Annotated in this window: 73 protein-coding genes and 1 pseudogene; 43 read left to right on the forward strand and 31 right to left on the reverse strand. The window is 59.6% G+C overall.

Going from position 1 to position 80977, the window contains the following annotated elements:
• The 4 genes from PMI34_RS02585 to PMI34_RS02570 all read right to left on the reverse strand — a co-directional run.
• Positions 1-1439, reverse strand: a 1439-nt coding sequence (locus tag PMI34_RS02585) for a phosphoglucomutase (protein ID WP_008053640.1), incomplete at its 3' end; no start/stop codon positions are given.
• Positions 1440-1550: 111 nt separating this feature from the next.
• On the reverse strand, positions 1551-2951 hold the full coding sequence (locus tag PMI34_RS02580; RefSeq protein WP_008053641.1) for an aminotransferase-like domain-containing protein: 1401 nt from the start codon (positions 2949-2951) through the stop codon (positions 1551-1553).
• Between the two features lie 40 nt (positions 2952-2991).
• On the reverse strand, positions 2992-4482 hold the full coding sequence (locus PMI34_RS02575) for a hypothetical protein (RefSeq protein WP_008053642.1): 1491 nt from the start codon (positions 4480-4482) through the stop codon (positions 2992-2994).
• Between the two features lie 548 nt (positions 4483-5030).
• Positions 5031-6053, reverse strand: a complete 1023-nt coding sequence (locus PMI34_RS02570; RefSeq protein WP_008053643.1) for a zinc-dependent alcohol dehydrogenase family protein — start codon at positions 6051-6053, stop codon at positions 5031-5033.
• 270 nt (positions 6054-6323) lie between these two features.
• On the opposite strand from PMI34_RS02570, the gene PMI34_RS02565 reads away from it, so the two are divergent.
• Positions 6324-7238, forward strand: coding sequence for a LysR family transcriptional regulator (locus PMI34_RS02565; RefSeq protein WP_008053644.1), 915 nt, complete (start codon positions 6324-6326; stop codon positions 7236-7238).
• Positions 7239-7376: 138 nt separating this feature from the next.
• Here PMI34_RS02565 and PMI34_RS02560 read toward each other — a convergent pair whose 3' ends face one another.
• Together PMI34_RS02560 and PMI34_RS02555 are read right to left on the reverse strand one after the other, a co-directional pair.
• Positions 7377-8663 (reverse strand): type II toxin-antitoxin system HipA family toxin, encoded by a 1287-nt coding sequence (locus PMI34_RS02560; RefSeq protein ID WP_008053645.1) that lies wholly within the window; start codon positions 8661-8663, stop codon positions 7377-7379.
• A complete protein-coding gene (locus PMI34_RS02555) occupies positions 8656-8973 on the reverse strand; it encodes a helix-turn-helix domain-containing protein (RefSeq protein ID WP_008053646.1) in 318 nt (105 codons plus the stop codon). Before PMI34_RS02555 ends, PMI34_RS02560 begins: the two co-directional genes overlap by 8 nt.
• Before the next feature lie 496 nt (positions 8974-9469).
• On the opposite strand from PMI34_RS02555, the gene mexE reads away from it, so the two are divergent.
• Genes mexE through PMI34_RS02540 form a run of 3 tightly spaced genes read left to right on the forward strand, consistent with a single transcriptional unit; the run spans position 9470 to position 15336 of the window.
• The gene (gene mexE, locus PMI34_RS02550) at positions 9470-10723 is read left to right on the forward strand and encodes a multidrug efflux RND transporter periplasmic adaptor subunit MexE (RefSeq protein WP_008053648.1); all 1254 of its coding nucleotides are present in this window, start codon (positions 9470-9472) and stop codon (positions 10721-10723) included.
• 12 nt (positions 10724-10735) lie between these two features.
• On the forward strand, positions 10736-13915 hold the full coding sequence (locus PMI34_RS02545) for an efflux RND transporter permease subunit (protein ID WP_008053649.1): 3180 nt from the start codon (positions 10736-10738) through the stop codon (positions 13913-13915).
• Complete coding sequence (locus PMI34_RS02540) at positions 13915-15336, forward strand: efflux transporter outer membrane subunit (RefSeq protein WP_008053650.1); 1422 nt, start codon at positions 13915-13917, stop codon at positions 15334-15336. Before PMI34_RS02545 ends, PMI34_RS02540 begins: the two co-directional genes overlap by 1 nt.
• A gap of 211 nt (positions 15337-15547) precedes the next feature.
• Here the strand turns inward: PMI34_RS02540 and PMI34_RS02535 are convergent, their stop codons facing one another.
• Genes PMI34_RS02535 through PMI34_RS02525 form a run of 3 tightly spaced genes read right to left on the reverse strand, consistent with a single transcriptional unit; the run spans position 15548 to position 18843 of the window.
• Positions 15548-16513 (reverse strand): HlyD family secretion protein, encoded by a 966-nt coding sequence (locus PMI34_RS02535; protein WP_008053651.1) that lies wholly within the window; start codon positions 16511-16513, stop codon positions 15548-15550.
• A 4-nt stretch (positions 16514-16517) separates the two neighbouring features.
• A complete protein-coding gene (locus PMI34_RS02530) occupies positions 16518-16718 on the reverse strand; it encodes a DUF1656 domain-containing protein (RefSeq protein WP_032829912.1) in 201 nt (66 codons plus the stop codon).
• Positions 16708-18843 (reverse strand): FUSC family protein, encoded by a 2136-nt coding sequence (locus tag PMI34_RS02525; RefSeq protein ID WP_008053653.1) that lies wholly within the window; start codon positions 18841-18843, stop codon positions 16708-16710. The genes PMI34_RS02530 and PMI34_RS02525 overlap by 11 nt, the downstream gene beginning before the upstream one ends.
• Positions 18844-19057: 214 nt before the next feature.
• Here PMI34_RS02525 and PMI34_RS02520 point away from each other — a divergent pair, with 214 nt between their 5' ends.
• The gene (locus PMI34_RS02520; RefSeq protein WP_008053654.1) at positions 19058-20113 is read left to right on the forward strand and encodes a tetratricopeptide repeat protein; all 1056 of its coding nucleotides are present in this window, start codon (positions 19058-19060) and stop codon (positions 20111-20113) included.
• 152 nt (positions 20114-20265) lie between these two features.
• Here the strand turns inward: PMI34_RS02520 and PMI34_RS02515 are convergent, their stop codons facing one another.
• The 5 genes from PMI34_RS02515 to PMI34_RS02495 all read right to left on the reverse strand — a co-directional run bounded on the left by PMI34_RS02515 (position 20266) and on the right by PMI34_RS02495 (position 26807).
• Positions 20266-20643, reverse strand: a complete 378-nt coding sequence (locus tag PMI34_RS02515; RefSeq protein WP_008053659.1) for a response regulator — start codon at positions 20641-20643, stop codon at positions 20266-20268.
• Between the two features lie 77 nt (positions 20644-20720).
• The gene (locus PMI34_RS02510; protein ID WP_008053661.1) at positions 20721-21902 is read right to left on the reverse strand and encodes a hybrid sensor histidine kinase/response regulator; all 1182 of its coding nucleotides are present in this window, start codon (positions 21900-21902) and stop codon (positions 20721-20723) included.
• Positions 21896-22489, reverse strand: a complete 594-nt coding sequence (locus tag PMI34_RS02505; protein WP_008053662.1) for a chemotaxis protein CheB — start codon at positions 22487-22489, stop codon at positions 21896-21898. The genes PMI34_RS02510 and PMI34_RS02505 overlap by 7 nt, the downstream gene beginning before the upstream one ends.
• Positions 22486-23301 (reverse strand): CheR family methyltransferase, encoded by an 816-nt coding sequence (locus PMI34_RS02500; RefSeq protein WP_008053665.1) that lies wholly within the window; start codon positions 23299-23301, stop codon positions 22486-22488. The genes PMI34_RS02505 and PMI34_RS02500 overlap by 4 nt, the downstream gene beginning before the upstream one ends.
• A 17-nt stretch (positions 23302-23318) precedes the next feature.
• Positions 23319-26807: a response regulator gene (locus PMI34_RS02495; RefSeq protein WP_008053666.1), complete on the reverse strand. Its 3489-nt coding sequence runs from the start codon at positions 26805-26807 to the stop codon at positions 23319-23321.
• Between the two features lie 246 nt (positions 26808-27053).
• Between PMI34_RS02495 and PMI34_RS02490 the strand changes: the two genes are divergently transcribed.
• From PMI34_RS02490 to PMI34_RS02435, 12 genes are all read left to right on the forward strand, one after another.
• Positions 27054-27416: a response regulator gene (locus PMI34_RS02490; protein ID WP_008053668.1), complete on the forward strand. Its 363-nt coding sequence runs from the start codon at positions 27054-27056 to the stop codon at positions 27414-27416.
• Between the two features lie 74 nt (positions 27417-27490).
• Entirely contained in the window at positions 27491-28789 is a 1299-nt protein-coding gene (locus PMI34_RS02485; RefSeq protein WP_008053669.1) for a glycosyltransferase, read from the forward strand.
• 109 nt (positions 28790-28898) lie between these two features.
• Positions 28899-29804, forward strand: a complete 906-nt coding sequence (locus PMI34_RS02480) for an AraC family transcriptional regulator (protein ID WP_008053670.1) — start codon at positions 28899-28901, stop codon at positions 29802-29804.
• 275 nt (positions 29805-30079) lie between these two features.
• On the forward strand, positions 30080-31390 hold the full coding sequence (locus tag PMI34_RS02475; protein WP_008053681.1) for an ABC transporter substrate-binding protein: 1311 nt from the start codon (positions 30080-30082) through the stop codon (positions 31388-31390).
• Between the two features lie 183 nt (positions 31391-31573).
• The gene (locus tag PMI34_RS02470; protein ID WP_238538839.1) at positions 31574-32473 is read left to right on the forward strand and encodes a carbohydrate ABC transporter permease; all 900 of its coding nucleotides are present in this window, start codon (positions 31574-31576) and stop codon (positions 32471-32473) included.
• A gap of 8 nt (positions 32474-32481) precedes the next feature.
• Entirely contained in the window at positions 32482-33312 is an 831-nt protein-coding gene (locus PMI34_RS02465) for a carbohydrate ABC transporter permease (RefSeq protein ID WP_008053683.1), read from the forward strand.
• Positions 33313-33346: 34 nt separating this feature from the next.
• The gene (locus tag PMI34_RS02460; RefSeq protein ID WP_008053684.1) at positions 33347-34450 is read left to right on the forward strand and encodes an ABC transporter ATP-binding protein; all 1104 of its coding nucleotides are present in this window, start codon (positions 33347-33349) and stop codon (positions 34448-34450) included.
• 16 nt (positions 34451-34466) lie between these two features.
• Positions 34467-35939 (forward strand): mannitol dehydrogenase family protein, encoded by a 1473-nt coding sequence (locus PMI34_RS02455; RefSeq protein WP_008053685.1) that lies wholly within the window; start codon positions 34467-34469, stop codon positions 35937-35939.
• 165 nt (positions 35940-36104) lie between these two features.
• Positions 36105-37610, forward strand: a complete 1506-nt coding sequence (gene xylB, locus PMI34_RS02450) for a xylulokinase (RefSeq protein WP_008053686.1) — start codon at positions 36105-36107, stop codon at positions 37608-37610.
• Between the two features lie 6 nt (positions 37611-37616).
• Complete coding sequence (locus tag PMI34_RS02445; RefSeq protein ID WP_008053687.1) at positions 37617-38561, forward strand: carbohydrate kinase family protein; 945 nt, start codon at positions 37617-37619, stop codon at positions 38559-38561.
• 290 nt (positions 38562-38851) lie between these two features.
• The gene (locus tag PMI34_RS02440; protein ID WP_008053688.1) at positions 38852-39118 is read left to right on the forward strand and encodes a DUF2790 domain-containing protein; all 267 of its coding nucleotides are present in this window, start codon (positions 38852-38854) and stop codon (positions 39116-39118) included.
• A 91-nt stretch (positions 39119-39209) separates the two neighbouring features.
• Positions 39210-39605, forward strand: coding sequence for a hypothetical protein (locus tag PMI34_RS02435; protein ID WP_008053689.1), 396 nt, complete (start codon positions 39210-39212; stop codon positions 39603-39605).
• Here the strand turns inward: PMI34_RS02435 and PMI34_RS0127570 are convergent.
• On the reverse strand, positions 39602-39868 hold the full coding sequence (locus PMI34_RS0127570) for a DUF1652 domain-containing protein (protein WP_032829917.1): 267 nt from the start codon (positions 39866-39868) through the stop codon (positions 39602-39604). The two genes, PMI34_RS02435 and PMI34_RS0127570, sit on opposite strands and share 4 nt — an antisense overlap.
• A gap of 277 nt (positions 39869-40145) precedes the next feature.
• Between PMI34_RS0127570 and eco the strand changes: the two genes are divergently transcribed.
• The gene (gene eco / locus PMI34_RS02430; RefSeq protein WP_008053694.1) at positions 40146-40628 is read left to right on the forward strand and encodes a serine protease inhibitor ecotin; all 483 of its coding nucleotides are present in this window, start codon (positions 40146-40148) and stop codon (positions 40626-40628) included.
• A gap of 51 nt (positions 40629-40679) precedes the next feature.
• On the opposite strand, the gene ilvA is transcribed toward eco, so the two are convergent.
• Positions 40680-41693, reverse strand: a complete 1014-nt coding sequence (gene ilvA, locus PMI34_RS02425) for a threonine ammonia-lyase, biosynthetic (RefSeq protein ID WP_008053695.1) — start codon at positions 41691-41693, stop codon at positions 40680-40682.
• A gap of 247 nt (positions 41694-41940) precedes the next feature.
• Between ilvA and PMI34_RS02420 the strand changes: the two genes are divergently transcribed.
• A complete protein-coding gene (locus PMI34_RS02420) occupies positions 41941-42276 on the forward strand; it encodes a DUF2834 domain-containing protein (protein ID WP_008053697.1) in 336 nt (111 codons plus the stop codon).
• A 137-nt stretch (positions 42277-42413) separates the two neighbouring features.
• Here the strand turns inward: PMI34_RS02420 and PMI34_RS02415 are convergent, their stop codons facing one another.
• The 3 genes from PMI34_RS02415 to lpxO all read right to left on the reverse strand — a co-directional run bounded on the left by PMI34_RS02415 (position 42414) and on the right by lpxO (position 45019).
• Positions 42414-43565: a PQQ-dependent sugar dehydrogenase gene (locus tag PMI34_RS02415; protein WP_008053698.1), complete on the reverse strand. Its 1152-nt coding sequence runs from the start codon at positions 43563-43565 to the stop codon at positions 42414-42416.
• 67 nt (positions 43566-43632) lie between these two features.
• Entirely contained in the window at positions 43633-43980 is a 348-nt protein-coding gene (locus PMI34_RS02410; RefSeq protein WP_008053700.1) for a hypothetical protein, read from the reverse strand.
• A gap of 139 nt (positions 43981-44119) precedes the next feature.
• Positions 44120-45019 carry a lipid A hydroxylase LpxO gene (gene lpxO / locus PMI34_RS02405; RefSeq protein ID WP_008053701.1) on the reverse strand — a complete coding sequence of 300 codons (900 nt, stop codon included), beginning with the start codon at positions 45017-45019 and terminating at the stop codon, positions 44120-44122.
• A gap of 446 nt (positions 45020-45465) precedes the next feature.
• Here lpxO and PMI34_RS02400 point away from each other — a divergent pair, with 446 nt between their 5' ends.
• From PMI34_RS02400 to PMI34_RS02390, 4 genes and pseudogenes are all read left to right on the forward strand, one after another.
• Positions 45466-46554: an acyltransferase family protein gene (locus PMI34_RS02400; protein WP_008053702.1), complete on the forward strand. Its 1089-nt coding sequence runs from the start codon at positions 45466-45468 to the stop codon at positions 46552-46554.
• A gap of 280 nt (positions 46555-46834) precedes the next feature.
• A pseudogene (locus tag PMI34_RS29455) lies at positions 46835-47043 on the forward strand (site-specific integrase); the annotation flags it as partial.
• Positions 47044-47063: 20 nt separating this feature from the next.
• Complete coding sequence (locus PMI34_RS02395; protein WP_008053703.1) at positions 47064-48650, forward strand: ABC-F family ATPase; 1587 nt, start codon at positions 47064-47066, stop codon at positions 48648-48650.
• A 284-nt stretch (positions 48651-48934) separates the two neighbouring features.
• A complete protein-coding gene (locus PMI34_RS02390; protein ID WP_008053704.1) occupies positions 48935-50122 on the forward strand; it encodes an MFS transporter in 1188 nt (395 codons plus the stop codon).
• Between the two features lie 39 nt (positions 50123-50161).
• Here PMI34_RS02390 and PMI34_RS02385 read toward each other — a convergent pair whose 3' ends face one another.
• On the reverse strand, positions 50162-51199 hold the full coding sequence (locus PMI34_RS02385; RefSeq protein ID WP_008053705.1) for an alpha/beta hydrolase family protein: 1038 nt from the start codon (positions 51197-51199) through the stop codon (positions 50162-50164).
• Between the two features lie 167 nt (positions 51200-51366).
• Positions 51367-51978: an FMN-dependent NADH-azoreductase gene (locus PMI34_RS02380; RefSeq protein WP_008053706.1), complete on the reverse strand. Its 612-nt coding sequence runs from the start codon at positions 51976-51978 to the stop codon at positions 51367-51369.
• A gap of 131 nt (positions 51979-52109) precedes the next feature.
• Here PMI34_RS02380 and PMI34_RS02375 point away from each other — a divergent pair, with 131 nt between their 5' ends.
• Positions 52110-53018: a LysR substrate-binding domain-containing protein gene (locus PMI34_RS02375; RefSeq protein WP_008053711.1), complete on the forward strand. Its 909-nt coding sequence runs from the start codon at positions 52110-52112 to the stop codon at positions 53016-53018.
• On the forward strand, positions 53015-53374 hold the full coding sequence (locus PMI34_RS02370) for an MmcQ/YjbR family DNA-binding protein (protein ID WP_008053712.1): 360 nt from the start codon (positions 53015-53017) through the stop codon (positions 53372-53374). The genes PMI34_RS02375 and PMI34_RS02370 overlap by 4 nt, the downstream gene beginning before the upstream one ends.
• Before the next feature lie 11 nt (positions 53375-53385).
• On the opposite strand, the gene PMI34_RS02365 is transcribed toward PMI34_RS02370, so the two are convergent.
• Positions 53386-53814 (reverse strand): DUF1294 domain-containing protein, encoded by a 429-nt coding sequence (locus PMI34_RS02365; RefSeq protein ID WP_008053713.1) that lies wholly within the window; start codon positions 53812-53814, stop codon positions 53386-53388.
• Positions 53811-54641 (reverse strand): undecaprenyl-diphosphate phosphatase, encoded by an 831-nt coding sequence (locus PMI34_RS02360; protein WP_008053714.1) that lies wholly within the window; start codon positions 54639-54641, stop codon positions 53811-53813. Before PMI34_RS02360 ends, PMI34_RS02365 begins: the two co-directional genes overlap by 4 nt.
• A gap of 295 nt (positions 54642-54936) precedes the next feature.
• Between PMI34_RS02360 and pnuC the strand changes: the two genes are divergently transcribed.
• The 8 genes from pnuC to PMI34_RS02320 all read left to right on the forward strand — a co-directional run bounded on the left by pnuC (position 54937) and on the right by PMI34_RS02320 (position 61151).
• Positions 54937-55500 (forward strand): nicotinamide riboside transporter PnuC, encoded by a 564-nt coding sequence (gene pnuC, locus PMI34_RS02355; RefSeq protein ID WP_008053715.1) that lies wholly within the window; start codon positions 54937-54939, stop codon positions 55498-55500.
• The gene (locus tag PMI34_RS02350) at positions 55497-56021 is read left to right on the forward strand and encodes an AAA family ATPase (RefSeq protein WP_008053716.1); all 525 of its coding nucleotides are present in this window, start codon (positions 55497-55499) and stop codon (positions 56019-56021) included. The genes pnuC and PMI34_RS02350 overlap by 4 nt, the downstream gene beginning before the upstream one ends.
• A 356-nt stretch (positions 56022-56377) precedes the next feature.
• On the forward strand, positions 56378-56815 hold the full coding sequence (locus PMI34_RS02345) for a hypothetical protein (protein WP_008053717.1): 438 nt from the start codon (positions 56378-56380) through the stop codon (positions 56813-56815).
• Between the two features lies 1 nt (position 56816).
• Complete coding sequence (locus PMI34_RS02340; protein WP_008053721.1) at positions 56817-57395, forward strand: hypothetical protein; 579 nt, start codon at positions 56817-56819, stop codon at positions 57393-57395.
• A gap of 65 nt (positions 57396-57460) precedes the next feature.
• A complete protein-coding gene (locus PMI34_RS02335; protein WP_008053723.1) occupies positions 57461-58303 on the forward strand; it encodes a hypothetical protein in 843 nt (280 codons plus the stop codon).
• Positions 58304-58364: 61 nt separating this feature from the next.
• Positions 58365-59045: a C39 family peptidase gene (locus PMI34_RS02330; protein ID WP_008053725.1), complete on the forward strand. Its 681-nt coding sequence runs from the start codon at positions 58365-58367 to the stop codon at positions 59043-59045.
• A 26-nt stretch (positions 59046-59071) separates the two neighbouring features.
• Positions 59072-59833 (forward strand): hypothetical protein, encoded by a 762-nt coding sequence (locus tag PMI34_RS02325; RefSeq protein ID WP_008053726.1) that lies wholly within the window; start codon positions 59072-59074, stop codon positions 59831-59833.
• A 46-nt stretch (positions 59834-59879) separates the two neighbouring features.
• Positions 59880-61151: a transporter gene (locus tag PMI34_RS02320; RefSeq protein ID WP_008053728.1), complete on the forward strand. Its 1272-nt coding sequence runs from the start codon at positions 59880-59882 to the stop codon at positions 61149-61151.
• A 53-nt stretch (positions 61152-61204) separates the two neighbouring features.
• Here the strand turns inward: PMI34_RS02320 and PMI34_RS02315 are convergent, their stop codons facing one another.
• Positions 61205-62530, reverse strand: coding sequence for a sigma-54 dependent transcriptional regulator (locus PMI34_RS02315; RefSeq protein ID WP_008053729.1), 1326 nt, complete (start codon positions 62528-62530; stop codon positions 61205-61207).
• A gap of 342 nt (positions 62531-62872) precedes the next feature.
• Here PMI34_RS02315 and PMI34_RS02310 point away from each other — a divergent pair, with 342 nt between their 5' ends.
• The 3 genes from PMI34_RS02310 (at position 62873) to nhaB (ending at position 66296) form a co-directional block, all read left to right on the forward strand.
• Positions 62873-63139 (forward strand): hypothetical protein, encoded by a 267-nt coding sequence (locus PMI34_RS02310; protein WP_007970062.1) that lies wholly within the window; start codon positions 62873-62875, stop codon positions 63137-63139.
• 286 nt (positions 63140-63425) lie between these two features.
• Positions 63426-64715 carry a hypothetical protein gene (locus PMI34_RS02305; RefSeq protein ID WP_008053730.1) on the forward strand — a complete coding sequence of 430 codons (1290 nt, stop codon included), beginning with the start codon at positions 63426-63428 and terminating at the stop codon, positions 64713-64715.
• 78 nt (positions 64716-64793) lie between these two features.
• A complete protein-coding gene (nhaB, locus tag PMI34_RS02300; RefSeq protein ID WP_008053731.1) occupies positions 64794-66296 on the forward strand; it encodes a sodium/proton antiporter NhaB in 1503 nt (500 codons plus the stop codon).
• 99 nt (positions 66297-66395) lie between these two features.
• On the opposite strand, the gene zwf is transcribed toward nhaB, so the two are convergent.
• Entirely contained in the window at positions 66396-67919 is a 1524-nt protein-coding gene (gene zwf, locus PMI34_RS02295) for a glucose-6-phosphate dehydrogenase (protein ID WP_008053733.1), read from the reverse strand.
• Positions 67916-68896 (reverse strand): phosphogluconate dehydrogenase (NAD(+)-dependent, decarboxylating), encoded by a 981-nt coding sequence (gene gnd, locus PMI34_RS02290; RefSeq protein WP_008053736.1) that lies wholly within the window; start codon positions 68894-68896, stop codon positions 67916-67918. Before gnd ends, zwf begins: the two co-directional genes overlap by 4 nt.
• Before the next feature lie 272 nt (positions 68897-69168).
• On the opposite strand from gnd, the gene PMI34_RS02285 reads away from it, so the two are divergent.
• The 3 genes from PMI34_RS02285 to PMI34_RS02275 all read left to right on the forward strand — a co-directional run bounded on the left by PMI34_RS02285 (position 69169) and on the right by PMI34_RS02275 (position 71664).
• On the forward strand, positions 69169-69351 hold the full coding sequence (locus PMI34_RS02285) for a DUF6026 family protein (protein WP_008053738.1): 183 nt from the start codon (positions 69169-69171) through the stop codon (positions 69349-69351).
• A gap of 198 nt (positions 69352-69549) precedes the next feature.
• On the forward strand, positions 69550-71286 hold the full coding sequence (locus tag PMI34_RS02280; RefSeq protein WP_008053739.1) for a phosphoethanolamine transferase CptA: 1737 nt from the start codon (positions 69550-69552) through the stop codon (positions 71284-71286).
• Positions 71287-71454: 168 nt separating this feature from the next.
• Positions 71455-71664: a hypothetical protein gene (locus PMI34_RS02275; RefSeq protein ID WP_008053741.1), complete on the forward strand. Its 210-nt coding sequence runs from the start codon at positions 71455-71457 to the stop codon at positions 71662-71664.
• 81 nt (positions 71665-71745) lie between these two features.
• Here the strand turns inward: PMI34_RS02275 and PMI34_RS02270 are convergent, their stop codons facing one another.
• The 3 genes from PMI34_RS02270 to zapE all read right to left on the reverse strand — a co-directional run bounded on the left by PMI34_RS02270 (position 71746) and on the right by zapE (position 74071).
• Entirely contained in the window at positions 71746-72237 is a 492-nt protein-coding gene (locus tag PMI34_RS02270; protein ID WP_008053742.1) for a GNAT family N-acetyltransferase, read from the reverse strand.
• A gap of 118 nt (positions 72238-72355) precedes the next feature.
• Entirely contained in the window at positions 72356-72937 is a 582-nt protein-coding gene (locus PMI34_RS02265; protein WP_008053743.1) for a DinB family protein, read from the reverse strand.
• A gap of 15 nt (positions 72938-72952) precedes the next feature.
• Positions 72953-74071 carry a cell division protein ZapE gene (zapE, locus tag PMI34_RS02260; protein WP_008053745.1) on the reverse strand — a complete coding sequence of 373 codons (1119 nt, stop codon included), beginning with the start codon at positions 74069-74071 and terminating at the stop codon, positions 72953-72955.
• Positions 74072-74230: 159 nt separating this feature from the next.
• Between zapE and PMI34_RS02255 the strand changes: the two genes are divergently transcribed.
• A complete protein-coding gene (locus tag PMI34_RS02255) occupies positions 74231-75283 on the forward strand; it encodes an aldo/keto reductase (protein ID WP_008053746.1) in 1053 nt (350 codons plus the stop codon).
• Positions 75284-75414: 131 nt separating this feature from the next.
• Here the strand turns inward: PMI34_RS02255 and speB are convergent, their stop codons facing one another.
• Positions 75415-76374, reverse strand: coding sequence for an agmatinase (gene speB, locus PMI34_RS02250; protein ID WP_008053748.1), 960 nt, complete (start codon positions 76372-76374; stop codon positions 75415-75417).
• Positions 76375-76394: 20 nt separating this feature from the next.
• Complete coding sequence (locus PMI34_RS02245) at positions 76395-77486, reverse strand: polyamine ABC transporter substrate-binding protein (protein WP_008053750.1); 1092 nt, start codon at positions 77484-77486, stop codon at positions 76395-76397.
• Between the two features lie 101 nt (positions 77487-77587).
• Between PMI34_RS02245 and PMI34_RS02240 the strand changes: the two genes are divergently transcribed.
• The 3 genes from PMI34_RS02240 (at position 77588) to PMI34_RS02230 (ending at position 80907) form a co-directional block, all read left to right on the forward strand.
• Entirely contained in the window at positions 77588-78481 is an 894-nt protein-coding gene (locus PMI34_RS02240; RefSeq protein ID WP_008053752.1) for a LysR family transcriptional regulator, read from the forward strand.
• A gap of 164 nt (positions 78482-78645) precedes the next feature.
• Positions 78646-79752, forward strand: a complete 1107-nt coding sequence (locus PMI34_RS02235) for an enoyl-CoA hydratase/isomerase family protein (protein ID WP_008053755.1) — start codon at positions 78646-78648, stop codon at positions 79750-79752.
• A gap of 3 nt (positions 79753-79755) precedes the next feature.
• Positions 79756-80907 (forward strand): acyl-CoA dehydrogenase family protein, encoded by a 1152-nt coding sequence (locus PMI34_RS02230; RefSeq protein ID WP_008053756.1) that lies wholly within the window; start codon positions 79756-79758, stop codon positions 80905-80907.
• Positions 80908-80977: the final 70 nt, after the last annotated feature.

Raw genomic sequence — 80977 nt, forward strand, 5'->3', positions numbered from 1 at the left:
ATCGGCTCGCCCGCCAGTCGGGTCGAGGTAACCTGTTGCGGCGACAACTTGCTCAACAAGGCTTTCTGCTCCGGATTGGCCTTGGCGTCGACCCGTACCGAAAACGGCTCACCCAGTTCGTCGGTCAAGGCACGGTACGCCTGGCTCGGGTCGCGGCCGGTACGGGCGGTCATCTCGGCGGCCAGCAGGGCCGGAATCAAACCGTCCTTGTCGGTGCTCCAGACGCCGCCGTCCTTGCGCAGGAACGAGGCACCGGCGCTTTCTTCGCCGCCAAAACCCAGGGAGCCATCGAACAGGCCGTCAGCAAACCATTTGAAACCGACCGGCACTTCGTACAGGCGACGACCCAGGCGCTTGGCCACTCGATCGATCAAGCCGCTGCTGACCACGGTTTTTCCCACGGCGGCATCGGCACGCCATTGCGGACGGTTCTGGAACAGGTAGTCGATGGCAACGGCGAGATAATTGTTCGGCGCCAGCAAGCCACCAGACGGCGTGACGATGCCATGGCGGTCGTGGTCCGGATCGCAGGCAAACGCCACGTCGAAGCGTTCTTTCAGGCCGATCAGACCTTGCATGGCGTGGCTGGACGATGGGTCCATGCGGATCTGGCCGTCCCAGTCGACGGTCATGAAACGGAAGGTCGGGTCGACCTCTTTGTTCACCACGTCCAGGTCCAGGCGGTAATGCTCGGCAATCGCCGACCAGTAGCGCACCCCTGCTCCACCCAGCGGATCGACACCCAGGCGCAGCTTGGCGTCGCGGATGGCGTCGAAGTCGATCACGTTGATCAGATCGGCGACATAGGTGTTGAGGTAGTCGTGACGATGGGTGGTGCTGGCCTTCAACGCCTGCTCGTAGCTGATGCGCTTGACGCCAGCGAGCTTGTTGGCCAGCAGTTCGTTGGCCTTGGCTTCGATCCACTTGGTGATATGGGTATCGGCCGGGCCACCGTTGGTTGGGTTGTACTTGTAGCCACCGCTTTGCGGCGGGTTGTGGGACGGCGTGATGACAATGCCGTCCGCCAGGCCGCTGGTGCGACCACGGTTGTAGCACAGAATCGCATGGGAAATGGCCGGTGTCGGCGTGTACTCGTCGCCAGCGGCAATCATCACGGTCACGCCGTTGGCCGCCAGTACTTCGAGGGCGCTGGCGCCGGCCGGCGTGGACAGCGCGTGGGTGTCGATACCGACAAACAGCGGGCCATCGATACCTTGAGCTTCGCGGTACAGGCAGATCGCCTGGCTGATCGCCAGCACGTGCCATTCGTTGAAACTCAAGTCAAACGAGCTGCCCCGGTGCCCGGACGTGCCGAAGGCAACGCGCTGGGTCGAAATCGCGGCATCAGGCTGGCCGGTGTAATAGGCCGTTACCAGTCGCGGGATGTCGACCAACAATTCTGCCGGTGCCGGTTTACCCGCAAAAGGACTGAGTGTCATGCAAAACCTCTGGAATAGAGTGGTTCAGGAATTGGGTCGCAGTTTACTGGCAGTTTGACCGCAAGGCGATGGGATCGATCCAACACAGTGGAGGTTGTTATTTTTTGTCACTCACTCGATTGATTCCAGGCGCAGCGCATCCCCCAGCAATCCCAGTGCGGCCGCCAGGTTGTGATCGCCGCCGAAGGTATGGCTCAGGCGCAAATGCTGCCCGTGCAGGCCGTGGAGGCTGAAAAGCTCGCCTGGCGCGATGACCACCTGATGCGCCAACAGGCGCTGGAACACACGACGGACATTGACCCGACGCAACGAGCGCGCCCAGACCGTTGCACCACCTTCTGGCTCGACGAAATGCAAGGCATCTCCCAATCGCTCCTGCAACAGCAGGGTCATTTGACTCTTGCGCTCCTTGAGCAGCCGTCGCAGTACCAGCAGGTGTTGATCGATGCGCCCGCTGCTGTACAAGCGGGCGATGGCTTTCTGGCGAATCGGCGAGAGTCGGAAGGAACGCAGCAGAAAGTGCCGTTGCAGTTCAGCACTCAAATGCCTTGAAAGCAGATAACCGTAGGGCGCCTCAGGCCCGATGATTTTCTCGAACGTGGAAAACACCATTAGCCGTTCAGGGTCCAGCAAGTCTCGAAACCGCACGCAGCCCAGGTCGAATCCAAGTTCGCCATAGCAGTCGTTTTCCAACACCCAACTGTCATGCGCGGCCAGAAGCCGGGCAATGGCCTGCCTGTTATCGTCGGGCGCCAGGCTGCCACGGGGCATGTTCAGGGCCGATGACAGCATCACCAGCCTTACCGGTTCGGTATCGAGCAACATTTCAAGACGTTGCGGATCCAGGCAGGCATCGGTTTGCACAGGCAACTCGATCACCCGCACGCTGGCGGCTTGAAACAAGCGCAGGATCGTCCAGTCGCACGGAGATTCGACCACCACCGTGGCGTCTTTCAAGCCCAGCACGGCGATCAGGATTTCCAGTACGCCGCGAAGGTCAGCGCCGATGTAGACATCATCGGCGTGCCAGTAACGCATGGGCGACGTGGTGTAGCGTGCTGCCAGGGCTGCGCGCAATTCGAGTTCGCCACAAGGTTGCGAAGGCGACTGCGGCTGGCGGGGATACTGACGCAGCAACTCCCGCTCCAGCAGCAACAAAGGACTGTCGAGCGGCTGCAGCAACGCCGGTTCATCGGCGCTCAGGACCAGCACTCCCGGGCGCCTGGCATTGACGTAGACCGCTTCCAGCAAGTCGCTGCCGCTGTCCTGCAGGTTGATCGAGGACACCGGCAACGCGTAGTAACCAGACTTGGCCACTGAATAGACGCGCCCTTCTTTCTCCAGCAGCGAATAGGCGTACTGAATGGTCGAGATCGACACATTGAGGCGCTCCGCCAGGTGCCGCAGCGACGGCAGGCGGATGCGCGAATCCCCTTCAGACTCGTTGATCAGGCTGACCAGGTATCGATAAACCGCCTGATAGGCGAAATCCGTTTCTCGTGGACCTTTCATGGTTGAAGGCCAACCGTTCTGGCTGAAAACCCGCCCACGCTCAGTGACCCGCTGACCATTCATCCTCCAGCGTGATGGCGGCATCAGGATCGCCCGGCGCATTATGCGACGCGGCCCTTTGGATAATTGCTTCGGTCGCCCCGCCACCGCCTGCGGGCGTCCACTCCATGCGGTAAAGCTGGCCAATCAGGCTGACGGGCAATCCGCTGACATCAACCATCCATTGCATGATCTGTTCGGCGACCGGGTGCCCCTGCATGGCCTTGTGCAACTCGGGCATGGCCACCAGCATGCCCGGATGGCACTGACGCAGAAAACGCTCGAGCCCCGCGCCGTTTTCGATAAAGGGCGCAAAAAGCAGGCACACCAGTTGTGCTTCGCTCAGCCCCAGGTTCTTTTGTGTCTCGGCCGCCGCTCGGGCGCGCAACTCGGCCAATGTCGCCGGATTGCCGAAGACCTCGATGGCCTGCTCGCACAATCGCTCGGGCAAGTGCTTGCGACGCATCATCACCAAGGCACCTTGCAGGTATTGCGCAACACCGGATTCGTAATTTCGATTCTGCACGAAGCACGCATGCAACCCTCGGATGTGCGCCGTGATCAACGGGCTGACGAATTCGTTGTCGCTGATCTGCGCGGACAGTTCGTCTGGCTGGAAGCCGAGAAACTCGGTCAACAATGGCCAACGCTCGTCCGGGTTGCTGACCAGCAGGTCGTGAATATCGATGCAGGCCGTACGACGACAGGTCTCGAAGTGCTCTTGCGGACGCCACGGGGCCTGGCCGTAATCGGCGTAGAACGCTTGATAACAGTCGCTGCCCAGCTCATCGAGCAATGCAAACAACCCCGCATAACCGGCCTCGCCCGTGTGGGAAAACTGGAGCCCGGCCTTGGTGGCGGCACGTTTCAAACCCTCGATGAAATGCTTCTGCTGGCGCGGCGTGTCACTGATGAGCAAGGCGTCGACACCACCGTCCCAGCGGGCGATTTGTCCGTAGAACTCGCCTGTGGCCAGATAACCGTCGTCCCACAGGTCGAACCCGCCGCGCCACTCCCGGCGATGGCTGATCAGCAGCAGGTTCAGGCGGCTGGATTCGCGGCCGGCGTCGGAAATCGGCGTCTGGTGGTTGAACGGCAAGACCTCCCGATCATCGACCATCAACACCTCGACCCGGGGATCGTCATAGACAAACAACGCGCTGTTGGTCCGGTGCATGTTTTCCACGGCCGCGCAGTTTGTTCCGTTCAACCGTAACGAGGCGATGCGTAACTGGAATGTCGCCGGTGTCCGCGTGGCGATGGTCAATTGCGCGGCACGCAACAGTGCCAGGGTGTAGCAGTTGTCTCGGGTCCCGGACTGGATCGCCAACACCTTGTAATCGCCAATGCGCTCCATGCCCCCGGCCGCGACTGCCAGGCGCTGAATCAACAATTGCAATGCAGTGCGTTCGGCACGGGAGAAAAAACCCAGCAATCGCTGCAGCACTTGTTGATAGACATAGTTCATCGCTTGGTCATGGATGCTGGTCATCTTTATTTACCTGATACTCGTAAGTTAAATATCGTGCACACAGCAAATCCCGTTGGACTGTCTGCACGAATGGAGTCATTGACTTTATTGCCAAATGCTAACACTTGAATTTTATTGAAAACATCTGAAATGATCGCCACACCCCCTCTTTTCAGCGGCAAATGTGAAGCTGAGGCGCCCGGATGGCAAGGGCTTGTTCGTTTTAAACCAGAGTCCTAGGAAATATCCGACAAGGTCCCACAGACACTTAGCACAAGAAATAAGGAAGGAAGTTGTCGCTGTCTTTTTGGCAACTAAACAACAAACTAATTTTGAGATTTGCACCGATGGCGCACAGTGGAAAGTTTCAGCCTGACACCCAGCCATGACTCATTCCTTGAGATGAAAGTAATCATTCAATTATCAGGGCTTAGTGGCTGATTAGAAGCTACAGATTACGGACAAAAACCAGTTCAGTTGCTGAAGCGGCCTGTGGATCGACGGGGTTCGGGGCGCAAACGAAAGAGTCCGTGTGGGCACGGACTCTTGGAGGGGCTGTTGGGTAAGTGTCAGGCCGGTTCGACCTGCAGCGCGACCCGTTCGCGACACGGGCATTCGTCCATGTAGCGGTGTGCCTCGACAACCTCGGCAAACGGGAAGACCCGAGTCTTGAGCGGCAGCAGCACGCGGTCAGCGGTCAACTGGTTGATATCGCGCAAGGCACGTTGCAGTGCGGCCTGGTCCTGGGTGATGCCCAGCTCCGGCTTGCCCGTGAAGTTGCCGATGCAGTGCACGAAAAACTGAATGTTCTTCTGAAACGCTGCGCAGGCCGGGAAAGGCGTCTGGTTGCCACCTTGCAGGCCGTACAGCACCAGGCTGCCGCGAGGCGCCAGCACGTCGCCCAGCAACGACATCTGCGGACCGCCCAAACCATCGAACACCACGTCCACGCCGCGGTTATCGGTGATTTTGTTGATCCGCATCAGCAGATCTTCTTCCTCGGTAACGATGACTTTTTCGGCACCCAGTGACAGCAGATACTCACGCTCTTCTGCTGACTTGGTTGCGGCAATCACTCGAACACCCAAGGCCTTGCCCAGTTGTACGAACGAAGGTCCGGCGCAATGACTCGCGTCAGTCACCAGGGCGAATTGCCCGGGCTTGACCCGTGCCAGGTCAGCATAAGCGAAATAGGCGACCAACAGCGGCGTGTAATGCACGCTGGCTTCGATCGGGGTAAGTACGTCCGGGTAACGGGTCAGCGACGAGCGCGGCAGTACGATCAGTTCGCCGTAGACCGGATAGTCGTTCGGGCTTTGGGCCGGGAAACTGGCGACCTTGTCACCTATCGCCAGGTCATCGACACCCTCACCGACAGCCGTGACGATACCGGCCATTTCCTGGCCAAGGCCGGAAGGCAGATGGGCGCGGGACGACGCCAGGTTCTGGCGCCAGAGCGTGTCATACCAACTGATGCCGATCGCTTCGACGCGCACCTGCACTTCGCCCGGTGCAGGCAGAGCCGTCGCATGCTCTTCGCATTTGAGCACCTCGGCTGGACCAAACTTGTGAAAACGAATCGTGCGGGACATCACAAACCTCGCCAATTGAACCTCTAATGCCTTGAACTCTAGCTGGGCTTTCAACCCAACACTATCTGTGGCTATTAATAGTCGACATGCCTGTCATTGATTCCGCAGCGGCGGCAACATCGTCAAATGTCGTAAGAAACCGAAGCAGCCTTTGTAGGAAAAACTGAATTACCCGGTGCAGAGTACCAGCCTTTCCCCGTAATATTCCTGCTGGCCATTGTTCTCATATGGCCGCCCACGTCAAGTTTGCTGACTCTGCCAGGACTCCAGATGAATCGTAATGACCTGCGTCGTGTCGACCTGAACCTGTTGATCGTTTTCGAAACATTGATGCACGAGCGCAGCGTGACCCGTGCTGCGGAAAAACTGTTCCTCGGCCAGCCAGCCATCAGTGCGGCGCTCTCGCGCCTGCGCGGTTTGTTCGATGACCCCTTGTTTGTGCGTACAGGCCGCAGCATGGAGCCGTCCGCCAGGGCGGTCGAGATCTTCGCCCTGCTCTCGCCGGCACTGGATTCGATTTCCACCGCCGTCAGCCGTGCGGCCGAGTTCGATCCTGCCACAAGTACCGCCGTGTTCCGCATCGGCCTTTCGGACGACGTCGAGTTCGCCTTGCTGCCCATGCTGCTCAAGCGCCTGCGTGCCGAATCGCCGGGGATTGTTCTGGTGGTGCGTCGGGTCAACTACATCCTGATGCCGGGGTTGCTGGCATCAGGTGAGATATCCATCGGTGTCAGCTACACCACCGACCTGCCGGCCAACGCCAAGCGCAAGGTACTGCGCCGCAGCCAGCCGAAGCTGTTGCGTGCCGACACCGTGCCGGGGCCGTTAAGCCTGGATGATTACTGTGCTCGCCCCCATGCACTGGTGTCGTTCGCCGGCGACCTCAGCGGCTTTATTGACGAAGAACTGGAAAAACTCGGACGCAAGCGGCATGTAGTGCTCGCCGTGCCGCAGTTCAATGGGTTGAGCACTCTGCTCGCGGGCACTGACATCGTGGCGACGGTACCCGATTACACGGCCGATGCACTGACCGCCGCCGGCGGAGTGCGGGCCGAAGATCCGCCGCTGCCGGTGCGCAGTTTCGAGTTGCACATGGCTTGGCGCGGATCGCAGGATAATGATCCGGGGGAGCGCTGGTTGAGGTCGCGGATACAGATGTTTTTTGGCGACCCTGAGAGTCTCTAGCGCCGTCGAGCAGGCTGTTTATCTGATCATTCCTGCCTTTTGATAGACCGAACACCAACATCTTCGACAGCACAGGACCCTACATGCTCGAAGCACACGGCAGCATCGATTATGAGAGTCGCCCGCTCCTCACGATCTTTAACGGCGACCGCTGCCCGCATGACCGCGGTGTAACCGAGCTACGTTCTGATCGATGCGGCCTTGGATCGTGCGCAAGGTGTCTTGAGTAATAGCCCCTGAGCATAGGTTCTCGGCGATGCTTGCAAACCGGCTCGCCACATCACAAATGCCGTCAATCATTGTGCCTGCAACGTCCGGGGGCACCTCGGCTTCCTCGGCAAGCCGAAGCATTTGCGTGCGGGAAATCGACAGGGCTTCCCCCATCACATCCATCTGGTGATATCCACCTGGCCCCTCGCAGAAGGTCACGTCGTAAGCCGGCGACAGTCTCCACTGACCGTCTTGCGACATGATGTAGGCAAAGTTCTTGGGATGATCGTCTCTGTTGTTGAACGCAACATTGAAGACGGCACGTTCGAAGGCCACCGCCATCTCTCGCACGTCGTTGGTACACATCTGTGTTGCCCGCAAGAAGTTGACGTAGTCCAACACCCCCGGAGACCGGTAATTTGCCCCCGTAAAGGCCGCAAGGCTTTGCATGGGTACGCGCAGTCCATCCCGACGGTCAAATCGCTTACTGGCAAACGCCGCCAAGCCATCAGGCAGACTGAAGTACTGCGTGTCAGGGGTCTCGATACCGCACATGCGCAGGCATTCGGCGTAGACCGTTTCGATAGCGCACACCTCGGCATGTTCATCTTTGGCCGGGAATTTAATCAACCATGCTTCAAAGCCCGCCGTGACGGCAGTGGTAAACCGGCCAGTTTCGGGATCGCGATAGACGAGGGCCTTAGGCCTTGCACCTTGAGGCGAGCCGCCCACCAGCAGCAACGTATGCAGGAACTCGCCACCGTCTCCATGGAGTACTTCCTGCACTTCGGCGGCAAGCTGCTCCAGCGGGATGTGGACTTCAGACTCCTGCCCTTCGGGTGCCACTGGCTCAAACGTCATGGCCCCCATTGCATTGCTACCGATGTAGGCCAGCCGTTCCAGTGAGCCAATGCGCGCCGTGGTGAGCCCGCGGCGCCTGAACATACGGTCCATCAGCGACATGCCCCACCCATCCGGCAAGGAGTCGTAAACAGGCCCTGGCAAGTACAGTTGGTGGTCTGGGAAATCTCGGCGCAACTGAGCCCCCTCCAACGGCAGCGTGTAGGAGGAAAGCTCCAAGCCCCTTTGCCTGGCTTCATTGCTGTACTCGAACACGATCAGCGGGCGACCGGTCAGGGCAGTCGTGGAGACCAGCGTGCCCCATTGCAATCGCTCACCCCAGCCCTCGTAGAAGACGTTCACCTGCTCAAGCATTGCCGGACTTCCTCTTGGTACGGAGACGATTGGCGCTGTTTTCGTAGCGCCGAATATCCTCGATGGAGTCCAGCTTTGGCAGGAACAAGCCTTCAAGTTCCTTGGTTCGGCCAAGAGCCATCGCCACCCGAACGACGTTCTCGAATCCGACATTGCGCCCGGCTTCAAGATTGGACACTGTGTTTGTGCCGATGCCGGCACGCCCGGCCAGGTCGGCTTGTGTCATGTCCAGCGCCAAGCGCTCTGTGCGCAAGCGATCGCAGAGGCGCTTGACGACTTCGCTCGGCTTGCTGAAGCTTAAATCCAACATAGTGTGTACCTAGCCCATTCTGTGCCAGTTAGTTCCCAAAATTATAGAATTAACGCATAGCCCTATCAAGCGACTTAATTCCCTGAATCTGTGTCTTATCGCTTAATTTCTGGCTTTAGCCACAATCTACTGGATTTATCTACCATAAAGCTGTTCTTCGGGGATCCGGATAGCCTGGCCTGATCCTGATTGTGTAGAAGGCTGCTGGCCTCTTCGCGGGCAAGCCCGCTCCCACAGGGATTTGGGAACGACGAAGATCTCTGTGGGAGCTTGCTCGCGATGGCCGCGACGCGGTTCCAAGTCTGACTATTGCATCCAATGCAACATACAATTGTCATCAATCCAGTTGATGACGACCGAACGCAAGGCGCAGGCTAGAGGGCTGGCCGGGGTCTTATATCATTCCGGATGATAGTTACCTTCGCCCCATTCGATTCGTGAGATACAAACCCGCCGCGCATCATTCGCCAATCTCAACACATTGGCGGATGCATCCATGGAACAGTCACTCAAACATTTGCGCTTCCCGTTGGCTTTGTTGGCCGTAGTGGTGATCAGCGCGTGCGGCAAGGCCCCGGAAACCGCCGCCAGCATGCCAGCGGCCAAGGTCAGCGTGGCCAAGGTGCTGGAACAACCGGTCAACGAATGGGACGAATTCACCGGCCGCCTCGAAGCGCCGGAAACCGTCGAGATTCGTCCACGGGTCTCCGGCCAGATCGATGAAGTGGCCTTCACTGAAGGCGCCCTGGTCAAGAAAGGCGACCTGCTGTTCCAGATCGACCCGCGTCCGTTCCAGGCAGAGGTCCGCCGCCTCGAAGCCCTGGTTGCACAATCGCGCGCTAACGCCACCCGTAGCGAAAACGAAGCCCAGCGCGGTGAGCGCCTGCGCACCAGCAACGCCATTTCCGCAGAGCTCGCCGATTCGCGTACCAGCGCTGCCCAGGAAGCCCGCGCCGCCGTCGGTGCTCTTCAGGCACAGCTGGACCTGGCCAAGCTGAACCTGAGCTTCACCCGCGTGACGGCTCCAATCACCGGCCGCGTCAGCCGTGCTGAAATCACCGCCGGCAACCTCGTCACCGCCGATACCACCCCGCTGACCAGCTTGGTCTCCACCGACAAGGTGTACGCCTACTTCGACGCGGACGAGCGCGTGTTTCTCAAGTACACCGAGCTCGCTCGCCAGGGCAAGCGAGGCGCCACCACCCCGGTCTACATGGGCCTGTCCAACGAGGACGGCAACCCGCACCAGGGCGTGATGAACTTCGTCGACAACCAGGTCAACCCGAAGACCGGCACCATCCGTGGTCGCGCCGTGTTCGACAACAGCGATGGCAGCTACACCCCCGGTCTCTATGCACGCCTGAAACTGGTGGGTAGCGGCACCTACAGCGCCATGCTGATCAACGATGAAGCTGTCGGTACCGACCTGGGCAAGAAGTTCGTGCTGGTGATGGATGCCGACAACAAGACCGCCTACCGCGCGGTGGAACTGGGTCCGAAGATCGAAGGCCTGCGTATCGTGCGCAACGGCCTGAACAAGGACGACACCATCATCGTCAAGGGCCTGCAACGGGTACGCCCTGGCTCACCGGTCACCCCTGAAGTGATTCCGATGGCCAGTGAACAGACCCTCGCGGCACTCGCACAACAACGCCAAGCGCTGGAAGCCAGCAACCTGCCCCAAGTCGCGCCTGCCAAGGTTGCGCCAGGTACGGCAGTGAAACTGGCTGCCACGACCCCACGCGGTTAAGGGATTTTTACGATGAATTTTTCCCAATTCTTCATTTCGCGGCCGATCTTCGCAGCGGTTCTTTCGCTGCTGATCCTGATCGCCGGTGCGATCTCGCTGTTCCAGTTGCCGATCAGCGAATACCCGGAAGTGGTGCCGCCGACTGTTGTGGTCCGCGCCAACTTCCCGGGCGCCAACCCCAAGGTCATCGGCGAAACCGTGGCCGCGCCCCTGGAGCAAGCCATCACCGGCGTCGAGAACATGTTGTACATGTCCTCGCAATCCACCGCTGACGGCAAGATCACCCTGACCATCACCTTTGCCCTGGGTACTGACCTGGACAACGCCCAGGTACAGGTGCAAAACCGTGTGACCCGTACCGAGCCGAAGCTTCCCGAGGAAGTGACACGCATCGGTATCACCGTGGACAAGGCGTCGCCCGACCTGACGATGGTGGTGCACTTGACCTCGCCGGACAAACGCTACGACATGCTCTATCTGTCCAACTACGCGATCCTGAATATCAAGGATGAGTTGGCGCGGCTGGGCGGTGTCGGTGACGTGCAACTGTTCGGTATGGGCGACTACTCGCTGCGTGTCTGGCTCGATCCGAACAAGACCGCTTCGCGCAACCTGACCGCCACCGATGTGGTCACCGCGATTCGTGAACAGAACCGCCAGGTGGCGGCCGGTGCCTTGGGTGCGCCCCCTGCCCCGAATGCCCAGAGTTTCCAGTTATCGGTCAACACTCAGGGCCGTCTGGTCAATGAGGAAGAGTTCGAAAACATCATCATTCGCTCCGGCGACAACGGTGAAATCACTCGTCTGAAAGACATCGCTCGAGTGGAGCTAGGCTCCAGCCAATATGCCCTGCGCTCCCTGTTGAACAACCAGCCGGCAGTGGCGATCCCGATCTTCCAGCGTCCGGGTTCCAACGCCATCGAAATCTCCAACGAAGTCCGGGAGAAAATGGCCGAGCTGAAGAAGACCTTCCCCGAAGGCATGGACTTCAGCATCGTCTATGACCCGACGATCTTCGTGCGCGGCTCCATCGAGGCGGTGGTTCACACCCTCTTCGAAGCGTTGATCCTCGTGGTGCTGGTGGTGATCCTGTTCCTGCAGACCTGGCGCGCCTCGATCATTCCATTGGTCGCTGTGCCGGTATCGCTGATCGGTACCTTCGCCGTGATGCATCTGTTCGGTTTCTCGCTCAACGCCTTGTCGCTGTTCGGCCTGGTACTGGCGATCGGTATCGTGGTGGACGACGCCATCGTCGTGGTGGAGAACGTCGAGCGGAACATCGAACTCGGATTGACCCCGGTCGAAGCCACCAAACGCGCCATGCGTGAAGTGACCGGTCCCATCATTGCCACGGCGCTGGTGCTGTGTGCGGTGTTTGTTCCGGCGGCGTTCATTTCCGGCCTGACTGGCCAGTTCTACAAGCAGTTCGCCCTGACCATCGCGATTTCCACGGTGATCTCGGCCTTCAACTCCCTGACCCTGTCGCCGGCCCTGGCCGCCGTATTGCTCAAGGGCCATGACGCACCGAAAGACCGGTTCTCCAGGGTGCTGGACAAGATTTTCGGTGGCTGGTTGTTCCGTCCGTTCAACCGCTTCTTTGAAAAGGCCAGCCATGGTTACGTCGGCACCGTTGCCCGCGTGATCCGTTCAAGCGGTATCGCCCTGCTGTTGTACGCAGGCTTGATGGTCCTGACCTTCTTCGGTTTCTCCAGCACCCCGACCGGTTTCGTGCCCGGCCAGGACAAGCAATACCTGGTGGCCTTCGCGCAACTGCCGGACGCCTCGAGCCTTGACCGCACCGAAGACGTGATCAAGCGCATGTCCGACCTGGCGCTGAAACAACCCGGCGTGGAAAGTGCCGTGGCGTTCCCGGGCCTGTCGATCAACGGTTTCACCAACAGCCCGAACGCCGGCATCGTGTTCGTGACCCTCAAACCGTTCGACGAGCGTAAAGACCCGAGCATGTCCGCCGGTGCGATTGCCGGTGCCTTGAACGGCCAGTACGCGAACATCCAGGAAGCCTACATGGCGATCTTCCCGCCGCCGCCGGTACAAGGCCTGGGCACCATCGGTGGTTTCCGCCTGCAGATCGAAGACCGGGGCAACCTGGGCTACGAAGAACTGTACAAGGAAACCATGAACATCATTGCCAAGAGCCACAGCGTGCCGGAACTGGCCGGTCTGTTCACCAGCTACACGGTGAACGTGCCGCAGGTCGATGCTGCCATCGACCGGGAAAAAGCCAAGACCCACGGCGTGGCCGTCAGCGACATCTTCGACACCCTGCAGATCTACCTGGGTTCGCTGTATGCCAACGACTTCAACCGCTTCGGTCGCACCTATCAGGTCAACGTCCAGGCCGAACAACAGTTCCGCCTCGAGTCTGACCAGATCGGCCAGCTGAAAGTGCGCAACAACAAGGGCGAGATGATCCCGCTGGCGACCTTCATCAAGGTCAGCGACACCTCGGGCCCCGACCGCGTGATGCACTACAACGGCTTCATCACCGCTGAAATCAACGGTGCGGCGGCCCCCGGCTACAGCTCCGGCCAGGCCGAAAAAGCCATCGAGAAGCTGCTCAAGGAAGAACTGCCCAACGGCATGACCTACGAATGGACCGACCTGACCTACCAGCAGATTCTGTCCGGCAACACCGCGCTGTTCGTGTTCCCGCTCTGTGTGCTGCTGGCGTTCCTGGTACTGGCGGCTCAGTACGAAAGCTGGAGCCTGCCACTGGCGGTGATCCTGATCGTACCGATGACCCTGCTGTCGGCTATCACCGGTGTGATCGCTTCCGGTGGCGACAACAACATCTTTACCCAGATCGGTCTGATCGTATTGGTGGGGCTTGCCTGTAAGAACGCGATCCTGATCGTCGAGTTCGCCAAGGACAAACAGCTGGAAGGCCTCAACCCACTGGCGGCGGTCCTGGAAGCCTGCCGCCTGCGTCTGCGGCCGATCCTGATGACCTCCTTCGCGTTCATCATGGGTGTTGTGCCTCTGGTGTTCTCCAGCGGTGCCGGTGCCGAGATGCGTCATGCGATGGGTGTGGCGGTGTTCTCCGGGATGCTCGGAGTGACCTTCTTCGGTCTGTTGCTGACGCCGGTGTTCTACGTACTGATCCGTAACTTTGTCGAGCGCGGCCAGGCACGCAAAGCTGCCAAGGCCACCCTGAAGCTGGAGTCGCATTGATGAGTTTGAAAGCCTTCCTGCCGAGCCTGCTGGTGCTGGCCCTGAGTGCCTGTGCCGTAGGTCCGGACTACAAGACGCCAACGACGGAGGCGGCCAACATCACGGCCGTCACCGATGGCGCCGCCGGCCAAAAGAATTTTGACCGTTCGCGTTTCGAAGGCATCTGGTGGCAGCAGTTCGATGACCCGACCCTCAACCAGCTGGTGACAAAATCCCTGCAAGGCAACCGTGATCTGCGCGTCGCCTTCGCCCGCTGGAAAGCCGCACGGGCGATCCGCGATGACGTCAGCAACGACGCCATGCCGACCATCACCAGCCGCGTCAGCAGTGACTTGGGCAAAGGCCAGATTCCGGGCCAGACCACCGACCGGGTCAACAGCGAGCGCTATGATCTGGGCCTGGACATGGCCTGGGAAATCGACTTGTTCGGTCGCATCCAGCGCAATCTGGAGTCGGCCAACGCCGAGCAACAGGCGTTCGAGGCAGACCTGTACCAACTGCAAGTCACCATGATTGCCGAACTGGTGGATTCCTACGGCCAACTGCGCGGCGCGCAACTGCGGGAGAAAATCGCCCTGGCCAACCTGGAGAACCAGCAGGAGTCGCGCAAGATCACCATCAGCCTGCGTGATGCCGGTGTTGGCGATCAGCTCGATGTGGAGCGCGCCGATGCGCGACTGGCGTCGGTCGAAGCCAGCGTTCCGCAATTGCAGGCCGAACAGGTCCGGCAGAAAAACCGCATCGCCACCCTGCTGGGTGAACGCCCGGACAAGCTGACCGTGGACCTGAGCCCGAAAGACCTGCCGGCGATTGCCAAGGCCCTGCCGATCGGTGATCCGGGTGAACTGCTGCAACGCCGGCCGGACATTCGCAGTGCCGAACGCCAACTGGCCTCGGCCACCGCGCGGATCGGCGTGGCCAAGGCCGATCTGTTCCCACGGGTCAGCCTCAGCGGCTTCCTCGGCTGGACGGCCGGGCGCGGTTCGCAGATCGGTTCCTCGGCGGCCAACGCCTGGGCACTGGGCCCGAGCATCACCTGGGCGGCGTTTGACCTGGGCAGTGTGAAGGCCCGTTTGCGCGGCGCCGACGCCGATGCCGAAGGCGCCCTGGCGACTTACGAGCAGCAAGTGTTGCTGGCCCTGGAAGAATCGGAAAACGCCTTCAGCGACTACGGCAAACGCCAACAGCGCCTGATCTCGCTGATTCGTCAGAGCGAGTCCAGCCGCTCGGCCGCCGACCTGGCGCAGATCCGCTACCGCGAAGGCACCGCCGATTTCCTCGTGTTGCTCGACGCCCAGCGTGAACGCCTGGCCGCCGAAGACACCCAGGCCCAAGCTGAAGTCGACCTGTATCGCGGCATCGTCGCAATCTACAAGGCCCTCGGTGGCGGCTGGCAGCCGGAGACGGTCGCCAGCAAGTAATACGGTTCTGAAGCGCTCCTTTGGTTGGCCGCAACCAACCAGTTCCTTAGCCCCGCGTCTCATTCGGTCGCGGGGCTTTTTTTGCCTTGACACAATACTGGAACCACCACAGTTCCCTGTGGGGGCGGGCTTGCTCGCGAAGGCGGTGCGTCAGTAAACATATGCATTGCCTGACACACCGCCTCCGCGAGCAAGCCCGCTCCCACAAGGGTTAGCGGTGATCTTCAGTCCGATGGTTTTCCTGGACGGTCACGGTGGCCGTGGTCCCGGCCCTCAGGTTGTTTTTACCGGCATAGTCAGCATCGATCTCGATCCGCACCGGCACCCGTTGCGCCAGTTTGACCCAGGTGTAACTGGGGTTGATGCTGGCCAGCAGGCGGCCTCCCGGCAGGTTTTCCCGGTCGGCAATGGCGAAGGCAATGCTCTGCACTTTGCCGCCGAACGTTTCGCCGCTCATCAACTCGATCCTGACCCGGTCGCCCTCCCCGATCCGCGGCAACTTGGTTTCTTCGAAGTAACCGCTGACATAGAACGATTCGCTGTCCACCAGCGCCAGCAAGGGACCGCCGGCCGAGGCGTAGTCGCCCTCCCGGGTCAGCAGATTGGTGACATAGCCGGTCACCGGGGAGACGACATGGGTACGCTGCAAGTCGAGCTCGGACTGGGTCAAGGCCGCAATAGCCAGTTGCACGTTGGCCTGGGCCAACACCAGATTGGCCTGGTTACGCAGCAAGTCGGCCTGGGCCACCGACACATCGGTGTTGGCCTTTTCCCACTCTTCACCGGAAATCGCCGAGCGATCCTTGAGCGTGCGTCGCCGTTGCTCCTCGCTTTGACGTTGTTTGAGCAATGCTTCGCTGGCGATGATGGCCGCCTGGGCCTGCCCCAGCGAGGCCTTCGCCACCTCCACCGCGCGCCTGGCATGCTCCACTGCCAGGGTGTAGCGCGCCGGATCGATCTCCAGCAGCGCCTGGCCTTTGTTCACATGCTGGTTGTCCTGCACGGCCAGGCTGACGATGCGCCCCGAAACGTCGGCGGACAAGGTCACCACATCGGCACGCACCCGGGCATCCCGGGTCCAGGGCGCGCGGGTGTAATGCTCCCAGGCGAACCAGCCCAGGATGAACGCCAGCAGTACCACCGCTACCGTCGAGAGTCGGGAAAGGATGTTCTTCATGGCATCAGGCTCCCATGACCAGAATCAACGTGGCGCAGACGCAGGCGTACAGCGCGCCTTCGAACAACGCCTCGTGCCAGACAAACTGCAGCACGCCGAGGCGCCGCAACGTCCAGTCCAGCAGCAGGAAAATCGGCAAGCCCAGCAGCAGCGCCTGGGCAATCGGGGGCAGATAGGCGCCACCTACTTCCAGATCAATGGGCAAGGACGGGGTCTCCTTCATCGCCTGAGGGTTGAAAGTAGCCGCGATAGCGTTCGACGAACGACACAACGATCAACAGCGCCACACGCATGCGGAACACCGACCACAAGTGCTCATGGGCATCGGTGTGCAGAGCATCCAGATCGTCACCCAGGGTGTGCAGGCTATCAAGCACCTGTGCCACTTCGATCCCGGGCCGGCCGGCGACCAGCCTTCCCGTTTCCCGGACCGTCGAAAACAGGCGACTTTGCACGTCAGGGCTCAGCAGTGCGTTGTTCTGCCCCTGCTGCCTGAGCTGATTCAAGGCAATACCCAGTGCCATGCAGGCCAGGCTGACTTGAAACAGCTCGCGCGATTGTGGCTCCCGGGTCGCAGGCAGCAACCCCAGCATCATGGTCAGGCGATCAACCATGCGGCTCTCGAAGGCAAACTGCTGTTCATCGGTCGCCGAGGTTTTCAGCAAGGCGTACACCTGCTCGCCACTCTCTTTGTGGAGCCGGCGCATGCGCAAGTCCGGCATGAACGGAAAGATCAGCGCGTAGACACTCAACGCCAGCACGGTCGCGCAGGTATAAGCCCCGGCAAACTCGAACCACTGGATGGCGGTGTTTTGCCCAATCCCCACGTTCAACGGGCCAAGCAACAAAAACGTCGTGAGCCCCAAGCCAATGCCGGTACCCGTGGTGGGCGGACTGGCGAGCCCCACCGCTACGGCATAGAGCAAGGGCGCCAGCAGCAAGGCAAGCATCTCGAAATTGCTGATCATGGGAACCAACATGAACTGAAGGAGCGCCGAGGCCACCAGTGCCAGTCCGAATCCCCGGGCATAGCTTTGAACCGCCAGCAGCGGCCGGGGAAACGTCGACATCAGCGAGCACAGGATGCCCAACAGCACCATCGCGCCTCGGGCACCGTCCCAACCGGTTTCGATCCAGATCAGGCCGGCGATCAACAGCGCGGAAAAGGCCCGGACGGCGTTCATGGTCGCCAGGGTGAAGTCCAGGTGCAGCGGATTTTCCCGCCCGCGATACACGCTACTGGCCGGCCGCCCGCTCTGGATGGCATCGCTCAATTCAAGAATCTGCTCAAGCTGCTGCAACAGGCGCGCCTGCTCCCAGCGCAGCGACCAGGCCAGAGAACGCAAGGTGGCCGGCAGCGGCTCGGTCAATTGTTCGGCCCTGTAGGCCAGCTCATCAAAGCGTTGTTGCAGCGAGGTGAAATGGTGGCGCTTTTCACTGGACAGCGAACGCCCCTCCCGCGCCAGTTCATCGAGAAAGGCCAGTTCATCGGCGCGCAGCCGTTGAATTTCTTCGGGCAACTCGCCTTCCCAGCGCTCGGTCAACAACAACCGCTGGTGGCGCAAGGCGGTCAGCCGCGCGGTCAAGAGCACCAATTGGTTGCCCAACAGTTGCACCAGACCGTTGGCGCTGCGTAACCGTGGCGCATCGTAGTACATGTGCCGGCGCACGCCCTCCAGGCCACTGATCTGACCCAACAGCTGCATTTGCCGGTGCTGGAAGTCGGCTTCGCTCTCTTCGGTGCGGATGACGGCGCTGGCATGGGTGGCCAGCAACCGGGTGATTTGATCGATCCTGGCAAAGTAATCCCGGGCCACGGCCCCCGGCCTGGCGGTGAGCAGGCTGACCACGCACACGCAGGCAACCGCCAGCAAGGTTTCGGTGAGGCGGGTCACCGCCAGCAAGAAGGTGCCGTCCTGATCGGGAATCGCCAGCAACGCGATGACCACGGCGGTGTAGCCACTGAGTACGAATGCCCCGGAACTGGTGTAGCGCAACAGCGTGCCACCGGCGGTGCACAGCGCCAGCCACAGGGCCAGGGTGGTGATGAAAGGCAACGGTGCCTGGGGAAATATCGCCATGATTGCCACCGCTACGACCGCCCCCATGGTGGTGCCGATGACTTGACCAAAACTGCGGGCCAGCACCATGCCGCCCAGTGGCTGGCTGATGATGACCACGGCCATGATCGACCATTTGGGCTGGTCCAGATCGAACAAAAACGCCAGGTACAGGGTCAACAACCCGGCCGCGATGGTTCGCAGGGCAAACAGCAACACCCCGGGCCCGGGGTTGAGCATGGCCTTGAAGTACTGCAACAACCCTTGCATGGGAACACTCGTCGAAACACCTCCAGCAAGCGTAGTCACTGCCGCAGTGCCTCGACAGGTTTTGCTGTCGACGCAGCTTGCCGGTCCATTGATTGTCGGCTGAAAGGCTGTTCAACGGTTTGAATCGCGCGAGAACGTCGTCAAGGTTTGACTCAAGGCCGTGGCTGACCGAAGCTGGCGCTTTTGCAATAGCTTGCCAGCTTCCGGATTCTGCATGCCCAAGTCCCGCCGCATTCTGTTTATCAGCGCCTTCGCCCTGCTCGTCATCGGCCTTGCGTGGTTTTCCCTGCGCGATACCACCCCGGTGGTTCCCGAAGCCATCCAGCATGGCTACAGCGAAGCGCTGGCGGCTGCCCGGGCCGGTCAACCGGGTGCCGCGCGGGTGCTCTATCAGCAATTGGCCCGTCCGGACCTGTCCCCCAAACGTCGTATCTGGTTGCATGCCGAGCTGCCCAACTATCCAAGCTCGGTGGCCCTGAAGCTGGCGGATGCCGACTTGCAGAACGAGTCGCCCGACGTGCGTATCGCGGCGATCAGGAGCATCAGTGGCCTGGTACCGAACGGCCAGCGCAGTCTGCTGCTGGGGCCATTGCTCGATGACAGCGAACAAAGCGTGCGGCTGGCGGCGATCAACGCGCTGTTGGGGTTGTCCCCGGATGACCTGGGTTTGTATTTCGGGCCTCTGGAACAAGCGATCGATGCCTGGGAGCAAGTGCTCAAGAGCGAGCCGCAAAGCGCCGAGAACCAATACCAACTGGCCCGGCTGCACCTGCACAATGCCGAACTCAAGGAGGCGCAACAGGCGCTGGACAACACCCTGCGCCTGGCGCCGGACAATCTGCCGGCGCTGGTGCTGCAAATCGAGGTGCTGGATAAACAGGGCCAGAACGACGCCGCCCGGCAACTGTTGGCCAGGCAACTGCAAGCACAGCCCAACTCGGCCTACCTGCAACACGCTCTGGGGCTGTGGCTGCTGCATCACGAGCAAAGCGAATTCGCCCTGCTCGGCCTGTCCAAGGCCGTTGAACTTGAGCCCAATAACCGGGATTACCGCTACGACCTGGCCACCACGCTGCACGGTGAGCAGGAACTCGAAGCGGCACAGAAACAGTTACAGGAAGTCGTTCAGCGCCATCCGAACGATCGCAAGGCCCGGGTGCTGCTGATCAATTACTGGAAGGAAAGCGGGCAGTTGCAGAACGTGCAGATCCTGTTGGCCCAACTCGAACAGATGAACCCCGATGATCCGGCGTTGCAACAAGGGCTATGACCCCTGACTGAAATTCCGTTGAACCGTCGTCCTGGCCAGGGGGCAAGTGTCCAGTTAGCCCGTTGCGGCGGTGCGCGCAGGGATGATCACCAAGCCGCGTACCTTTGACCTGTTGACGGCGAAGGTCAGGGAGATGATCGGCGCCTGAATGCTTACGAAAGCATGTCCTGCATCAATTCCTGCAACTTATCCAGATCGAAGGGTTTGTCCAGGATCGGCGCCTGGCGCGTGATCGGGCTGTCGGTCTCACGGATTTCCTGGGCATAGCCGCTGATGAAAATCACCTTGAGTTCCGGTCGCAGCTTCACGGCGGGCTCGGCGATCTGCACGCCGGAGATTCCTCCGGGCAGGCGGAAGTCAGTGATCATCATGTCCAGGTGCGGTTTGCTCGCCAGGATCTCGAAAGCCTGTTCGCCGTTTTCGGCCTGCAATACGCGGTAACCCTCGCCCGACAGGTATGCGGACAGCACCATCAGAATCGAGGGATCGTCCTCGACGACGAGTACTACATCTTGTGCATCTTCGCTCATGGGAAGCCTTTGTTCGGTCAATTGCTGCTGATACGACCGTGGGGTCGATCAGAGGTTGCGTTTACCTGGCTGTTTTCCTACAGCGGCAGACAAACGCGAAACAAGGCGCCTTCGCCAATCCTGCTCTGGACGGTAATAGTACCGCCATGGGCGGCCACAATCTGTTCTGAAATAAACAACCCAAGGCCCAGCCCGGCAACGACGTGCCTGGCCGATACCCGCTCGAACTGCTGGAAGATCCGCTTCTGGTTTGCCTCGCTGATACCGATCCCTTGATCCTGCACGTCCACCAGCGCCTGGCCACCTTCACTGTAGACCTTCACCGAGATCGGGCTCTTGGCCCCGTAGCGCAAGGCGTTGGTCAACAGGTTGGAAATGACCTGTTCAATACGAAACTCGTCCCAGTTTCCGATCACCGGTTGCGCGGTATCGAGCGAGACCGACGCTTCGGCGGCATCGATCTGCTGGGAAAAGTTGTGCAACAAGTCGCGAACCAGCGTCGAAAGGTCTACGCGCTTCGGCCGGATCGACAACTTGCCGGTGCGAATGCGCGAGACATCGAGCATGTCTTCGATCAAACGAATGAGGTTTTTGATCTGCCGCTCGTCGCGGTCGACCATCGCGTGCATCTTGTCCAGGGTGAAGGCGGCGGCGTTGTCCCGGGCCAGGTGCATCTTGCGCAGCTGGGTTTCAAGGATCAGGCCGTTGAGCGGCGTGCGCACTTCGTGGGCGACGATGGACATGAAGTCATCGCGCATGCGCACCGCCTGCTCCAGTTCCAGCTGGGTATTTTGCAGTTGCTTGAGCAGGGTCTCCTGTTCGCGGCGACTTTGTTCAAGGGCAAGCACTTGTTCCTTCATCGCCTTGCTCTGGCGATACAGGTCGACGAACACACTGACCTTGCTCTTGACCGCCTGGATGTCCAGCGGCTTGTGCAGGAAATCCACGGCACCGCTTTCATAGCCCTTGAACGCGTAGTTCAGTTCATGCCCGGCGGCGCTGACGAAAACGATTGGGATGTTCCTGGTCTTTTCCGTGCCACGCATCAGCTCGGCCAGCTCGAAGCCGTTCATGCCGGGCATCTGCACATCCAGGATGGCCAAGGCGAATTCGTGTTGCAACAGCAGGGACAAGGCTTCGTCGGCGGACAGCGCCTTGTAGACGATACAGTCTTCACGCTTGATCAGCGCCTCGAGCGCCAGCAGGTTCTCCGGCAGATCGTCCACGATCAGCAGTTTGGCCTTGATATTACTCAGCATGCGATTCGTTCCAGCTCGACAAGCAAACGGCCGATGCCGCATACGGGAAGTATGTGGTCCGGCTGGTGCATATCCAGCGCGGCCTGGGGCATGGTGGCGACCTGAGCCTCTTGCGGGTCTTGCACAACGGTCATGCCGCCGCGCTGCTTGACCAGGGTCAGGCCGCGCGCGCCATCGCAGTTGGCGCCGGTGAGCAATACCGCAGCCAGATTGGCGCCGTACGCATCGGCGGCCGATTCGAACAGGTAATCGATGGCCGGTCGCGAATGATGCACGCGAGGCTCCAGGCTCAGGGAAAAGCTGCGGTCCTGCTCCACCGACAGGTGATAACCGGGCGCGGCGAAATACAGCGTTCCGGCCTCGACCGGGGTCTTGTCGCATGCCTCCTGCACCGGCAGGGCAACCCGGCGGGAAAACACGTCCGCCAGTTGGCTACGGCGCTCGTCCGGCATGTGCAGCACGACAATGATCGGCAGTGCAAAGCCTTCGCGCAGCGGGGCGAGAATGTTCAACAGCGCCTCGACGCCACCGGCGGAAGCACCGATCACGATCGCTTCGATCGCCGGTAAGCTCGTTGCACTGTTCATGATTTTCGATAAATCCGTTCTTGTTTGACCAACGGCTCGAACTGATTGCCGAAGGCTGAGAAATCCGGGGTTTCCTTACTGCCCAGCACCAAAAAACCGCGATGGCAGAGGGACTCATGAAACAGTCCGAATGCTCGATCCTGAAGTGTTTTATTAAAATAAATCAATACGTTACGACATGAAATTAATTGAGTTTCCGAGAATACGCTGTCCGTCGCCAGGCTGTGATCGGCGAAGGTCACGTTCTCGCGCAGTGTCTTGTCGAAAATCGCGTACCCATAGGCCGCCGTATAGTAGTCGGCAAACGAACGCTGGCCACCGGCCTGCTGATAATTGACAGTGTAGGCGCGGACGTTTTCCATCGAGAAAATCCCTTGCTTGGCCTTTTCCAGCGAGCGCGGATTGATGTCGGTCGCGTAGATGATAGTACGGTCGAGCAGGCCCTCTTCGCGTAACAGAATGGCCATCGAGTACACCTCTTCACCGGTGCTGCATCCGGCGATCCACACCTTGATCGAGGGGTAGGTTCGCAGCAGCGGCACCACTTCCTTGCGGATAGCCAAGAAGTGCGAAGGGTCGCGAAACATCTCGCTGACCGGAATGGTCAGCAATTGCAGCAGTTGCATGAACGCAGCGGGATCGTGCAGGACTTTTTCCTGCAACGCCGAGATGGTATTGCACTCGAACTGGCTCAACGCATGGTTGACCCGGCGCTTGATCGAAGCGCCGGAGTAATCGCGAAAATCGTAGCTGTACTTGAGATAGATCGCCTCGATCAACAATCGCAACTCGATTTCGCTGTTTCGCTCCATTGAAAAATTGCGCTCCACTAGATCCGTTCCATCTTCGGCAACCACACCCGAATCAGCGAAAACAGGCGATCCAGGTCAATGGGCTTGGCCAGGTAATCGTTGGCGCCGGCCTGCAGGCAGCGCTCCTGATCGTCCTTCATGGCCTTGGCCGTCACCGCGATGATCGGCAGCTTGCGCCAGCGCGGGTCCTTGCGGATTTCAACGGTGGCTTCAAAGCCATCCATTTCCGGCATCATCACGTCCATCAACACCAGATCGATATCTTGCACCTCATTGAGTCGTTCAATCGCTTCGCGGCCGTTGCGGCCAATGACCACGACTGCGCCCTTTTGCTCCAGGGCGCTGGTGAGGGCGAAAATGTTGCGCACATCGTCATCCACAAGCAGCACTTTGCGGCCTTCGAAGACCTTGTCGCGGCTGCGGGCGACCTTGAGCATCTTCTGCCGCTCATCGGACAACCGTGATTCGATTTTGTGCAGAAAAAGCGTCACCTCATCCAGCAACCGCTCTGGCGAGCGTGCGCCCTTGATGATGATCGAACGCGAATACTTGCGCAGTTCGGCCTCTTCATTGCGGGTCAGGTTGCGCCCGGTATAGACGATGACCGGCGGAAAAGAGCAGATGTCTTCGGTGGACATGCGCTTGAGCAGGTCATTGCCGAGCATGTCCGGCAGCTTGAGGTCGATGATCATGCAATCGAAGACCGACGTGCGCAGCAGGTCCAGCGCCTCTTGCGCCAGGCCAACGGCAGTGATCTCGATGTCATCGTCGCCGATCAGACGGGCAATGCTGTCGCGCTGCAAGTCGTCGTCCTCAACCAGCAGCACACGCTTGACCTTCTGGGTCAGCTTGGCCTCGATACGTGCAAACACGTCCTTGAGTTCCTCGCGGGAGGTCGGCTTGACCGCATAGCCGATGGCACCCATGTGCATCGCCGCCTCGGCCCGGTCCTCGACTGAAATAACATGCACCGGGATGTGCCGGGTCTCGGCGTGCTCCTTCAGGCGTTGCAGCACGGTCAGGCCGGAATGATCCGGCAGGCGCATGTCCAGCAGGATCGCATCGGGGATGAACGCCTTGGCCAGCTCGTAGCCTTCGTCGGCGCCGTGGGCCACCAGGCACTGATAACCCAGTTCATGGGCCAGGTCGTAGAGGATGTGGGCAAAATTCGCCTCGTCCTCCACCACCAGAATGCAGCGGGTGGTGAACGGCCCCTTGTTGCGATCATCGTCGAAACGCGCAATGTCGACTTCGGCCACCAGTGGCGACAACGTGGGCGGCGATACCCTCGGCGCCGCGACGGGAGTGGCACGCATCGGCTCGACAGGCACATCGCCCGGGTCCACGTATTGCTGTGGCAAGACCAGGGTAAATACACTGCCCTGCCCCGGCGTGCTGCTCACGCTGATGGAGCCGCCGAGCAAGGCCGCCAGGTCACGGGAGATCGACAACCCCAGCCCGGTGCCTCCGTAACGCCGGTTGGTGGTTCCATCGGCCTGACGGAACGCTTCGAAGATGCTTTCGTGCTGCTCGACCTCGATGCCGATTCCGGAATCGCGGATGCTGAACGCGATGCCGTCATTCGGCACCGTGGCGACGGACAGGCTGACGCTGCCGCTTTCCGTGAACTTCACGGCATTGGACAGCAGGTTCTTGAGCACTTGCTCCAGGCGCTGGCGGTCGGTGAACAGCATCAGCGGCGCACCGTCGTGCATATCCACCTGGAAATCCAGTTGTTTGTCCGTGGCCAATGGCTGGAACAGGCCGCGCAGGCCATCCACCAGCCGCGCCACGCTGGTGTTCTCCGGACGGATCTCCAATTTGCCGGCCTCGACTTTGGAAATATCCAGAATGTCGTTGATCAGGTTGAGCAAATCATTGCCGGCGGAGTAGATCGACTCGGCGAATTTGACTTGCTCGGCAGTGAGGTTTTCTTCCTGGTTTTGCGCCAGCAACTTGGCCAGGATCAACGAGCTGTTGAGCGGCGTGCGGAGTTCATGGGACATGTTGGCGAGGAATTCCGACTTGTACTTGCTCGAGCGCTGCAATTCTATCGCGCGTTCTTCGAGCTGGACCTGGGCCTGATTGAGTTCGGTATTCTTCAGGTCCATGGCGTCGCGTTGCTCGGCCAGTACTTCTGCCTGCTCGGCGAGCTGTTCGTTGGTCTGCTCCAGTTCCACCTGCTGGGTTTCCAGGTGCGCCTGGGACTCCTTGAGAATCCGCGACTGCTCTTCGAGCTCTTCGTTGGCGGTCTTGAGCTCTTCCTGCTGGACTTGCAATTCTTCATTGAGCTGCTGGGTTTCGGCCAACACCTCCTGCAAACGCTGGCGATAGCGTGCTGCCTCGATCGAGGTGCCGATGTTGCCGGCTATCAAGTCGAGTAATTCAACATCACGGTCCGTCAGTGGACGCAAAAAGCCCAATTCGATCACGCCGTTGACCCGCTCGTCGTCGCTGGTTGGCACCACCAGCACACTGCGGGGCAACCCGTCACCAAGGCCGGAGCTGACCTTGAAGTAGTCTCCCGGCACCTCATCGAGGCGAATCAGCCGTGCCTGCTGCGCCACCTGGCCGACAATGCCTTCGTCGCTGCAGATCTGCTGTTCACGCTCCTCCTGTTCGCGAGAGAACCCGTAGGTTGCAATGCGTTTGAGGCCGCCGTGGTCTTCGCGCACATAAATAGCCGCCACGGCGCTGCCCAGGTACTGCGCGCAGAATTGCAGGATGTTGCGGCCCAGCATGCTCAGGCTCAATTGCCCCAGCACCTGCTCGGCCAGTTCGGTCTGGCCGTTGCGCAGCCAGGCCTGTTGCTCCAGACGATGGGCGCTGGCCTGTTGGGCGGCAAGGTTGACGCCGTAGTTCTGCGACAGGGTCATCAAGTCGCGGCGCCCGACATATGCCAGCAACCCGCTGACCCCGGCGATGAACAACAGGTAGAGGCTGATGCTCATGATTGTGGTACGGCGCACTTCATCATTGCGCGATGCACGTAACTGTTGCTCGGCGTCGATCACCGCCTCGAACTGCTTGCGAATTTCATCGGTCAGGCGTTTGCCGCGTCCGGCCTTGACCACGGCGCGATAATCGCCGCCGCTGCGCTGCAAATCGATCAACGATTGCGCGTAGTGGGTCCACTCCTGTTGCAAGGCCTGCAACCGTAGCAAGCGATCGGTCTGCGCCGGGTTGTCGGCGGTCAGTTCGAGCAAGGAGTTGAGCTCCACGGCGATGCGCGGCTTGGCGGTTTCGTAGGGATCGAGGAAGTGTTCATCGCCACTGAGCAGGAAACCGCGCATCCCGGTTTCCAGATCCACGGTCAGCTTGACCGCTTCATTGGCGTTATTGATCACTCGGTCGGTGTGCTCCACCCACTGGATCGTCGACAGTAAATAGGTGATCAGCGACACGAAGAACACGGCGCTGATGAGACCCAGACCCAAGGGCAGGCTGATGTTGCGGCTCAGCAGTTTACGAAATCGTTGCTCATCAACCGAGGACGCTGAGGTCATGGGGCAGGCCTTGTCGAACTGTCAGAATGCAAGGAGTTTGCCCCAAAACTGGTACATTGATCCAATTATCTGACATGTTTGCGCGCAAGGTCCTAAATGCGCTGCGCCCGCGTTATCCTTGCCTGGCCTGCACCGACAATCCTTTTTCCATCACGCAGGGAACTTGTCGGGATCCGCCACTTACTCATGCAAGAAACCGGTGATTTCCAGCGCCCGGCAATGCCAATCTTTTTCAGGAATTCGACCATGTCATCCGCCAACGCCTCCACCATCCTCGTCGTCGAAGACGATGCCATCGTGCGCATGCTGATCGTTGACGTACTCGAAGAACTGGAATTCAAGGTGCTGCAAGCCAATGGCAGCGAACAGGCGCTGGAGACGCTCAAGGACGCGAGCCAACACATTGACCTGATGATGACTGATGTCGGCCTGCCGGTCATGGACGGCCGCGAACTGGCCATCCTCGCCCGTACGTTACGCCCCAACCTGCCCATCCTGTTTGCCAGCGGCTATGCCGAAAGCATCGAAGTCCCTGTCGATATGCACGTGATTGGCAAACCCTTCTCCATTGATCAGTTGCGCGACAATGTCAAAGCCATTCTCGGATGACCCTGCGCTGCGCTATGGTTTAATGCGCACCTTTTTCGTCCCTGCCCTGTCTTCGCTTCAAGGAATTCCCGTAAATGATTTTGCCCCGCGCAACCAAAGTCCTGGTCATTGGTTACGTCTGGCCCGAGCCCCGCTCTTCCGCGGCCAGCGGGCATGTCATGCAGATTCTCGACACTTTCCTGGAACAAGGCTGGGACATCACGTTCAGCAGCCCGGCAGGCTTCGGCGAGCAACGCGCAGACCTGACGGCGCTGGGTATTGACGAAGTCCCCATTGAGCTGAACAACAGCAGTTTCGACGCATTCATCAGCGAACTGGCGCCGGACATCGTGTTGTTCGATCAATTCATGATGGAGGAACAGTTCGGTTGGCGGGTCGAGAAGTATTGCCCCGATGCCTTGCGCGTGCTCGAAAGTTGCGATCTGCAAAGCCTAAGGCAGGGCCGGCATCAACGCCTCAAGGAGCGCCTGAAAGCCAGTGACGACAACAATGACTTCAGCGACCTGTTCGCCCCGGCGTCGCGCGAAGAGTTCGAGCACATGGCCAATACCGATATGGCGAAGCGCGAGATCGCCTCGTTTTATCGTTGTGATTTGACGCTGATGGTTTCCGAAGTGGAAATCGAATTGCTGGTCGATCAGTTCAGGGTCCCGCGCAGCCTGTTGCACTGGTGCCCGTTGATGGTCGATGTACCGACCCGTGCGCCGGTACCATTTGAAGACCGGGCCCACTTTCTTCATATCGGCAACTTTCGCCATGCGCCCAACTGGGATGCGGTGCTCTGGTTGAAAACCGCTATCTGGCCGCTGATTCGCGAGCAGATACCCGGCGCTCAATTGCATATCTATGGTGCCTACACACCACCCAAGGCGACTGCCCTGCATAATCCGGCCCAGGGTTTTCATGTCATGGACTGGGCAGAAGACGCTCTGCAAGTCATGTCGTCGGCGCGGGTCTGCATGGCGCCTCTGCGTTTTGGCGCTGGAATCAAGGGCAAGATTGTCGATGCGATGCTCTGTGGCACACCGAATGTGACGACGCCTGTGGGTGCCGAGGCGATGCATGGCCAGGAGGCATGGCCCGGTGCAGTGACCCGTTCGGCACGGGAGTTCGCCGATCATGCCGTGCAACTGCACAACGACAAGACGCGCTGGCTGAACGCCCAGGCGCACGGGCAAACCCTGCTTGCCAGCCGCTACAGCAAATCCGTTCACGGCCCGGCCTTGATCCAGCGACTGGTCGATTGCCAACGGGATGTGGCAAACATAAGACGAGATAACTTTACCGGCAGCATGCTGCGTCATCACCAGCACAAGAGCACTCAATACATGGCGCAATGGATCGAGGCGAAGAACCGGCTTAATCAGGAGTAGCGCGCCCTCCTTGAGCGTGTCTTGCAGGAGCAGGCACTCAGCCGGTAGTAGCATTATCCCTCAGTCAAGAGGCATGATCAGGACGGAATAACAACACAAGCGCCCTGACATGACCCGCACCGCCAGAGTCACCGATCCGTCCTATGAATTGATGGACGACCACAATGGCTTGTCCATCATCTATCGCCAGCATGGTTTCCCCTGCCCGCTGGTGCGCTGGCATTTCCACAAGGAATACGAGTTGCACCTGATCGTCGCCAGTTCCGGCAAGGTGTTCATCGGCGACTACATCGGCAACTTCTATCCGCAATCCCTGTTTCTGACCGGCCCCAACCTGCCCCACAACTGGATCAGCCAGGTGGCCCAGGATGAAGTGGTGCCCAAGCGCGACATGCTGGTCAACTTCACCGATGAGTTGTTCGACAGCGGCTATCAGGTGTTCGCCGAACTCAAGGCTCTGGCGCCCTTGCTGGAACGCGCGCAGTACGGCATCGAGTTTCGCTGCAAGCACACCATCGCCAAGGCGATGGATCTGATGCAGCGCATCGCCGATACCACCGGTGCGACCCGTCTCGGGCATTTTTTCATTCTGCTGGAGTTACTTGCGGCCACCGACGACTACCAATTGCTCTCCGGCGCGACGACGCCGCAACTGGCCGACGAGAACAACATCGATCGCACCAACCGCGCGGTGGATTACATCTTCGCCCATTACGCCCGGGACTTGACGCTGGAGGAAGTCGCCGAACACCTGGGCATGAAACCGACTTATTTCAGCCGGGTTTTCAAACAGGCCACCGGGCGCAATTTCATCGAATTCGTCAATCGCCTGCGCATCAGCAAGTCCTGCGAGTTGCTCGCCGATGGCGACAAACCGGTGACCGATGTCTGCTTCGAATCGGGCTTCAACAATATTTCCAACTTCAATCGGCGCTTCCAGCAACTCAAGGGTATGACGCCTTCGCATTACCGGCGGTTGGTGGTACAGCGACTCACCGAGCAAAACCTCGGCTAGATGCGATCAAATGTGGGAGCAAGCCCGCTCCCACAAGGGGTCGTAGCCAAGCTCGAAACCTGTACGGATTGAATATCGCCCCATCGCTGAAAACCCCTTCCTTGCGTCTACCCCCCTAAAGTTCAGTGCAAAAAAGTATCGATCAAAGTGCGATGGATGATTTGTCTCGCCCGCCATTGAAGGTTGTAATCAGTGCACATTCTTCCTGCTTTCGGAAGACACAAAAACAATAACTGTCCTTCTGTATCCCGCCGGGTGCAGAAAAGGAGTGCACGATGCAACCTTCGGTAAAAGCTCTGCTTGCCCTCACCTGCATGACCCTCAGCAGCGTCAGCCTTGGCGCACAGACCCTGACCATCGCCACCGTCAACAACAGCGACATGATCCGCATGCAAAAGCTCTCGAAAAGCTTCGAGGCCGAGCATCCGCAGATCAAGCTCAATTGGGTGGTCCTCGAAGAAAACGTCCTGCGCCAGCGCCTGACCACCGACATCGCCACCCAGGGCGGGCAGTTCGACGTGCTGACCATCGGCATGTACGAAGCCGCACTCTGGGGCGCCAAGGGCTGGCTTGAGCCGATGAAGGATCTGCCGGCCAGCTATGCCCTCGACGACGTGTTCCCGTCGGTGCGCGAAGGTCTGTCGGTCAAAGGCTCGCTGTACGCCCTGCCGTTCTATGCCGAAAGCTCGATCACCTACTACCGCACCGACCTGTTCAAGGATGCCGGCCTGACCATGCCCGAGCGCCCGACCTGGGAGCAGATCGGTGAATTCGCCGCCAAACTGAACAAACCCGAGCAGGAACAGTACGGCATCTGCCTGCGGGGCAAGGCTGGCTGGGGCGAGAACATGGCGTTGATCAGCACCGTGGCCAACGCCTATGGCGCGCGCTGGTTCGATGAGAAATGGCAGCCGGAATTCAGCGGTCCCGAATGGAAAAACGCGCTGAACTTCTATGTCGACACCATGAAGAAATCGGGCCCGCCGGGGGCGTCGAGCAACGGCTTCAACGAAAACCTGGCGTTGTTCAACAGCGGCAAATGCGCGATCTGGGTCGATGCCAGCGTCGCCGGTTCATTCGTCACCGACAAGTCCCAGAGCAAAGTCACCGATCACGTCGGCTTCACTTATGCGCCGCATCAGGCCACTGACAAGGGGTCGGCCTGGTTGTACTCCTGGGCGCTGGCCATTCCGACCAGTTCCAAGGCCAAGGACGCGGCGAAAACCTTCAGTGCCTGGGCCACGTCCAAAGAATACGGCGCACTGGTCGCGGAAAAAGACGGCATCGCCAACGTGCCGCCGGGCACCCGGGCCTCGACCTACAGTGAGGCGTACTTGAGTGCGGCGCCGTTCGCCAGGGTCACGCTGGAATCGCTCAAGGCCGCGGACCCGAGCAATCCGGGCGCCAGGCCTGTGCCGTACATCGGCATCCAGTTGGTAACCATTCCCGAGTTCCAAGGCATTGGTACCCAGGTCGGTAAATCCTTCTCGGCGGCGCTGATCGGCCAGACCACGGTCGACCAGGCGCTGGCGGCGGCCCAGCAAACCACCGAACGCGAAATGAAGCGTGCGGGTTATCCCAAGTAACCCCCGCACTTCCCTGCTCTTGCCTTGTGTGGGAGCGGGCTTGCTCGCGAAGAGGCCGGTGCATCCGCCAAATATTCGTGACTGAACCATCGCCTTCGCGAGCAAGCCCGCTCCCACATTGGATCCTCATAGGTCTGAATGAATCGGTTTAACGCCATGAATACATCAACTGCAAAAGCTCACATGGACATTGTCCAACCGCAGCGCAAAAGCCGCGTGGCCAATCCCGGCTGGTTTCTGGTCAGCCCCTCGGTGGCCTTGCTGCTGTTGTGGATGATCGTACCGCTGGGTATGACCGTCTACTTCTCGACGATTCGATACAACTTGCTCAACCCCGGCGATAACGCGTTCGTCGGCCTGGAAAACTTCACCTACTTCCTCACCGACTCGGGCTTCCTGCCCGGCGCCACCAACACCCTGTTGCTGGTGGGCAGCGTGCTGCTGATCAGTGTGGTGTTCGGTGTGCTGATCAGTGCTTTGCTTGAGGCCAGTGAGTTTTTCGGTCGCGGCATCGTGCGGGTGATGCTGATCTCGCCGTTTTTCATCATGCCCACCGTCGGCGCGCTGATCTGGAAAAACCTGATTTTCCATCCGGTGTCGGGGATTCTCGCCTACGTCTGGAAGCTGTTCGGCGCGCAACCGGTGGACTGGCTGGCGCATTACCCGCTGCTGTCGATCATCATCATTGTCTCGTGGCAATGGCTGCCCTTCGCCATCCTGATCCTGATGACCGCCATGCAGTCCCTCGACCAGGAACAGAAAGAAGCGGCACGTCTGGACGGTGCCGGACCCATCGCGATTTTCTGGCACCTGACCCTGCCACACCTGGCACGGCCGATTGCAGTGGTGGTGATGATCGAAACCATCTTCCTGCTCTCGGTGTTCGCCGAAATCTTCACCACCACCAACGGCGGCCCCGGCTACGCCTCGACCAACCTCGCCTACCTGATCTACAACCAGGCGCTGGTGCAGTTCGACGTCGGCATGGCCTCGGCGGGCGGCCTTATCGCCGTGGTCATCGCCAACATCGCCGCGATCATCCTGATACGGATGATCGGCAAAAACCTGACCGACAAAGCCTGAGGCCTGCCATGACTCTTCAACAATCCCGTCGCCTGCAAAGCCTGCTGCTCGGTACGTTGGCCTGGGCCATCGCGATCGTGATCTTCTTTCCGATCCTCTGGATGGTACTGACCAGTTTCAAGACCGAAATCGATGCCTTCGCCACGCCGCCGCAATTCATCTTCATGCCCACGCTGGAGAACTACCTGCACATCAACGAGCGCAGCGACTATTTCAGCTTTGCCTGGAACTCGGTGGTGATCTCCTTCAGCGCCACGGCCCTGTGCCTGTTGATCGCGGTGCCGGCAGCCTACTCCATGGCGTTCTACGAAACCCAGCGCACCAGAGGCACCCTGCTGTGGATGCTCTCGACCAAAATGCTGCCACCGGTGGGCGTGCTGATGCCGATCTACCTGCTGGCCAAGAGTTTCGGCCTGCTCGATACGCGGATCGCGCTGATCGTGATCTACACGCTGATCAACCTGCCGATCGTGGTCTGGATGATTTACACCTACTTCAAGGACATCCCCAGGGACATCCTCGAAGCCGCGCGGCTGGACGGCGCGACGCTGGCCCAGGAGATGCTCCGGGTGTTGCTGCCCATCGCCAAGGGCGGCCTGGCATCCACGGTGCTGCTGTCGCTGATCCTGTGCTGGAACGAGGCCTTTTGGTCGCTGAACCTGACCTCGTCGAAAGCCGCACCACTGACCGCATTGATCGCTTCGTACTCAAGCCCCGAAGGGCTGTTTTGGGCCAAGTTGTCGGCCGTCTCGACCCTGGCCTGTGCGCCGATCCTGATCTTCGGCTGGATCAGCCAGAAACAACTGGTGCGCGGCCTGTCGTTCGGCGCCGTGAAATAACCCCCAAAAGAATAAGCACAAAAGGAGCGCCACCATGGCCAACCTGAAAATCAAGAATCTGCAAAAAGGCTTCGAAGGCTTTTCCATCATCAAGGGTATCGACCTTGAAGTGAACGACAAGGAGTTCGTGGTCTTCGTCGGCCCGTCGGGCTGCGGCAAATCCACGCTGCTGCGTCTGATCGCCGGGCTGGAGGAAGTCAGCGGCGGCACCATCGAACTCGACGGCCGCGACATCACCGAAGTCAGCCCGGCCAAGCGCGATCTGGCGATGGTGTTCCAGACCTACGCCCTGTACCCGCACATGAGCGTGCGCAAGAACATGTCGTTCGCCCTCGACCTGGCCGGCGTGGCGAAAGCCGAAGTGGAGAAGAAAGTCAGCGAAGCGGCGCGCATCCTCGAACTGGGGCCGATGCTGGAGCGCAAGCCCAAGCAACTGTCCGGCGGCCAGCGCCAGCGCGTGGCGATTGGCCGGGCCATCGTGCGCAACCCGAAAATCTTCCTGTTCGATGAGCCGTTGTCCAACCTCGATGCCGCCCTGCGGGTGCAGATGCGCCTGGAACTGTTGCGCCTGCACAAAGAACTGCAAGCCACGATGATCTACGTGACTCACGATCAGGTCGAAGCGATGACCATGGCCGACAAGGTGGTCGTACTCAATGGCGGCAAGATCGAGCAAGTCGGCTCGCCCCTGGATCTCTATCACCAACCGGCCAACCTTTTCGTCGCCGGTTTCCTGGGCACGCCGAAAATGGGCTTCCTCAAGGGCAAGGTCACCCGCGTCGACAATCAGGGCTGTGAAGTGCAGTTGGACGCCGGAACCCGCATCAACCTGCCCTTGAGCGGCAGGCATCTGAGCATCGGGAGTGCGGTGACACTGGGCATTCGCCCGGAACACCTGGAACTGGCCAAACCCGGCGACTGCACCCTGCAGGTCACCGCCGATGTCAGTGAACGCCTGGGCAGCGACACTTTCTGCCACGTCCGGACGGCATCCACAGAAGCCCTGACCCTGCGCGTTCGCGGCGATCTGGCCAGCCGCTACGGTGAAACCCTGAGCCTGCATCTGGATGCGCAACACTGCCATTTATTCGATGCCGACGGCGTGGCGTTGACCCGCCCGCTGCACGTTGCTGCCTGATTTCAGAGAGCCTGCGATGAAACTGAACAAACACAACCTCAGCCGCCTCGCCCCTGAAGTGGTCCTGCCCGCCTACGCCCTGGGCGAGACCCGCCAAGGCATCGCGCATATCGGCGTCGGCGGTTTCCACCGTGCCCATCAGGCGTACTACACCGACGCCTTGATGAATACTGGGGAAGGCCTGGACTGGGCCATCTGCGGTGTCGGCCTGCGCGCCGAAGACCACCGTGCCCGTGACGATCTAAAGGATCAGGACTACTTGTTCACCCTGTTCGAACTCGGCGATAGCGACGACACCGAAGTCCGGGTGATCGGCGCCATTCGCGACATGCTGCTGGCCGAGGACGGTGCCCAGGCATTGATCGACAAACTGGCCAGCCCCGAGATCCGCATCGTCTCGCTGACCATCACCGAAGGCGGTTACTGCATCGACGACAGCACCGGTGAGTTCATGGCGCACTCGCCGCAGATCCAGCATGACCTGGCGCACCCTGGCGCCCCGAAAACCGTGTTCGGATTCCTCTGTGCCGCTCTGGCCAGGCGCCGCGCCGCCGGCACAGCGGCCTTCACCCTGATGTCCTGCGATAACCTGCCCCACAACGGCGACGTCACCCGCAAGGCCCTGCTGGCCTTCGCCGCCTTGCACGACAGCCAATTGCGCGACTGGATCGACGCCAACGTCAGTTTCCCCAACGCCATGGTCGACCGCATCACGCCGATGACCAGCACACGGCACCGTCTGCAACTGGCGGAACAACATGGCGTGGACGATACCTGGCCGGTGGTCTGCGAACCCTTCGCGCAATGGGTGCTGGAAGATCGGTTCGTCAACGGTCGCCCGGCCTGGGAAAAGGTCGGCGTGCAATTCACCGACGACGTCACGCCCTACGAAGAAATGAAGATCAAGCTGCTCAACGGCAGTCATCTGGCGTTGACGTACCTGGGTTTCCTGAAGGGTTACCGCTTCGTCCACGAGACCATGAACGACCCGCTGTTCGTGCGCTACATGCGCGCCTACATGGACCTGGACGTGACGCCGCAACTGCCGGCGGTGCCGGGAATCGACCTGACCGAATACAAGAACACCCTGCTGGCGCGGTTTTCCAATCAGGCGATTGCCGATCAGCTTGAACGGGTGTGCTCGGACGGTTCGTCAAAGTTTCCGAAATTCACCGTACCGACCATCAACCGTTTGATCGCCGATGGCCGCGAAACCAAGCGCACGGCGTTGGTGGTGGCGGCGTGGGCGCTGTACCTCAAGGGTGTGGATGAGCAAGGCGAGACCTACTCGATTGCGGATCCGCGGGCGGCGTTCTGCCAGGCACTGGTGGCCGACGACGTGCTGATTACCCAGCGCTTGCTGGCGGTCGAGGAGATTTTCGGTACGGCCATTGCGCGCTCGCCGGAGTTTGTCGCGGCGTTCGAGTGGTGTTGCAACAGTTTGCGCGAGGTGGGGGTGTCCCGGACTCTGGAACGAGTGTTGGCGTAAACGTGGCGGCGAGTCTCAGTCCGTCTTCGCGAGCAAGCCCGCTCCCACACTGAAACGCTGTCGAACACAAATACTGTGTTCACTACAAATCTACTGTGGGAGCGGGCTTGCTCGCGAAGGCGGCCTGACAGGCGACATTTATGTTGAATGATCCAAGGATCCACTATGCCAAACCAACAACTCTTCCTCGGCATCGACTGCGGCACCCAGGGCACCAAGGCCATCATCCTTGACGCAGTGAGTGGTGAAGTGCTCGGCCAGGGAGCGGCCAGCCACAGCCTGATCAGCGGCGCCAATGGCCGTCGCGAGCAGGACACTAACCAGTGGCTGGAAGCCTTCGCCACCGCCACCCGCCGCGCCTTGCTCGCGGCCAAAGTCGATGGCCAGTCGATTCTCGGCATTGGCGTCTCCGGCCAGCAACACGGCCTGGTGCTGCTCGACGATCAGGGCAAGGTGCTGCGTGCAGCCAAACTCTGGTGCGACACCGAAACCACCCCGGAAAATGATCGACTGCTGGCCCACCTGGGCGGCGAAAAGGGTTCGCTGGAGCGCCTCGGCGTGGTCATCGCGCCGGGCTACACCGTCTCCAAGCTGTTATGGACCAAAGAACAGCATCCCGAGGTGTTCTCCCGGATCGCCCGCATCTTGCTGCCCCACGATTACCTCAACCATTGGCTGACCGGCCGCAGTTGCAGCGAATACGGCGATGCCTCCGGCACCGGGTATTTCAACGTGCGTACGCGCCAGTGGGATTTGCAATTGCTGCGTGACATCGACCCCAGCGGACGCCTGCAAGCCGCGCTGCCCGAGTTGATCGATGCACACCAGCCGGTTGGCACGATTCTGCCGGGCATCGCCGAACACCTGGGCATCAACCCGAAGGCCCTGGTCTCCAGCGGTGGCGGCGACAATATGATGGGCGCCATCGGCACCGGCAACATCCAGCCTGGTGCAATCACCATGAGCCTCGGTTCGTCGGGCACGGTGTACGCCTACGCCGATCAGCCGCACGTCGCCGCAGATGCCGCGGTTGCCAACTTCTGTTCTTCCAGTGGCGGCTGGCTGCCATTGATCTGCACCATGAACCTGACCAATGCCACCGGCCTGATTCGCGACCTGCTGGAGCTCGATATCGATCAGTTCAACGACCTCGTTACCCAAGCGCCGATCGGTTCCGAAGGCGTTTGCATGCTGCCGTTCTTCAACGGCGAACGGGTGCCTGCCCTGCCCTATGCCAGCGCCAGCCTGTGGGGCTTGACCATGACCAACCTGACCCGGGCCAACCTGTGCCGCGCGGTGGTCGAAGGCACGACATTCGGTTTACGTTACGGACTGGACCTGCTGCGCCACAATGGCTTACAAAGCCGCAGCATTCGGCTGATCGGCGGCGGGTCAAAAAGTGCGGTCTGGCGGCAGATCGTCGCCGACACCATGGATACACCGGTGATCTGTACCGAACAAAGCGAGGCCGCGGCCTTAGGGGCGGGGATTCAGGCAGCCTGGTGCGTATCCCGGGTTAACGGGCGCGAAGACAGCCTGGCGCAATTGTGCGAGCGCTGCGTAAAACTCGACCCGGCCAGTGAAACCCTGCCGGTCGCCGACAATGTACACGTCTGCCAACAGGCGTATGAACGCTATCGACAGCAAGTCGCAACCCTAATTAAAGAGTGATCAACTATGTACCTGGTGTGTGGCGAAGCGCTGTTCGATTTTTTCAGTGAAAACGACGCAAGCGGTCTGGCTTCCAAAGTGAATTTCAAAGCCATTGCCGGTGGTTCGCCGTTCAACGTGGCGGTGGGCTTGCGCCGGTTGGGCGTGGATGCGGCGCTGTTGGCCGGGTTGTCCACCGACTATCTGGGCCGGCGCCTGCTGCAAGTGTTGCAAGATGAAGGCGTGTGCCAGGACTACCTGCTGGATTTCACCGCACCGACCACCCTGGCAATGGTCGCCGTAGGGGCCAATGGCTCGCCGCAGTACAGCTTCCGTGGCGAAGGCTGCGCGGATCGACAATTGCAACCGGAACACCTGCCGGCACTCGGGCCTGAAGTGCGCGGCCTGCATATCGGCTCGTTTTCCCTGGTGGTGCAGCCGATTGCCGACACGCTATTGGCATTGGTGCGCCGGGAAAGCGGCAGGCGCCTGATCAGCCTCGATCCGAACGTGCGCCTGAACCCGGAGCCGGACATCGACCTGTGGCGTAACCGGATCGCGACGCTGGTGGAGCTGGCCGACCTGATCAAGGTCAGCGACGAGGACCTGCATCTGTTGTACCCCGGCCAGGACCCGGCGCAGGTGATCGAAGGCTGGTTGCAGCACCGCTGTCAGCTGGTATTCCTGACCCGGGGTGGCGAAGGCGCGAGTGTGTTCAGCCGGGTTCACGGTTCGTGGTCGACTCCCGCCTGTGAGGTAAAAATCGCCGACACCGTAGGCGCGGGCGATACCTTCCAGGCGGCGCTGATTACCTGGTTGACCGAACAGCAGCTGGATTCAGTGGAGGGCGTGAAGCAACTTGGCCGCGAGCAGATCGACCACATGCTGAAGTTCGCGGTGCGGGCGGCGGCACTGACGTGCAGCAAGACCGGGCCGGATCTGCCTTATCGCAAGCAACTGGATTTGCGCTGAGTTCGAAGGCCTCATCGCGGGCAAGTTCGCTCCCACAGGGTTGCGGGTCGTTCACAGCATTTGTGTCCACCCTTGTTCGCGATGACTTTCCATCAGACGCCCGATGGTCTTAACTGATACACAGGATCGCGCATCCGCGACAGGCGGTGTCCAGCCGGGTTAACCCTCGCTTAACCGTGCGATCCAACACTTCACTGGACCGCACGCCCTCAGACTGTTCTGACGCCCAGTGCGGCAAGTTCGACAAGCGACACATCGAACTGACATTCCGTCCGCACCGGAGATCGTTGATGAACACTCGCACCCTGCTGATTACCACCGCCCTCGCCTGCACCGCGTTTGTCGGCCTGGCTCAGGCCAATGACACCACTGACTCTCAAGCCACGCCCTATCACTACGGCATGCCATTGCATGTCAGCAAAGTGATTTCACTTTCCGAGCCGGACACCCTGGAGTGCAAAGTGGTGACGGCCGAGATGAAGTACATCGATGACTCGGGAAAACCCGCAGAAATTTCCTACCGTAAACTTTCCGACGCTTGCGAGAACCAGAGCTGACTGAAAAGTCTGATTTGGCACTTGGCGGTATTCCTTTGAGGGTTGCGGCGCTATGCTCTAGCGCCTCCCTCTCTGCCCGCAAGGATTGGCCATGCAGTTGTCGTTTCGCACGTTGTCGATGTTTACCGCCGCCATCTGTCTGGTGCTGAGCCTGGTCTGGGGCCTGACACCGCAATGGTTATTGTCGTTCTGGGACATCGAATTTTCATTCGCGGTGGGATTGGTCGCGCGACGCACCGCCGTGCTGTTTGGGGCGTTGAGCGTGTTCTCTTTTCTGGTTCGCAACGCGCCCCCTTGCGCAACCCGCAATGCCCTGAGCCTCGGCTTCGTCGTCGGCAGCTGGGGATTGGCCGTGCTGGGTTTTGCCGAATGGCTCAGTGGCCATGTCGGGCCGGGGATTTTGCTGGCGGTCGGGTTTGAACTGGCGCTGGGCCTGGCGTTCTTCCAGACCCGGCGCATGTCCCTGGAACCCGAAACAGCAGGCTAGAGTGCTTTGCCCAACATGGAGTGCGGCTCGACCTCGACGTGATGTTGTCTGGAACGCAGTTGGGCAATCAATTCGTTTATTTCCCGGCAACCATTGAGTCCGGAGGCATCGATGCCAGTGACCATTAGATCGAGCTGATCGGTTTGCCCGTCTGCATAGACCTTGACGGTCATCGACAGATCCGGTGACAGGGTGCACTGGCAGCGCTTGGGCAGAAAACTGCTTTCGATGATATTGCGAATTTCCAAGGCAGAAAGAAACATGGCGACTCCCTCCTTTATGAAACTGCCGACGATCAATGCTTGCTCATTTGAAATCCCGGCAAGCTTCAGGGACAGATACAGCATAAAACATACCCTGAGTTTCGCGGTGCAACTCATCGGCAATTCAAGAATTTAGTCGAATCACCTGTAAAGCCTGCCATGCAGTTTGCAATAAGCGCCCCTGGCGACCCTGCAATTAGCAACCCGGGATCCCGGGTTTGCATTCACTGCACACGACAGTGAAAATGCCGCCCTTCACTTCAAGCAAGGAGGCATCATGAATTCTTTGACCATTAGCGCTTGCACAGCGCTGGTTGCACTGGGGCTTGCCGGCGTAGCGCACGCCGCCAAACTGGAAGACACCGCACCCTATCCGAAGGCAGAAAGCGGGTTTACCCGCCAGGTCATCCACCTTGCGCCACAGACCCGGGAAAACGACTTCCAGGTCGAGATTCTGGCCGGTAAGACGATGACCGTCGACTGCAATAACCCGCGTCTGGGCGGCATTCTCGAAGAGAAGAACCTCGAGGGTTGGGGTTATCCGTTCTATCGCCTGGAAAAAGTCATCGGGCCGATGAGCACGCTGATGGCTTGCCCGGCCGGCACGAGCAAACAGGGTTTTGTACCGGTGGTCGGTGACGGCTTCCTGCTGCGTTACAACAGCAAACTGCCGCTGGTGCTGTACGTGCCCAAGGACATCGAAGTGCGCTACCGGATCTGGTCGGCGTCGACCAAGGTCGAGAAAGCCGTTCAGGAATAACCCGGCCATTCGGCGGACCCTCGCGACGTCCGCTGTAGACCGGTCCAGGCGTCATGCCGGGGCGCCACTCAACGCGGCGCGCTCGGCCACATGCCCCAGGCTGTCGAAATTGATATTGGCACCCGAGTCGATCGCCACCAGTGTCTGCCCCAAGGCACCGGTCTGCGCGACGTATTTCTTGATCCCGGCCACCGCCAGCGCACCGGAAGGTTCGGTGATCGAGCGGGTATCGTCGTAGATATTCTTGATTGCCGCGCAAAGCTCATCGTTGCTGACCGTCATGACCTCATCGACGCAAAACCGGCAGACCTCAAAACCGTAAGCGCCGACCTGCGCCACCGCCACCCCATCGGCGAAGGTGCCAACACTCGGCAACATGACCCGTTCGCCGGCATGCATCGCCGCTTGCAGACACGCGCAATGCTCCGACTCCACGCCAATGATGCGAACTTCCGGCCGCAGGTATTTGACGTAGGCGGCGATGCCCGCGATCAGCCCGCCGCCCCCTACCGGTACGAAGATCGCATCCAGCGGCCCCTGATGCTGGCGCAGGATTTCCATGGCCACCGTGCCTTGCCCCGCGATCACCTCCGGGTCGTCGAAGGGCGAAACGAAGGTGCGACCGGTTTTTCCGGCCAGATCCAGTGCATAGGCCAGGGCGAACGGAAAGCTTTCGCCGTGCAACACCGCATCGGCACCGCGACTGCGCACCCCGATGACCTTCAGTTGGGGCGTCGTGCAGGGCATGACGATGGTGGCGTTGATCCCCAGTTCCCGCGCCGCCAGTGCCACACCCTGCGCATGATTGCCGGCAGACGCCGTGACCACGCCGCGAGCCTTTTGCGCCTCGCTCAGTTGCACCAGCTTGTTGTAGGCGCCGCGGATCTTGAAGGAAAAGGTTGGTTGCAGGTCTTCGCGCTTGAGCAGGATCTGGTTGCCCAAGGCTTCGGACAAGGCTGGCGCCGGTTGCAATGGCGTGCGCACGGCCAGTTCATAGACCGGCGCGGCAAGGATTTTTTTGACGTAGTGTTCAAGCAGGCTTTGCTGGTCGGTCGTAAAGCTCATGGTCGTCTCCTGACAGTGTTCGGGGTCCGGGAGACAGAAAGTAAAAACCCGCCTCCAGGGCGGGTTGGGTGCTGCAGTCGTGAGCTAGCCCGCCAAATGAGGAATGGCGGTAATAATGCTTGGCTGGCAGCGCAATACAGTGGAAGTCATGACTGGAAATTAGCCGGGCGTTGATGGCAAGTCAATGGCAAGTTTGCGGTGGTCGCTATAGGCTACCGGTTCTATTCATTGCCCAAGGAAGGAAAACATGAAAGCCATTGCCCTGCCCCTTATCGCCTTGATCGCTTTTGCCGGCTACACGGTTTCAGTGATGCTCCAGGCCGAACAATCATTGATCGACTTCGGCATCAGCCTGATGTCACGCCCCGATACTGCACAAGTGGTGATCGACCTTTACCTGCTGGCAACGCTTGCGGGGCTCTGGATGTACCAGGATGCGCGAAAGCGCGGGCAGCCGGTGCTTTCGTTGGTGCCTTATCTGCTGATCACCGCAGTGTTTGTTTCGATTGGGCCATTGTTGTATCTGGTGGTACGCGGGTTTCAGGATCGCAGGAGATCAGTAGCCGCGACTGGGCAGATCTGACCCGCCCCCAGTGATGGGCTTGAAATTGCAATCGCGAGCAGGCTCGCTCCTACACTGGATATGCAAGACTGGAAAAACAGATTCCCTGAAATCTGCGGCCACTCACTATCGCGGCCGCAGAACTCGCCAATGGCAGGTTATTTCAAACCCACCTTGTACAACTCGCCGCTCTCCTCATCGGTCAAAACATACAAATAGCCGTCCGGCCCCTGCCGCACATCGCGGATGCGTTTTTTCAGATCCCCGAGCAAGCGCTCTTCGTGTATCACCTTGTCGCCATCGAACTCCAGGCGGATCAGTTCCTGGCTGATCAACGCACCGATAAACACATTGCGCTGCCAGACTTTGAAACGATCGGCATCGTAGAACGCCATGCCACTCAGGCCCGGGGATTTTTCCCAGACGTGGTTCGGGGCGACGGTGCCTTCGACGGTCTCACCCTTGGCTTCGGGTATCGGTTGACCGGAGTAGTTGATGCCATGGGTGGCCAGCGGCCAGCCGTAATTCTTGCCGCGCTCGATGATGTTGACTTCATCGCCGCCCAGAGGGCCGTGTTCGTTTTCCCACAGCGTGCCGTTCCACGGGTTGAGCGCCGCGCCTTGAGGGTTACGCTGCCCGTAGGACCAGATCTCCGGGCGCACGTTGGCCTGGCCGACAAAGGGGTTGTCCTTGGGCACCGTGCCGTCCGGGTAGATTCGCACCACCTTGCCTTGCAGCTTGTCGAGGTCCTGGGCGGTCGGACGGTCATTGTTTTCCCCCAGGGTCACGAACAGATAGCCGTCGCGATCGAACACCAGCCGCGAGCCAAAATGGTTGCCGACCGAGAGCTTGGGTTCCTGACGCAGGATCACCTGGAAATCCTTGAGCGCCGTCATATCGTCGGAGAGCCGGCCGCGGCCCACCGCAGTGCCGGCCTTGTCTCCTTTACCGTCACCTTCGGCATAGGACAGATAGACCATCCGGTCCTGTCTGAAATCCGGCGACAGCGCCACGTCGAGCAATCCACCCTGCCCTTTGGCCCAGACCCTGGGTACGCCATTGAGCGGTGCCGACAGTTTGCCGTCGGCGGTCACCAGCCGCAGATTGCCGGGCCGTTCGGTCACCAACATGTTTTTGCTGTCCGGCAAGAATGCCAGGGCCCAGGGGTACTCCAGCCCCGTCACGATGGGAGTGACCTCAAGGGTGCCGTCTTCGCTTTTCATCGTCCGGGACTGCGCGGCAAGCACAGGGACAGTGGCGCTGATCAATACGCTGGCACAGAGCGTTGCCAAAAGGTTTTTACGCAACATGCAGGATTCCTTTTCCGATGAAAATGAGGCTTGCTGAAAAGTAGCGGCCAGAGGTCATGCCTGCCACTCAACGGTTGCTGCTACCGGTGTCTCTAGAGGGGGGATTGGGAATGAATTTCGGTGGGCCGGCGGGCGCTGTCCGGTCGGGGTAGCGATTACCGATGCCTCCGTTGTCCAGCGTCGGCGGGCGCGGGACCGGCACGGTATTGGGGCCGCGTATGGCCGGGGCGCTGGGTTGAGTGCCTTGCATGCTGTTGGGGTTGGCCCGGCGAATCGGACTGTTGTAAGGGTTGCTGTTGGTGCTGCCAGGCAGGTTCTGGGCCAATTGCAACGCAACAGAGACATCAGCCTGGACCAAAGGGCCCAGCACGCCGCTCAAGGCCAGCGCAATGGCGCCAAACACGTATCGGTTCATGGGGTGCCTCTCTGCGTCCGCGTGGATAAGGACTTCGATACCACGCTACGCCCGAGGTTCGGATTTGTTAACCAAAAACTCCCCGGCAAGATGTAACAGGCTGAATGTTCCGGCCTCATCGCCGGAGCGAACACTCCTCTCAAATCAGGATGAAGACCGCCAGCACCCCGGCAAAGATCGACCACTTCTGGAGGTAGTAAAGCTTGCGGTTGCGCTTTTTCAGTTCCTTGGCGCGCAGGCGAACCTTGTAGACCTTGCTGAACAGTCGGTTGAGCCCGCCGGTCCGGTCTCCGTCCTCGTTCGGTGCACCTGCCGCCGACATGACAGTGCGGCTGAACCAGCGATTGAATGCCGCTGCCCACCGGTACTTCATCGGCCGCTCGACGTCGCAGAACAAGATAATGCGATTGTGCGGCGTGGTGTTCTCTGCGTAATGAATGTAAGTCTCATCGAATATCACCGCTTCGCCATCACGCCAATGGTAGTTCTGGCCATCGACATTGATGTAGCAACCTTCAGCGTTGGGTGTGTCCAGTCCGAGGTGATAACGGTACGAACCGGCATACGGGTCGCGGTGGCGCACCAGTCTGGAGCCCGGTGGCAACTCGGCGAACATCGCCGCCTTGATTGAGCCAATGCCCTGCACCAGTTCGGTGGTGCGCGGGCAGAGCTTCATGGCCGAAGGGTGGCTATCGCCGTACCACTTCAGATAAAAGCGCTTCCAGCCAGTCTTGAAGAACGAGTTGAAACCGACGTCGTCGTACTGGTTCGAACGCTTGATCTCGCCGGCGTGAAGCAAGTTCTGGCCTTCGGCACGAATTTCTTCCCAATGCGCCTGCAGCGGGCTCAGGTCGGGAAAGTCAGCCGGCTCGAGATACGGTTTGTTGGGGATTTTCGAAAACAGATAAAGAAAGCAGTTGATCGGCGCCAGAAACGTCGAGTGATCACTCAACTGGCGCCCCAGCTTGTGGCGAACTCGGCCACGCAGGTGGACATACGCGATAGAGACAACGTAGATAACGGCAATGATCAGTTTCACGGAAATCGTCACACATCAGAAGTGAACAAATTGCTCGACCCTGCAGGTCAACGGTCCAGGGCCTTGTGCAGCGTCTGAAAACGATACAGCGGTCCGGCGTCCGTCCTTGAGCCCTGCCGAATGTCGGCAAAGGTGAAAGATGGCATTTTAGCCACCATTTGTAACCAATTGTTAGCTATCATCTGTGAAAATTTGTGCCTGTCGCGGCTAACCCGTCGCAGTGGCCTCACTGCCTGATTGTAAAGGATCGAGATGAACTGGAAAATCCTGGCTTTCGCTCCGCGAGCAAAGCGTCAACTCCCCAGGATTCATTTAGAGTTAACGGAAAATTCGATGAAAACATCCAACTCGAACTCCATCCGCCAGGCAAAAAATTAGCAATATCATACAAAATGCATACAATCTCGAATAAAAATCGACCAACAGCGTGAGCAGGACAAAAAAAAATGAAGCTCTCTACCTTGCTGAGCAGGGATAATAATAATCTCGATATTTTCCGTGTTATAGCCGCGTGTATGGTTATTTATGGTCATGCCTATGCTCTCGTCCCCCACAGTAGTGCAGAAACAGACTTCATTGCCCGACTTCTTAAATTCGATTACTCAGGATCACTCGCGGTAAATATTTTTTTCTTTCTTAGTGGACTGGTCGTCACTAACAGTCTCCTTTCAAAGCGGTCTCCCATAGACTTTATTATAGCCAGAGCGTTCCGCATCTGGCCGGCCCTGATATTCACAGTAGTGGTTACCGCGACGATAATAGGGCCAATAGCTACCACCCTGCCAATCGATCAATATTTTCAAGACCCTGCCACGCTTAAATATGTAACCAACAACATTACGATGTCCATTACTCATACACTTCCAGGAGTGTTTGAATCAAATCACTTCAAGTCTGCGGTCAATGGTTCGCTATGGACAATACCCTATGAAATAGCGGCTTATACGGCGCTTCTCGCGTTCTTCATGCTGGGAGTGTCCAAAAGCAAATGGATTGCAACTTCAATATTCTTGATTATTGCCGCCACTCCTTTTCTGCCAGAGTACCTTAAACTTTCATTCCTGCCTTCTTCCAAATTGGCTGTCATGCTAGCTCCGTGCTTTGCTGCTGGTGCAATCCTTTCCCTGCTTAAAGACCATATACATATAAACCTTCACATCGTTTCGGGATTGTGGATCCTCTATTTTCTGATAAACAACTCCTCAGTTGTCCCCTACCTGTTTTATTCCGCACTATTTATTTCAATACTTTACCTTTCAAGCCTCGCCTTCACGATCAAACTAAAAATGAAATCTGATATATCCTACGGGATCTATCTTTGGGGTTTCCCCGTCCAACAGATTCTTGCAGCCTCTTTTCCAGAGCAAGGCCTTATATTCAATCAGATAAGTGCAATGATCATCTGCTGCATACTGGGTTACGCTTCGTGGATGCTGATTGAAAAAAACTGCTCGAAATACGGCTCAACGCTTGCGAAAAAACTCCATCGACTATCCCTCCCAAGGACAGCAACTTGTACCACGCAGGAGCTTTAAAAAAGCTCCGGTCAGGTCCGCCAATCACCCACCGGTAAATCAGGGCGAAACCGATCATCGGTAAAGTCCCGTTCCGTATCATTTGCGGCTGTCCAGCACAATGAAATGGCCAGGCTTCGCATTTTCCAGCGAACCTGGCCCATCCGGGATGGCCGCGCTGCGAAGGCATCCCAATGGCCTGATGAGGCGCCAGGTTGACATCGGGCGTTCGTTGCAGCGTGTGTAGCCGAAGGAGCGCACCAATACCGGCGCCACTTCTGAACGGGCTGAGATGCCTTGTCGCCCGCCGTACAACTGCCGTCATACTTATGCGACAATATGCTCAAAGTCCAACCTGAACCCCGCATTCATCGCTCAGCAGCTTGGCCATAGCGTCCAAATGTTGCTGACGGTCTATGCGCGTTGGCTCAACTCAAGCTCAGACTGGGGGAGCTGGAAACGCTCCAGATTGGTATCGAATCGGTATCAGGCAAAAAACACCAGCTCTAAACCATTGATAGGTAAGGTAATTGATCTCCACAGCTAACATCACGATGCAGTTCGGCGCCAAGCCGCTCTTCGAAAACGTTTCGGTCAAATTCAACGGCGGCAACCGTTATGGCTTGATCGGTGCCAACGGTTGCGGCAAGTCGACCTTCATGAAGATTCTGGGCGATGACCTTGAGCCTTCCGGTGGCCAGGTCATGCTCGAGCCGAACGTGCGCCTGGGTAAATTGCGCCAGGACCAGTTCGCCTACGAAGAATTCACCGTGATCGACACCGTGATCATGGGTCACGAAGAGCTGTGGAAGGTCAAGGCCGAACGCGACCGCATCTACTCGCTGCCGGAAATGAGCGAAGAAGACGGCATGGCCGTGGCCGAGCTGGAAACCGAGTTCGCTGAAATGGACGGCTACACCGCCGAATCCCGCGCCGGCGAACTGCTGCTGGGCCTGGGTATTCCCCTGGAACAGCATTTCGGCCCGATGTCCGAAGTAGCTCCAGGCTGGAAACTGCGGGTATTGCTGGCCCAGGCACTGTTCTCCGATCCGGAAGTACTGCTGCTCGACGAACCGACCAACCACCTGGATATCAACACCATTCGCTGGCTGGAAACGATTCTCAAGGCGCGTAACAGCACCATGATCATCATTTCCCACGACCGTCACTTCCTGAACAGCGTCTGCACCCACATGGCTGACCTGGACTACGGTGAGTTGCGCTTGTTCCCGGGCAACTATGACGAGTACATGACCGCGGCCACCCAGTCCCGCGAGCAGTTGCTGTCGGACAACGCCAAGAAGAAAGCCCAGATCTCCGAACTGCAGACGTTCGTCAGCCGCTTCTCGGCCAACGCCTCGAAAGCCAAGCAGGCTACCTCCCGCGCCAAGCAGATCGACAAGATCCAGCTGGCCGAAGTCAAGCCATCGAGCCGCGTGAGCCCGTTCATCCGTTTCGAACAGACCAAGAAGCTGCACCGCCAAGCCGTGACCATCGAGCAGATGTCCAAGGGCTTCGACGGCAAGACCCTGTTCAAGAACTTCAGCTTCACCGTCGAAGCCGGCGAGCGCCTGGCGATCATCGGCCCGAACGGTATCGGCAAGACCACCCTGCTGCGCACCCTGATGGGCGAGCTGACCCCGGACGCCGGTTCCGTGAAATGGACCGAAAGCGCGGAGCTGGGCTACTACGCCCAGGACCACGCCCATGACTTCGAAGACGACGTCAGCCTGTTCGACTGGATGGGCCAGTGGACTCAGGGCGAGCAGATCATCCGTGGCACCCTGGGCCGCATGCTGTTCTCCAACGACGAGATCCTCAAGTCGGTCAAGGTCATCTCCGGTGGTGAGCAAGGTCGCATGCTGTTCGGCAAGCTGATCCTGCAAAAGCCGAACGTACTGGTGATGGACGAACCGACCAACCACCTGGACATGGAATCGATCGAAGCGCTGAACCTGGCGCTGGAAAACTACCCGGGCACGCTGATCTTCGTCAGCCACGACCGTGAGTTCGTTTCGTCCCTGGCCACCCGCATCATCGAGTTGAGCCCTAACGGCGTGACCGACTTCAGCGGTACCTACGACGACTACCTGCGTAGCCAGGGTGTGGTGTTCTAAGGGCAGCTACAAGCCTTTAGCCACTAACTTCAAGTTAAGAGCCCTGTCCTTTGTGACGGGGCTTTTTGCATTCCGGGCCAAGGTTTCTTGTTGGTGCATAAATCATCGCGAGCAAGCTCGCTCCCACAGGGGGAATGCATTCCAAAATGTGGGAGCGAGCTTGCTCGCGATGAGGCCGTGAGAAACAGCGATAATGTCACGGCAAAAGTAGTTAGCCTGCTTCCTTTTATCACTGTCCCGCGCCATGATGCAGGTCTCCCACCGCAGCCCGCGAACGAGCCCTCATGTCTGCGCAGCAAGTGCCACCGCAAAGCTCAATGGCGATCACCCTGCAGATCGTTTCCATCGTCTTCTATACCTTTATTGCCTTCCTCTGCATCGGACTGCCGATTGCGGTGTTGCCGGGTTATGTCCACGAACAACTCGGGTTCAGCGCCATCGTCGCCGGGCTGACCATCGGCTCGCAATACCTCGCCACCTTGCTCAGTCGGCCCATGGCCGGGCGGATGTCGGACAGCGTCGGCACCAAGCGCGCAATCATCTATGGCTTGTCCGGGATTGTGCTCAGTGGCGTGCTGACCTTGCTGTCGACCCTGTTGCAGGGCTTTCCCTTGCTCAGTCTGCTGATCCTGATCGCCGGGCGCCTGTTGCTGGGGATCGCCCAAGGGTTGATCGGCGTCGGCACCATCAGTTGGTGCATGGGCCAGGTCGGTGCCGAGCATACCGCGCGGTCGATTTCCTGGAACGGCATCGCGTCCTATGGGGCGATTGCCATTGGTGCACCGCTGGGCGTGGTGATGGTGAAACAACTCGGCTTCGCCAGTCTGGGCATCGCCCTGTCGCTGCTGGCCCTGGCCGCGCTGTTGCTGATTCGTAACAAGCCCTCGGTACCCGTGGTACGCGGTGAGCGCCTGCCGTTTTGGTCAGTGTTCGGACGCATTGCGCCGTTTGGTGCGAGCCTGAGCCTGGCGTCCATTGGCTACGGCACCCTGACGACCTTTATCACCCTGTATTACGTCAATCGCGGCTGGACCGGCGCGGCCTACTGCCTGACCGTGTTTGGCGTGTGTTTCATTCTGTCGAGGCTGCTGTTCATTTCCGCCATCAGCCGTTTTGGCGGCTTCACCTCGGCCATCGCGTGCATGTGCATTGAGACAGTTGGCCTGGTGCTGCTGTGGCTGGCACCTTCAACCGGGTATGCGCTCATTGGCGCCGGCCTGACCGGATTCGGCCTGTCCCTGGTGTATCCGGCGCTGGGTGTCGAGGCCATCAAGCAGGTACCCAACTCCAGCCGGGGCGCGGGCCTGAGTGCTTATGCAGTGTTTTTCGACCTGGCGCTGGCCATCGCCGGCCCGTTGATGGGCGCCGTGGCGTTGAACCTGGGTTATGTGTGGATTTTCTTCAGTGCGGCGTTGTTGTCGGTGACGGGCCTGGGGCTGACCCTGCTGCTCAAGCGCCGGGCAATGGCTTAATGTGGGAGCAAGCCCGCTCCCACAGAGGGTCGAGCAAACTTACTGATCAGCCGTCTGCATCCCCGCCCGGGTCGCCCTGCCCAGGGTGCGCGAGAAGAATCTTCCGGCTTCAGAGATCAGATTGCGGTGAATGCCCTGCCGATCGACGCCATCGGCATCGGTGCACAGCGCGGGCATGACCACGATCTGCTCGTCATTGCACGGCGCCATGAAGACGAAGTGCCCTGCCCCGGCCAATAACTTGAAGTCAGGCGCCGTCGGCAGTTTGCGCGCCAGCGCCGCGGCGTTCTTGTCGACAGCCACCAGTTTGTCGCCATCGCCGCTGTAAAGCAGCACCGGCACATGCACATCGGCCAGGGTATGGCGGCCGAACTTCAGGCTCAACGGCGCCATCAGCATCAAGGCGTGGACACGAGAATCGGCCACCGGTTGCAGGTCGTCGCGGTCGACAATCAATTCGCCATGGGTGTTGCAGGCATCGCGGTCATCCGGGCGCTCCTGGCAGTAGCGGCGCAGGCGATCCAGGTCCGGGGTCGCACCGGACAGAATCAATGCAGTCTCGCCACCGGCCGAGTAACCGATGACCCCTACCTGGTCGGCATTGACGAACGGCGACAGCATGGGGTCGCCCAAGGTCGCGGTAATGGCTTCGGAAATCTGGATCGGACGGCCGTACAGGTTACTCAAAGTACCGAGTCGGCTGTGGTCTCTGGAGTTGTCACCGGGGTGAATCACCGCCACCACCACAAAGCCTTTGCGCGCCAGGGACGTGGCAAGGTCGTGCAGGGCCAACGGGGTGCCGGTGTTTCCGTGGGACAGCATCAGCATCGGGAACCGGCCGATGGCGACCTTGGTGTCCTCCCCGGCTTCGACCGTGTAACCCTCGAGCTTGCTGGTGTGCTCCCGATCACTGGAAGGATAGAAGGCGATGGCGCGCATCGGCTGCAGGTCCAGCGGGTCGAGGAAAGTCATCTCATGGAAACCGACGCTCCAGTGAGGATGCGGTGCAGGCGCGGCGTGCACTGTATTCAGGCTGCTGAGCAGGCAAATCAGTAAAGCTGCACAAAGACGCATCATGGATGCCCCACTTTGTTACCGGACTTGAGACGTACACCCTGGATAGCATAAGTCGGGCCACAATCTGAAACGACCAGAAACAAAAAACTCCGTACCTGGTACTTGCGTAACCAGAATACAGAGTTTTTTTGGCTTTACCTGAACGGTTGCCTACTTTTACGCAAGCCTTACGCAGCGGCGAACAACTGCTCGCTGATCTGCGCGTGAGCAGCGCTCATGGCTTTGTTGCGCACGTCGTCACCGTAAGCCAGGCCCTCGGCGCGGACGATTTCGATGTCGGTGATGCCGATGAAGCCGAACAACACTTTCAAATACTCTTCGTGGGCAACACCGGTTGCCTGACCGGCGTGCATGCCGCCGGAGGTCGAAACGATCACGACTTTCTTGCCACCGCACAGGCCTTCAGGGCCGGCTTCGGTGTAACGGAAGGTCTGGCCGGCAACCGCGATGCGGTCGATCCAGGCTTTGAGTTGAGTCGGGATGGTGAAGTTGTACATCGGTGCGGCAATCACCACGGCATCGGCAGCCAGGAATTCGGCCAGGGTCGAGGCGCTCAGTTCGGCTTCGTGCTGTTGTGCGGCGTTGCGCAGTTCAGCGGTGGTGCCTGCGGCGACCAGGGTGGTGGCGGAGAAGTGGCTGATGGCGTCGGCGGCCAGGTCACGGTAGGTCACCACGGCGGTTGGCTCGGCGGCTTGCCAGGCCTTGACGACTTCACCGCTCAGCTGACGGGAAGCCGAGTTGTCGCCCAAAATGCTCGAATCGATATGCAGCAGTTTCATGTGGGATCTCCAAGTGAGGATCGCCCACAAGGGCGATCTGATGGGACTAATCCTACAGACGAAACCAATAGCTGATTAGATGGTAACAATGCGATAGTTCGTCCCACAGATAGAACAATCGGATTCACATCATGCAAGACCTCAATGACCTGTATTACTTCGCAAAAGTCGTGGAAGCCGGTGGGTTCGCCGCGGCCGGGCGTTTGCTGGGCATTCCCAAATCCCGATTGTCACGGCGCATCGCCGAGCTGGAAGAGCGCCTTGGCGCAAGGCTGCTGCAACGCACCACCCGACAATTGAAGCTGACTGCCGTCGGTGAGCGTTACCTCCGGCACTGCCAGGCCATGCTGCTGGAGGCGGAAATGGCCGACGAGGCCGTGGCCAGCATGTCCAGCGAGCCCCGCGGGCGCTTGCGGGTGTCCTGCCCCGTAGGGCTGGCCCATGAAATATTGCCGGGGGTGATCAGCGACTTTCTGGAACGCTTTCCGCAAGTCCAGCTGGAGGTGATGTTGCTCAACCGGCGGGTCGATCTGGTGAACGAAGGCATCGACGTGGCCCTGCGCGTACGGGAACTGGGCGACGAAGATCCGCTGCTGGTCACTCGCCGCCTGCGTCAGGCGCAGATGCTGATGGTCGCCAGTCCCGGCTTCCTCATTGGCCGTGAAATCAACCATCCCGAGGATCTGAAAAGCCTGCCGGTGCTCGGCGCCCTGGAAGCCGACCGAATGGTGCACATCCGCCTGCTGAATCAAAAAGGCAAAAGTTTTGAACTGGCGCTCGAGGCCCGGCTGGGCATCGATGACTTTATCGTGCGCAAGGCCAGCACCCTCTCCAGCCTGGGCTTTACGATGCTGCCCATGATGTATTGCGAACAGGAACTGGAAAACGGCTCGTTGGTGCAGTTGTTGCCCGACTGGTCGCTGCCCGGTGGCTGGCTGCAAGCGGTCTATCCTCATCGCCGCGGGGTCATGCCGGCGGTACGCGCCTGGATTGACCATCTGGTCGAGTCATTCAATGCCTGTGGGGAACGATTGTTATGAAAGCCGGACGGATGAGCGAAGAGGATGTCGCGAAATTCTGCCTTACCCTGCCCGGAGCGCGGGAAGACTATAAATGGGGAGGCGTACGGGTATTTTCGATTGCCGGGAACAAGATGTTCGCCTTGCAGGGCCTGCGGGGTAACTCCCTGGCCTTCAAGGTCGACAAGGATCTGTTTCTGGGTCATTGCGACCGCCCGGGAATTCATCCGGCGCCTTATCTGGCGCGCGCTCAGTGGATCATCATGGAAACGCCCTACCCGCTCGGTAGCGAAGAACTACAGGGATTGCTGCAGCGTTCCCACCAGTTGGTGGTGAGCAAACTGCCTAAGCGCACTCAAGTCGCCCTGTTGCTTTAGGGCGTTTTTTATTAGATCAAGGCGAACAGGTGTGCACCGAGGAACAGGTGATCGATCCAGAACACCTGGTGCATTAGCACGATGATCCAGAACACCAACTGGTACGAGACCTTGCGAGTCTTGTGCCGAAACGCTTGCTGGGCCAGCAAGGCGCCGGGCCAGCCTCCGGCGAGTTCCAGCGCATGCAGGACATTCTCCGGCGTCCGCCATTGCTCGGCGCGGGCCTTGCGCTTGTCGCTCCAGTACAGGAAAAACGTCACGACGCTGACGATGCCGTAGGCCGCCAAGGGAATCAACGACACCCCGTGCAGCCATGACGACACCGAACCCGACAGCGGCAATGTGCACAGGATTGCGAACACCAGCCACTTCAGCCGCGGATGGCGGATCTGTCCCCCGGGCTGGCGCCCGGGGTTATTGCGCGAGCTTGAGTCACTCACGGCTTGACCGCGCTCCAGTCGACCCAGCCGAACTGCCAGGTCGCCAGGATGATCAGGCCGAACACGATGCGATACCAGGCAAACGCCGCATAGCTGTGGTTGGCGATGAACTTGAGCAGCCCGCGGACCGCGATCATCGCGAAGACGAACGCCGTAACGAAGCCGACCGCGAACACCGGGAAATCAGAGGGGACAAACAGGTGACGGTATTTATAGCCCGAGTACACAGCCGCGCCGACCATGGTCGGCATCGCCAGGAAAAATGAAAACTCGGTAGCGGTCTTGCGCGACAGGCCGAACAGCAACCCGCCAATGATCGTCGAGCCCGAACGGGAAGTGCCCGGAATCATGGCCAGGCATTGGGCGAAGCCGACTTTCAGGGCATCTTTCCAGGTGATGTCATCCACCGTTTCGGCGTGGACTTCGTGCTGACGGCGCTCGGCCCACAACATGATGAACCCGCCCACGACCAGCGCCGATGCCACGGTGATCGGATTGAACAGGTATTCGTGGATCAGGTCGGCGAAGATCACACCCAACACCACGGCCGGCAAGAACGCGATCAACAGGTTCGCGGTAAACCGCCGAGCGCCCGGCTGGGTCGGCAGGCCGATGACCACGTCGAAAATCTTGCGTCGAAATTCCCATACCACCGCCAGGATGGCACCCAACTGGATAATGATGTTGAACGCCATCGCCCGCTCGCCCCCGAAACCGAGCAGGTCGGCCACGATGATCTGGTGGCCGGTACTGGAAATGGGCAGGAATTCTGTCAGCCCTTCTACAACCCCAAGAATCAATGCCTGAAAGGCAGTCCAAAAATCCATCAATCCCCCAAAAGGCTATGCGCGCCGGCATGCCCCGTCAGTATTTTTCAAAGCTTGAAATGCGATCAGCGTAGCTGATTCCCCGCGCATCAAGGATCACCACAGAACCGTCAAAATCCTGTGAAAAAAACAATCCTGATCCGGGCTTATCCGTGCGGGGCCGAAATCCTATCAGACAAGTCCGATTGGCGCTGCCGCGTTATCACGCGCTATTGAAGCACACCCTGCGCCACGGGATTCCCGACGCCAATCCGGTTACAATCGGCCCCCTTTTCGATTTTCCCAAGGAGCCTCCATGTCCGGGCTTGAACTGTTTGCCGCCGCCCTCGGTGTCATTGCCGTCTGGCTGACAGTCAAACAGAACCCCTGGTGCTGGCCCATCGGCCTGGTCATGGTACTGCTCTATAGCTGGATCTTTTTTGAGGTGAAACTTTACTCGGACATGTTGCTGCAAGTCGTCTATGCCGCCCTGCAGCTTTACGGCTGGTGGCAATGGACACGGGTGGGTGAAACAACCCATGGCCGCGAAGTCAGTCGGCTCGATACCCCCTCCATAGCGTTGAGCCTGGCCATTGGCGCACTCGGCAGCCTGTTGCTGGGGGCGGCCATGGCCCACTGGACCGACGCCGCGCAACCCTGGCTCGATGCGGCACTGACCGGGTTCAGCCTGGTGGCGCAGGTCTGGATGGCGCAAAAACGTCTCCAGTGCTGGCCGCTGTGGATCGCCCTGGATGTGATTTTCGTCGGGCTGTTCATCTATAAAGGCCTGTACCTGACCGCCACCCTGTACGGATTGTTCACCGTGATCGCCGTACAGGGCTGGCGCGAATGGCGCGCCGACCCGGCGTTGCGCGCATGAAAGTCCTGGTACTCACAGGCCCGGAATCCAGCGGTAAAAGCTGGCTGGCGGCCGAGTTGCAACAGCGTTTCGGCGGGGTTCTGGTCGACGAGTATGTGCGCTGGTTCATCGAGCAGAATCCGCGGGACACCACCTTGGCCGACATTCCGGACATCGCCCGTGGTCAATTGGCATGGGAGGACGAAGCACGGGTGCAACAACCGTCTTTGCTCATCCTCGACACGCACCTGCTGAGCAATATTCTCTGGAGCCAAACCCTGTTTGGCGACTGCCCCTCCTGGATCGAACAAGCGCTACTGGCCCGGCATTACGACTTGCACTTGCTGCTGTCGCCGGAACACGTCGAATGGACGGATGACGGCCAGCGTTGCCAGCCCCGATTGAGTGAGCGCCAGGCATTTTTCGACCAGACCCTGGCCTGGCTCGAGCGCCACGCACAACCGGTTCAAGTACTGCACGGAGATTGGGCCGAGCGCCGAATCCAGGCACTGCACGCCGTGACCCGATTGCTCGGCGCCTGACGGGCGTTTGGGGCAATTTCCCCACCATCCCCCCCCTGTCCCGGGGGAAAGTGTCCGCTCCTGAAACACCCTCCCAGCCTCAAACGACCTGTTTCAGCGCCCTGCACCGCTTGATCATCGGATGTGTTAAGTCATTGATACAGCATCGCTGAAAACCTTGTTCCAGAGCGCTTTATCTGCATTTGCGTGCTGCCTGCGCAGTTTTTTGTCTCAGCGTTGAAACATCCTCGACAAAGGGTATCCGGCCAACATCAATAAACCGTTGAATCAACACGACATTCAAAAAACGGCACAGCTTTCGCTCTCTCCTTCTCACAACCGACCAGAGCCAGCCCACATGAGAAGGAAAGAGCGTCGTGGGGATACTCGATAAAAGAGTCTTGACGTGCCTGCTGCTGATCGCAAGCGCTGCAGGCACGTTTCTCAGTTTCGCCGTTCAAGCCGAAGGCAACGGCGTCATCGTGCTTGATCGCACCATTCACTCAACCCCTATCGGTCGCAACGGCGGCAGAGATCCGAACCCGAACACCGTCAATGCCAACCCGTCGACCCGCGTCACCGGCGAACTCAGCGACGCCGACATTGCCGGGGTCACCACCGGAACGGCCCTTCGCCACAACAACGGTCAAAGCCCGGGTGGCATGCAAGGCCTCAACGTCGTCACCAACCCCAACGGTTTGCCCGGCATGTCCGTCGGCCACGGCGGTGGCAGCGGCAGCGCGATTTCCGGAACCATCAACCGCGCCATGAGCAGCGGCCTCGGCTCACTGGGCAGAATGGCGGGAGGCCAATGAGATGAGTCGATCCCTGCTGCTACTTGCCCTGTTCGGTTGCACCAGCGTAATGGCGGATTCGGTCGTCAGTTCGGTGAACAACGCCACCCTTCAGGATTCCGGTACCCAATACCGGGGCAACTTCAACGTCAACCAGGCGGCTGGCGACCGACAGCAGCAGGCCAACGTCCGCGCGATCGCCATTGGTACCCAGGCGGGTGCGACCACCAGCGTCCAGCAGAACATCACCACGCCCGCCAATCCGTCCATGGATGCGACGGCCACTGTCGGCGGCTCCTCCTTCAGTAATGGCAACGGTGTGCTGGGCGTCAACCAGGGCGTCGGGGCGAACAACCAGATGGCCAACGCCATGCGCGTCAGCATCAGCGCTGCACCGCAAGCCATTGACGATAGTGCGCTTTCTCAACAGAACGTGGCGTTGCTACCGAACTCTGGAGCAACTGGCGCCCCAAACGGCAGTCGCCAGGTCGTGACAAGCGACCAGGCCTTCACCGGCAGCCGGGGAGTGATCCAGGTGAACCAGAGTGCCGGGGTGGGGAACCGAATGGCTAACACCCTGAGCATCCGGGTCGCAGACTGACCCCCGATACAGTGCGATCAGGGAAGTACCAACACTTGACAGACAAATGAGCACGGAGAAACACCATGAACCCGACAACGGCTCTCAAACCTCTGGCTTTCGCTCTGGCAGCTGTGATGGCATTCGCAGCACAAGCAGGCGGTCTTGATGATCACGAGCAGGGCAATGGACAAGGTAACAACCATCAGCCCAAAGGCCCGACGCTGGAACAAATCATGCAGATAACAGCAGGTGCCGGGGCCGCCGTGCTGGACTCGCAGAAAAACAGTGGCAGCAGCGTATTGAATCGGGACACCACGAACGACGCTCGAATCGATGACTCCCTGAACAACTCCAACGGCAACATGGGCGCCAACGTTGCAGCCGGTAACGGCAACCAGCAAGACAACGCCGCCGCCCTTGCCACGGCTGACGAAAGCTTCATCTTCGGCACCGCGGTCGCCGTCTCCAGCGCGACTCAGAAGAGCACCGGCAACACCGCCAGGAACAACTCCAACACTAACAACACAACGCTCAATAACGCAGGCAACAGCGGTTCCGGCAACATCGGCATCAACGTGACCACCGGCGACTTCAACCAACAGAAAAACAACCTGGCGATTGCCGTTTCGGGCGGTCGTGTAGCAGTAGCTGCGGCGGCGGCCAACCAAAGCACGTCCGGGCTGAACGTCACCAACAACGCCCATACGACTGATTTCGTAGCCGTAGGTGTACTGGGTCTGTCTGGCGTAACCACTCAACAAGTGATGACGCCAGAGGGCTGGAAACCCCCTGTCACCAACAATGCTTCGATAACGGGCTCGATGAACAACTTCTCCGGTAACGGCGGAGCCAACGTATCGTCTGGCGTGGGCAACCAGCAAAGCAACTCGCTGTCCATCGCCGCGGGCTGCAAGTCTTGTCAGTAATCGCGATGGCAACGCAAGCTCCGGCGACGGTTTTTTTCCACAGTCCCAAGGCGTATCGATCATGCGTAAGACTGTCCTTTTCGCCCTGCTCTGCCTGTCTGGCCTGACCCAGGCTGCACAGATGCCGGTCGCCGCCCTGCCGGGTGGTGTGCTGGTGTACAAGCACGTACAGAGTTTGCGCGAGCGAAAGTTCAGCGACATCGTCGAACAAAAAACCGATTTCAGCTGCGGCGCCGCCGCGCTGGCAACAATACTGCGCCAGGCCTATTGGCTCGATGTCGATGAGGAGCACATCATCAAAGGCATGCTGGTCACCGCAGACCAGGACCTTGTGCGTACCCAGGGTTTTTCCATGCTGGACATGAAGCGCTACATAGAGCGCATCGGCATGCGCGCCCGGGGCTACAGGATCCCGCCGCAAAGGCTCGAAGCCGTGACGATTCCGGTAGTGGTACTGATGGAAATTCGCGGCTACAAGCACTTCGTGGTGTTGCAGCGGGCGGACAGGAACTGGGTGTATATCGGCGACCCGGTACTCGGACACAAACGCTACGCCCATGATGACTTCGTCAAAGGCTGGAATGGCATTATTTTCGCTATCGTCGGTCCCGGTTACGACAAAACCAACGCGTTACGCAGTCCACCGGAACCGCTGACAGCCAAGAACAAGATGGATAACTTCAACCCGGTCAAAGATGCTGAATTGATGGATTTTGGTTTCATACAGAGCGACTTCTTTTAATCGCCAACAAGATGATAGGGGGCAGGATGCTCCGGGAGCAGCAAATGAAAACCTCGTATTGGGTGGTCGCTGCCTGTCTGGCAGCGAGCACTTCAGGTTTTGCTGATGAGTTCAGACCCATCGAAATCAAGGACGAGGAACTGGCCGGGTTGCGTGGCCGATATGTGATGCCGGGGCGGGTCATCAGCTTCGGTGTCGTCATGAGCAGTACGTGGCGCAATGCCAGTGGTGACCTGATCGGAGCCTCCACCTCGATGCAGCTTCAAGCCGCAACGGTCAAGCCCGAGTTCTATGTTTCAACCATCAAGCAATCCGGTCATGGCGGTTCGTCCAGGTCGGGCAGCGGCCACGTGACGGGGGGCGCAGCCCTGAGCACTTCCCGGGGCATAACCCAGGTCACACGGGCCGCAGGCGATGGCAACAGCGCAAACAACAACATCGCCATCAACGTCAAGGAGGCCAGTACGGCCCCAGCACTGGTGCCGAGCCAGGGCCAGGCGCTGATAGCCGGTCAAACCATTACCGGCAGCAATGCCGCAGGCAGTGTCGCCGTATCCGCGACCGGCGGCGGTGTTCAGATGTCCATTACCGCCAACAACAACCAGGGCACAAGCCTGCAACAGGTCGCCCAAGGCGGGTTGCTGCAAAACACCCGGTTGCTGGGCAGCAGCAATATTGTGGACAACATGACTCAACTCAACGTGGTGCTCAACAATAATGGCCCGAGTGCGGGTGTACTGGAGTGCAACCTCAACCAACTCGCTGCATTACGGACCATGGGGTATTGAACTACGCTGAGTCTGGACCATTGGGCACAAATGGACGGTTTATTTCATGTACCGATCAGTATCACTGCGTGCAGTTGCATGCTTGAGTGCTCTACTCCCGGCAGCGATATTGCAGGCAGCACCTGACCCGGAACTGGTAGCGCTCAAACAAGAGCTTCTGGAGTTGAAACAACGATACGAAGTCCAGCAAAAGGCCCTGGCGGTGCTCGAGCAGCGAGTTCGCCAGGTCGAAGAGCAGCCCGCTTCGCCCCCACCCAAACGCCTGGCCAAGTCGCCAGCGGATCTCAAAGGCAATCCAGCGGTCGCCGCCGGGGGCAGCGGCAGTTCTTATGGACAATCGCTGGTCAGTGACTCGCAACCGGCGCAAAGCGTTTCAAACCTGTATGACGAGGCCAGCGGGTTCTTCGGCGGAGGCAAGTTCAGCGTCGAAACCGGGATCACCTACTCCCGGTACGATACCCGCCAACTGATCCTCAACGGGTTTCTCGCCCTGGACTCGATCTTCCTGGGCTCCATCAACCTGGACCGGATCAAGGCCGACACCTGGACGCTTGACCTCACCGGCCGCTACAACTTCAACAATCGCTGGCAGTTCGACCTTAACGTGCCGGTGGTCTACCGTGAGTCCACGTATCAGTCCGGTGGCGGCAATAGCGGCGCCGCAAACATCACGACCGAAGATACCGTCAAGGAAGACCCGACCATAGGTGACGTCAACTTCGGTATCGCCTACAAATTCCTCGACGAATCGGCCAACACGCCGGATGCCGTGGTGACCTTGCGCGTCAAGGCACCTACCGGCAAAGACCCGTTCGGCATCAAGCTGGTCCGGGTGGCCGATAACTCAAACCTGGCCGTGCCTGAATCCTTGCCTACCGGTAATGGCGTCTGGTCGATCACGCCAGGGATCTCGCTGGTCAAGACGTTCGATCCGGCAGTGCTGTTCGGCAGCCTGTCCTACACCTACAACATGGAAGAGTCTTTCGACGACATCAGCTCCAACCCGGCGGTCAAGACACCGGGCAAAGTACGAATTGGCGACAGCTTCCAGATTGGCGCCGGTATCGCGTTCGCCTTGAACGAAAAGATGAGCATGTCGTTCTCGGTCTCTGACCTGGTGCAACGCAAAAGCAAGCTCAAGGAAGATGGCGGGGATTGGCAATCGGTGGTCTCCAGCGATGCCAACGCCGGTTACTTCAACATCGGCATGACCATTGCTGCCACCGACAACCTGACCATCGTGCCCAACCTGTCCATCGGCATGACGGACGACGCCCCGGACTTCCAGTTCAGCCTGAAACTCCCTTACTACTTCTGACCCGAACAAAAAAACCGCTGCAATGGCAACGGCTTTGGGTTTGCGGCCGGGATTCAGCGAATCTGGTGCTTGTGCAACAACCGGTAGAAAGTCGGTCGCGACACACCTAATACTTTGGCGGCGACACTCAGGTTATCGCTGTGGCGACTCAATACATCGCACAATGCCTGGCGTTCGGCCCGGGATTTGTATTCTTCGAGGGTGCCCATCGGCGCGGCGATCGCATGCTGACTGATCAACCCCAGATCACGGGCCTCGATCTGCCGCCCTTCGGCCAACACCAGCCCGCGACGGACGCGGTTGGCCAACTCGCGAACATTGCCTGGCCAGTCGTGTTTGCCCATGGCAATCAACGCGTCGTCGCTGAAACTGCGTGGGCGACGCCCGGTTTCATGGCTGTAGAAATGGGAGAAGTGGTTGGCCAGCACCGCCAGGTCGCCATGACGCTCGCGCAGCGGAACGGTCGCCACTTGCAGTACGTTCAAACGGTAATACAGGTCTTCGCGAAAGCGTTTCTTCTCGATGGCGGCTTCCAGGTCAACGTTCGTCGCCGCCAGAACCCGAACATCCACCTCAATCGGCTGACTGCCGCCGACCCGCTCGATGTGTTTTTCCTGGAGGAAACGCAACAGATTGGCCTGCAACTCCAGTGGCAGGTCACCGATCTCATCGAGAAACAAAGTGCCACCGTTGGCGGCTTCTATCCGTCCGATCTTGCGTTGGTGCGCGCCGGTAAATGCGCCTTTCTCATGGCCAAACAGCTCGGACTGGATCAAGTGTTCAGGGATCGCCCCACAATTGATCGCGATAAAGGGTTTGCTGTGACGGTGGGACAGACGATGCAGGGTTCGTGCGACCAGTTCCTTGCCAGTGCCGCTTTCACCGCGAATCAGTACTGGAGATTCGGTCGGGGCCAGTTTGCTCAAGAGCTTTCGCAGTTCACGGACAGGTTTGCTGTCGCCCAGCAATTCGTGCTCGGGCTGGTCAACATGGACCGTACCCTGCCCGCGCAACCGCGCCATGCCAAACGCCCGGCCCAGTGTCACCTGAACCCGGTGCACGTCGAACGGCAAGGTATGAAAGTCAAAAAACCATTCACAGACAAAGTCACCGACATTTTGCAGCCGCAATACTTCCTGATTGAGTACGGCAATCCACTCGGTACCGCTGCGGCTAATCAATTCCTTGACAGCCTCCGGGTGCTCAAGGTGCGAGGGCTGCAAGCGCAGCAAGCCCACGTCACAGGCTCGGTCAATGGCGTTCTCCAGCGTGCAGCTGTCAACGTCCCAACCGATGGCGCGCAATCCAGGGAGCAGGCGATGGCAATCGTCACAGGGGTCCACCACTAACAAACGTCGTAAGGCAGGCACATCGCTCATGACTGTTCCTTGGCGCCAAATTTACGAAAATTTATTAAAAACAGTCATTTGGCAGACCTGACTGTAACATTAGCAAGAATTTGACAGGGCCTTGTACTGTTTGACTATAGGGGTGCTGGAAAAGCAGTTATAAGTTTCGAATATGTTAGTCACCTAACGACTCTTTCCTTTCATTCAGCTTTCAATGTCAGGCTCATTTTTGAGTCTGTGAAATAAAGTGGAAATTTCTTTTGATTGTGTGTGACCCGAACCCCGGTTGCGGGCATCAGTACAAGTAACCCGCCGAACGGTAAGCCCAACCCTCGGCACATCACTTGATTGGGCATACAGAGAGAAGACCCTATGAACGCCCCGTTGCGTATCAACGAAGCACTTCTGATTGCCGACCGCGCATTTAAACCATTCAAGTGCGTGGCCTGGGCTCCACAAGACGGTAATGGTGAGCTCAGCCTGACCGTTATCGACCGCACCAGCACCAGCATTGGCCGCAAGCAGATTCCAAGCAGCGCCTATTCCGATCCCGCGCAACTCGAACTGCTGCTGGAACAGGCTCGCGCCGAATTGAGCGAGGAAGGTTACACGCTGCAGTCGTGGTCGATGCCGCACTAATCGTTTTGCGGATTACTCCGGGGTAATCCGCGCCCTTCTCCAGTCTTTAGTTCGCAGGTTATTCTGGCCGCGGGCACTATTTGACACTGTTTAATTCAAACTTTGCATGCGCCTGATACTTTGCAGGCTCGCCATTGGTTCGAAAAGACACTGTTGTGGCACACAACGACCCTCCGTCTGTTAGTTCTTACCGTTGTGCATCCCGCCATTCAGGGATTGAATATTCTTCTTATCAAGTCGCCACCCAAACTTCTGGAGCATGACGACTCGCAAGGAGACGCGGTGCATGTCTATCCAGTCCGCTTTTGCCTACCCCGCCACCCGGCATAACGCCGGGGCCCTTGACTCGTCGTTTGCCGCCAACGGCAAAACCCAGGTCTATTTCGCCGACAGCCTTTTCAGCCTGGCCAATGACGTTGCGATCGATGCGCAAGGTCGCTTGCTGATAGCCGCGAAAGTCGGCATGGCCGATGGCAGCCGCTTTGGCCTGGCGCGCTTGCTGACCGATGGCTGCGCAGACCTGACGTTCGGCAAACAAGGCAGTGTCATCGGGCAATTCGAACCGGGGTTCGAAGCCATGGCCACCAAGGTCCTGATCCTGCCCGACGGCAATATCCTGTTGGCCGGCCTGCAATACGAAAACGCGTACCGCACGCTCCCGGCCCTGGCGTTGCTGGATCAGGATGGCGGCCTGGTGCAAGGCTTTGGCGATAATGGCCGCCGTGTTGTGCGATTGCCTGGCGACCTGTCCCTGGGCATGCGCGATGTCTGGCTGCCTCCCGGTGTGCCCGGCGCGGAAGTCTGCGATGTGGCCGTACAGCAAGACGGCCGAATCCTGATCCTGGCCAACCATCACTTCGAACTGGCCGATCACGTCGGCATGTTGATACGACTGGATGTCGAAGGCTCGCTGGACTGCTCGTTCAATGGCCGCGGCTTCGTGATGGTCAGGCACCTTTTGATGAATACCTGGCTCAGCAGTCTGACGGTACAACGTGATGGCCGAATCCTGGTCGGTGGATCGATCAACTTTCCCGAGGAAGGCTTGTTGGCACGCTATCACCCGGACGGGCGCCTCGACGACCGTTTTGCCGTGGACGGATTCATGACCTTCAAGGCGCAAGGGCATGGCGCCCGGGTCAGCCGGGTGGTCCAGCAAAACGAAGGCGAAATCCTGTGCTTTGGCAGCAGTCGCGAGCCGATGCACTGCCTGACATTCAAATTGCACAGCAACGGTCGAGCCGACAGCCATTGCAACGGAGGACACCCCCAGCGGCGGGAAATCGGTTACAACGGATGCCAGTGGACCGCCGCGCAGTTACAGCCCGATGGCAGTGTACTGACGGCGGGCGCCACCATCGGCGGCGTCGAAGCAGACTTCATTCTCGGGCGGTGCCTGCCCAATGGCCTTCCCGATCGCCGTTTTGGCAAAGGCAGCGGCTATACCCGTACCCGCCTCGGCCCCAGCCTGGATACCGCCACCTGTGTCGCCGCGCAATCCGATGGAAACATTGTCGTGGGAGGCTTTTCGCTGCACGGAAACTACAAGGCGGTCATCGCTCGCTTTCGGGGTTAAACACCGGCTTTTTTACTGCGCTTGATCTTCTGGCGTGCTTACGGCAAGTTGCGCGCTTCTCAAGACAAGGAGCAGCCGATGTCCGGTTCAATGGCCCAGGCGTTCGCGCACAACTTTCTCGGGCACTCGCCCCGTTGGTACAAGGCCTGCATCGTCGGCTTTCTGATTCTCAATGCCCTGGTGCTGTGGACCGCAGGTCCGGTGGCTGCCGGCTGGCTCCTGGTGCTGGAGTTCATTTTCACCCTGGCCATGGCGCTCAAATGCTATCCGCTGATGCCCGGCGGCCTGCTGCTGATTGAAGCCCTGCTGCTGAAGATGACCACACCCCAGGCGCTGTACGACGAGTTGCTGCACAACTTCCCGGTGATCCTGCTGCTGATGTTCATGGTGGCCGGTATCTATTTCATGAAGGACCTGTTGCTGTACCTGTTCTCGCGCCTGTTGCTCGGGGTCCGCTCCAAGGCCCTGCTGGCCCTGATGTTCTGCTTTCTGTCGGCCTTTCTGTCGGCGTTCCTCGACGCTTTGACCGTAACCGCCGTGATCATCAGTGCCGCCGTAGGCTTTTACTCGGTGTATCACCGCGTCGCCTCGGGCAACGATCCGCGTCAGGACAGCGAGTACAGCGACGACAAACATCTGCCCACCCTGCATCAGGGCGATCTGGAACAGTTCCGCGCCTTTCTGCGCAGCCTGCTGATGCACGGTGCCGTGGGCACCGCACTGGGCGGTGTCTGTACGCTGGTCGGTGAACCGCAGAACCTGCTGATCGGCCATGAAATGGGCTGGCACTTTTCCGAGTTCTTTACCCGGGTTGCACCGGTATCCCTGCCGGTCCTGGTTGCCGGGCTGGTAACCTGCGTCCTGCTGGAAAAGCTGCGCTGGTTCGGCTACGGCACGCTGCTGCCGGATAACGTCCGTGCGGTGCTGGCCAACTACGCCGCCGAAGACAATGCCGAGCGCACCACGCGTCAAAGTGCAGCGCTGCTGGTACAAGGCTTTGCCGCATTGATTCTGATTGCCGGGCTGGCGTTCCACATCGCCGAAGTGGGTTTGATCGGTCTGATGGTCATCGTGCTGATCACCGCCTTTACCGGCATCACCGACGAACACCGCCTGGGCACCGCGTTCAAGGACGCCATGCCGTTCACCTCATTGCTGGTGGTGTTTTTCGCCGTGGTCGCGGTTATCCACGACCAACAACTGTTCGCCCCGCTGATCCACTGGGTGCTGACGCTGCCGGCGGACCAGCAACCGGGCATGCTGTTCATTGCCAATGGCCTGTTGTCCGCCATCAGCGACAACGTGTTCGTGGCGACCATTTACATCACCGAAGTCAAACGCGCTTTCATGGCGGGTGAGATGACCCGTGAGCATTTCGAAACCCTGGCCATTGCGATCAATACCGGCACCAACCTGCCAAGCGTGGCGACGCCCAACGGGCAGGCGGCGTTCCTGTTCCTGCTGACGTCGGCGATTGCACCGCTGGTGCGCCTGTCTTATGGGCGAATGGTCTGGATGGCGTTGCCGTACACCGTGGTGATGGGCTTGCTCGGGTGGTATGCGGTGAGCTACTGGCTGTAACTCCCCAACCCTGTGGGAGCGAGCTTGCTCGCGATGGCGGCGGCACATTCACATCCAAGTGCCTGACAGACCGCTATCGCGAGCAAGCTCGCTCCCACATTATCCGAGGCGGTGCCAGACGCGACCGTCACGGGTGAGCAGTTCTTCGCCGGCCTTGGGGCCGTTTTCTCCGGCGGCATAGCGCTGCACGCTGGAATCCTGTTGCCAGGCATCCAGGAACGGCTGCACGGCGCGCCAGCCATTCTCGATGTTGTCGGCGCGCTGGAACAGCGTCTGGTCGCCCGTCAGGCAATCGTAGATCAGGGTTTCGTAGCCGGTGGACGGCTGCATCTCGAAGAAGTCCTTGTAGGCGAACCCCAGCTCGATGTTGTCCATTTTCAGGGCCTGACCCGGGCGCTTGGCCAGCAGGTCGAACCACATGCCTTCGTTCGGCTGGATCTGAATGCGCAGGTAGGTCGGCTGCAACTCATCGACCTCGGTATCACGGAACTGCGCATAGGGCGCCGGCTTGAAGCAAATCACGATCTCGGTGTCACGCACGCTCATGCGCTTGCCGGTCCGCAGGTAAAACGGCACGCCGACCCAGCGCCAGTTATCGATCATGACCTTGAGGGCCACATAGGTTTCGGTATTGCTGTCGGGGGCGACGTTGTTTTCCTCGCGATAGCCCGGCAGTGCCTTGCCGTCGATCTCACCGGCGGCGTATTGGCCGCGCACCGAGTTGACGCGGGCCTCCTCCACCGTCCAGGGCCTGATCGCGCCAACGACCTTGGCTTTCTCGCCGCGCACCGCATCGGCGCCAAACGCCGCGGGTGGCTCCATCGCCACCATCGCCAGCAACTGGAACAGGTGATTGGGCACCATGTCCCGCAACGCACCGGTGTGCTCATAGAAACTGCCACGGGTTTCCACGCCAACGGTTTCGGCGGCGGTGATCTGCACGTGGTCGATGTAGTGATTGTTCCAGAACGCTTCGAACAGGCTGTTGGAGAACCGGCTGACCAGGATGTTCTGTACGGTCTCCTTGCCCAGGTAATGGTCGATGCGATAGATCTGCTTTTCCGTCATCACTTTGAGCAGGCAAGCGTTCAAGGCTTCGGCCGTTTGCAGGTCGGAGCCGAAGGGTTTTTCGATCACCACCCTTCTGAAGGCCTCGGGGGTTTCCTCCAGCAAGCCGGCCGAGCCGAGGCGGCGCACCACTTCGCTGAAGAAACGTGGCGCGGTGGCCAGGTAGAACACCGCATTGCCGGTACCGCTGTCGGCGATTTTCGCCGCCAGCGCTTGATAAGTGCTGTCGTCCAGGAAATCGCCCTGGACGTAGCTGATGCCTTTGGCGAGCTTGGTCCACAGTGCCGGGTCAAGGGCTTGATCGCCCTTGCCGGTCCTGGTGGCCACCTCGTTGCGAATGAAGTCTTCGAGCTTTTTCGCGAAGCCTTCATCGCTGATGGCGTTGTGGTCAACGCCGATGATCCGCAGTCCATTGCCGAGTAAACCGTCACGGCTGAGGTTGTACAGCGCCGGCATCAGCAGGCGCTTGACCAGATCGCCGTGGGCGCCGAACAGGAACAAAGTGGTCGGCGGTGCGGGTTCAGCCTTGGATTTTCTGCGGATCGTGTGGGTCATTTTTTCGAGGTCTCCACATGGCCGCCGAAGCCGAAGCGCTGGGCCGAGAGAATCTTGTCGCCAAATGAGCCTTGCCCGCGGGAACGGTAGCGGGAGAACAGCGAGTTCGACAGCACCGGCACCGGCACCGCTTGCTCCATGGCGGCTTCGATGGTCCATTGTCCTTCACCGCTGTCGGCCACGGACCCTGAGAAACCGTCGAGTTTCGGATCGCTGGCCAAGGCGTCGGCCGTCAGGTCCAGCAACCACGAGGACACCACGCTGCCACGGCGCCACACTTCGGCGATATCGGCGACGTTCAGGTCGAAACGCTGGTCTTGCGCCAAGCTCTCGCTGTTTTTGGTCTTGAGGATGTCGAAGCCTTCTGCAAACGCCTGCATCATTCCGTATTCGATGCCGTTGTGGATCATCTTCACGAAATGCCCGGCGCCAGCCGGACCTGCATGAATGTAGCCACGCTCGGCACGATCGTCGTCGGACTTGCGGTCCTTGGTGCGCGGGATGTCGCCCATGCCCGGGGCCAGGGTTGCGAACAGCGGATCGAGGCGCTTAACGGTCTCGGCGTCGCCGCCGATCATCATGCAGTAACCGCGCTCCAGGCCCCAGACGCCGCCGGATGTTCCGACGTCGATGTAGTGCAGGCCTTTTTCCGACAGGGTCTTGGCCCGGCGGATATCGTCCTTATAGAAGGTGTTGCCGCCGTCGATGATGGTGTCGCCGGCTTCGAGCAAGGTGCTCAGGGTGTCGATGGTTTCTTCGGTCGGCGCGCCGGCCGGCAGCATGACCCAGACCGCACGCGGCCTGGCCAGGCCAGCGACCAGCGCCGACAGATCAGTGACGCCAGTGGAGCCCTCTGTGGCCAAGGCTTCGACAAAGGCGGTATTGCGATCGTAAACAACGGTGGTGTGCCCGTTGAGCATCAGGCGTCGCGCAATATTGCCGCCCATGCGGCCCAGTCCAATAATCCCGAGTTGCATGTGCTGATGCTCCCTACTACAAATTAAAGTGTGTCAAAGGTTATAGCCCAACGCGACTCATGAGGTTAGTCCAGAGCGTTGGCATGAAGTTTCCGGGCATTGTGCCCGATCCTGATGGATAACGTCGGGAATCAAACCGAAGACACAACGACCATGAAAAATAAAAAAGTTCCCTTTGGGGGCAAAAGAAATCAAAATTGGCGCCGATAGTAGGTCAGCCCCGGATTTCGAGGCGCACCTACAGTTGAGACACGCCATTTGCGAGGTGAGCAATGGGCACAGTACATACCGCACTGCCAGCACAAACTCTTTACGTCACTATCCGTCGCGATGAATTGCGCCAGTTGAAAGACGAACGCGATCAATTGAAACAGGAACTGGCGCAACTGCGGCTGTTGCTGCAAGTCAGTCAAGTGCAGCCCCTGGCTGTGGTGCAACGCGCCCCACTCGCCTGATTCCCTCCTTTGAAGCGGGAGCAGCCTGCACTGCTTCCGCACCGGCTCACGCCCTGCCACCCTTGGCAACTCACAAAATTTTCACAATTGTTACACGACAATTACACGTTTAGGCCGCCTGATTCCGCGCGGCCATCGTTCGTCGTCCGCGGTATCCAAGTCCCGGCGGTGGTAGTGAATTCTCGGCTGGAGCGCTGAATGTCTTTGTGTAAACGCAGCAAAACGACTGCGGCAGGTTTCGATTGGGCCGGTTTTGTCTGGCTGTTTGTATTCTTCTGGTACTTTTCCGGCATTACCCAACTACTGATCCAGTTGACTGGCACGTCCGGCTTTACCGGATTCCGCCAGGCCTTCGTCATGAGCGCCATCTGGCTGGCGCCGACGTTGCTGTTCCCCCGGCAAACCCGCGCCATGGCTGCCGTGATCGGCGTCGTGCTGTGGGCGTGCTCCATGGCGAGCCTGGGGTACTTCTTCATTTATCAGCAGGAATTCTCCCAGAGCGTCATCTTCATCATGTTCGAATCGAACGTGGCTGAAGCCGGCGAGTACATGACCCAGTACTTTGCCTGGTGGATGGTCCCGGCGTTCCTGGCTCATACCGCTTTTTCCTGGTTCCTGTGGACACGCCTGCGCCCGGTGTACCTGTCCCGTGGCAAGGCGCTGGTCGCGACAACAGCCCTTCTGTTCGCCGTGGTCGCCTATCCGCTGATCAAGCAGACCCAGCGCACCGGCAGTTTCGCCGCCGGCTTCGAGAAATTCGAAACCCGCATTGAACCAGCGGTGCCATGGCAGATGGCCGTGGCCTATCACCGTTACCTCGACACCCTGGCCGGAATGCAGGACATGCTGGAAAGCGCCAGCAAGATTCCACCGCTGCACAATCTCAAGGACGCCATGGCCAACGCGCCTGCGACCCTGGTGCTGGTGATCGGCGAGTCCACGAACCGTCAGCGCATGAGCCTGTACGGCTATCCCCGGGCAACCACGCCGGAACTGGACAAGCTCAAGGATCAACTGGACGTTTTCGACAACGTCATCACCCCGCGCCCCTACACCATTGAGGCGCTGCAACAAGTCCTGACCTTCGCCGACGAAGAAAACCCGGACCTGTACCTGTCGACGCCATCGCTGGTCAGCATGATGAAACAAGCGGGCTACAAGACCTTCTGGATCACCAACCAGCAGACCATGACCAAGCGCAACACCATGCTCACGACCTTCTCCCAGCAGGCCGACGAGCAGGTGTACCTGAACAACAACCGCAACCAGAACGCCGCCCAGTACGATGGCGACGTGATCGAGCCGTTCAACAAGGCCCTGGCCGACGGGGCACCGCGCAAACTCATCGTCGTGCATTTGCTCGGCACGCACATGAGCTACCAGTACCGCTACCCGTCGACCTTCGACAAGTTCCAGGACCGTGTCGGCGTGCCTGCCGGTATTCGCGATGACCAGTTGCCGACGTACAACAGCTATGACAATGCCGTTCTGTACAACGATTTCGTGGTGTCCAGCCTGATCAAGGACTACGCCAGGACCGAGCCGAACGGCTTCCTGCTGTACCTGTCCGACCATGGCGAAGACGTGTTCGATTCCGTGGGCCACAGCACCCTGGGGCGCAACGAGAACAAGCCGACAGCACCGATGTACACCATTCCGTTCATGGCCTGGGCTTCGCCGAAATGGCGCGCAACCCATGACTGGAACCTCGTCGGTGATCTGTCGCGTCCTTACAGCAGCTCACACCTGATCCACACCTGGGCCGACCTGGCCGGCCTGAGTTTCGACGAACTCGATCGCAGCAAGAGCGTGGTCAGCGACAGCTTCAAGGCTCGGCCATTGATGATCGGCAATCCCTATGAGCGTGAGCAACGGGCGTTGATCGACTTCAGTCTGATGAAGCCCAGGACGCCACCGACGGTCGTCCAGCAGTAATCCTTTCAGGGGCCGGTTCCGGCCCCTTTTTCATGTCCCCGTTGCAGCCATGCAGGTCGTTGGTGAAGTTCATTCCCATTTAACCGAATCGGCGGATAATGCCATTTCGACACTGCTTCATTGATTCATGGACGAAAGGCATCCGACATCTGTAGTGGGAGGCAAACCATGAAACGCACCGCAATGATTCTCGCCGGCCTGATGGCCTTGGGCTCAACCAGCGCTTTTGCCGAAGGCGGAGCCGAACGCATGCGCTATTACTACGAAAGCCTGCGACTGGCCCAGCAAGAAGCCCTGGGCCACCCTATCCAAAGCACTGAGCTGCGGGTTCCGGACGATCAAACCGCACAAATGACTGAAACCTACAGACCGAAATGATCCATGGTCTTTTGACTGCGACGCCAGGGTCGCACAAGACTGTCGGGCGTCCTGATGGACGCCCTTTTTTTGCCTGTTGAATCAGAGGCTCTTGGTCCAGAACAGCATCCGCCCGTGAGCCGGGTCGAACATGCCGGCGGCGAAACCGGCTTTTTCATAGGAACCCTGGGCCACGGCATTGCCTTCGAGCACTTCCAGCGTGAGCTTGCAGCAGCCACGCTGACGGGCGATGTCCTCGACCTTTTGCAGCATCTTCTGGCTCAAGCCCAGGCCGCGAAATTTTTTCACCACCGACACATCGTGCACATTGACCAGCGGCCGGCAGGCGAAGGTCGAGAACCCTTCGAAGCAATTGACCAGCCCGGCCGGCTCGCCACCGACAAAGGCCAGCACACTGAAGGCGTGGGGACGCCGGGCAAGCTCTGCCGGGAGTTGCTCCAATACATTGGCCGGCAACGGCTGGCCGCCCCCCATCGGGTCCTCGGCGTAGTGGTTCAACACCAGACAAATAGCCTCGGCATGCACCGGATTGGTGTAACTGGCCTGAAGCACAAGAATTTCTGCGGAGTCCATTTCCATCCTCGATCACACATGAAGTAGCCCCCAGCATGTATTTCACGCTGAAGTGCGCGCTGACCATAGCGCGAGCACCGTGCCGACGACAATCGCAACCGAGGAAATCTTTTGGCGCTCAAGCGCCCCAGATCAAGGCTTCGGTCCATCCCAGCTCGGCAAAGTCCTCGGCGCGCAAGTGCGACTCACCGGCGCAGAAAAACTCGTCGAGTTGCGGTGGCTTGACCGACGTACCGCTGAGCATGGCGTGAACCTGGCCGCGGTGATGGATCTGGTGTTCAAACAAATGGGACAGCAGGCGCAAGCGACTGTCGTATTGCGGGGTGTCCCGGGCGATGGTCACGATTTTGCCGAGGTCGGCATCGCGCATCTGCTCACAGTAGGCGATCAGCCGGCGGTCGACGCGGGCCTGTTCGCCAATGAGATCCGTCGCTACGAGACAGGGCTCGTCTTCCTTGAAAAACACCCGGCAATCGGGATGCGGGTCGTCGCCACGCAGTTCGCGCTCCAGAGCGTCCACATAGAACCAGTCACAGGTGAGGATGTGGTTGAGGGTGGCGCGGATCGTCGGGAAGAAACTGACCCGGGGTGCGCTCAGTTCCTGCGGGCTCAACTGACGCCAGGCCTTGGCCAGTCGGTGATTGGCCCAGGCGTTTTGATAAGCCATGGTCAGCAAATGGTGCGACAGGGGCTGATTCATCTTCGCTGCTCCCGATCAAACTTCGGCAAACCGCTGCAGTTGCATTTCCTGCAATCGACTGAGGGTGCGGCGGAACGGGAATTCCAGATAACCCTCGGTGTAAAGCGACGCCATGGGCACTTGCGCTTCAAGGTACAGCGGCACCTTGCGGTCGTAGCACTCGTCCACCAGGGCAATGAACCGTCGCACACCGTCGTCATGCACCGACAACTGCGGCAACTCGCGATCCCCCGCGTCCACCCGCTCGACACCGTCCTCGGTGCCGCGGGCAATGCGCCCGGCGCGTTTCTGTGCGCTGAGGTTGGGCACGTCACTCAACAGAATAGCGCCGTAGGTATCGCACAGGGCGATGAAATCCATGGCCGCGAAGGGTTGCTCGCACAGCGCGGCGTAACGGGTCCAGAGCACCGTCGGACTGGCCTTGACCACCCCGAGGGAGCGGTAGCCGACCTGGATCGGGTCGCACGATACTGACTGGCCGACGCTCAGCACCTGGAACACTTCATCCAGCGCGCCGGGCCTGCCGGGCTCGGCCACCCAGTAGCGTTGCAAGCCCGCCCCCGGATGCAGGCGATGGTCTTCCCCGCCATCCACCGCAATCACCTGCATATGCTGCTTGATCGCCGCGATGGCAGGCATGAAACGGTCGCGATTGAAGCCGTCGGCGTACAACTGGTCCGGCGGCAGATTGGACGTACAGACCACCACCACGCCCTGTTCGAACATCACCTGGAACAGGCGCCCGAGAATGATCGCGTCGCCGATGTCATTGACGAACAGCTCATCGAAACACAGCACCCGCACTTCTTCGGCCAGTTCACGGGCCAGCGCCTTGAGCGGATCGGCGGTGCCGGTCAGTTGAAACGAGCGCTGGTGCACCCAGCCCATGAAGTGGTGAAAGTGCTGGCGCCGCGCCGGTACCCGCAGGCTTTGGTAGAACTGGTCCATCAACCAGGTCTTGCCCCGCCCCACCGGCCCCCACAGGTACACGCCGGAAATGGGCGCGCGGCCTTCGTGCAGCGCCTCGTGGCACTTTTGCAGAGCCCACACGGCATGCTCCTGAGCCTCGTCCTGGACGAAGCCCTTTTGTTCGATGGCATGCTGCCAGGCGCTCAAGGGGGAATCGATAGTCATGGGCGGCAGTATGCCATTGCATATCGATAACGCGACCAGTGATCGGCGAATTAATGCAGGAAGGGAAAGCGCCTTGACGCATTAGATTATTACCATCATATTTAATAGATGTTTATTGAAATCTATTAAATCTTGTCGCCGTCCCTCTGGAGCCATCCCATGCATTACAAAGTTTTCGGTCGTAAAACCGGCTTGCGTGTTTCCGAACTGGCGCTGGGCGCCGGCAATTTCGGTACCGGCTGGGGCCATGGCGCCGAGCGTGACGAAGCCAGGCGCATGTTTGATGGCTACCTGGAAGCCGGCGGCAACTTCATCGATACCGCCAATGGTTATCAGGGCGGGCAGTCCGAAGCCATGCTCAGCGAATTCATCGCCGCTGAACGGGATCGCCTGGTCATCGCCACCAAATACACCCTCGGGACTACACCGGCGGCCGGCATTTCCCACACTGGCAACAGCCGCAAGAACATGGTGCGCGCCGTCGAAGAGAGCCTTAAACGGCTGAAGACCGAGCATATCGACCTGTTCTGGGCCCATATGAGCGACGGCGTCACGCCTATGGAAGAGATCCTGCGCGGCTTCGACGATCTGGTCAGTGCCGGCAAGATTCATTACGCCGGGCTGTCGAACTTCCCCGCGTGGCGCATCGCCCGTGCCGACCTGCTGGCCGAGGTACGTGGTTTTGCACCGATTGCCGCGATCCAGGTCGAGTACAGCCTCGCCGAACGCACCGCTGAGCGTGAACAACTTCCGATGGCCGAAGCCCTGGGCCTGGCCGCAACCTTGTGGTCGCCGCTGGGTGGCGGCTTTCTCACCGGCAAGTATCGCAACAGTGAGGGTGACAATCGCGCGAACAAGCTCGGTATGCTGATTCACGCCGAAAAAAGCGCCCGGGAAACCGTCCTGCTCGACACTTTGATCGATGTCGCCGCAGAACTGGACGCCAGCCCGACCCACGTGGCCATCGCCTGGCTGCGGGAAAAGGCCAGACGCTCGACCACAGCGCTGATTCCGATCCTCGGTTCCCGGACCCGGGAGCAACTGGACGCCACGTTGAGCGCGCTGAATGTGCAATTGAGCACCGAACAACTGGCACGACTGGACGGCGTCAGTGACGTGGCCAAAGGCGTGCCGCACGAATCCATCAGCGGGTCCTTCGCACGGTTCAGCGGTGGCCAGATCCTCGACCTGCCAACCATTCCAGTGGCCTGACACCTATCAAAAGTGTGGGAGCGGCGGTGCGGCGATCCGACTTGCTCGCGAAGGCGTCGTGTCAGTCGACATAGTTGTTGAATGACACACCGCTTTCGCGAGCAAGCCCGCTCCCACATTTCGACCGTGTACTACTTATCGACCTTATGTCTGGCCGCATACAGACACAGCATCTCCATCGCCAATGTCGCCGCCGCCAGTGACGTGATCTCCGCGCTGTCATAGGCCGGAGCCACTTCCACCACGTCCATGCCCACCAGATTGATTCCGCGCAGCCCGCCGAGGATCTCCAGCGCCTGCACCGTGCTCAAGCCGCCGCACACCGGTGTTCCGGTGCCAGGAGCGAATGCCGGATCGAGGCAGTCGATGTCGAAGGTCAGGTACACCGGGTTATCGCCGACCCGCGCGCGAATCGCCTCGACAATCGCTTCGCAGCCACGGCGATGCACTTGCCGTGCGTCCAGCACCTGAAAGCCCTGATGATCGTCATTGGTGGTGCGCAAGCCGATTTGCACCGAGCGCGACGGATCCACCAGCCCTTCCCTGGCCGCGTGCCAGAACATGGTGCCGTGGTCGATGCGCTTGCCCTCTTCGTCCGGCCAGGTGTCGCTATGGGCGTCGAAGTGAATCAGCGACAACGCCCCGTGCTTGCGGGCATGGGCCTTGAGCAGTGGATAGGTGATGAAATGGTCGCCGCCAAAGGTCAGCATCGCCGTGCCGGCGCCAAGGATGTGCTCGGCGTGGGCCTCGATGCATTCCGGCGTCGACTGCGGCGAGCCGTAATCGAAGTCGCAATCGCCGTAGTCGATGACCGCCAGGTGATCGAACGGATCGAAGGCCCACGGCCAGTGCCGTTCCCAGGCGATCCCGGCAGAGGCGGCGCGAATGCCCCGTGGTCCGAAGCGGGCGCCGGGGCGGTTGCTGGTGGCGGTGTCGAACGGTACGCCACTGACGGCCACATCAACGCCTCGCAGGTCACGGCTGTAACGGCGACGCATGAAACTGGTAATGCCGGCGTAGGTGCTTTCGGCGGCCGTGCCGTACAGGCTGTCACGGGTGATGGCTTGATCGTTCTGCATCGGGACGTCCATTGAAGGCTCCTTCTCTTTTCTTATTGGCGGCTACGGAAAGTGGTCCACAGGCGGGTGCGCTGGCGCATGTCCTTGAGGTCCATGCTGCGGTCGGCGTACAGCCGCTCGCGCACGTCAGCCAGAGGGTAGATGTCCGGATCTGTGCGCACCGCTTCATCCACCAGCGGCGTGGCGGCCTGGTTGGCGGTGGCGAAGAACAAAGTGTTGGTCAGTGCCGCCACGGACTCGGGGCGCAACATGAACTCGATAAAGGCGCGGGCGGCTTCGGGGTGCGGCGCGTCCTTGGGGATCGCCAGGTTGTCCTGCCATACGAGGGTGCCTTCCTTGGGAATGCGGTAGGCGATTTCATAGGGTTTGTTGGCCTTGCGTGCCTGATCGGCGGCCATGCTCGCGTCGCCGTTGTAGGTCAGCGCCAGGCACACGCTGCCGTTGGCCAGATCGCTGATCTGCCGCCCGGTGGCGACGTACAGCACATTCGGCTGTAGCTGATGCAGCAACGCCTCGGCGGCTGACAGATCGTTCTTGTCGGTGCTGTAGGGATCTTTACCCAGGTAATGCAGCGCCAGCCCGATCACTTCCTGAGGCGAGTCGAGAATGGCGATGCCGCAGTCCTTCAACTTGCTCGCGTACTCGGGCTTGAACAGCATATCCAGACTGTTGAGCGGCACCCCCGGCAAGCGCTGCTTGAGCGCCTCGACGTTCATGCCCAAACCCAGGGTGCCCCAGGTGTAAGGCACGCCGTAACGGTTGCCCGGATCGACGGCGGCGAGTTTTTCCAGCAAGTCCGGATCGAGGTTGGCGTACCCCTTGAGTCCTTCGTGGGGAATCGGTTTCAACGCACCGGCCGCAAGCCCCCGGGCCAGCACGCTGGAGGATGGCACCACCACGTCATAACCGCTGCCGCCCGTGAGCAACTTGGTCTCCAGTACTTCTGAAGAATCAAAGGTGTCATAGCGCACATGAATGCCGGTTTCCTGCTCGAACCGTTGCAAGGTTTCGGGGGCGACGTAATCGGCCCAACTGTACAGATTGACCACCTTGTCTTCGGCCTGGGCCGATGCGGCCATGGCAAGAAACAGCGCGGGTAAACACAGCTTGAACATGGGAGCCATGACGAACACCTGACCGGAGGAAGTGGTTGCAGGATGCGTCGTCGGATACATTGGTGAAATATCAAGTTAATTAACCTGACTTTATGACGGAGTAATGTTTGATGCTCGGCCAACTGCATGATCTGGATCTGCAATTGTTGCGTCTGTTTGTCAGCGTGGTGGAGTGCGGCGGCTTCAGTGCCGCCCAGGGCGATTTGGGGTTGAGCCAGTCGAGCATCAGCCAGCAAATGGCCAAGCTGGAAACCCGTCTCGGCTATCGCTTGTGCAGTCGCGGCAAGGGAGGGTTCAGGGTCACGCCCAAGGGCGAACAACTGCTCAGCGCCACCCGTGGATTGTTCCAGTCCATCGAAGCCTTCCGTCATCAATCCAACGGCGTGGCCGGGCGCCTGATCGGCGAAGTGCGCCTGGGTCTGTCCGAAGCCCTGGATCAATCGGTGCTGCAACGGGTAGCCGAGGCGATCCGGCGCTTCCGTGAGCGGGACGAGTCAGTGCGCATCGAACTGATCAGCGCCATGCCCGGTGAAATGGAGCGCTTGCTGCTGCAACAACGACTGGACCTGGCCATCGGCTATTTCTCGCAAGTGCAAAGCGCGTTTGACTACCGCCAATTGTTCATTGAAACCCAGCATCTGTATTGCGCCCCCGGCCATCCGCTGTTCACCAACCCGGCCCCCAACGATCAGGATCTGCAGGCCTGCGACCGGGTCGATCACCCCTACCGTTTCCTGCGCAGTGACGAACCTTTCCAGGGCAAGTTGTGTTCGGCGCGCTCCGAACAAGTCGAAGGCACCCTCGCCTTCATCCTTTCCGGCAAGCATGTCGGTTACTTGCCCAACCACTTCGCCCGTGGTTGGGAAGACAAGGGTTTACTCAGGGCCGTGCGCCGAGACGACATGAGTTTCGATGTCGCGTTTCATCTGGCCCGGCACCGGGCACAGGTGGCCGGCGATGCGCAGAACGCCTTCGAAGAGGATCTGCTCGCGGCGTTTGCCTGATTTCGCCTTGGTCTACGCTGTAACAATATCGGACATCAACATGCAAAAATGCGCAGATAACCTGCACTTATCCGGGTTGTAGAACGCAAATTTGCACTGTTACGATCCGCCATCGCTCGCGCGCGAGCATCTCGATAAAGAACAATAAAAGCAGGGAGTTAGTGATGACTGCTCAGGTTTCATCGAAGGGGGCGCTGTCCCTGGATGCCATGCAGAACGAAGTGCTGGCCGAGGTTCGCAACCACATCGGTCATCTGACCCTCAACCGCCCCGCCGGCCTCAATGCCCTCACCCTCGACATGGTGCGCAACCTGCACCGCCAGCTCGACGCCTGGTCCCAGGATCCGCAAGTCCATGCCGTGGTCCTGCGCGGTGCCGGCGAAAAAGCCTTCTGCGCCGGCGGCGACATTCGCTCGCTGCATGACAGCTTCAAAAGCGGCGACACCCTGCACGAAGATTTCTTCGTCGAGGAATACGCCCTGGACCTTGCGATCCACCACTACCGCAAACCGGTGCTGGCCCTGATGGACGGTTTTGTCCTCGGCGGCGGCATGGGCCTGGTGCAAGGCGCGGACCTGCGGGTGGTCACCGAGAAAAGCCGCCTGGCCATGCCGGAAGTCGGTATCGGCTATTTCCCGGACGTCGGCGGCAGTTACTTCCTGCCGCGCATCCCCGGTGAACTGGGGATTTACCTCGGCGTCAGCGGCGTACAGATTCGCGCCGCCGATGCGCTGTATTGCGGCCTGGCCGACTGGTACCTCGAAAGCGACAAGCTGGGCACGCTGGACGAAAAACTCGACCAGCTCCAATGGCACGACACACCACTCAAGGATCTGCAAAGCCTGCTGGCAAAACTCGGCGTGCAGCAACTGCCTGATGCGCCACTGGCGACTTTGCGCCCGGCCATCGACCACTTCTTCGCTCAACCCGACGTGCCGAGTATTGTGGAGCAACTACGCCAGGTAACGGTCGCCGACAGCCATGAGTGGGCCGTCACCACCGCCGACCTGCTGGAAACCCGCTCGCCGCTGGCCATGGCCGTGACCCTGGAAATGCTCCGTCGCGGACGCGAGTTGCCGCTGGAACAATGTTTCGCCCTAGAGCTGCACCTGGACCGCCAGTGGTTCGAGCGCGGCGACCTGATCGAAGGCGTGCGCGCCTTGCTGATCGACAAAGACAAGACACCGCGCTGGAACCCGCCCACCCTTCAGGCGCTGGACGCCGAACACGTGGCGAGCTTCTTCAGCGAGTTTGACCGGAGCGAGAGCTGAGCCATGCACGATATCGAATTGAGCGAAGAACAAGTCATGATCCGCGACATGGCCCGGGATTTTGCCCGCGGCGAAATCGCGCCCCATGCCCAGGCTTGGGAAAAGGCCGGCTGGATCGATGACGGTCTGGTGGCGAAGATGGGCGAACTGGGCTTGCTGGGCATGGTGGTCCCCGAGGAATGGGGCGGCACCTATGTCGACTACGTGGCCTACGCCCTGGCGGTGGAAGAGATTTCCGCCGGCGACGGTGCTACCGGCGCCTTCATGAGCATCCACAACTCCGTCGGCTGCGGGCCTGTGCTGAACTACGGCAGCGAAGAGCAGAAACAGACCTGGCTGGCAGACCTTGCCAGCGGCCAGGTCATCGGCTGCTTTTGCCTGACCGAGCCCCAGGCCGGTTCCGAGGCGCACAACCTGCGCACCCGCGCCGAACTGCGCGACGGCCAGTGGGTGATCAACGGCGCCAAACAATTCGTCAGCAATGGCAAACGAGCGAAGCTGGCGATCGTGTTTGCCGTGACCGATCCGGACTTGGGCAAACGTGGCATCTCGGCGTTCCTGGTGCCGACCGACACTGCCGGTTTTATCGTCGACCGCACCGAACACAAGATGGGCATCCGTGCTTCCGATACCTGCGCCGTCACCCTGAACAACTGCAGCATCCCCGAGGCCAATTTGCTCGGCGAACGCGGCAAGGGCCTGGCCATCGCCTTGTCCAATCTCGAAGGCGGCCGCATCGGCATCGCCGCCCAGGCGCTGGGCATCGCCCGCGCGGCGTTCGAAGCGGCACTGGCCTATTCCCGTGATCGTGTGCAGTTTGGCAAAACGATCAATGAACACCAGAGCATCGCCAATTTGCTGGCCGACATGCACATGCAGTTGAACGCCGCGCGGTTGCTGATCCTGCACGCCGCGCGCCTGCGCACGGCCGGCAAGCCCTGCCTGTCGGAGGCTTCACAGGCCAAGCTGTTTGCTTCTGAAATGGCGGAAAAGGTCTGCTCGTCCGCGATTCAGATTCATGGCGGGTATGGCTACCTGGAAGACTATCCGGTGGAGAAGTACTACCGGGATGCGCGGATCACGCAGATCTACGAAGGATCGAGCGAGATTCAGCGGATGGTGATTGCCCGTGAACTGAAGAACTACCTGGTTTAAAAGCAAAAGATCGCAGCCTTCGGCAGCTCCTACACAAAGCCCTGTAGGAGCTGCCGAAGGCTGCGATCTT

Source organism: Pseudomonas sp. GM74 (genome assembly GCF_000282455.1).
GTDB lineage: Bacteria > Pseudomonadota > Gammaproteobacteria > Pseudomonadales > Pseudomonadaceae > Aquipseudomonas.

What these genes read in the sequence shown, in the direction of transcription:
- PMI34_RS02475 (WP_008053681.1), top strand. Translation starts at nt 30,080, where the DNA reads ATGCAACCTTCGGTAAAAGCTCTGCTTGCCCTCACCTGCATGACCCTC.
- PMI34_RS02545 (WP_008053649.1), top strand. Translation starts at nt 10,736, where the DNA reads ATGAATTTTTCCCAATTCTTCATTTCGCGGCCGATCTTCGCAGCGGTT.
- PMI34_RS02580 (WP_008053641.1), bottom strand. Translation starts at nt 2,951, where the DNA reads ATGAAAGGTCCACGAGAAACGGATTTCGCCTATCAGGCGGTTTATCGA.
- pnuC (WP_008053715.1), top strand. Translation starts at nt 54,937, where the DNA reads ATGTCCGGGCTTGAACTGTTTGCCGCCGCCCTCGGTGTCATTGCCGTC.
- PMI34_RS02320 (WP_008053728.1), top strand. Translation starts at nt 59,880, where the DNA reads ATGTACCGATCAGTATCACTGCGTGCAGTTGCATGCTTGAGTGCTCTA.
- PMI34_RS02245 (WP_008053750.1), bottom strand. Translation starts at nt 77,486, where the DNA reads ATGGCTCCCATGTTCAAGCTGTGTTTACCCGCGCTGTTTCTTGCCATG.
- PMI34_RS02390 (WP_008053704.1), top strand. Translation starts at nt 48,935, where the DNA reads ATGTCTGCGCAGCAAGTGCCACCGCAAAGCTCAATGGCGATCACCCTG.
- PMI34_RS02575 (WP_008053642.1), bottom strand. Translation starts at nt 4,482, where the DNA reads ATGACCAGCATCCATGACCAAGCGATGAACTATGTCTATCAACAAGTG.
- PMI34_RS02500 (WP_008053665.1), bottom strand. Translation starts at nt 23,301, where the DNA reads ATGGAGCGAAACAGCGAAATCGAGTTGCGATTGTTGATCGAGGCGATC.
- PMI34_RS02570 (WP_008053643.1), bottom strand. Translation starts at nt 6,053, where the DNA reads ATGTCCCGCACGATTCGTTTTCACAAGTTTGGTCCAGCCGAGGTGCTC.
- PMI34_RS02360 (WP_008053714.1), bottom strand. Translation starts at nt 54,641, where the DNA reads ATGGATTTTTGGACTGCCTTTCAGGCATTGATTCTTGGGGTTGTAGAA.
- PMI34_RS02315 (WP_008053729.1), bottom strand. Translation starts at nt 62,530, where the DNA reads ATGAGCGATGTGCCTGCCTTACGACGTTTGTTAGTGGTGGACCCCTGT.
- PMI34_RS02415 (WP_008053698.1), bottom strand. Translation starts at nt 43,565, where the DNA reads ATGTTGCGTAAAAACCTTTTGGCAACGCTCTGTGCCAGCGTATTGATC.
- PMI34_RS02335 (WP_008053723.1), top strand. Translation starts at nt 57,461, where the DNA reads ATGAACCCGACAACGGCTCTCAAACCTCTGGCTTTCGCTCTGGCAGCT.
- PMI34_RS02505 (WP_008053662.1), bottom strand. Translation starts at nt 22,489, where the DNA reads ATGAACAGTGCAACGAGCTTACCGGCGATCGAAGCGATCGTGATCGGT.
- PMI34_RS02255 (WP_008053746.1), top strand. Translation starts at nt 74,231, where the DNA reads ATGCATTACAAAGTTTTCGGTCGTAAAACCGGCTTGCGTGTTTCCGAA.
- PMI34_RS02525 (WP_008053653.1), bottom strand. Translation starts at nt 18,843, where the DNA reads ATGCAAGGGTTGTTGCAGTACTTCAAGGCCATGCTCAACCCCGGGCCC.
- PMI34_RS02410 (WP_008053700.1), bottom strand. Translation starts at nt 43,980, where the DNA reads ATGAACCGATACGTGTTTGGCGCCATTGCGCTGGCCTTGAGCGGCGTG.
- xylB (WP_008053686.1), top strand. Translation starts at nt 36,105, where the DNA reads ATGCCAAACCAACAACTCTTCCTCGGCATCGACTGCGGCACCCAGGGC.
- PMI34_RS02470 (WP_238538839.1), top strand. Translation starts at nt 31,574, where the DNA reads ATGGACATTGTCCAACCGCAGCGCAAAAGCCGCGTGGCCAATCCCGGC.
- speB (WP_008053748.1), bottom strand. Translation starts at nt 76,374, where the DNA reads ATGGACGTCCCGATGCAGAACGATCAAGCCATCACCCGTGACAGCCTG.
- PMI34_RS02520 (WP_008053654.1), top strand. Translation starts at nt 19,058, where the DNA reads ATGCCCAAGTCCCGCCGCATTCTGTTTATCAGCGCCTTCGCCCTGCTC.
- PMI34_RS02565 (WP_008053644.1), top strand. Translation starts at nt 6,324, where the DNA reads ATGAATCGTAATGACCTGCGTCGTGTCGACCTGAACCTGTTGATCGTT.
- PMI34_RS02385 (WP_008053705.1), bottom strand. Translation starts at nt 51,199, where the DNA reads ATGATGCGTCTTTGTGCAGCTTTACTGATTTGCCTGCTCAGCAGCCTG.
- PMI34_RS02420 (WP_008053697.1), top strand. Translation starts at nt 41,941, where the DNA reads ATGAAAGCCATTGCCCTGCCCCTTATCGCCTTGATCGCTTTTGCCGGC.
- PMI34_RS02480 (WP_008053670.1), top strand. Translation starts at nt 28,899, where the DNA reads ATGACCCGCACCGCCAGAGTCACCGATCCGTCCTATGAATTGATGGAC.
- PMI34_RS02280 (WP_008053739.1), top strand. Translation starts at nt 69,550, where the DNA reads ATGTCTTTGTGTAAACGCAGCAAAACGACTGCGGCAGGTTTCGATTGG.
- PMI34_RS02555 (WP_008053646.1), bottom strand. Translation starts at nt 8,973, where the DNA reads ATGTTGGATTTAAGCTTCAGCAAGCCGAGCGAAGTCGTCAAGCGCCTC.
- mexE (WP_008053648.1), top strand. Translation starts at nt 9,470, where the DNA reads ATGGAACAGTCACTCAAACATTTGCGCTTCCCGTTGGCTTTGTTGGCC.
- PMI34_RS02340 (WP_008053721.1), top strand. Translation starts at nt 56,817, where the DNA reads ATGAGTCGATCCCTGCTGCTACTTGCCCTGTTCGGTTGCACCAGCGTA.
- nhaB (WP_008053731.1), top strand. Translation starts at nt 64,794, where the DNA reads ATGTCCGGTTCAATGGCCCAGGCGTTCGCGCACAACTTTCTCGGGCAC.
- PMI34_RS02445 (WP_008053687.1), top strand. Translation starts at nt 37,617, where the DNA reads ATGTACCTGGTGTGTGGCGAAGCGCTGTTCGATTTTTTCAGTGAAAAC.
- PMI34_RS02495 (WP_008053666.1), bottom strand. Translation starts at nt 26,807, where the DNA reads ATGACCTCAGCGTCCTCGGTTGATGAGCAACGATTTCGTAAACTGCTG.
- PMI34_RS02240 (WP_008053752.1), top strand. Translation starts at nt 77,588, where the DNA reads ATGCTCGGCCAACTGCATGATCTGGATCTGCAATTGTTGCGTCTGTTT.
- PMI34_RS02490 (WP_008053668.1), top strand. Translation starts at nt 27,054, where the DNA reads ATGTCATCCGCCAACGCCTCCACCATCCTCGTCGTCGAAGACGATGCC.
- PMI34_RS02270 (WP_008053742.1), bottom strand. Translation starts at nt 72,237, where the DNA reads ATGGACTCCGCAGAAATTCTTGTGCTTCAGGCCAGTTACACCAATCCG.
- PMI34_RS02400 (WP_008053702.1), top strand. Translation starts at nt 45,466, where the DNA reads ATGAAGCTCTCTACCTTGCTGAGCAGGGATAATAATAATCTCGATATT.
- PMI34_RS02285 (WP_008053738.1), top strand. Translation starts at nt 69,169, where the DNA reads ATGGGCACAGTACATACCGCACTGCCAGCACAAACTCTTTACGTCACT.
- PMI34_RS02350 (WP_008053716.1), top strand. Translation starts at nt 55,497, where the DNA reads ATGAAAGTCCTGGTACTCACAGGCCCGGAATCCAGCGGTAAAAGCTGG.
- PMI34_RS02265 (WP_008053743.1), bottom strand. Translation starts at nt 72,937, where the DNA reads ATGAATCAGCCCCTGTCGCACCATTTGCTGACCATGGCTTATCAAAAC.
- PMI34_RS02515 (WP_008053659.1), bottom strand. Translation starts at nt 20,643, where the DNA reads ATGAGCGAAGATGCACAAGATGTAGTACTCGTCGTCGAGGACGATCCC.
- PMI34_RS02440 (WP_008053688.1), top strand. Translation starts at nt 38,852, where the DNA reads ATGAACACTCGCACCCTGCTGATTACCACCGCCCTCGCCTGCACCGCG.
- PMI34_RS02310 (WP_007970062.1), top strand. Translation starts at nt 62,873, where the DNA reads ATGAACGCCCCGTTGCGTATCAACGAAGCACTTCTGATTGCCGACCGC.
- PMI34_RS02275 (WP_008053741.1), top strand. Translation starts at nt 71,455, where the DNA reads ATGAAACGCACCGCAATGATTCTCGCCGGCCTGATGGCCTTGGGCTCA.
- PMI34_RS02330 (WP_008053725.1), top strand. Translation starts at nt 58,365, where the DNA reads ATGCGTAAGACTGTCCTTTTCGCCCTGCTCTGCCTGTCTGGCCTGACC.
- PMI34_RS02380 (WP_008053706.1), bottom strand. Translation starts at nt 51,978, where the DNA reads ATGAAACTGCTGCATATCGATTCGAGCATTTTGGGCGACAACTCGGCT.
- gnd (WP_008053736.1), bottom strand. Translation starts at nt 68,896, where the DNA reads ATGCAACTCGGGATTATTGGACTGGGCCGCATGGGCGGCAATATTGCG.
- PMI34_RS02535 (WP_008053651.1), bottom strand. Translation starts at nt 16,513, where the DNA reads ATGAAGAACATCCTTTCCCGACTCTCGACGGTAGCGGTGGTACTGCTG.
- PMI34_RS02325 (WP_008053726.1), top strand. Translation starts at nt 59,072, where the DNA reads ATGCTCCGGGAGCAGCAAATGAAAACCTCGTATTGGGTGGTCGCTGCC.
- PMI34_RS02510 (WP_008053661.1), bottom strand. Translation starts at nt 21,902, where the DNA reads ATGCTGAGTAATATCAAGGCCAAACTGCTGATCGTGGACGATCTGCCG.
- ilvA (WP_008053695.1), bottom strand. Translation starts at nt 41,693, where the DNA reads ATGAGCTTTACGACCGACCAGCAAAGCCTGCTTGAACACTACGTCAAA.
- PMI34_RS02435 (WP_008053689.1), top strand. Translation starts at nt 39,210, where the DNA reads ATGCAGTTGTCGTTTCGCACGTTGTCGATGTTTACCGCCGCCATCTGT.
- PMI34_RS02455 (WP_008053685.1), top strand. Translation starts at nt 34,467, where the DNA reads ATGAAACTGAACAAACACAACCTCAGCCGCCTCGCCCCTGAAGTGGTC.
- PMI34_RS02460 (WP_008053684.1), top strand. Translation starts at nt 33,347, where the DNA reads ATGGCCAACCTGAAAATCAAGAATCTGCAAAAAGGCTTCGAAGGCTTT.
- eco (WP_008053694.1), top strand. Translation starts at nt 40,146, where the DNA reads ATGAATTCTTTGACCATTAGCGCTTGCACAGCGCTGGTTGCACTGGGG.
- PMI34_RS02375 (WP_008053711.1), top strand. Translation starts at nt 52,110, where the DNA reads ATGCAAGACCTCAATGACCTGTATTACTTCGCAAAAGTCGTGGAAGCC.
- zwf (WP_008053733.1), bottom strand. Translation starts at nt 67,919, where the DNA reads ATGACCCACACGATCCGCAGAAAATCCAAGGCTGAACCCGCACCGCCG.
- PMI34_RS02370 (WP_008053712.1), top strand. Translation starts at nt 53,015, where the DNA reads ATGAAAGCCGGACGGATGAGCGAAGAGGATGTCGCGAAATTCTGCCTT.
- zapE (WP_008053745.1), bottom strand. Translation starts at nt 74,071, where the DNA reads ATGACTATCGATTCCCCCTTGAGCGCCTGGCAGCATGCCATCGAACAA.
- PMI34_RS02540 (WP_008053650.1), top strand. Translation starts at nt 13,915, where the DNA reads ATGAGTTTGAAAGCCTTCCTGCCGAGCCTGCTGGTGCTGGCCCTGAGT.
- PMI34_RS0127570 (WP_032829917.1), bottom strand. Translation starts at nt 39,868, where the DNA reads ATGTTTCTTTCTGCCTTGGAAATTCGCAATATCATCGAAAGCAGTTTT.
- PMI34_RS02465 (WP_008053683.1), top strand. Translation starts at nt 32,482, where the DNA reads ATGACTCTTCAACAATCCCGTCGCCTGCAAAGCCTGCTGCTCGGTACG.
- PMI34_RS02560 (WP_008053645.1), bottom strand. Translation starts at nt 8,663, where the DNA reads ATGCTTGAGCAGGTGAACGTCTTCTACGAGGGCTGGGGTGAGCGATTG.
- PMI34_RS02485 (WP_008053669.1), top strand. Translation starts at nt 27,491, where the DNA reads ATGATTTTGCCCCGCGCAACCAAAGTCCTGGTCATTGGTTACGTCTGG.
- PMI34_RS02235 (WP_008053755.1), top strand. Translation starts at nt 78,646, where the DNA reads ATGACTGCTCAGGTTTCATCGAAGGGGGCGCTGTCCCTGGATGCCATG.
- PMI34_RS02305 (WP_008053730.1), top strand. Translation starts at nt 63,426, where the DNA reads ATGTCTATCCAGTCCGCTTTTGCCTACCCCGCCACCCGGCATAACGCC.
- PMI34_RS02230 (WP_008053756.1), top strand. Translation starts at nt 79,756, where the DNA reads ATGCACGATATCGAATTGAGCGAAGAACAAGTCATGATCCGCGACATG.